Origin of the sequence: Flavobacterium frigidarium DSM 17623 (genome assembly GCF_000425505.1) — a bacterium.
GTDB lineage: Bacteria > Bacteroidota > Bacteroidia > Flavobacteriales > Flavobacteriaceae > Flavobacterium > Flavobacterium frigidarium.
This window is the reverse complement of sequence record NZ_AUDO01000008.1, coordinates 1-115,343: the sequence shown is the minus strand read 5'-3', so window position 1 is coordinate 115,343 and position 115,343 is coordinate 1. Positions and strand designations below refer to the sequence as shown.

Sequence of the window (115,343 nt, the reverse complement as noted above, 5' to 3'; positions counted from 1 at the left end):
AAACGAAATTTTAAGAGAGGTAATTCCGGTGCGTTGTGATTCACGCGCTTCAATCCCTTCAAGAAATTCCTTTCCTGAAGTTGATATTGCTCTAAGTTCGTCTAGCTCCTCACTAATTCCCTTAGCAATTGCATTTCCTTTAGCCACAGCCACAGGAGCATCTTGATTTAAAGTAACTTTAATTTTCTCACGCAACAAATCACAACTATGCAAACTGTCCCCGATAACTTTAACAGCTTCTTGAGAACTTGCTAAAGCCAATGTCTTCATAGGAATAATGGCATCTAATGACTCTTTTAGATAAACTATCTCGCGAGGCGATACTTTTCCAGCTGCAATTTTAGAAATCAAGCGCTCTAAGTCGGAGATTTGCTTTATTTGATTCTGCATTTGCTGCAGCACTTCTTGATTTTCTTGGAGATAAGCAACTACCTGATGACGGCCTTTTATTTTTGAAGCATCCTTTAAAGGCAGAGCCAACCATCTTTTTAATAAACGCCCACCCATTGGCGAAAGCGTTTTATCTATAACATCCAGCAATGTAACTGCGTTAGGGTTATAACTGTGATATAATTCTAAATTGCGAATTGTAAATCGGTCCATCCACACATAAGCATCTTCAGCAATGCGCTGGATTGCCGTAATATGTTGCACTCTATTGTGCTGCGTTTCGCCTAGGTAGTACAAGATTGCACCTGAAGCAATTACTCCTTCCTTTAAATCTTCGACACCAAAACCTTTCAATGAAATGGTTTGAAAATGCTTAGTCAATGTCTCAAATGCGTAATCTTCTTTATAAATCCAATCTTCAAGATAAAAACTGTGATAGTCTTCACCAAAAGCCTGCTTGAAATCCCCTTTATTATTCTTTGGAATTAAAACCTCAGAAGGGTTAAAATTCTGCAATAATTTATCAATATATTCGGCATTCCCTTGCGCTGTTAAAAACTCTCCTGTAGACACATCGAGAAATGCAATCCCAATAGATTTATTCGCAAAATAAACTGAAGCTAGAAAATTATTGGTTTTAGACTGTAGCACCTCATCATTCATCGAGACACCCGGTGTTACTAACTCAGTAACCCCACGTTTCACAATGGTCTTGGTCATTTTAGGATCTTCTAATTGATCACAAATAGCCACACGCAAACCTGCTTTTACTAATTTTGGCAAATAAGTGTTAATAGAGTGATGCGGAAAACCTGCAAGCGCTGTTTCTGTTTCAGAACCCGCACCTCGTTTTGTTAATGTAATTCCAAGAATCTTAGACGCTCGCACGGCATCATCTCCAAAAGTTTCATAGAAATCACCTACTCTAAATAATAAGCAAGCATCTGGATACTTTCTCTTTATTTCATTGTATTGTTTCATCAACGGAGTTTCCTTAACGACTTTATCTTTGGCTGCCAAAATATTTATTTTTAAATGAGGTTTATTACAGCAGCGAATTTAAATATTATATATTCAATAAAGAATTACTAGAAAAAAAATAACCATTTTTAGGGTAATTTTAAGTTATTGGCACGATTTTTTCTTTAAATTTGTTGAAATAATTATAAAATTACAATCATGAAAAAAATACTTACACTTGCAATGCTAGTTGTTTTAGGGGTTACAACTTCTCAAGCTCAAGAAACTAGCAAAAAAGTTAAAGCTGCAACAACTAAAGTTAACGGTGCGGGAATGACATTTGTTAATGAAACTATCGATTATGGTAAAATAGCACACAATGCTGATGGAAAACGTGAATTTGTATTTACAAATAACGGTAACAAACCATTAATCATTACAAATACTCAAGGTTCTTGTGGATGTACAGTTCCTACTTCTCCAAGAGAGCCTATCGCTCCTGGTGCAAAAGGTGTGATTGGAGTAAAATATGCTACTGATAGAGTTGGTCAATTTACTAAAACTGTAACTGTAACTTCAAACGCTGCAGGACAACCTACAAAAGTACTTACTATTAAAGGTGAAGTATTAGCCGATGCAGCTGCAAAAAGCTAAAAGCTCTACAAAATATACTTTATAAGCTTCCCTCATCCGGAAGCTTTTTTTTTACAATTAATAAAATAGCATGAGAAAATTAGAAAATAGCGAGTTAGAGCGTAAAAGTGTAACAGCATTCAAACAATCTGAAAAGACACCTATCATAGTAATATTAGACGATATAAGAAGCCTACATAATATTGGCTCTGTATTTAGAACTTCAGATGCTTTTTTAATCGAAAAAATATACTTGTGCGGAATTACTGCCACCCCACCCAACAAGGAAATTCACAAAACTGCTTTGGGCGCAACTGAAACAGTAGTTTGGGAACATCACGAAAATGTATTGGAAGTAATTCAAAATTTGAAAAACGATAACGTAATTACTTTGGCAATTGAGCAAGTAGAAAGTGCCACATTTTTACAAAGTTTTAAAGTAGATCCTTCACAGCGTTATGCAGTCGTTTTTGGGAACGAAGTGCATGGTGTAAATCAAGAAGCAGTAGCATTATGTGATGGTTGTATCGAAATTCCGCAATTAGGCACCAAACACTCCTTGAACATTTCAGTAAGTGCAGGAATTGTAATTTGGGATTTATTCAAACAATTCAAATACTAATTTGAAGCTAGTTTTTTTCGAATTTCATCTAGTATGAAGAGATAATCGGCTTGGTTTTTCACGAAATCCTTATCAGAGACATCGACGATTAATACATTCAAATCTTTTTGAGACTTGATATAATCTAAATAGCCGCTATTGATTTTATCTAAATACTCTGCAGCAATATTTTGTTCGTAATCGCGACCACGCTTTTTAATATTTTGTAGCAGTCGCTCCGAGTTTTGATACAAGTATACGTAAAGATCCGGCTTTGGCATCTCTTTATAAATGATATCAAATAAATTGCGGTACAAGCGATATTCATCATCCGCAAGAGTAATCTTGGCAAATATTAGTGACTTAAAGATATGGTAATCGGCTACTAAAAAGTCTTTAAACAAATCAAACTGAGCCAAATCATCTGACAATTGCTGATATCTATCTGCTAAGAAAGACATCTCTAGTGGAAATGCATACCTATGTTGATCTTGATAAAATTTGGGTAAAAATGGATTGTCAGCAAAACGTTCTAAAACTGTTTTGGCATTAAAATCTTCTGCAATTTTATTCGTCAATGTCGTTTTTCCAGCACCAATATTTCCTTCAAAAGCAATATAATTGTAATTTTCTAAAGGAATATCTTTTAATGGGTTTTGCAAGGCACCAATATTTTTACAAACACTAGCATCAGCTGATATTGCAATTAACTCCTTAACCGTTTTCTTTAAAATAGGGTGCACAATGTCTAATTTTAAATCAGCAAGCGGCAACAACACAAAATTTCTATCTTGCAATAAAGGATGTGGCACTTGTAAATTATCAGTGGCAATTACTTCATCGTCAAAAAAGATTAAATCGATATCGATCAATCTAGCTTGGTATCCTTCTAGATTTAATCGGACACGCCCTAACGTTTTTTCTAGCGCTAAAATTTGGTTCAATACAACTTCCGCTTCACTAAAAGTATGAATTAAAACAGCGCAATTATAAAATGCATCACTCTCAAATCCCCACGATGGCGATTCATAAAGTGATGACACTCTGACCACTGTTCCCACCTCTTGATGGATCAACTGTAAACAATGTTCGATATTCTCAAGACGATTGCCCTGATTGCTCCCAATAGCTAATGTAACCTGATGCTGTACTTTCATATTAAACACAAATTAACTAAAACAATTTTAGAATTGCCCTATCTTTGCACAAAGTGTTACGCTTAAAATTTTAAAAATTAAAACAGTACTTCGCTGTAACAATTACCCCATTTAACCTACTTATTAAAAAAAATATAGTTATGAAGTTTTTAGGAAATGTATTAGCCACAATTATTGGCTTATTTGTGTTCTGTATGCTTTTTTTCTTTGGAATCATTTTCATAGGAGCCATTTTTGGTGGAGATTCTGAAGGCGTTACAGTAAAAGAAGATTCGGTTATCCAACTTGATTTAAAAAACATCAATTACGACTTTGCAGGTAAATATGAGGACCCATGGGTTACTGTTTTCTCTGACAATGCAAAAGTTGGCGTTATAGATATCATCCATGCCATCAAAGTTGCAAAATCAGATAGTGATATTAAAGGTATCTCTATTTTGAACCAAGAATCCTCTTTAGGAATGGCGCAAAGTAAAGAGTTGAGAGACGCGCTAGAAGATTTTAAAAAATCAGGGAAATTCGTTTTATCATATGCTAATGTGTATTCGCAAAAAGCATATTACATTAATTCGGTTGCCAATACTGTTTACTTGAATCCAGTAGGTGAAATGGAATTTAAAGGACTATCATCAGAGGTGATGTTTTATAAAGACCTACAGGAAAAATCAGGAATTAAGATGGAAGTGATTCGCCATGGAAAATATAAAAGTGCAGTAGAACCTTTTCTTGAAAATGAAATGAGCCCTGCAAACAGAGAACAAGTTACCGCTCTTTTAAATTCGATCTGGTCTTCTGTGACTAGTGATATTTCGAAAAGTAGAAACATATCGGTACAAGGTTTAAATGAAATTGCAGACGGACTACTAGCACGCACACCAGAAATGGCCAAAGCGGCAAAGATGATCGATGTAATTGCGTACGAAGATGTATATCACAATGACATCAAAAAGAGATTAAAAGTAGCCGCTGACAAAGAATATAATAAAATTTCTATTATTGACTACACTAAAAAGGTTTTAACAACATCTGAAACCGTTGAGGGTGATAGCCAAATTGCAATTATTTATGCACAAGGTGAAATTCAAAGTGGTGAAGGTGATGTAAACACAATTGGTGAAGGATCAATGCGTAGATCATTACAAGAAGCTAGAGAAAATAAAAAGGTAAAAGCAATCGTACTTCGTGTAGACAGTCCGGGTGGAAGCGCACTAACATCTGACCTAATCTGGAGAGAAGTCGAATTAACAAAAAAAGTGAAACCAGTAGTGGTTTCAATGGGTAATTACGCTGCATCTGGAGGATACTATATCGCCTGCAACGCATCAAGAATATTTGCTGAAAACAATACAATAACTGGATCAATTGGAGTATTTGGAATTTTACCTAATTTCAGCGAATTAAGTTCGAGAATTGGAATTCATGTAGAACAAGTGAATACTAATAAAAACTCAGCAGGATACAGTCCTTTTGTACCTTTGGACGAAAAATTCAAAGAGGTAACGTTAGAAGGAGTTGAGCACATCTATAAAACATTTGTAAACCATGTAGCTGAAGGAAGAAAAATGACATTCGAACAAGTAGATGCTATTGCTCAAGGGAGAGTTTGGTCTGGTTCAGAAGCTATCAAAATTGGCTTAGTTGATAAAATTGGTGGTTTAGATGCCGCAATTAAAGAAGCTGCTTTATTATCGAAAACTAAAAATTACAGCACACAGAACTATCCTGAATACAAGAAAGATTTCAACGACATGCTTTCTGGATTACCATTTATGAAAACAAAAGAATCATTCATTCAAGAGATTGGTGAAGAAAACTATAAGTTAATGCAGAAAGTAAAAAAGATGCAATCACAAAAAGGAATTCAAGCTTTAATGCCATTTGAAATTAGCATTCAATAGTCACAGAAAAATTCTAAAATTCAAATCCGCTACATCATTTTGTAGCGGATTTTTTTTATGTCATTTCAAAAATTACGAAAGCCTAAAACCAGCTTTAAATGCCTGTATGTCTTTATTTATGAAAATTTTAAAAGGCTACTATCGTTAAAATGCTATTTTTGTATTATTAATGATGTTAATTTCATCATTACAATATTAAATAAATTAAAAAAAATATGCTTAAGACAACCTTAAAAATACTTGCAGGATTACTTTTATTAGTAGTGGCATCACTGTTTGCAATTCCCTACTTTTTTAAAGACCAAATCACGGCAAAAATAACCACAATTATCAATAGTAAAGTCGATGCTAATGTAAGTTTTAAAGATGCAAATTTGAGTCTGTTTAAAAATTTCCCCAATGCAAGTTTAACACTAGACAGTCTGCTAATTATTAATAAAGCTCCGTTTGCTGGAGACACTTTAGTTTCCTTAGGTGAACTAGACTTAAAAATGTCAGTTAAAGAACTTTTTAAGGATGCTAACGAGACTATGAATATTCAAGGAATAGCCACTAAGAACGGTGTTGTGAATATTTTGTTTAACAAAGATGGCCTGGGTAACTATGATATAGCGATAAAAAATGACAAGCCAGCTACTGAGAGTAGCGACAGCAAGCTGTCACTAAATATTCAAAATTACAAAGTGGATAACTTAAGATTTAAATATTACGATGAATCCTCTAAAATAAAATTAGTACTTGACAGTATTAATCATGAAGGCACAGGAGATTTTGCAGCATCAAAATTAGATTTGGTTACTCAAACTACAACAAAGGTCTCACTTGATATGGACAAGGTGAACTACATGAAAAATGTAGCACTGACACTTGATGCTGTTTTAGGAATCGATTTAGAAGACAGCAAATACAGCTTTAAAGAAAACAAAGCACTAATTAATCAATTGCCTCTTGAATTTGATGGTTTCATCCAAATCGTTGAAGGCGGACAAGATTATGATTTAAAATTTAAAACACCTACCTCGTCGTTTAAAAACTTCTTGGGAGTGATTCCTGCAGCATATGCATCTAGCTTAGACAACGTAAAAACGACAGGAGATTTTACTATTGTTGGTTTTGCTAAAGGAAGATATTCTGACACTACTGTTCCTAAATTTAATATTGCTATTGCATCAAATAACGCCTCTTTTAAATATCCTGACTTGCCTAAATCAGTTCAAAATATTGTAATCGATACTAAAATTATCAATGAAACAGGTATTTTAAATGACACTTACGTAAACCTTGATAAGCTTTCTTTTAAAATTGATCAAGATGTTTTTAACGCTAAAGCAAAAATTACGAATGTCACTCAAAATGCTATTGTAGATGCGATGTTAAAAGGAACAGTTAATTTAGGAAACCTTTCACAAGCCTATCCTATTAAGCTAGACAAACCGCTATCTGGAATTTTAAAAGCAGATGTTACTACTAAATTTGATATGCAATCTGTAGAGAATAGTCAATACCAAAATATTAATAATGCGGGAACAATGAGCCTATTTGGGTTTAAATATACTGATGAAAACGGAAAAGCTTTAAATATAAGTACAGCACTCGTACAATTCAATCCTAGTCAAGTTAACTTGAAACAATTTAACGCAGCTACTGGAAAAAGTGATATTAGTGTAACGGGAATTCTTGAGAATTTTTATGGATTCATCTTTAAAAACCAAGAGTTAAAAGGAAACTTTACTTTATTTTCTAACCAACTTGCAGTAAGCGACTTCATGACAACCGGAAGCACAACAGCCAGCACAGGAAATACTGCAAACAAGACGGCAACCAAAACAACTCCACAAGCAACGGAAGCTATGAAAATTCCGGCTTTTTTAAATTGTACGCTTAGCGCGAAAGCCAATACTGTTTTGTATGACAACTTAACATTAAAAGACGTCTCAGGAAAACTACTCGTGAAGGACGAAAAAGTAACCATGGAAAACGTAAAGACTTCTATTTTTGGAGGAAGCATAGGTTTGAACGGATCTGTTTCTACGAAAGGAAAAACGCCCGTATTTGACATGAATTTAGGACTGAATCAGGTGGACATAGCACAATCCTTTACCCAACTAGATATGCTTAAAAAACTAGCTCCTATTGCAGGTATCATCAATGGAAAATTGAACTCTACTATTAAATTAAATGGAAATCTAACAAATGACATGAGTCCAGATCTTAAAAGTTTGACTGGAGATTTATTAGGTCAATTGTTATCGACTACGGTAAATGCTAGCAATTCAACTCTGTTGACAGCGCTGACTTCAAATATCAAATTTTTAGATTTGAGCAAGATCAACTTTAATGATTTAAAAGCAGCGATTACTTTTAAAGACGGTCAAGTGAACGTACGTCCGTTTGATATTAAATACAAAGACATTAAAGCAACAATAGGTGGAACGCACGGTTTTGACCAAACTATGAATTACAGTTTGAAATTTGATGTACCAGCTAAATATTTGGGATCAGATGCTAATGCGCTCATAGCAAAGTTAACACCGACAGATGCTGCCAAGTTAGAAAGCATTCCGATTAATGCATTAATGACGGGAAGTTTCACAAACCCAAAAATCTCTACTGATCTTAAAACAGCGGTAACTAATTTGACGAATCAATTGATTCAACAACAGAAAGCAGAATTAATCAGCAAAGGGACATCAAAATTAACCGACCTTATCAATAAGAATAAAAAACCAGGAGACACGACTAAGACAGTGGTTCCTACCACAAAAGCTGAAGTACAGGAACAAGCAAAAGTCGAAGTAAAAAAACAAGCTACAAGTTTATTAAAAGGACTATTGAATAAAAAGAAAACCACAACTCCTGCAGCGACAACTCCACCAGCTACAGAAACGGAACAGAATCCGTAGTGTGACAGTATAAAACGTTTATAAAAAAGGGATGCCCAATTAGCTAATTGTGCATCCCTTTTTTTTATATGATTTTTAGATAATAATCATTGTATAGTACAAGGCCGCGTGAGGGATAGTAGCGGCATCCTTTTTATCTTGTTTTCAAGAAAAAAAGATACAGCGGATAGCCCGACCTTAAATAAAATTAGAATAAATTTTATTTAAGGTCACGCCCAATAACAATATACTTTTATACTTGAATGCGCACTACATAGCCTTCAGAACTGCGAATATTGAAAACAGTCCCATCTTCAAATATTAGGTACTGCCCTTTTATACCCGTTAATTTACCTTGAAATCTCGGCGTTTTATCGAGACTTAAGCTTTTTACCTTTGTAGGATATTCAAGCACAGGATACTGCATGCGGTATAGATCATTTTTGTCTAGATGAAAATATTCCTTAGCTTCCTCAGGAATCAAGTTTTCAAGCGTTGCTCTTTCGGCAATTAGGTCGGCTGGAGGAACATCATTAGTTAACATTTTGCGCCAATTTGTTTTGTCTGCGTAATGATTTTTTAAAGCCACCTCAGTGATTCCGGCAAGATAACGGTTGGGAACTTCTAGAATAGCAATTGCCTCATTTGCACCTTGATCGATCCATCGCGTGGGCATTTGCGTGCCACGAGTAACACCAACTTTCACCTCGCTAGAAAGCGCTAGATACACAATATGTGGTTGCAATTGTACTCTTTTTTCATACTCTAAATCACGGTCTTCAATTTCTAAATGCGCAGTACTTAACTCCGGCTTCATGATCCAATCCCCAACAGCAGCGCTAGAATAGAAACAGTCATAACAAAAACCTTGACGAAAAATCTTTTTCTTTTTACCGCAATTTAAACACTGATATCCCAAAAAATCTATCGAAATATCTTTGCCTAATAACTGGTTTACGTTTAAAAAACTGTCTTCAAAAACCAAGTAGTATTGAATAGGGTCTCCATATTCAGTTTGCATTTTGGTCAGTACGCCTTCGTATTGCATTTAGTTTACTCTTTAAAGTTTGATTTTTAACAAAAAATGTTATTTTTGGTAAAGTTATCATTCGTAACGCATAATTCATAACTCCTAATTTAAAAAATGCCACTAACCATTATTAATTCATTCGCTTCTTGGGTTCTAAAACAACGAATCCACCAAATTGAACTCTTCTTAAAATACCCTAATGAGGTACAAGAGGAATTGCTAATGAATTTGGTTACCTCAGCAAAAGATACGGTTATGGGACGTGATTATGATTATGCCTCTATAAAGTCTTACGCTACATTTGCAGAGCGTGTGCCTATCGTTGCTTATGAAGACATACACCCTTTAATTGAGCGTACCCGTAGTGGAGAGCAAAACTTGTTTTGGAATTCGCCAATAAAATGGTTTGCCAAGTCGAGCGGTACAACAAACGCAAAAAGTAAATTTATCCCCGTAAGTAGCAGTGCGCTTGAGGATTGCCACTATAAAGGGAGTAAGGATTTATTATGCATGTATTTAAACAATAATGAAAATTCAGAATTGTTTACAGGTAAGAGTTTGCGTCTAGGTGGAAGCTCCCAAATATACGAAAACAACAACACCTCTTTTGGAGATTTATCAGCTATATTGATCGAAAACATGCCTATCTGGGCAGAGTTTAGCAGCACACCAAGTAGTAAAATATCACTGATGAGCGAATGGGAGTCAAAAATGGCCGCCATTATTAACGAGACCAAGAAAGAGAATGTGACTAGTTTTGCTGGAGTTCCTTCATGGATGTTGGTTTTAATGAACCGCATGATTGAAGAAACTGGAAAAACAGATCTATTTGAAGTATGGCCAAACTTAGAAGTGTATTTTCACGGAGGAGTGAATTTTGAACCCTACCGCGAACAATATCAAAAAATCCTACCTAAGAAAGAATTTAAATATTACGAAATATACAATGCCTCTGAAGGCTTCTTTGCCATTCAAGATTTGAATTATTCTAGCGATTTATTGTTAATGCTAGATTATGGTATCTTTTACGAATTCATTGCAATGGACACTTTTGATACACCAAACCAAAAAGTTGTTCGCCTTGCTGATGTAGAATTGTTTAAAAACTACGCTATTGTTATTACTACAAATTCAGGATTATGGCGTTATTTAATAGGAGACACTGTTCGTTTTACCTCTTTGAGCCCTTACAGAATTAGAGTTACGGGACGAACAAAACACCATATTAATGTTTTTGGAGAAGAGTTAATGGTCGAAAATACCGATCAGGCTATAGCCAAAGCATGTAGAGAAACGAACACCGAAGTAGTCGATTACACCGTTGCACCCGTTTTTATGGAAGGCAAAGAAAAAGGCGCACACGAGTGGATGATCGAATTCAAGAAAGCTCCTGAAAATATAGAGGCTTTTCATAAAATACTGGATGAAACGCTACAAACACTCAATTCTGATTACGAGGCGAAGCGTACCAATAACATGACATTAAATCCTTTGATTATAAATATAGCACGCAAAAATTTGTTTTATGACTGGTTAAAAGATCGAGACAAATTAGGTGGCCAACATAAAATTCCTAGACTGTCTAATCAAAGAGACTACTTAGAACAATTGAAAGAAATGCAAGTTAGAGTAGCACTTTAACCACAGCTTACACATCTTAAAATAGTATCCAATAAAAACAAAAAAAGCCTTAGCTCTCACAAAGAACTAAGGCTATTTTATATGCTTATAGTGATATTACTCCATCATCATGTCAATATGCCTGTCATGATACCCTAATAGATACAATACACCATCTAAGCCTAAGCTTGAAATAGATGTCGACGCGCTTTCTTTGACTGTAGGTTTGGCATGAAAAGCGATTCCAAGACCGGCTAAATTTAGCATTGGTAAATCATTGGCTCCATCTCCTACTGCAATTGTCTGGTTGATGTGTACACCCTCTTTATCTGCGATTAATTGCAAGAGTTCTGCCTTCTTCTTACCATCTACAATTTCTCCTAAATATTTCCCTGTTAGCTTGCCATCGATTATTTCTAATTCGTTAGCGTGCACATAATCAATACCCAATTCTTTTTGTAAATACTTACCAAAATAAGTAAATCCGCCTGAAAGTATCGCGGTTTTATAACCGTAATATTTTAATGCTTTCATCAAGCGATGTGCTCCTTGTGTAATAGGTAAATTCTCCGCTACTTTTTGCAATACTTCTTCGCTCAGTCCTTCAAGTAATGCCATACGTTGTTTAAAGCTTTCGCTAAAATCAATTTCGCCATTCATTGCTGATTCTGTGATTGCTCTTACCTGCTCTCCCACTCCTGCAAGATCAGCTAGTTCATCGATAACCTCTGTTTGAATCAAAGTAGAGTCCATATCAAAACAAACTAAGCGTCTGTTTCTACGATAAATCCCATCCTCTTGAAATGAGATATCAACGTCTAACGTTCTCGAAATCTCCATGAATTTAGCCGTGATTAAGGTCTTATTCAATATCTCTCCCGATACAGATAACTGCACACAAGAACGAGGATACATCCCTTTATCGATAATTGAAACTCTACCTGTTAACCTTTTGATGGCGTAGATATTTAAATTTTGATCAGACAAAATTTGAGTCACTGCAGCCATTTGTCCGGCCGCAAGCGTTTCACCTAGAATATTGACAATGTATCTCTTTTTAGACTGTCCTCTTACCCAATGTTCATAATCATCAATAGAAATTGGCGTAAACTTCACCTTTATTTCTAACTCGTAGGCTTTAAACAATAAATCTTTTAAAATAGGTGCCGATGACGAGCCTGCTTTAATTTCGAATAAAATCCCTAATGATAATGTATCATGAATATCAGCCTGACCTATATCTAATATAGTCGCTTCATAATTGGCCAAAATCGAAGTTAAACCCGCAGTCACTCCCGGTTTATCCTGACCGGAAACTTTTAATAAAATAATCTCTTTGTCTTCTAGAGTCATGATAATATACTTTGAGCAAACAAAAATCGGGATTCTAAAACTTATAAAGAAAGGATACTCTCTATTTTTTAAAACAATAACAAATACGATAATTTAGACCAAAAAAAACCTGTTCAAATCAATGAACAGGTTTGTATTTTTAAGAAAAATGCAATTTTTAAGATGCAATCTCCAATCGTTTCAATAAATTTTTATTCAACGTTTCCTCAGCGTATGCTCTATCGATTTCTAGTTTCTTATTATCTGAACTCGGCAATTCGTACATCGCGTCAGTTAAAATTGCTTCACATAATGAGCGCAATCCACGAGCACCTAACTTGTACTCTAATGCTTTATCAACAATAAAGTCTAATGCCTCATCAGTGATTGAGAACTCCACCTCATCCATCAAAAATAATTTTTGATACTGCTTGATTAAAGCATTTTTAGGCGTAGTCAAAATCGAACGCAATGTTTCTCTATCTAATGGATCCATATGTGTAAGCACAGGCAAACGACCAATGATTTCAGGAATCAATCCAAAATCTTTGATATCCTTAGGAATAATGTATTGTAATAAATTATCCTTATCGATATTGTCTGTATTTTTTGAAGTAGAATATCCTACCGCTTGACGGTTCAAACGTTTCGAAATTATTCTTTCGATTCCGTCAAAAGCTCCACCAGCAATAAACAAGATGTTTTGTGTATTTACCTCAACAAATTTTTGGTCTGGGTGTTTACGTCCTCCTTTTGGTGGCACATTTACAACTGTTCCTTCTAATAATTTAAGTAATGCTTGTTGCACACCTTCACCAGATACATCTCGCGTGATTGATGGGTTGTCACTCTTACGAGCAATTTTATCAATTTCGTCAATAAATACGATTCCGCGTTCTGCTTTTGTAACATCATAATCAGCCGCTTGTAATAGACGCGTTAAGATACTCTCAACATCCTCTCCTACATAACCAGCTTCTGTTAATACGGTAGCATCAACGATAGCTAGAGGAACGTCTAACATTTTTGCAATGGTCTTAGCAACTAATGTTTTTCCTGTCCCTGTTTGCCCTACCATGATGATATTACTTTTTTCAATCTCTACTTCGTCGTCTTGTTGCTGTTGCATTAAACGCTTGTAGTGATTGTAAACCGCAACTGACATCACTTTTTTAGTCTGGTCTTGCCCAATAACGTATTGATCTAGGAAAGCTCTAATTTCTTTCGGCTTTTTCAAAATTAAATCACCTACAAGATTCGTACTTCCTGATGCTTTTAATTCCTCTAAAACAATTCCGTGTGCTTGCTCGATACATTTATCACAAATGTGTGCATCAATACCCGCTATTAATAAATTAGTTTCTGGCTTCTTTCTTCCACAAAACGAACATTCTAATTTTTCTTTCGCCATCTTTTTTTGTTTAAAGCTTAAAATATTTAAAGTTTAAAGTTACCGCAGCAACCTTAAACTTTAAACCTTAAACTTGTAACTATATTTTTATCCTCTTCTCAAAACCTCATCAATCATTCCGTACTCCTTAGCCTCATCTGCTTTCATCCAGTAATCGCGCTCACTATCAGCGTGTACTTTATCAAATGTTTGTCCTGAGTGGTGTGAGATGATGTTATATAATTCATCTTTTAATTTCAACATTTCGCGTAAGTTGATTTCCATATCAGTAGCTACACCTTGTGCTCCTCCTGATGGTTGGTGAATCATTACTCTTGAATGAGGTAATGCTGAGCGTTTTCCTTCTGCTCCTGCACATAACAATACTGCTCCCATAGAAGCTGCCATACCTGTACAAATTGTAGCTACATCTGGCTTAATGTATTGCATAGTATCATATATTCCTAAACCTGCATAAACACTTCCTCCTGGTGAGTTCAAGTAAATTTGGATATCCTTAGAAGCATCAGCGCTTTCTAAGAATAACAATTGTGCTTGTACAATGTTTGCGATTTGGTCGTCGATTCCTGTTCCTAAAAAGATAATTCTATCCATCATCAATCTAGAAAAAACATCTAGTTGAGAAATATTTAATTGACGTTCTTCAATAATATAAGGAGTCATATTTGTAGGGTTCATAGCCGCAACGATTTTATCGTAATACATGGCATTTACTCCTTGATGCTTTGTAGCAAACTTTTTAAATTCTTTACCGTAGTTCATGTGTATGTGTTCTAAGTTGTACTTTATTGTCTAATTATCTTATATCTATTGCAAAGGTCGTTCCTATTTATAGATATGTCAATATGTCTTAATTTTTTTAGCCCAGATTGCATTATAAAGCTTTTTGAAAGCTGTTTTTTGATTTTGTAATTAGAGCAAAGCGACTAAAGGAAGCTCTTGCAATAATAATATAAAATATAAACAGATAAAAAAACTTGCAACAAAAAGCTGGACCCGATAACCATCGGGAGCTCCCAAATTATAAATAACAAAAGAGCGCCAAAAATAAATTTCTGACGCTCAAATATAACTATTTTTTATTGTTTACTGTTTGTAATCAAATCATAAAATTTTAATAATCTCTCGCACAATTAAGGCATTTGATATTGAAATTTACAAGTTGACAACTCCAAATTTATTCTCCGTAAGACGCAGCGATAAATTCATCGTAAGTAACTTCTTTAGTTGTAGGGTTTGCTTTTTCTTTAAACAATTCCAATAACTTCTCTGCAACCACTTGGTCAGAAAGTCTTTTCACTTCGTCTTGATTAGACAAAACTCTTGCAACAATCCCTTGAACTTCTTCATCAGTAGGATTCGTTTGTCCGAATTGTGCCATTTGCTGACGGATATTTTTTGTAGTAAATGTTTTTAAGTCTTCAAAAGTGATCTTAATGTCAGATTGAGCCATTGCTCTACCTTCGATTAATTGAAAACGCAATCCTTTTTCAGAACGCTCGTATTCAACTTCAGCCTCTTCTGGAGTCATTTGTTTTTCACCTACAGTCTGCAACCATTTTTTCAAGAATGCAGCAGGCAATTCAAATTTAGTGCTCTCAATTAAGAACTCAGTAACATCACCTAATAATTTTTGGTCCGCTTGAGTTGCAAATTGGTTCTCAGCATCTTCTTTAATTTTTGCTTTCAATTCGTCAAGTGAAGCAACTTTACCTTCACCAAACAATTTATCAAACAATTCTTGATTCAATTCTGCTGGCTCAGCTGTGTTGATTCCTTCGATAGTGAAGTTTACATCAACCTCTAAACCGTGAACATCATCATGTTCTACTTTCATAACGTCCATCAATTGGTGGTCGTCATTAAATAAACCTTTTGTATTTACAGTAACAACATCACCTACTTTTTTACCTACAAAAAGGTTAAAAGTTGCTTCATCTTTAAAAAGTTCAGCATTGATTGAAGTTGCATTATTAATTCCTTTTTCTTCGTTAGAGAATGTCCCCGTAACATCAGATTCAGCAGTAACAGCCTCTTGAGGAATTGCAGTACCAAATTGTTTTTGGATACGCGCTACTTGATCATCAATTAATTTATCATCAGCAGTAACAACATATTTTACGATATCGTTTTTAGCTTCTAAGTCTAAAGTAAAGTCAGGAACTAATCCAATTTCGTACTCAAAAGTCAACTCTTCAGCATCCCAATCAAAGTTTTCGTTCACTTTAGGAAGCGGAGTTCCAAGAAGGTTTAATCTTTCAGATTGAATGAAACGCTCTAGAGCTAGATCAACAACTTTCTTAACTTCCTCTTCTTTAATCCCTCTACCGTATTGTTTTGCAACAAGATCTTTAGGAACTTGTCCTTTTCTAAAACCTTTTACAGTTGCAAGAGGCATTTTTTCGTTTATTCTTTTTGCTACTTGACCTTTATAATCCATGTTCACAACTGTCATTACAATTGTTTCATTAACAGCGTCTATTGCTACTCTTTTGATATCCATCTTGTTCTTTAATTTACATTATAAATTCGGAATGCAAAATTATAAAATTTTTCCAAGCCAACCAAGCTTTTTTATACACCATCATTTTGCTTGCCATCCCCATTAAAAGCAAGTGCAACTAATCACTTTAAAATAGAAATCACACTTTAATTTTGGGCGTGACCGCAAGGGTCAGGCTGTACGTTCCCGCTTTTATTTTTTACCCTACGGGTAAACAATAAAGAGCTCCACTGCCATCCTTCACGCAAGTTCTAGTTTATAAGAAAGTTTTGAGTTAAAGAGTTTATAAGATAAATAGCATATATTTGGATATAAACAATTGCTCACGGAGATTATTAATACTTATACGTCTCTTCCAAGAAATTAAAATTATAATACTTCTTACAAACTAAAACTCATTCACAGATGATTATATTTATTGATACTAATATAATTTACGGGCACTGGCATTTACAAAATGCCAATTTTCAATTTTTATTAAATTTTTTAGAAAACACTAATTCAACCTTAGCTGTTTCTGATATTGTATGTGATGAAATAGATAATAAATTTCGTGAAGAATTAAATGCTATTAGAACCACTTTAAAAAATAATTTCAAAAAATTTAATGCACTTAATAACACAACTTCAGAAATACTCCCTGAACTGCCAAATCAAGTCTATTCTTTTAAAAATTTGCTAACACAACGTACCGATTATGTAGATTTTTTTCACTTTACCGAAGTCTCCAATGAACAGGTCGTTAAAAGGGCAATAAAAAAAATCAAGCCTTTTAAAGAGGACGATAAAGGATTTAGAGACACCTTAATCTGGCTATCATTTTTAGATTATTTAAAATTAAAAAAAAATGAAGATGTAGCTTTTATAAATAATAACTCTAGCGATTTTTTTGACTTAACAAAAACAAATCTCCATGATAACTTGGCAGATGATATTAAATCATACGGTATAACTAATAATTTTAAAGTGTACGAATCTATAAAGGACTTTATTAACGCCGAGGTGCGTGATGAACATAAATATACATCTGAAATAATTATGACAGATTTCATTTATCCTCAACAATTAATTATTGAACAAAGTATTGAACAATATATAAATTCTCAATCGCAAGAATGGCTCACTGATATACTAAAAGAACATTCTCGCGCATTTGAGAAGTTAGCATATCTTACAACCTTTAACTTCCGAATTATAGCAGGGATTGAAGACCCTACGTTACTGCACTGGAAGGAAATAGAGGTAAATAAGTTTTTTGGAGAACTAAGGTTCTTTTTGCAGAATATAGAGATACAGTTGATGCTTCCGCTAAAGTTTTATAATGAGAATAATTCATCTTTTCCACGAAAACATCGAGTGGAAATAAATACTGATTATGTGACTATGACTATTTTCAGTAAGGCCTATATGAATATATCATTTAATTTTGACACTAGCACAAATCTCGTCAAAAACTTAGAAATCAACTTGTTTGGCCTATTATAAAAAAGCTCATTACAAAAAAAATACTACTCTACGAGTTTTAGTGTTAACCTATCGTAGCTACTTTATAAACACAAATGCGAGATATCACAACTTTATAACGCCTGACTATTAAATATAATCAAAAAATTAAGTAAAGCAGAAATACTTTACTAAGCTGTTACAAACAATTAATTAGCATATACACCAAAAACAAGCTAAACCTCTTAACTTTGAGTGGAACGTTAAATACTCTTTAAATAATATGTATTTCTTAATATTAGAAAATAATAACATTGAATCAAATCCGATAGAGCAAATGTAGAAGCCGTACTCGAAACAATCGAGTATAAAAGTAAAATCAATGTGTTGCAGCAGCTATAATTACTTCTAGCGTCGCTTTAAGAAACTAGCTTAAATTAATTAAGAAGAATGAAGTAATCTCAATATTTTAAATCAAACAAAAATGCAATACAAAATGCAATACAGTAACCATAATGGCGCAGCTCCATAGCAATGACATACTAAACGCCAAAAGAATATTAAATAAAAGTTTCAATTCTAATTAATGCTTTAATTTTGCAATCCTCAGCTATAAAGTAGCCTTCAAAATAAAAGCACAATGAAACCCTTAAAAAACGTTCTTCCTATAATTGTTATCGCTCAATTTTGTTGCACCTCCTTGTGGTTTGCTAGCAATGCTGTTATGAGTGATTTAGTAATGCATTTTAACCTCAACCCGAGTGTCGTGAGTTATTTGACTTCAGCGGTGCAATTTGGCTTTATCTTAGGAACATTAGTATTTGCTCTATTGGCCATAGCCGATCGTTTCTCACCCTCAAAAGTATTTTTAATCAGTGCTTTGCTTGGGGCTGCTTGTAATCTAGGGATTTTATGGGATGGAAATAATCTCGCTAGCATGTTAAGTATTCGATTTCTAACTGGTTTTTTCCTTGCCGGAATCTATCCAGTAGGAATGAAAATTGCCGCCGATTATTTCGAAAAAGGACTAGGAAAATCGCTTGGCTTTTTAGTTGGCGCGCTCGTTTTAGGAACTGCTTTCCCGCATTTTCTTAAAGGGATGACTTCTGGTTTGCCTTGGGAACTTGTCATTCTCTGCACTGCTGGACTAGCCATTTTAGGTGGGTTGATGATGGTGGTTTTAGTTCCTGACGGTCCTTTTAGAAAACCAAGTCAAGGAGTCAACATCAAAGCCTTTTTTAGAATTTTCGAAAATAAAAATTTACGTACCGCTGCATTTGGATACTTTGGTCATATGTGGGAACTCTATACTTTCTGGGCTTTTGTCCCATTAATGCTAATCACCTACACCAATCTCCATCCCGAAACCCAATTCAATATTCCTATTTTATCATTTGTTATTATTGGTATTGGCGGACTTGCTTGTGTGCTTGGTGGTTATTTATCAGAAAATTTTGGCACTAAAAAAATAGCGACTGTTGCGCTACTGCTATCTTGTATTTGTTGTCTTATTTCGCCACTATTATTCATCCAACCTTCGGCTATATTATTTATTACTTTCTTACTTTTCTGGGGTATGGCCGTAGTTGCCGATTCTCCTTTACTCTCTACCCTCGTAGCACAAAATGCGCCCGCCGAAGTAAAAGGAACTGCACTTACCTTGGTAAACAGCATTGGCTTTGCTATCACAATTATCAGCATACAGTTAATCAGTTCGTTGCAGTTGTTCACCAATAACAGTTTGATTTTCTCTTGTTTGGCTATTGGCCCTATATTTGGATTATTGGCTTTACGCAAAAAAGATTAGTGCAATTAAAAAAATACTTACATTTGTTTTAGATTAACAACCCTTCAATTGATCAAACAACTAAAATATCTTATTGCGCTCTTTCTTGCTTTTGGCTTGATGGTGAACGATGGTGCATTAGTTTCTTCTATTAATTCAGTTGAATATTACCAATTTTCAAATGCAATTGTAAGTAGCAATTCAAAAACGGCTCGCGCAAAAACAGTCTATTTCAAGCAAATTTCAGCGGCACAATCCGTATTTTCTATTCCGCTTACGTACCTTCAATTTGCAATCAGCTACAGCCTTAGCGTTCCGGCAATTTTAAAAAGTAGAACCCAACTATTTCAAAAAATCACTTCATTTATTGCCCAAAATCTATTTTTAAACGAGACCATTACTGCTCGTAACGCACACACTAGTTTATACATAGCTTAGAAATCTTCTAGGTATTTATGCTTTCTATAGCATAACGATGACAACAAATGTTCCATCATTTATCAATTACATCATGTATAAACAGAAAAACAAATCGCGTTTAGAGCAATCTAAGCACCCTATTCTTTGGGCTAAAAGAAAGATTATGGTAATCATAACCGCTTTTATGATCGGAATGGCATCCGGAATGAATGTCGGCGATAGTTTGCCACACCAAAAACAAAATCAAACGGAACAACAAGACAAAAAAGATTGATTAAACAGCTGTAAGACTTAATATCAATACTGAAATGATATCTTTGGGTTGCACTAAAAACCGCAACATGACCCATTTTCCAGTAACCAGCACCACACTCTCTGCAACCGCTCTTGAACAATTCGTTATCGAAAAATACAATTTGAGTCTGAATGCAACTTGTCAACTGTTTAGAACGGGCATCAACCATACGTATTTCATTACTGATGGCGAACATAAATATGTGCTGAGAGTGTACTGCTACAACTGGCGTTCTAAGCACGAAATTGAAGCTGAAATGGATTTACTGTTACTTTTAAAACAAAATAATATTAGCGTATCATATCCTATTGCTGATCGAAACAAACAGTTTATACAAGATATAAATGCTCCCGAAGGATTGCGTCATGCAGTACTTTTTTCTTTTGCCGAAGGCGGAAAAATGCGGTTTATGAATGAAGCCACCTGCTTTAAAATTGGCGTGCTCATGGGGCAATTACATCAAATAACAGTGGACAAAGGCTGTAACCGTGTTGCTTATAATCCTGAAACTTTACTGAAAAACGCCCTACAAGCAAGCGTTGCAGCATTTTCCGGAAGAAAATCCAGAAATGCAATACTTAAAGACTGTTTGCGATCGCATAACGCAAACTTTTGAAAGTGTCGATCATTCTGGGATTTCCGAAGGAATTGTTCATTTGGATATTTGGTATGATAATATGAGTATCACTGAGGAGAGCGCAATAATAATTTTTGATTTTGATTTTTGTGGCAACGGATCGCTTATTCTAGACGTAGCCTATTTTTGCAAACAATTGTTTCACATAGAAAGCGACAAAACCGAATACGAGAGTAAAAAAAAACAGTTCTTAAAAGGCTACCAAAGCATTCGTTCATTAACCGTTGAAGAATTACAATTAATTCCTGAGGCAGGAGCTGCAATATGGATTTTTTATCTTGGTGTGCAATCGCAAAGATTTGATTGGTCGAATGTTTTTTTGACCGAAAACTATTTAAAATTGATGTACGTAGCCCGCTTAAAATCGTGGTTGGATTACTACACTATAATCAGTGAATAAGATCTAAAATTAAATTTTCGCAAAGATCGTCGTATAATATTTTTTACCTGTTTTATCACTTTTTGTAATTGCAACACCAATGTGAGTAAAATTACCTTCGATATTTTCTTTGTGTTTTGAGCTTTTTAACCACGCATCAAATGCTTTACTAGATAAATTGTAATTAAAGGCAACATTTTCGCCTACTTTTGAAGCCGAAACTGTTTTTATCACTTCGTTACAGCGCTTTGTAAAACCGTCATGACTTGCCACAGCCTTATCAATCATATAATTAGTATGTTCATCAGCCTTAACAGACAAAAAACTTAACTTCTCTAATCTGTTCAAACCTATACTTTCTCTATAATCGTTGATTGATTCAATCGTATCAATTTCATCAGAATTATAACTGTAAGAAACCGATTTAGCGGAAGCTTTATCAGCGATAAGATCCATTGCATCAGAGGAGCATGAAGCAAAAATTAATAATATGGACAGCGTTAAAATAAGGTGTAAAATATTAGTTTTCATAATGTTGTATATTAGTTTTGAAATTTTAGCATTTCAAAATCGGTTACTAATTAAATAATTAATCGTTGCTTTCTTTAACTAAATTACAACCTCTCTAAACGCTCACTATTTATTTTTCGGTGAGTAAACTTTAAGTGTAGACGAAAAGCACTTTAAAACCAATAATTAACTAGAAAACAAGTACTTGAAACAACAAAAAAAGCCACGACTTTGTCATGGCTTTTCTTTTTGAATATGATATTTTATTTAATCATCACTCATTATTACTAAATAAAGTTATTATATCACCTACCAGAATGTTTCCTAATTCTTTAGCAATTACATTTTGACCAAAGATGACATTCTTCCCTGACCTCTTATATTTTGATAGCGTAAACAAGGGCTCTTTGCCTAGAATCACTCCTTTTTCCGGATCGACCGTGGTAAGAACGCAACGTTCACAAGCATTTGTTCCAAAAAATGATACTGATCCAATTTTGAAATGCTTGAATGTTTCTTCTTGATATGCCGTTCCACCTGTGAAAACAAAATTTGGTCGGAAACGCTTAATTGTTATTGGTGAAGGCATTCGAGCATTTAAATCGTCTAACGATAACTGACCAATAATTAAATATGGGTATCCATCGGAGAAAGAAGTAATATCATTAGCTGTCAAGGCAAATTTGGGATCAACCTTCCGAGCACTATCCTCAGGCATGTATACCAATCGTACCTTTCGATTTAAAATAACTGAAAACCATTCTGAAACCGTTGTATCCACTTCATAGGATTCAATACTATCTTCCCAAACTACCGCCGTTAGTTTTTCATCATCAAGATCAAATTTTGGAAACAAAGGAATTTCTACCATTTCACCCTCATGTAATTTGTGCGTGATTTGTAAATAATCACCATTAATGGCCGTGTTAAATAAGGCTAATTTTGGTGTCGTTCTTTGTGATAAAAAAACTCCTTCCTCATCTACTAGCATCCATCGGCGATCATGCTCTAAACCACGGTGCAAAACAGTAGCAGCGTCAAGACTGATTCCGCCTAAAGATTTTATTGGATAGATCCAAATTTCTGAAAGTTGCAGCATAGGTTCTTTAATTTTTTGCTCAAATTTACAAAAAAGTGATTGTCAAACAAGCAAAAAAAACCTCGAAAACAGTTCGTTTTCGAGGCTTATCTTTAATCTGCAATAGGTATGTTATAAAACACACATCTTTTACTGACGAACTATTTTTAATTAAAAAAACCGTTCTAGCGTAATAGAATTTTGTAGCCCGTAGCGGAATCGAACCGCTCTTACATGGATGAAAACCATGCGTCCTAACCGATAGACGAACGGGCCTTGCTTTTCTATTGCGGGTGCAAAAGTAGCACTATTTTTCAGTTGTGCAAGCATTTTTTAAAGAGGATGCCAAATTAATTACACCCTCATTAAAAAATTAATTCTAAATAATTAATAACTAGACTATAGCATTAAAAACTTAATTCAATATTTTTTTACTACGAAACCGCATTTTAATAGTAAATAGCTTTTTTCTGATAATAATCAAACATAAATATTTACTACAACTTCAAATTTCGCAATCAAACAAACTGAAAAAACAGTCTAATAATTCAAATTCAATCCAAAACCTACACCCATATCGCTATCATAGTGAGTCGTTATTCCCATATTTTTGCCGACAATATATTTGAGCCCGCCCATATATTCTCTGTCAGTATTGACCATAAATGCCATTCGTAATCTTTTGGTCAATGGTATATCTTCACGCATCACTTGAAAACGAACGTTTCCATCATGGTAGACTTCGGCTTGAGCTACTACTAATAGAGGTAACGTATAATTAAATCCTAAACTTACTTGCAGTCTTTTGTCTTTGGTACTACTTTGTCCAAATAAATTTTCTTCTACTTCACCATGATCTAATTTTCGATACCGTGCATCAAAACCTATAAAGGGCATAAACCATTGATTTCTTCCAATGTATCGCCCAATATGCGTTTCAGATTCGTAACCATGTTCATCATGATATCCTAATCGCCATTCGGTTCCAAAACTCCATCTTGCATTTTGTAACATCGCTTGACCATCATTTCCATTGGTCGCAAAATCATTTTCGGCCATAAAATGAAGCGCGTTACTTTCGGCTTGTAATTTCTTATATGCTTTCTCTTTATTTGGCAAAAGTGGATTGGGTGCTGATTTTTCATAACTAAAAACCCTGTTCATTCCCGCCATCATGTGGTATAAAATATGACAATGAAAGAACCAATCACCATCAGCATTGGCTTCAAATTCAATTACATCGGTTTCCATTGGCATAATATCTAGAACGTTTTTCAATGGTGCATAATCCCCTTTTCCGTTCAATACTCTAAAATCATGACCATGTAAATGCATTGGATGACGCATCATCGAATTATTGTATAAAGTAATGCGGACAACTTCTCCTTTCTTGATTAAAATTTTGTCACTTTCTGAAAGCACTTTGTTATCCATACTCCAAACATAACGATTCATGTTTCCTGTCAGTTCAAAACGAAGCTCTCGAACTGCTACCTCTTTAGGCAATGTAGTTTTTGTTGGAGATTTGAGCATCCCATAATTCAATGTTACCATCTTGGATTTTTTTGAACTCATATCCATTTTTGAATGGTCCATTTTGGCGTGATCCATTTTGGCGTCTTTCATATCCATTTTATCAGACTTCATTCCCGCCATTGAATGTTCCATTCTGGAATGATCTATTTCTTCTGATTTCATGTTCATTTTGGAATGATCCATTTTACCATCCATTTCCATTTTTGGACTTGCTGACAATTCTGGATACATAACGGTATTCATATCCATTTTTTGCATGCTCATACTCATTCCCATGTCATCCATGGTACCGTCCATATTCATCATGTTATTCATCATCTTCATACCTTCAAAATATTTCAATTTTGGCAGAAGATCGGCGGCTTTTTTTTCGCCCTCTCCAATATAAATTGAAGTCGATTTTGTTCTATCTTCCGGAGTTGCTAAAAATGCATAGGAAGTATCTTTATCAGGAACAGTCACAATCACATCGTAAGTTTCAGAAACACCAATAATTAATCGATCTACTTCAACTGGAACTACGTCATTTCCATCATTGGCTACCACTGTTATTTTCCCTCCCCCGTAGGTCAACCAAAAATAAGAAGAGGCTCCACCATTAGAAATGCGTAACCGTACTTTATCACCTGCTTTAAATTGTGATAACTGACTTTCCGTTTTTCCATTAATCAAAAACTTGTCGTAGTACACATCGCTTACATCCATCGCCAACATTCGCTTCCACTCGTTGGTTAATTTGGTTTTAAAATGACCTTCTTTAATGGCTTCGGCATAACTTTGAGTCGTTCCTTTTTTTATTGCAAACCAATCTGAAGCATTGTGCAGCATTCTATGCACATTTTCTGGTTTATAATCTGTCCATTCACTCAAAATAACGGGAACTTGCGGAAGATCATCAATGCCTTTCCTAAAAGTTAGATCGTCTACTTTTTTCTTTAAAATTAAAGAACCATACATGCCCATTTGCTCTTGCAAACCGCTATGACTATGGTACCAATGCGTACCCGATTGAACGATCGGGAATCGGTACACATGCTCAGTTCCTGGCTTTATAGGCATCTGTGTCAAATAAGGAACACCATCTTCTTTATTGGGTAAATACAAGCCGTGCCAATGCAAAGAGGTCCCTTCTTTTAATTCATTATACACATTAATTTCTGCAATATCACCTTCTGTAAAAGTTAAAGTCGGCATTGGAATTTGACCGTTTACTGCAATAGCTCTTTTCTCTTTTCCGGTAAAGTTCACTATGGTATCTCTAACATACAAGTCGTATCGAACTACCTTCTGTGCTTTAATTGCCGATGAAGTTAGTAGTAGTAAAGCGAATAGAATTATAGTATTATTTCTCATTCTCTAATCTTTTTATCATTAATTTCATCTCTTGAATTTCCTTTTTTTGCGCTTTAATTATATCGTTAGCTAGCTTTTTTACTTCAGGATCTTTGATGTCTGCTCTTTCACTAGTCATTATGGCAATAGAATGATGAGGAATCATTCCTTTTAACCATAATACATCACCTATAATTGGCTTTTGAGTACGAACTAGAAACAAGGCAGAACTAAAAAGAATGACACTCCCTAAAAATATTGCTGCATTTTTCTTCTTATTTTTATACATCCCCATCATCAGCGACAACATTATCACTGCCATTGCAGCTATCCCCAAACAGCTCATGTAGAACCTAGTAAGACTAAAATATACGTGGTCTATCGAATAAGTATTCAAATACATTGTGATGTACATTGCTACGAATGAAAGACCTAACATTAAAAAAAATGTATTGTACTGTTTGTTGTTCTTGTTTGAATTTTCCATGTTTTATCATTTTTATAGTACTACTACAATTTTAAATTTCTCAATCTAAGTGCATTTGCAATTACAGAAACTGAACTGAAACTCATGGCCAAAGCGGCAATCATTGGCGATAATAATAATCCGAAGAATGGATATAAAATTCCGGCTGCGACTGGGATTCCGATCACGTTGTAGAAAAACGCGAAGAATAAATTCTGATTGATGTTTTTCATCACGGCATGGCTTAATTTCTGCGCTTTTACAATTCCTTGTAAATCTCCTTTCACCAAAGTGATTTTTGCACTTTCAATAGCAGCGTCAGATCCCGTTCCCATTGCAATCCCTACATTGGCTTGAGCCAAAGCTGGCGAATCATTGATTCCGTCACCTGCCATAGCAACAATCTTACCTTCGGCTTGCAAACGTTTTATTTCGTTCAACTTATCTGCTGGTAAACAACCGGCAATAAAAGAGGTCAAATGCAATTCATCTGCCACGGCTTTAGCAGTATTTTCGTTATCACCAGTAAGCATAATGACTTCAATTCCTTGTGCCATTAATTCTTTAATCGCATTTGCACTAGTAGCTTTGATGGCATCTTTAATAGTTACAAACCCTACTGCGATCTCATCCACTGAAATGTAAGAAACTGTTTTTCCCAGTTTTTGCTCTGCTATGATGGCATCTTCAAGTTCTGCATCGATTTGAGCATTCACTTGATCCATTAATTTTTTGTTTCCTAAAGCTACTTTTTTACCTGCGACAGTTCCTATAACTCCTTTTCCTGTAATCGAATCAAAATCATTTACTTCCGTTAACGTTGTGTTTTTCGCTTTCGCAAAATCGACTACGGCTTGCGCCAAAGGGTGCTCGCTATATTGATTTAGTGAAGCAATCATTTGCAACAACTCTTGCTCATTCTTTTGCGTAGCATACACCTTATCCACCGAAGGTTTCCCTTCGGTAATGGTTCCTGTTTTATCAGTAATCAAAACGTCTACTTTGTTCATGATTTCAAGCGCCTCAGCATTTTTAATCAAAACACCAGATTGCGCTCCTTTCCCTACTCCTACCATAACCGACATGGGGGTAGCCAGACCTAATGCACACGGACAAGCAATAATCAACACCGCAATAGCATTTATGAATCCGTAAACCAAAGCAGGATCAGGTCCGAAGATTGCCCAAATGAAGAATGTGATTACTGAAACCCCTACTACAATTGGTACAAAATACTTCGCAATTCTATCCGCTAATTTTTGAATTGGCGCTCTAGAACGGCTGGCATCTGTAACCATTTGTACGATTTGCGAAAGCAAGGTTTCAGAACCTATTTTTTCTGCCACCATTACAAATGATTTGGTTCCGTTAATCGTTCCTGAGATCACCGAATCATCAACCGTTTTATCAGCAGGAATAGGTTCTCCAGAAATCATCGACTCATCGATCGTAGTTTCCCCTTTAGTTATTTTTCCATCAACGGGAATTTTGTCACCTGGTTTTACACGCAATAAATCGCCTTTTTTAATATCATGGATGGAGATTTTTTTATCTACTCCGTCCACCACAATTGTTGCTTCAGTCGGCGCTAATTTCATCAATTCTTTAATCGAACCACTAGTTCTGCTGTGTGCTCGTGCTTCTAACAATTGTCCTAGTAAAACTAAAGTCAGAATTACTGTGGCAGCTTCAAAGTAGAGATGCACTGTCCCATCTTCGGTTTTGAATTCCGCCGGAAATAAATCTGGAAAGAATAATCCAAAAACACTAAACAGAAACGCAACACCAGAACCAATTCCGATAAGGGTAAACATATTTAGATTCCAAGTGATTACGGATTTATAGGCGCGAACAAAAAACATGCTACATGCATAAAAAACTACGGGAAGTGACAACGCAAATTGCACCCAATTCCATGTTTCCATATCAAAGATTTTCATCAAAGGATTATTGGGAATCATGTCTGACATCGCGATGATAAAAATAGGCAATGTAAAGGCAATCGAAATTTTCATTTTACGCCATAAATCATTGTACGTTTTATTGTCTTCGCTTTCGTCTGGCTCTAGAGGCACTAAGTCCATTCCGCAAATTGGGCAATCACCAGGTCCGTTTTCAATAATTTCGGGATGCATCGGACACGTATATTGCTGTCTTTGATTCAGCACAGGTTGCTGCACTAAATCCATTCCGCATACTGGACAATCTCCTGCCTTATCATATACCTTATCTCCTTCGCAGTGCATTGGGCAATAATATTTGCCCGGCTCTGCAGCATGAGAATGTGCAGCGCTATGATCGTGATTGTGCGGCGTTGCAGATGCACAACATGATTTTTCTACAACTTCAGTAACAGCAGCTTTTTGATTTGTTTCTAAAGGCACTAAATCCATTCCGCAAATTGAACATTTAGCAGGTTCGTTTTCAACAATTTCGGGATGCATCGGGCAGGTATATTGTTGTTTTTGATCAGGAATAGGTTGTTGTACTAAATGCATTCCACACACCGGACAATCTCCTGCTTCATCGTACACTTTATCTCCTTCACAATGCATTGGGCAATAATATTTACCTGGCTCTGGAGTGTGAGAATGTGTAACGCTATGATTGTGACTATGATTTTGTGACGTTGCAGATGCGCAACATGATTTTTTTTCAACCTCAGGAACAGCGGCTGTTTCGTCACCTTCCATTTTTATGGTATAATTACCCAAAGGGGCTAGTGCTGTTGCAAAAGTTGTGGTTGGGATATGATTTTCCATGGTGATTACCGCTTCTTTATTCTCAAGTGAGACAGTCGCTTGAACACCTTCTATTTCGTTTAATGCTTTTTCTACTTTTTTACGGCAGCCATCGCAGGACATTCCGTCAATTATATAGGTATGTTTCATAATGTGGCTCTTTTAATATTATCATACAAAGATCCGAATACTAAACCTCATCTTCATTACACAATTATGGAAGACATTTGCATCATTTATAAAGCGTCGATTTGTTTGCGGTCTTTATCTTTCAATTTTTTGAAATGTGTTGGTGTTAAACCTGTTACCTTTTTGAACTGATTACTCAAATGTGCCACGCTACTATAGTTTAATTGTTCTGCTATTTGGCCTAAACTCAACTCATCATAAACTAATAATTCTTTTGCTCTTTCTATTTTCTGAGCAATAAAATAATGCTCGATCGTCATACTTTCAACCTCAGAGAAAAGTTTACTCAAAGCACTATAATCCTGCCCTAATTCTCCCGAGAGATAAGTAGAAAAATTTACTTTTAACTTGTCATTTTGATGGTGTACCAAATCAATGATTCTATTCTTAATCTTTTCGATTGTTTGTGTTGTTTTGTCTTCTAGCAGTTCGAAACCAAGCGCATGCAATGCCGCAGCTAAACCTTGTTTCTCACCACTTGAAAGCGTTCTTGACAAAGTAGCTTCTCCCAAAGCCAATGCTATTAAAGGCAGTTTTAAATTTTCGAATGCCTTTGTCACTGCCATTTCGCAGCGATTGCAAACCATATTTTTTATGTATACTTTCATTAAAACAACGCGTTTATTTTATATTAAAAACAGCATTCGAACCTCATCAATATATTGCATTCGAATCAAACCACTTTACATTTTCATTCCGGCCATAGGGTCATTTCCTTTTCGAAATTCAAACTCACTGTTAACAGCGTAGGCTCCAGTGATTACTATTTTAGCATCAGCATCTAGATCTGAAACAAGTTCTACCATTCCATTAGATTCAGTCCCCAAGGTAACCTTTATATTTTTGAATACACCTTTACTTTTTTCGACCCAAATCGAACTACCATTTTGGTCTCTAATCACTGCATCTGAAGGAATAAAAATTCCTTTAATATTTGACTTGGTCAATTTTACAATGGCTTGCATTCCGGGTTTTAAAGCTAAATTAGTATTGGGCACTTCCATTTGGATTAACAACAATCTCGAACTTGCATTAATTTCAGGATTGATAAACGATACTTTTGCCGTGATTTCCTTCGACGGAAAATCTACAAACGAAATCAAAGCCGTTTGCCCTACTCGCAATTGCATGGCGTAATTCACATTCACTTGCGTTTCTAACCATAAAGTAGACAGATTCCCGATTTTCAAAACAGGCGCTCCCTCCATGACATAGCTTCCTTCGGTAGCTGTGATTTCGGCAACGGTACCACTATAATTACTATAAAACGTAGTATAAGGTGATACTTCTTTGCCTCTTTTAATCGCTTCAATCTGCGCATTTGAGAGTCCGTAAAAAGATAGTTTTTGCTTAGCCGCTTGCATCATGCTTTTGGCGTTTTTACCAAAATCTCCCGGAATCTCCATTTGCTTGTAAGCCGAAATATAATCTTGCTTTGCGATCGCAATGTCCTCGCTGTAAATTTGGTAAACCGCTTGTCCATTTTTGATTGAAGCACCTTCTGTTTTAATGTACAATTTTTCTATACGACCCGTAGCTCGTGCCGAAATACTCTTAACATTAGACTGATTTATCGTTAAGACTCCTGTGAAATTTTCTTGACTCGATTGTTCAGAGGCACTACTTTTTTGCATAGTAATGTTTCCCAATTTTATTTGCTGATCGCTTAATGTGATTTCGTTATAAGCGCCGTTGTCCTTTTGCATGGGCGTTAGCTCCATATGACAAATGGGACATTTTCCTGGATTTTCTTCTTTAATTTGGGGATCCATCGAACAAGAGTAATAGATACTTTGTTGATACTTATGGTCGGCATGTTTTTCTTCATTTTTAGAATTACAACTCACCAGAAGTGCAATCATTAAAATAAGCATCCCAAATTGATGTAGCTTTTTCATCTTTATTTTGTTTTTATAAAGCTTCCGCTATCTATTAAATACTGTGCATTTGATACTAATACATCTTCAATGGTTACCCCTTCTAAGATTTGCACCAAATTCTCTCTTTCTAATCCCGTTTTTACTTTGACAGCTCTATAGCCTTTTTCTTTTTTTACAAAAGCGACTTTATCAGTACCTAAACTCACAATAGCTTCTTTTTGCAACCACAAACCAGCAGTTGCATTTGTCGTGACTTTTGCTTCCAAACGCAAGCCTACCGGTAATTTCAATTTTGAATTATCAAGATAGACTCTTATGCGATTGGTCTTTTCGTTTGGGTCTAATTGGGTGTCGATAAAATTCACTTTGGCGTGAATTACTTCTTCAGCATCTAATTCTGTGGTAATCGCAATTGCCTGATTTAGTTGCACCAAACTGGCATATCCCCGAATGATATTAAAAACTCCCCAAACTTTATCTGTATTTAACAACCTGAAAATTGTAACATCCTTTGTGATATAATCTCCTTCTTTGATCCCTAAAACCTCAGTATTAATGCTTTGCATTTTTGCTTCGGCATTAGCATCCATCTTTTCTGTTCCGTCTACAATTCCGTTTGCGGGACTGTAAATAGTAATGATAGGATTTACTTTTTTGGCTGCAGCCAAAGCATTGATTTGTGCTTTAGTCATTCCGTAGAGCGCTAACTTTTGCTTGATAGCATTAATGATAGTCTTATTTTCAGCATCATTAGTGATGAGGTAGATAAAATTTTGCTGTTCAGTCACCAATTCTGGACTGTAAATATCAAAGAGTTTTTGACCTTTGGCCACAGCCTGAAACTTTCGATTCACGTACATTCTTTCGATTCGGCCACTAATTCGAGCCGAAATCGTAACTGACGAATTAGGATCATAAGTTACCATTCCCGGTAAATTAACCAAGCTACCAATGGCAGTATCTTTTAACCTTGTGTTTTCAAATTCACCTACTACAAAACCATCCGTGCGTTGCAATAAATAGCTAATGTCTTGACTTTCTTCAGGCTGTTCTTCGCTGACTTTTTTCACTAAATCCATTCCGCAAATAGGACAACTTCCAGGTTCGTGCTTGATTATTTGAGGATGCATTGAACAGGTGTAAACCTCATCCGCTGCGGCATGCGCATCCGTGTTATGAAACAATTCTGTTTTATAATAAACAACAAGTCCCACCACTAAAACAGTCAAAAACAGGATACTAAATTTTAAATATTTGTTCATAATTATTCTATTTCAAGTTGTTTTTCGATAGCAATTTGCGTCTTGAATATATTCTGTAACTTATCTAGTTTGTCTATTTGAGCCATATTCAAAGCTTCCCAAGCATCTAAAACTTCAAATAATTCTCCTGTATTGTTTTGCCATGATAAAACCGAAGTGTCATAATTGCGTTTTATTGCGGGAATGATACTTTTCTCAGCGATATCAAACTGCTTTTTTAAATTCACAAGCTCTTGTTGCATTCCATTTATGGCACCAGCAGCGTCATTTAGAATCATCTGTTTTTGCCACTCCAAACTTTCATTTTTAATTTGAATACTATTAATCGCCGCCTTATTCCCTTTGGTAGACCATGGCATCGGGATAGTCACCATTCCCATCAATGAAAATTGTTGTGAGCGATCCCCAAACGGAACCATGTGATCATATTTTACCCCAAACTCCGGTAGTAACTTTGATTTTTCGATCGCAATTTTCATTTGGTTTAATTCCATTGTGCGATCAATAGCTTTTACATCACTTCTACTTTCTGACAAAGCGGAATTATCCATTGGCATCATGTCAAAATTCTTGACGCTGTAGGTTGTATCTATTTCGAAATTGCTGTTTTTATCACGAGCCATCAAAGTGTTGAGCATTACTTTTTTCTGAATCAAATCATTTTGCATCGTAACAATTAAACTTTGCTGTGCACTATATTGTGATTTGGCTTTGTAATAAGTAGAAAGCTTGTCCTTGTTGTACTTGAATCGGACTTCGATACTTTTAATCATGTAGTCGAGTAAGCTTAAATTGTCCTTAGTGATTTTTAGCTTTTTATCTAAAACAATCCACTCGTAATAATTTGTTTTTGCCAGCGCATTCAATTCATTGATCGTGAAATTTTTATTTTCAGTTTCCACGGATGACATGGCATACATATAATCAGCATCGGCTTTGAGTCTCGAAGCATTGGGAATCATCTGTGTCACACCAATCATATAGGCTCCCATTCCGGTACTCATATCTGTAGCTTTCCACATTTTAGTATTATAAGGAGTCATAAAAAAACCTGTTGATACCTGAGGAGCGCTCCAACTTTTAGCTCCTTTGGCATTGGCATCCATGCTTTGAATCTCGGCATCATACATTTTTAACTGCGGATTATTCTCTTTGATAGCCGTTAAAACTGCCTCAACAGAAAGTGTTTGCCCATTGGTTAAACCAAAAACTAAAAAGCAAACTATCGTATATAATTTAATGTTTCGCATCGATAATATCTATTTTACCTTTTGTTTTTAGTTCGTGTAATTTTGACATTTCAAAAACAACAGGTGTTACTAGTAATACATAAATAATTGAAGAAATCGTTCCTCCAATTAATGGAACCGTGATTGGAATCATCACATCAGCGCCCGTTCCTGTAGACCAAAGAATAGGAATCAAACCAAAAAGTGCTACAAAAACTGTCATTAATTTAGGACGCAATCTCTTAGCAGAACCTTCGATGACATATTCTCTGATAATATCTTCGTTGATTGTCTCGGCAGTGTTTCCGTGTTTTGCAACCATTTTAGTCATCGCTTCGTTGAGGTATATTGTCATTAGCATGGCCGTTTCTATGGCCATACCAAATAATGCAATAAACCCAACAGCCACCGCTACTGATAGATTAATACCGTAGAAATACACCATGAATATTCCGCCAATCAAAGCAAAAGGAACTGTAATCATTGTAATCATTGCTTCTTTCATCGAATTGTAAGTAAAGTACAAAATGATAAAAATGATAATTACAACGATCGGCAAAATCAGCGATAGTGTTTTATTGGCTCGGATCTGACTTTCCCATTGTCCGCTCCATTCTACGTAATATCCTTTTGGCATTTTAGCCATCATGGTATTCAATTTATTCTGTGCGTCTTCGACAGTACTTCCTAAATCGCGATCACGAACATTAAACAAAACACTTCCGCGCAACATGGCGTTTTCGCTATTAATCATCGGAGGTCCGTCACTAATGGCAATATCAGCCACTGTTTCTAAAGGAATGGGACCAAAATCCATAGTTTGCACCTGCAATTTTTTAAGTCCGTCAATGCTGTTTCGATATTCTTGAGCGTAGCGTGCATTTACAGAAAAACGCTGTCTCCCTTCAATAGTTGTCGTTAATGTCATTCCGCCAATGGCAGCTTCTACCACATTATTGACATCGTCAACGGTGAGTCCGTAGCGTCCAATCACGTCTCTTTTTGCCGAAATATCAATATACTTCCCACCAGTAATTGGTTCTGCAAATAAATCCTTGACTCCCTCTGTGCCTTCTAATGTCTTTTTTATTTTTTGCGAAAGCGCATCAATGGTATCCAAACTAGCACCGTAGATTTTTATCCCTACATCTGTTCGAATACCCGTAGAAAGCATGTTGATTCTATTAATAATTGGTTGTGTAAATCCGTTAGTCACTCCAGGAATCTGCAGTTTATTATTGATCTCGCTTACAATATCACTCTTCGTTTTACCCGATCTCCATTCGTTATGAGGCTTCAACAACACAATGGTTTCGATCATACTAATCGGACTATTATCTGTCGCCGTGTTTGCTCTTCCTGCCTTTCCTAAAACGTGCGTCACCTCAGGAATTGATTTTATCAGTTTATCCTGAACTTGCAATATTCTTTTGATTTCAGAATTAGAAACATCGGGCAAAGTAACCGGCATAAACAATATCGAACCCTCATCAAGAGCTGGCATAAACTCAGATCCTAATCTTGTGTACATGAGTCCACCAATAAGCAAGGCTACAACATTTACAGCCAATACTGATTTGCGCCATTTTAAGCAGAAAATCAAAATGGGAGTATAAAGCGTTTCTAATTTTCTATTAATCGGGTTCTTCGATTCTGGTCGTAATTTCCCTTTTAGCAAATAGCTAATTAATACCGGAGTTAATGTAATCGCGACAATTGCATCTACTATTAATATAAATGATTTCGTCCAAGCCAACGGACTGAATAATTTCCCTTCCATTCCTGTTAAAAGGAAAACCGGTAAAAAAGAAGCAATCACAATTAGGGTCGAATAAAAAACTCCTGGCCCTACAAGCTTAGAGGAATCCTCGATGAGTTTCATGCGCTCCTCGTGAGACAGCGGATCATGCTCTTTTTTAAATATTTTTTTGAATAATTTTTTCATGGCCAAATTATGGATTACTATCAAGTTCTTCTTGCCTTTCGGATATGCTTCTATAAGCATTTTCGACCATTACTATTCCGTCATCCACAACTACACCTATTGCCAATGCGATTCCGGTGAGGGACATAATATTTGACGAAATACCAAAAGCTTGCAATAAAATAAATCCTATTGCGACCGAAATTGGCAACTGTATTAAAATAATCAAGGCGCTTCGCCAATGAAAAAGAAAGAGTAAAATAACCACCGAAACAGCAATCATTTCTTCGATAAGCGTTCCTTTGATTGATTCGACAGCTTTGGCAATTAGATCCGAACGATCGTAAGAGGTTTCGAAAGTCACTCCATCAGGCAAGCCTTTTTGAACTTCTTTCATTTTTTCTTTAACCGCAGCAATAACTTTGTCGGCGTTTTCGCCATAGCGCATCACTACGATACCACCTACCACTTCGCCTTCACCGTTTGCATCAAATACACCCAAACGCAAATCACCACCCATTTGCACCGATCCTACATCGCTCACCTTCACAGGAACCGAATTGTAATTTTTAATAGCGATACCTTCGACGTCTTTAATGTCTTTGATATACCCTAGTCCTCTCACAACATACGAGCGGTCACTCATTTCGAATTTTCGACCTCCGACATCGTTGTTACTCGTTTTGACCGCTTTCATTACCTCGGTCATACTTACATTGTAATATTGCATTTTGAGAGGATCTAATACCAATTGATATTGTTTTTCAAAACCACCAAAAGAGGCTACCTCAGCAACACCGGGAACCGTTTGCAAAGCAAATTTTACGTACCAATCTTGCAAAGCCCGCTGTTCCCCAAGATCCATTTTATCGGTTTTTAAGTGGTACCAAAAAACATGACCAACACCGGTACCATCAGGCCCAAGTGTAGGTGTGACATTTTCTGGCAGTAAGCGTTGAGCAAAATTCAAGCGTTCTAGAACTCGGGTTCTTGCCCAATAGGGATCTACCTCATCGTCAAAAATGATGTAAACAAAACTCATCCCGAACATAGAAGAGGCGCGAATGTTTTTGATTTTCGGAATTCCTTGCAGGTTGGAAACCAGAGGATAGGTTACTTGATCTTCAATTACCTGCGGACTTCTACCCATCCACTCCGTGAAAACAATCACCTGATTATCAGACAAATCAGGGATTGCATCAATGGGATTTTGTTGCACACTATAAATTCCCCATCCAAAAAGAAAGAGCGAAACGAGCAGCACAACCGCACGGTTTTTTAAAGAAAAGGATATTAATTTTTCAACCATAACCAGAAGGTGTTAGACAAAATTACTGTTGTCAAAAGATTAGAGGACATTGTGTTTGTTATTACAACTCTTTGCTTATTCCACCGCAAGTCAACATCTCAGCTCCGTAGTAAGGATTTTTAATATCTTTTACTTCACTAATCCAGTATCCGTTTTTACCGTGATTGTACATTGGGCAATAATCTTGGTATAACTTTTTATCGGTATCAAACATTTGTATTAAATACGTCATGTTTTGGCTTAAAGCCGCAAATTGCTTTCTTTGATCTGCAATTTTCCCTGAGTTTGTTGCTATGATAGTTGTTTCTTCAATTGCAGCCTTTGTGATTGTAGTGTATTGATTTTGCAATTCTTTTTCGATCACATCAGATTTAGCTCCTTTTATGGCGCGTTCTAATTCCATTCCTGCAGCAGCAGCCGCTTTACTGTCATCAGCCGCTAGTTTATTCTTAAGATTAATGTATTTATCTAAGATAAGATCAATAGAAAAATCCGCTTTACTTTTTACGATTTCCAGTTCCTGAACAGAGACAGTTTCGTCTCTCTCGCTTACTTTTTCTGTTAATTTCATGCCGCATTCTGTGCAGGTATCTCGTTTTTTACCCGTTACCTCTGGGTGCATTTGGCAAGAATATAGCTCGTTATCAGCAACCATTTCTTTGTTATCGTCTGATGCATTTTCTTTGTTGTCTTTGCAAGATGCTATTGTTAGCACTAATGATAAGAGACCTAATTTTACTAAATTTTTCATGTTGAATTGTTTTTAATGTATTGATTATTTGATTTTTATTAATTTGATTGTTTTACTTCTCTGTCGTATTGACAACATAGAGAAAGCTTTTTGTATGCTGCGTTTGGCGCAGTAATTGTTTCACTATCGTAACCTGCTAATGCAATACGTTTTAAGATTTCGTCTTGATTGGTTTGATTAGCGTCATATGTTATTGAAGCTACTCTAGTATCCTTGTTCCAGTTTACTAAAGCTACATTTTTAATGTTCCCAGCTTTCTCGATCGTTTTTTGACACATACCGCAATTACCTAGAATAGTTACAGTATCTGTTTTTGCATTTTTGATTTGGGCTTGCATAGCCGTGGCTGACAACAATAGCAGCATTGTAATCAAACCTTTTTGAATTGATTTCATTCGATAAATTTTAAATTAAATAAATAAGACGCATGCGTAAATCATGATAGTTTAATAACTACAATTAAGATACTATAAATATGCCGCTAAAATAAAGGTGTTAAGTGCAGTTGCACTTTGAAATAGACAGACTATTGGCTGTCTTGAAATGGTTTTATCCTATTTTAGGAAGTAACCAGATTGAAGTATATCCTTCTGAAGTTAAAGATATAGTATGGTAAAATTTTTGCTTCTCTTTAGAAAAATTAAATAGATCAGCAACAAGATTTACTGGTAAAGTTGAAACAACTCCCAATTGAATCGAAGATACACTACACATGGCATTACCACATTTTCCAGCGCAACCGCTATGATTCTTCTTAGATGAGTTCTCTTTTTTACAACAGTCTTTCATATCTTTATGAGAAGACATCTCTTTACTACAAGAAGTTTTGTCGACGCTATTTCCACACGCTAATACTGAATTGGGCATCAGTAGGACGCCAATTAAGAGTATTAGTATAAAGTGGATTTTTTTCATTTTCTTGTAATTGAGTACAAAATTAGTAAAACTATATTAGTTTACATGCATTAATTTGTTAATATAGTTTTACTAATTTTAAGAATATATTTATTTAGTCTCTCCAAAAAGCGCGTACATAAGCGACTGGGAAACAGACAATATTACACTAAACAATAAGGCGGTTAAAAAAGAATCTACCCTAAAGCCTCCTACAATATTATCACAAATCAAAATCAATATTGCATTGATAATTAGTAAAAACAACCCTAATGTAATGAAGGTGATAGGCAATGTTAGTATAACTAAGATTGGCTTGATGAAAAGATTTAACAACCCTAAAACAATAGCAACGTAAATAGCTTTTACAAAACTTTCTACATGTACTCCAGGCATCAAATGTGATAAAATTACAACTAATACTGCAGTAATTAATATTCTAAATAAAACTTTCATAATGTTCGTTTAAATTATTTATCTAAGAAATCTTTTGCCAATTGATGAAACAATTTTGGGTTTTCGGCGTGTAACCAGTGTCCAGCATTAGGAATTGTTTCGAATGCCGCTAGTGGAAAATGTTTCTTTATCGCATCGAAATCGCCATCCTTAATATAATCCGAATTTCCACCACGAATAAATAGCGTAGGTTTGTCATAGACTGCAGCTTCAGGAAGTGCCACACCTATTTCGTCTAACTTTTTATTAAAAACAGAAAGATTAAAACGGAAAGCCAATTGACCTGGCTCTTGCCAAAACAAACTTTTCATTAAAAACTGACGCGTTCCGAAGTCGGTGATGTATTCTTCTAGCGTAGCTTCGACATCAGCGCGGCTTGGTTTTTTTTCAAAATCTACGGCATTTAATCCCGCTAAAATCGTTTGATGATGCTGCGGATAAAATTTTGGGCCAATATCAGCGACAATCAATTTATCGATCATCTCAGGATAGGTAGTTGCAAACAACATGGCTGTTTTACCTCCCATAGAATGCCCGATAACGGATACTTTTTCTAAATTATGTTCTTTACAATAATCAAATACGTCTTGTGCCATTAAGGCATAACTAAATTCCTCTGATTGAAAACTGCGACCGTGGTTACGCAAATCGAGTAAGTGCACTTGATACCCTTCTGTTGACAATTGTACTCCAATAGTTTTCCAGTTATCTGACATACCTAAAAATCCGTGTAGGATTAAAAGTGGTTTTCCTTCTCCTTCTATTTTTGAATATAGCATTTTCTTTTGTTTTTATGGTTTCGCGTGAGGGATAGCAGCGAAAATCCTTTTTTAATATGAAGCGATAGCGAAATATGAAAAAAGATTGTAGCGTATAGCCCGACCTTTAAAATCCCGAGATCATCGGGATTATAAAGGGCACGCCCAAATTATTTTATTTTAATTTTTGCAAGTACATGTTCACCACATTCTCTAAACCTAAATATAGTGACTCTGCGATTAATGCATGTCCTATAGAAACTTCGAGTAATCCTGGAATGTTCTGCTTGAAAAACTGAATATTATCTAAGCTTAAATCGTGTCCTGCATTAATCCCTAAGCCTAAGTCGTTTGCCAAAACTGATGCTGTTACATAAGGATTGATCGCGTCATGGTTTCCTAAACTGTATTGGTGGGCAAAGTCCTCAGTGTATAATTCGATGCGATCAGCTCCTGTGTTTTTTGCCCCTTCAATCATAGCAAGAATAGGATCGACAAAGATGGATGTTCGAATATTATTTCGCTTAAATTCTTGAATCATTTCAGTCAAATAAGCCTGATTTTTTACTGTATCCCAACCAGCAGAGGAAGTGATGGCACCAATTGCATCTGGTACTAATGTAACTTGCTCTGGTTTGCATTCAAGAACCAAATCGATAAAATTATGCTGAGGGTTTCCTTCTATATTGAATTCGGTGTGAACAATGGCTTTTAAATCGCGAGCATCTTGATAGCGGATGTGACGTTCGTCTGGGCGCGGGTGAATAGTGATTCCTTGTGCTCCAAATTTTTGAATGTCTGCAGCAACTTTTAATAAATCGGGCACATTTCCTCCTCTGGCATTACGTAAAGTAGCTATTTTATTGATGTTTACACTTAACTTTGTCATTGAAATACTATTTGATTAAAACTATCTTATTACTGTGTACAAAAATACAAAGTAAAAGGTAGGAGATTTTGCCTTTTTTTGATTATTTTGCATAAAAATAGAGGATTCACGACAGATGGAAATTACAAACTACATAACTACTGACTTTAAAGCCATTGACAGCCAAGATAGTATTTCGGCAGTGAATGATTTTTTTGCCGAATCAAATTTTTCACACTTTCCAGTGTTGGAAAACGGTATCTTCATTGGAAATTTATCCGCTGAAGACACTGCAACGTTTGATGAGGATAAAAAAGTAATCGACTTTAAATACACCTTAGAACATTTTTTCACAAGAGCTGATGCCATATGGTTGGAAGTTTTGACTGTATTTGCCAAAAATCACGCTAATTTAATTCCGGTTTTAAACAACGAAAACAACTATGTAGGTTATTATGAAATCGAAGATATCTTAACGTTTTTTCATCAAACAACTTTTTTAAAAGAGCAAGGTAGTATTATAAAAGTCCGCAAAGGACTTGTCGATTATTCTATGAGTCAAATAACACAAATAGTTGAAAGCAATAATGCAAAATTACTAGGATTATTCATTTCTGATTCAGATACCGATACTGTCGAGGTAACGTTGAAAATTACCACAGGAGCAATTAATGAAATCATTCAAACATTTAGAAGGTATAACTACGAAATCACCTCTGAACATCACGAGGATGATTATATTAATAATTTAAAAGAACGTTCGGATTATCTAGACCGTTACTTGAATATGTAATTTAGGATAACTACAAAGTTTAACTGCTCACTCTCTTCAAAATAAAATAGCACAAGCAACTACAATGAAAATAGCCATTTACGGTCAATATTACCAAAATAGTACAGAACCAATTATTAAGGACATCTTTGTTTTTTTTAATCGAAATAATGTAGAACTCGTTATTGAAGCTGATTTTCTTGAAATGCTTTATGATAAGGAAATCATCCAAAGAGATTATAAAACATTTTCATCGCACACGGAGTTAGACAGAAGTTTTGACATTTTATTAAGTATAGGAGGAGATGGAACTATTTTAAGAGCTGCTACGCTGGTACGTAACTCTGGAGTTCCGATATTAGGAATTAACGCAGGCAGACTTGGTTTTCTAGCAACCGTACAAAAGGAAAACATTGCCTCTTTTCTACAAATTGTATTAGACAAACAATATACTTTGTCTAAAAGGACATTGTTAAGTTTGAGTTGTACTCCAACAAATGAGGCATTGCAAGATATTAATTTTGCAATGAACGAAATCACCGTAAGTAGAAAAGACACTACATCGATGATTACCATAGATACCTATTTAAACGGGGAGTTCTTAAATTCGTATTGGGCTGATGGTTTAATAATCTCTACACCAACAGGATCTACGGGATATTCTTTAAGCTGCGGAGGGCCTATATTAACACCAGATGTAAAAAGTTTGGTAATCACACCTATCGCTCCACATAACTTAAATGCAAGACCACTTGTTATTCCAGACGATACAGATATAGAGCTGCGCGTTTCAGGAAGGGAAGAAAACTATCTTGTATCTTTAGATTCAAGAATTACATCAGTGGGAAATGATTCTATATTAACAATTAGAAAAACGGCCTTTAAAATAAATATGGTGGAAATTCCAGAAGCAACTTTCTTAAAAACGTTGCGTAGTAAATTGTTATGGGGAGAAGATAAGCGAAACTAAATCACAAAATACACAGTCATTATACGATTTCATTGTTTTATTTCGTTTTGAACTTATAAACTCTCAACCGCACTCTATAATACCTATTAATATCTAAAATATAAGCAGTTTTAACAGATAAGGCATTGATTAGTATCGATAATTATTATATTTGCAGGCAATTTTAAGACAAATGAATAGATTTTTCACTCTTATTTTATCGCTATTTCTAAGCGTTTCTATGTACTCTCAAATTAACGAAATTGGAGTATTTGTAGGCGGAAGCAACTTTGTTGGTGATGTAGGATCGACTAGTTACATCGCTCCGAACAAACTCGCATTAGGTGTGCTTTATAAATGGAATCAAACTACACGGCTAGCGTATAGAGCATCTTTAATGTATAGTAAACTAAGTGCAAATGACACTGAGTCTAACGATATAAGTAGACAATTAAGAGAAGATCGATTTGACACTAAACTGACAGAAGCTTCAGTGGGTATCGAGTTTAACTTTTTTGACTTTGATTTATACCGTGCAGGTAGACAATTTACACCTTATATATATACAGGAATAAGCTATGCTTCTTACGAAGGAGATTTAAGTCATAATATACCTATTGGAACAAGAATTTCGGGAATACCTACATCTGGACCAATGCAAATTCAAGAAAACTACAGTAATTCAAGCTTTGCAATACCTTTTAATATTGGAGTAAAAACAACTTTAAATAGCAGATTTATTCTAGCGGTTGAAGCTGGAGCACGTTACACTTTTACAGACGACTTAGACAGTAGCTACCCTCTAACATACGTTGACATGTCAGTTAGCCCCGTAACTGTGAATAACATCGCTTTTGGAAATATAAATAATAATGATTGGTATCTTTTTACAGGAGTTACGTTAACGTATACTTTTGGACAAAAACCATGTTACTGTGCAGACTAAAAAAATGAATTTACTAGAACATATAGACATTACCAACTTACCACGCCACTTAGCAATTATAATGGATGGTAACGGCCGCTGGGCAAAAAAGCAAGGATTACTAAGAGCTTTTGGACATGAAAGCGGAACAAAATCGGTAAAAATCATTATTGAGACTTGTGCTAAACTCGGTATTGAAAATCTTACATTGTATGCTTTTTCTACAGAAAACTGGAATAGACCAAAATTAGAAGTAGATACATTAATGAAGATTTTGATCAAATCATTGAAGAAAGAATTGCCAACATTAATCAAGAATAACATCCGTTTAAACACCATTGGTAATCTTGAGAAAATGCCTGAGACAGCGCAGAAAGAATTACTAGATGTAATTGAAAAAACTAAAAACAATACGAAACTCACACTAACCTTAGCATTAAGTTACGGATCTAGAGAAGAAATTGTTAATGTTGTGAAGTCTATTAGTGATAAAGTTAAAAATAATATAATTTCAATTGACGCTATTGACGATTCAATTATAAATGAGCATCTTTACACGCAAAATTTACCCGATGTAGATTTATTAATACGAACAAGTGGAGAACACAGGATAAGTAATTTTCTGTTATGGCAGATAGCTTACGCTGAATTGTATTTTACTGACGTATTGTGGCCAGACTTTAAAGAACAAGAGTTATATGAGGCTATCATTAGTTATCAAAAGAGAGAGCGCAGATTTGGAAAAACAAGTGAACAAATTAAATAAATTTTTAGTGTTGAATAAAAGTATAAAAGCAGTCCTTACCATCGCCCTTATAGCGAGTTTCTCAAAAGCTAAAGCCCAAGACAGAGTTCCTTTTGACGAAGGAAAAAAATACATACTTGGTAATGTAACAGTTACAAGTAAAATAAGCTTTAATGAGCAAACAGTGGTAACCTTTGCAGGATTACAAAAAGGACAAGAAATTACGGTTCCTGGAGAACAAATTAGTAGCGCCATCAAAAAGTTAGGAAAACTAGGCCTATTTGACGAAATTTCGTTTTATATCAATCACATTGAAAATGACAGCATCTATCTTGATCTAGATATTAAAGAACTTCCTAAACTTAAGGAAGTGAAATTTGTTGGCGTTAAGAAAAACAAGACTGAGGCGTTAATTAAAGATAACGGCTTAACTAAAAGCAAAGTGGTTAACGAAAACTTGTTAACAACCACTAAAAACTACATCGAAAACAAATACAAAAAGGACGGTTACTATAATACTAAAGTAAACATCAATATATCTAAGGACACCGCAACTACAAATGAGGTGAACATGTTAGTGAATATTGACAAAGGTGACAAAGTAAAAATTAGTAGTATTGACTTTGACGGAAACGAACAAATGTCTGACAAGACATTGCGTAAAGCAATGAAAGACACGAAGCAAAAGAACTTTTTAAGAATTCTAAAAGCATCTAAGTTCATTAAAGACAAATACAAATCAGACTTAGAGAATGTAATTGCAAAATACAAGGAAAAGGGATATAGAGATGCTCGAATCATTTCTGACTCTGTTAAATACAATAAAGAAAAAAACACTTTAGCTATTAATGTTAATATTGAAGAAGGTAGAAAATACTATTTTGGAGATATTAAATTCTTAGGTAACACGGTATATTCTGATCAATTATTATCAAGAATATTAGGGGTTAAAAAAGGAGAAACATACAACGGTGTTTTACTTGAAAAAAGAATTGCAGACAAAACAAAACCTGACGGGGAAGACATTACAAATTTGTATCAAAACAGTGGCTATTTATTCTCAAATATTAATGCTGTTGAGGTAAAAACTGCAAATGACACAATCGACTTCGAAATTAGAGTTACTGAAGGACCATTAGCTTACTTTAACAAAATTACTGTAGTAGGAAACGATAAGACCAATGACCGTGTAATTTACAGAGAATTAAGAACTAAGCCAGGTCAAAAATATAGCAAAGACGAGTTAGTTAGAACAATTCGTGAGATTGGTCAATTAGGCTTCTTTGACCCTGAGGCAATCAATCCAGCATTTAAAAATGTTGATGCTGCAGCAGGTACCGTTGATATCGAATATCAATTAGTAGAAAAAGGATCAAGCCAAATTGAACTACAAGGTGGTTACGGTGGAGGTGGATTCATTGGTACATTAGGATTATCATTTAACAACTTCTCGGCTAGAAACATGTTAAATAAAGATGCGTACAAACCATTACCTATGGGAGATGGTCAAAAAGTATCTTTACGTTTACAAGGAAGTACTTTCTTTCAAACGTATAGTGTTTCGTTTTCTGAACCATGGTTTGGAGGAAAAAAACCGGTGCAATTTAGTTCTTCTATCTCATATAGTAAGCAGTTTTTAAATGATTTTCAGACTCAAAAAGCTGATAAAAGTAAAAGTTTTAATATCTTGACATTGTCTGTAGGTTTAGCAAAAAGACTGACAGAACCAGATGACTTCTTCGTTCTATCGCAATCTGTAAGTTACCAGCACTATAGTTTAAATAACTACAATACTGGATTGTTTACCTTTGGAGATGGTAATTCTCGTAACTTAGCTTACACAATTGGATTAACAAGGAATAACAAAGGGGTGAATCCAATTTTCCCTACTTATGGGTCTGAATTTAGTATCTCGGCAAAAATAACACCTCCTTACAGTTTACTTAACGGAATAAACTATGCCACATTAGGGGATAAAGAAGAATACAAATTAAAGAGTACAGTGGATCAATTTGATTCAAATGGAAACATCACTATACCTAAAGGATCTTACTTAGATGCGTCAGGTAATAGAGTATCAACTTTTCAAGAAGCTGCTGCAGATGCTGCCATTGTTGACCAAAAGAAATTTAACTGGTTAGAGTACTATAAAATTAAATTTAAAGCTGATGCCTATACTAAAATTTATGGTAAATTAGTTTTAAGAACATTAACAGAGTTTGGTTTCTTAGGAGCTTATAATCAAGATCGTGGCGCTGTGCCATTTGAAAGATTCTACGTTGGTGGAGATGGTCTTGCAAATTACTCGTTAGACGGTAGAGAGACGGTCCAGTTAAGAGGATACGAGAACAACTCATTAACACCTCTAAACAGTAATAATGAGCAAATTGGAGCAACCGTTTATAACAAGTTCTCAATGGAATTACGTTACCCAATCACATTAAAATCATCAGCATCAATTTATGCACTTGGTTTTGTAGAAGCAGGTAATTCTTATGAAAATTTTAAAACTTTCAATCCTTTTGACTTAAAAAGATCAGCAGGTGTAGGACTTAGAGTATTTATGCCAGCATTTGGTTTATTAGGTATCGACTTTGCTCATGGATTTGACGCAGCAACTGGTCAAACAGAACCTAGTGGCTGGCAAACACACTTTATCATAGGACAACAATTCTAGATATAAAATGCATCAATATTCTAATCACATAAATATGAGAAAACAATTTCTATTTTTATTTTTAGCCACTATAGTTGGATCTTTTTCTCATGCTCAAACGAAGGGAACGAAAGTAGGATACATTGATATGGAATACATTTTGCAAAATGTATCTAGTTATACTGAAGCTAATGCTCAATTAGAGCAAAAAGCACAGAAATGGAAACAAGAAATTGAGGTTAAAAAAGTAGAAATTGATAAAATAAAAGTTGCTTTACAAGCTGAAAAAGCGCTTCTAACAAAGAATTTGATTGAGGAACGTGAAGCAGAGATACGATTTTTAGAACGTGAAATGCTCGATTACCAACAAAAGAGATTTGGAGCCAACGGTGATTTGATGCTTCAAAAAATGCAGCTAACAAAGCCAATTCAAGATCAAGTTTTTACTGCTGTGCAGGATCTAGCAGAAAGTAATAAATATGATTTTATATTTGACCGCTCCTCTGATTTAACGATGTTATTTGCTGCAAAGCGTTATGACATAAGCGACCAAGTATTGCGCGCATTAACACGAACAGACAAAAGAGAGCAATTAAGTAAAAAGCAACTGGAACAACAAGAAGCTAGGGAGAGCAAAGAAGATGCAATAGACAGTAACGAAGCCTTACAAGAGCGACAAAAACTGCTAGATGAACGCAAAGCTGCTAGAGATAAAATATTAGAAGAGCGCAAAGCGGCAGTCGAATTAAAGAAAAAAGAATATTACGATCGTAAAGCCAAATTAGCTGCGGAAAGAGAATCTAGAAAAAATGGCACGGTTTCTGCAAATACTACTACAACTAGTACTAGCAAAGAAACTGATACTAAACTAACTGATGAAAGTGCACAGCAGAAGTTAGATGACATGAAGGCTCAAAAAGCAGAAGAACGTAAAAAACTTATCGAGGATCGTAAAAAAGTTCTGGAAGAAAGAAGAGCACAAATCCTTAAACAACGAGATTCTATATTGAAGTCTAGAGAACAAAAGTAAAACCAAACAAAAATTAATACTTAATATTTTAAAAACGATGAAACAAATCAAAACTTTAGTAATTGCTGCATTATTCATTTTAGGAGCAGGTCAAACGATGAATGCTCAAGCAAAAGCGGCTCATGTTGATGTGAGTGAAATTATGTCTAAAATGCCTGCTATGCTAGATGCTCAAAAACAATTGGATAAATTGAGCACAACATACGATGCAGATTACAAAAAAATGGTTGATGAATACCAAGGGAAATTGAAAAAGTACGAAAGCGAATCAGCTACGGTATCTGATGCAATCAATGGAGATCGCTCTAAAGAGGTTCAAGATATGCAAAAAAGAATTGTTGACTTTAGAGATAACGCTCAAAAAGAATTACAACAAAAAGAATCAGATATTATCAAACCGATAATGGAAAAAGTAAGACTTTCTATTCAAAAAGTTGGAAAAGCAAAAGGATTCCAATATGTATTAGACGGTTCTACTCTATTACTTGCTGATGGTCCTAACTTGACTGCTGATGTAAAAAAAGATTTAGGATTCTAAGAAACCTAAAAGTATAAGAATAAAAACCACTCCTCACATTGTGATCGAGTGGTTTCTTGTTTTATACAACACCATTTTTTTAGGAATTTAAAAAAAGAGCAGCTAACTTTGTTTTAATGAAAAATGACAAACCTATAGGCATTTTTGACTCCGGTATTGGGGGAACTTCTATCTGGAAAGAGATTCATCAGTTATTACCTGATGAGGAAACAATCTATTTAGCCGACAGTAAAAATGCGCCTTATGGCCAAAAGTCTAAAGAGGATATTGTAGCCCTAAGTATTAAAAACACTGAGTTTCTATTAGAGATGGATTGTAAGCTAATTGTGGTTGCCTGCAACACCGCGACTACAAACGCAATTGAGGAGCTACGAACCAACTATCCAGTGCCTTTTATAGGTATCGAACCCGCAATAAAACCAGCGGCTTTATATTCTAAAACGCAAACGATTGGTATCTTGGCAACTAAAGGAACCTTAAGTAGCGCACTATTTACAACAGCAATACAAAAATACAGCAATACGAGAATTATCGAACAAGTTGGACATGGACTGGTACAACTTATCGAGGCAGGAGCGATAAATTCAGCTGAGATGCACGATTTATTGTTGTCCTACATCCAACCCATGATTGCCGAGAATATTGATTATTTAGTTCTGGGATGCAGTCATTACCCCTACCTCATACCTCAACTTAGAAAGATGCTACCAGATCACATTCAAATAATTGATTCTGGTGAAGCTGTAGCCAAACAAACAAAAAACTTGCTAGCAGATAATATTGGGTTTAACGGTACAAAGTCGAGAAACGCTGTATTTTATTCGAATACAGAAGCTACTGTTTTAAGAGGGATTTTAGGCGATAAATACCAAGTGATAAAGCAAGATTTTTAAATTAATCAATTTTTCGCTTGACGAACCATATAGCATCTAAACTTAAATTAAGCGATAGTTTATGATAATTTTCTTTTATTAAACCATTACCGATGCTCCCTTTTTGTCCGTAAGAATAACTAATATTCAACGCCGTTGCCGAATTCTCTAAAGGCAAAGAAAGTCCCACTGATAAGGAAACATTTTTCACACGATTACCATCTACTTCTAGATACCCCGTATCATAATTTAATCCTGTTGAGTATTTTATTCGATCAAAATAAGATCTAATTACCGAAGGCTTGCTGTATGACAATCCCAGTGCATATTTATCTTGATCAGCATAGTTTCCATAGATCGAAGATTGATTTGTACTATCCCAAAATCGGCGTTCGTAATCTAGAGTTAAGTTGATATTATTTTTAAAAACTTTACTAATTCCGAATCCCGCTTCAAATGGCATGTAGTAGCTATCAACATCAGTGACTACATCTGACTCTATTACAGAACTCCCTGAAATATTCACCGTCGTGAGGCTACCCACTTGACTACCATTTATTTTTGTTGGCAATTTTAAAGTAGATCCAATTGTAAATGTAGAGTCTACAACATACTGCCCTCCAAAGGAAAGGCGCGCACCAGAATAATTAGTGGTTTTATAGCTGTTAGTGATCGAGTTCCCTATAGTAAACGTTTTATCATCTGTGGTATTTCCAAATAATACTGAAGCCGATGCTCCAAGTGATAACTTTTTAGAAAATTTACGACCGTAAGATATATCAACATCGTTTAATCCACCACTTCCTGTAGCATCAAGGATATAATCACTATCGCTATCTATAATAGGAAGCGACAAGTTAGAAATTTTATAAGTGCTACTTGAGTAAGGCTTAAGCGCCAAACTGAAAGCCGATTTATCACTAACTGGAAATGCCAGAGCTAAGTGAGAAAACTGAGCGTTGTTGCGACTCTCTTTATTGACACTATTTTCATAACTAGTTAAAATGGCTTTCCCACCAACATCAAACAAAAAATGATTTAAATTCATAAATCCCAATGAGGCAGGATTTAAATTATTGATAAACTGTGTCGAAGGCAAAGCAATCCCAGAAGAACCTATACCGGGAATTCCTCCAAAATCAGCATCGTAGACTGTCCCCAATCCATAAAGAGAATAAGGAGAGCTCGAAATACTTTGAGCAAAAGATTGCCAACTAAAAAGAAGTAAAAAGGCTAAATATGTTAGGTTATTTTTCATTTAATAAGAAATATAATAAATTTTCATTTTCAAAGAATTTGAAGCTGCTTTTTGATCAGCTAATACTAGTCTATTTACTGTTTTTGAAACATCTGGAGAGGCCAGAATTAAAGAGTATCTTGAATCTGATGCTTTGATCATCTCTGATTGTAGAAAAGAACCAATCGAAATGGTATACGCTGTGCTTTCGTTAAACTCATCAGCACTTTGATTTAATACAGCGTAAATTGGCTCTCCTGAAGCATTAGTTAGCAAACCTTTTATTCTGTTTAAATCATCAGCTATGTACACTAGCAAAGATTCCGGAAGAGAATAACGAGCTGAGTAGGTATTATTAACCGGTTTGATTGACAATTGCGCATCGACAATAGCCCCTTTTTCAAAAGCATATTTAAGTTGCTTTATATTGGGAAAGTCAATCCGACAGGAAACACCACTCCCCGATTGTATGAAACTTTGGTTGGCAGTTTTGGTACTTACTAATTTGCTCGTTGCTATGGGTAAATCTTCAATTACGGTGCCTGCCCTATCTGCGGTAATCGCATTAAATTGCTTGCTTGAATCATAAACTCCAAAACTTAAAACAAATGAGGTTTCGCTATTCGATAAATATTTTGAATAATACAACCGTAGTTCGCTTGACAAATCAAATCCTAGAACACTAGAACTATTGTCGCTATCTGCTGTTACGACAAAACCTTTTAAATATTCTACAAACTCATCAGAATTAGCAATCTCTTTCTTCTTGATTTTTTGAAAAAGTTCGTTTCCAAAGTCATCACTAAGCACAACACTAATCGAATCAGTACTTACTGGTTTTGGCTTAAAACTTATACTACCTAGAACAGCACTTTGATAACTTAATTTTGAGTCGTTATGAAACGTATTATCTTCTAAGCTAGTTTTAACTTGCTCGGTTAATTTATGGATATTAAAAGTATACGTTTTAGTAGTATCACCATAATAATATTTGTCCAGCTTCATAACCATACGAATAGAATCAAAGACATAGTTTGTGCTTTCGGTATCGGCATTATCAGTATACAAAGCGTAACTATTGCCATACAACTGAAAGTAACTGTCTGACTTTATTTTACCAAAAATAGGATCGACATACGAGCCTACGAGAATTCTACTCTGACTAGATGTCACCAACGAATCTAATCGAATAGTAGACAGCTCCACTGTAGCTGTATCAATTTGAATTACGTTATTATTTAGTGCTAAGTAATCAGCACCAACTACAAATTCCCCAGTATCAACGTCAGAGTTGCACGACGAGATAATCACACTTAAAATCAGGAGATAAAAAAGCTTATACATAACCGTTTTTGAACAAATATAAATGCCCTTTCCCTCAACCAAATTATAAGTTATACCAATAAGGATAAATTGTCTATCGAAGACCAATATCTCACGATGATTGCAATTTGAACAATGATAGTCGAGTTCATCTAATTTAATGACAACTTCGTCTATATAATTAGCACATCCATATATATTCTTTTTTTGGGATATTTATTGCATCTATTTTTGAACCTATAATGGTCTTTTTCATTAAATAAGCAACTGCTTCAACCCGTTTAAGGGGGGCGACCTAGTAGTTCTTATATGAATAAAGATTTGAAAACAATAGAATGATTCTTGTCTCAACAGGTTTAAAATATAACTATTAATAAAAATGATGAATATGAATATATTAAAAAGAGGATTACTGTTTGCTACACTTTCTATCAGTATTGCCTTTGTAGGTTGTAGTAATGACGATACTGAAGATGCCTTAGGAAACTGGATTAAAAGATCTTCATTTGACGGGCCTGCACGCTCAAGTGCCACCAACTTTGTCATTGGTTCTTATGCATTTATTGCTACAGGATATACTGGTGACGAATATCTTAATGATTTATGGGCCTACAATTCAGATGGTGATTACTGGGAACAAAAGGCAGATTTCACGGGCCCTGCTAGAAGCGCCGCATCATCATTTGAACTTAACGGAAAAGGATATGTAGGATTAGGATATGATGGTACAAATAAATTACGTGATTTTTACCAGTACGATCCTAACAGCAATAGTTGGAGTCAAAAAACAGATTTCTCAGGTACTGGGCGTTACTCAGCCGTAGGGTTTCAGGTGGGTGGCAAAGCTTATTTTGGAACTGGTTATGATGGAAATTATCTTAAAGACTTTTATCAATATGATGACACCGCAAACTCTTGGACTTTAGTAACTGGATTTGGAGGTAACAAACGTCGTAACGCAACTGTTTTTGTGATTGATGATAAAGCCTATATAGGAACAGGAATTAACAATGGAGTATATCAAGTCGACTTTTGGGAATTTGACCCAAGTACTGATGTGTGGACTAAAAAAAGAGATCTTGATGATGATGAAGATGACCACGATACTTATTTAATTACAAGAGCAAACGCTGTAGGTTTTTCTATGAATGGTCTAGGATATATTGCATGTGGAGAAAGTTCAAAATCAATTTGGGAGTACAATCCATCTACTGATTTATGGAACGAAAAAACGCCACTTGAAGGTTCTGCTAGGACAGATGCTTCAGGTTTTGCAATTAATCAAAGAGGTTTTGTAATATTAGGTAGAGCTGGTTCGGCATACTATGATGATGTATGGGAATTTAAACCATTAGAAGAACAAAATGATGATGACAATTAAAAATAAAATAAAAAACTTCTGGTCAATTGATCAGAAGTTTTTCTCATTAGCAACAGCAATAAAAGTACAACTCTTATTTGTAACTTTCATTTTCCTATCTTGCCACGACAATAATACATTAAAAGTGGCTGCCATAAAAGTTGATAATGGATGGGGCTACACGATCAAGCAGGATGACAAAATAATAATTAAGCAAACTGTCATTCCCGCTATAACTAATAATCATAGTTTCAAATCAGAAGATGACGCGTTAAAAACTGGTTCTTTAGTAGTTCAAAGATTGCAACAAAATAGTTCACCTACTATAACAATGAGTGATTTAAAAACTTTAGCAATAAAATTTTAATGACAATAGATAAATTAAAAAGCACTTTTTCAAGCAGTCTATTTACACATAGTATACTGTGGTGTTTAGTTATAATCATTGCTTTATTGCCAAATTATGAAAATAATAAATTTGGCAATATTGATTTTTATATGCAATGGGCTCTAGGCATCATGCTTTTTTATGGAAATTATTATTACCTAGTTCCTAAATTACTTTTACAAAAAGAAACCGTACTCTATTTACTGATTACTGCTGTTTTAATGTACCTGCTAATCATGATTAACATACATTATCTTACTCCAGAATTCAATAAGGAAATCCCTAGAGAGTTGATGGAAGCGGCAAGAAATAGAATGGCAAACAATCCAGGATTTAGAAGAAAACCGCCCATCTTTTTTAAATTGATTCCATCCTTATTTTACGTTTTTATTTTGGCGGCAAGCACAGTAATCAGAACATTAGCCGAATTTCACATCAATCAGCAAAATAAAATTCTTGCCGAATCGAATCGAAATGCCACTGAGTTAAACTATTTACGCAAACAAACCAATCCCCATTTTCTATTTAATGCCTTGAATAGTATCTATTCTCTTGCATATAAAAAATCAGACTTGGTTCCAGATGCGATTGTAACTCTATCAGAAATGATGCGCTACATGTTATATGAAACAGATAATCAAACTGTTTTTTTAGAGAAAGAAATTAATTATTTAAAAAATTATATCGAACTCCAAAAGTTAAGACTTAATAACATTGAGAATATTTTTATCAATGTTCATGGCGAAACTAGAGAAAAATACATCGAGCCGTTATTATTAATTTCGTTTGTAGAAAACGCCTTTAAATACGGTACTGATTATAAAGGAGTGGCTTATGTAAAAATCAAAATTGTAATTGAAAGCGATAATTTAGATTTTTTTATCGAAAACAAAAAACTAGATTACAGTAAGGATCCAGACAATTCTGGAATAGGAATGAACAACATACAAAGTAGGCTGAACTTACTATATCCAAACACTCACGAGTTAATTATCTCAGAAACTGAAACCCATTACACTGCAAACCTGAAGTTAAAACTTGATACCGTAAAAAAGCCCAATACTTAATACAGTATCTTTACCACAATTAAAACCTAACAAAATGAGATGTGTAATCATTGATGACGAACCGCTAGCAGTTGACTTGATAAAGGAATTTGTGAGCAAAGTCGAAGCTCTTGAACTCGTTTACACTTTTAATAATGCTATCGATGCCATTGCTATAATCAATCAAAATCCAGTAGACTTGATTTTTCTTGATATCGAAATGCCTCATTTTTCAGGTATTGACTTTTTGAATGCGATCGATAAAAAACCACTAGTTATTTTTACAACTGCTTATGAGAATTATGCTGTCGAAGGATTCAATTTAGGAGCCGTAGACTATCTCGTAAAACCAATACCCTTTAATCGGTTTTTAAAGGCGGTTACGCGTGCTCAGCAATTATTTAGTCCCGTGGTAACTACGCCAAATCCTGCAAGTCTTGCCGCTGTTGAAACAGCACATGATTTTATGTTTGTAAGAGCAGAGTATGAAAATGTAAAATTGAACTATTGTGATATTTTATATATCGAAGGTTTAAAGGACTATGTAAAAATATACACCACAGATAACAAATACATCTTGACGCTGATTAGTTTAATAAAATTGGACGCGCAGCTAGCCTCAAAAGGGTTTTCAAGAATACACCGCTCTTACATTATCAATATTAAACATGTCACATCGATACAAAAAAATAAAGTAATCATCGCCGAGAAGAGAATTCCTATTAGTGAGAGTTATAAAAGTTTATTTTTCGAAAAAATAAAATTATAATTAGCAAAGATTGTTATTCTTCCTCTTTAAACCAGCTAGAATACATCACATAATTATCAGATATTCTAGCGATTTCCCCAGCAAAATTTGATTGATCAATATCTTTCACTTTTTTTGCGGGTACACCTGCCCAAATAGTCCCTGATGTTATTACCGTATTTTGAGTAACAACTGCACCTGCAGCAACAATCGAATTACTCTCTACGACACAATTATCCATAACAATCGCTCCCATTCCTATTAAAACATTGTCGTGAATTGTGCAACCATGAACAATTGCATTGTGCCCTATCGAAACGTTATTACCTACAATCGTGGGATGTTTTTTGTAAGTACAATGAATAACAGCACCATCTTGTATGTTTACTTTACCCCCAAAACTGATAAAGTTAACATCACCTCTAATGACAGCATTAAACCACACACTACATGATGTACCAAACGTAACTTCTCCTATGATAGTTGCATTTTCTGCGACATAACAATCTTCAGGAATTACAGGAGTTTTACCGTTTACAGTTTTTATCAGCATGATTTTTATATTGAAGAGGAGTTAATATTTGTTAAAAATAAAATGAATTCAAAAGCACATTTTAGTGTTGAAAAAGCGCACACAAACAGACATCCTTTTAAACTAAGACTACTGTCAAATGTGAAAAATAGTTAATTTATTCATTTATATATCAAATATAGCTATTGGTAGAAAATAACTTCACTAAATTTGTAAAAATTTACAATAACGTCATGACAAAGATCACCATAAAGGAAACTCAAAATCCTACAATATTAAAATTTGAGCTAGAAGATTTTATCACTAAAAACGAGAGTTTCGAATTCAAAAATATCGATGAAGCTAAAGGATCTCCATTAGCTCAAAAATTATTTTATCTTCCATTTGTAAAAACGGTATATATCTCAGGTAATTTTGTTGCTGTAGAAAAATACAGCATCGTTGAATGGGATGATGTAAAAGAAGCAGTTGCAGAACAAATAGAGACTTTCCTTAACGACGGTGGAATAGTAATTAACGTTGACGAAAACAAAGTTAAGAAACAACCCATCACTGTTTATGGAGAAACTACTCCTAATCCATCTGCCTTGAAATTTGTAGTTAGTCGTATGTTGACTAAAAATGCAATAGAATTTAAGAATATTGATCAAACAGGACCATCTCCTTTAGCTAAAGAGTTATTTAAATTCCCATATGTAAAAGAAATTTTCATTGATGAAAACTACATTTCGGTTACAAAATATGAGGTTAACAACTGGGAGGAAATCACCTTAGAGTTAAGAAGTTTCATTAAACAGTATATTGAAAACGGTGGTACAGTATTAGACGAGAGTTTAATTAAACCAACTGCCGTAGAAGAAAAAACCAAAGATGAAAAATTTGATTCGTTAGACGAAACATCTCAAAAAATTATCAATATCCTTGAGGAGTATGTTAAGCCTGCTGTCGCTGCAGATGGTGGAAACATCGCTTTTGACTCTTTTGATGAAACAACAAAAACGGTAAAAGTTGTATTACAAGGTGCTTGTAGTGGATGCCCATCGTCAACCTTTACATTAAAAAGCGGAATCGAAAACATGTTGAAAAGCATGCTGAATGACGAAAAAATTAACGTTGAAGCTTTAAACGCTTAATCGCATCATTAATAGATAGATAGTCTTTTAAACAACGGTTGACATTTTGATTATTGTTCGAAAATTTGTAATTTTAGTTTTTAACCAAAAAAACCAAAATTATGTCTGTATTAAAAGTTATCGAAGTATTATCAGGATCTAATAAAAGCTGGGAAGATGCAACACAACAAGCTGTGATTAAAGCAGCCAAATCAGTAAAAAACATTAGATCTGTATATGTTCAAGAGCAAAGCGCAACAGTTAAAGGCGATAAAGTTGCAGAATTTAGAGTCAATGTAAAAATCACTTTCGAAATAGAGTAGTTTTAATAATACGCAGAAAAAGGCGCTTCAATCGAAGCGCCTTTTTTTATGACATTTGTTGCGCAAAAAAAATAGTACAACAAACCAAGCAACGTCATTATGAAGTGGGATTAATTTGTATTTTTGCCATCAAGCACTTATCACTTTCTTTTAAGAAACATTCTCAAAACAGTTTATGAATTTCAACAAAATTTCTCTTGCGACATATATTGATATTTACTTCAAAGAGTTTTTAGCTTACTCTCCTAAATTGATTACGGCCTTTTTAATATTAATAATTGGTTTGTATGCGATTCGTCTCATAAACAGATTGATTAGACGCATTATGGTGAAGAGGGATTTAGACCCTACTTTGACTAAATTTCTTGCAGACATATTACTATGGGCTTTGAGAATCTTGTTGTTTGTTACCTTCATCTCTAAGTTAGGTATAGAAACCTCATCGTTTGTTGCCATATTAGGAGCGATGGGATTAGCAATAGGTTTATCATTGCAAGGATCGTTGTCTAACTTCGCTGGAGGAATGTTAATCATTTTATTTAAGCCGTTCAAGGTAGGCCATACTATAGAGGCACAAGGCATAATAGCTACTGTAAATGAAATCCAAATTTTTGTAACCAAGTTGACAACAGCAAATAATCAAACGGTATTTGTGCCAAATGGGATTTTATCGAATGGAACTATAATTAATTATTCCTTATTAAAATACCGACGTGCAGATCTTACTTTCTCCATTTCTTACGATTCAGATATTAAAATGGCGAAGAATATTATACTCGATATTTTGAATAACAATCCAAAAGTACTGCAGGTTCCTAAACCAGAAGTTTTTGTAAAGAACTTAACGGATAGCGCTATAGATTTGGCTGTAAGACCTTGGGCAAATAATGAAGATTTTGGAATGGTATTTACACAAACTTTAGAAGATTGCAAAGAAGCATTTGATAAAGCAGGAATTTCGATACAACCATTTGTTAAAGAATTTTCCCAGAGTAATTCTGCTAAATAATTACTTCTTTTTAGGGGCGGTAATCATGAAATCTTTAAGGTAAAATGGTTCAAAATAAGCCACGTCTACAGTTTCATTATTGATGAATTTCTCTTGACTTATTTTTGCCATTTCTCTAGCAGATGGATATTTGACAACATCTAAGAATGTGAATTTATCAGCTGTTAAGACTGTTTTACATTTTTCATTACAATCACCTACAAAGTATATTTTCTCTTGAATATCGCTAAAAGATTCCTCAGTAATAACCTCTGCTAATACATTTCTCATCATTGAGCCTTCTGAGGAAAAAACAGCACTATATACTTCCATTCTACGAGCATCTATCATAGGAATCACAACACCATCTTTTACATCTGCTTGGACTGCTAGCGACTCCAAAGTATCTACTGCGATTAGTGGTATCGATAACGCGTAACAAAGCCCCTTAGCTGCCGATACCCCTATACGCAAACCTGTATAACTGCCTGGTCCTTGACTAATCGCAACTGCCGTTAAATCATTATATTCTATACCCACCGCTTGCAAACTTTCTTCGATAAATACATGCAAACGTTCTGCATGTGAATATCCTTCCTCAGCAATCTCTTTACAAATTAAAACTTCACCATCTTTTGCGATTGCAACAGAGCAGTTTTTTGTAGCCGTTTCAATATTTAAAATATACGCCATAGTTTGAAGAATTGTATTCTATATTAAGAGGTGCAAAGGACGTTAAAAAGCTTTGAATAAGCAATTAGATACTAAAACAAATAGCCGCTTAATACAACGATTAAGCGGCTATTTTAATTATTTATAAATAAATGTTACTTCTTTTTATTCTTATTGTCATCTTTCAAACTTACTTTATCTCCAGAGTTAAGTTCTTTTGTAACTGTAGAGTAAGGCCCCGTAATAACTACATCACCCTTTTTAAGTCCAGATAAAATTTCGATATTAGTATCATCTTGAATTCCTGTTTTAATGACGCGAATCTTTGCTTTGTCGCCAACTTTAACAAACACGCATTCAAACTTTTTATCGCTCTTAGCTTTAGCTTGTTTCTCTTCATCTGTATCTACTAATTCAATTGCTGATACTGCCGTAGTATCTGATTTGATAACCACTGAACTAATAGGCACATTAATTACATTTGATCTTGTTTTAGTCATAATATCAACCGTCGCAGTCATTCCTGGTCTAAAAGGAGAATAAGCAGCAGGCTTTCCTTCTAATAAATCTTGATATGACTCCTTAACAATCCTAACTTTTACTTTAAAATTAGTTACTTGATCAGAAGTTAAAGTACTGCTAGCCGAGTTAGAAATACTCGTTACTACACCTTTAAATTTCTTTTTGAGGTAAGCATCAACTTCAACATTAGCTTCGTCGCCAACTTTAATCTTAACGATGTCATTTTCGTTAACATCCACTTCCACTTCCATATTGTTAAGGTTAGCTACTCTTAAAAGTTCGGTACCGGTCATTTGTTGCGTTCCTAGAACACGTTCTCCTAATTCAACATTAAGCATTGAAACAGTACCATCTGCCGGAGCATAGATAATTGTTCGTCCCAAGTTGTCTTTTGCTTCACTTACAGATGCAGATGCACTTTGAACATTAAAATAAGCTGATTGCTTAGTTGCTTTGGCTACTTCGTAAGAAGATATTGCTTTGTCCCAATCAGATTTAGATATAATTCCTTTTTGAAACAATGTTTTATTTCGATCATAACTAGACTTAGCTTCATTGAACTGAGCATCTGCTTGCGTTAGTCCCGCTTTAGATCCAGATAAACCTGCAATGGTTCTATTCAAACTTGAAGTATATAAATCTGGGTTTATTTTTACCAATAACTCTCCTTTTTTAACTACTTGACCTTCTTTGATTGGCAATGCTATAATTTCACCTGAAACCATTGACGAAATTTTAACCTCTATTTCTGGTTGAATTTTTCCAGTTGCAGAGACTGTCTCAACAATAGTAGCACTATTGACAGTCGCGATTTCTACCTCGATTCCTTCATCTTTGTTTCCTATAATACCCGCTTTAGACAATGCGATTAGTGCAATAATTACGAGGATAGCTCCTCCAACAATATAATAAATTGTTTTCTTTGACATAATGAATTAGTTTTTAATGATAGGAATTCCAAAATAGAATTCTAATATTTTAATTTTGAATATATAATCGTATTTGCTTCTAAGTAATTCTGATTGTGCATTTGAAAATAATGTTTGTGATTGATTTAAATCAAATGAATTCATCAAACCTACATCAAATTTTTCCTTAGCATAATTGTAAGATTGCTCTCTAGCTTCTAAAGCACTAATAGCAGATTCGTAAGATTTTAAAGCTCCTTTAGCATCTGTAAAAGCAGTATAAACGTTTCGTTGCAAATCTAAACTTTCTTGTTCTAAGGCAATTCTTGATTTCTCCAATGATATTTTTGAACGTGCTACATTATTCTTAGCCGAGAATCCGTTAAATATTGGAATACTCAGTTGCAGTCCATAAGATTGTCCTTTGTTATCGTTAAACTGACTAAAAAATGCTGGCGCTGATTGTGTTCCTGAGAAATTACCAGAAGCATCTCTAGCAGGAATATCGGCATAAGCCACCCTAGTATTAAAGTTGTAAAAACCTTGCAATGTAGGCTGGTAAGCACCTCTTGCAATAGCCACATTTTTCTCTGCAACTTCAAGGTTAACTTGAGCAATTTTTAAACCGGTGCGTTCTTCTTTGGCTTTACTATAGATAACATTCACGTCTTCTGCTAGAATATTGTTTTCATCTTCAACCGTAGTATTGTCTGCAATGTCAAATTTAGTAAAATCGTCTAACTGTAAAAGCTGCGCTAGACTCAACTTAGAAATCAACAAAGTATTTTCGGCAGCAATAATGTTTTGATTATCTGTAGCTAGTGTCGCTTTGATGTCAAATAAATCACCTCTAGGAATTGTACCTGCATTTACCAATTCTTGAGTTCGAGCTAATTGCTTTTCATTAATACTCATTTGCTGGTGTTGCACCTTTAAATTTTCTTTATTGAATAGCACTTGTAAAAAGGCATTTGCTACATTCAGGGCAACATCCTCTCGCATTTTAGTCAATTGGTATTGTGCCGCAACAAGAGAAAGCTTTGCTCTTCTCATTGTATTTTGGTTTTGTAATCCCTTATAAATATCAACTCCTACAGAACCATTCAATGAGGTAAACTGCGTGGTTTGATTTTGTAATAAACCAGTAGTGATATTCTGGTTCAAACCAATGTTCCAAGAATGTGATGCTGATGCATTCACAGAGGGTAAAAAGTTTCCTAATGCGCCTCTTTTATCTATTAACGCAGACTGTGTATCTAATTCCGTTTGTTGTATCGAAATATTATGTTCAATGGCATATTTTACGCATTCCTCTAGTGTCCATTTTTTATCTTGCGCCGATGACGACAAGTTAAAAGCGAAGAGTAAAACTACCGGTATCCAACTATTTTTTTTCATATCTTTTATATGGAAGTGTAACAAAGGTATTACACAAATTTAACATTTATCTACAAACTTAATTTCTTTTGATTGCTTTTTTATTTATCTGTATCTCCTTCTTTGACACCTTGATTCCAAATTTTTATTTTGTCTTTTGATGTAACGCCGCTGATGACTTGAACATATATGCCGTCGCTCACACCAAGAACCACATCTTTTCGAACAAACGTATTCGAACCATTTTGGATTTCGACGTAAGGCTTTTGTGTTTTTTTATCGAATTGTACTAAGCCTTCTTTGATAGCCAAAACTTTATCTGCTTTTTCGAGAATAATTGAAGCATTTGCACTTAAACCTGCTCTTATAAAAGTATCTTGTTTATTTTCGAGCGATGCTTTAATTTCAAATTGTACAGCGCCATTTTCTTTCACCCCTTTAGGAGCAATGTATTGTAAAACGGCCTCAAATTTTTTATTCTCAATGGCTCCTACCGTAATTTCGATAGGCAATTTCTCCTTAATCTTACCAACTTCTGATTCGTCAATTTTACCAACGAAGATCATTCTTCCTATATCGGCAACACTAGCTATTGTGGTTCCTTCATTAAAATTATTACTTTCAATTACTTGGTTCCCCACTTTCACAGGAACATCAAGCACCATTCCCGTTACCGTAGAACGAATTAAGGTATTTGCATAACTCCCTAATCCAGAAGTAGTACCTGTTTTAACGATATCAAGCGTACGTCTCGAAGCACTGTAATTTTGCTTAGCTGAATTATAAGCTAATTGTGCCGCATCAAAGTCATTTGCAGAAATGACACCTTTATCAAAAAGAGTTTTTTGTCGTTTGTATAATTTTTCTTGATTGTCGAGTTCTATTTTAGCAGACTGAACTTGATTTTGTGTATTACTAACATTAGACACACTCGCAACAACTTTGATTTTTGCAATAAGATCACCCGCTTTAATATTTTGTCCTGCCTTTATATAAACAGCTTCGATAATCCCTGAAATATTTGGTTTGATTAATACCTCTTCGTCAGGCACAATGTTTCCCGTAGCAATTGTATTTTTGACGATTGTTTTCGTTTCTGCCTCTTCGGTTTCAAAGACTATTGGAGGTTCTTGATTTTTAGCATATAAATAGTACAAAGCACCAAAAAATGCTAGAGCTATAAATACCAAGATTGTAATGGTTATTCCTTTTTTCATCGTGTTATGATTTAATCGATTATTTTGATTGACTTATTATTCTGCTCTCAAAGCATCTACTGGCTTAATATTTATAGCTGTTTGCGCAGGAATATATCCCGCTAATAATCCCGAACCTACTAATATGAATAGCGCTACAAACACTACTGTAAGATCAACACTAGGATTAGCAAACATCATGTCACCGCTAGGCATTGAATCTAATACCATATTGATAATTGCCACCACTCCTGTTGCCATCGCAATCCCAAACATTCCTGCGACGATGGTTAGAAAAATTGATTCTAATAAAATTTGAGAACGTATCATTGCAGGAGTTGCTCCTAATGCTCTTCTAATACCAATTTCCTTTGTACGCTCCTTTACTACAATCAACATAATATTTGAAATACCTATCACCCCAGATAATAAAACCAATGTTCCTACAAAATAAGCGATGAACTTAAGTATTAAAAACAAGCCTTGAATTTTACTAAATTGTTCATACAAATCAAAGTTACCTATAGCTCTCTCATCTAACGGACTTATTGAATGGCGACTCTTCATATACTCTAAAATTGCAGGTTTTAAAGTAGTTATAGAAGCGTTATCCTTTGCGGTAATTGCCATCCATCCTACTACATCGCCATAATTAAAAGCTTGTTGAAAAGTAGTGAAAGGCAAATAAATTCTCTTTTGTTGGCTCTCAGGATCTCCATTAACACGAGAAATAGATTTGTAAACCCCTACTACAATAAAATTAACCCCATTGACTTTAATATAGGTCCCTATAACATCTTCAGTCTTATCATATAAATCTTTAATAACACCGCTACCTATAACGGCTGTTTTACGCTTTTGCAAAATATCTTGCTGATTTATAAATCGACCGGATACAATTTGCATTTGTTCTTGAAACATTAATTCAGGACAGTCACCAAAAACGCTGTACGCTCCAGTTTTTGTACCTCTAATGACATTGCTCGACTGGGCATCATTACCACCAAGTTCATTTCGCGGAGATACATAAAGTAAATCAGGAAATTTTTCTTTCAATGCTTCTACATCACTATTTTTAAAATCATAATTTCGAATGCTCGGAAGCCCTTTGTATGGCTTAGATGTTTTTTGACTCCACATAAACATGGTGTTGGTAGCAATTCCGTCAAAACCTTTTTTTACGCCATTCTCCAATCCTTTTCCTGCTGCAAGCAAAATAACGAGAATAAATATTCCCCAAAAAACACCAAAAGCAGTTAGTAACGTCCTAAACGTGTTTGCAGTAAGTGCCTCTAATATTTCGATCCATTTATCTCTATCAAACATAATTATTCGTCTCTTAGTGCTACAATAGGTTTAATTTTTGCTGCTCGATATGCAGGGAAAAAACCCGCAATTGCACCGGCGATTACGAGTAAAAGCACAGTACTTAATGCAACACCAAAATCTACTTCTGGATTTAAAAAATAATCACTTTTCACTAATGGACCCACAATCTCCAGTAACAATAAACTTGCTAGCAGTCCTACAAAACCTGAAATTGTGGTTATAAAAATTGACTCATGCAAGATCATTACTACAATTGAAACTGGTGAAGCTCCTAATGCTTTTCGAATACCAATCTCCTTTGTACGCTCTTTTACAATAATGAGCATAATATTACTAACACCTACTACTCCAGCAATTATAGTACAGATTCCGACCCACCAAAAAAACAAGCGGATGTACAAGTTCAAATCATAAAACTGCTTTGCATCCTTAACAGAATTATTAAAACCTATCGCTCCATCATCATCAGGTGCAATAGTATTTTTACTCTTTAACAGTTGATTCACCCCATCAGTAAACTTCACTGACTCTTCCAAGGCCTCCTCATAAGTATCCATTTTTTTAAGCGTAAAATCCAGGTTGCTTATATTGTCTCCTATACCATAAGCTTGCTGTGTCGTTGTGATAGGAATGTATGCTCTGGTCTCCTCACGCTCTCCAGCTGGATCAGTAAAAACACCTACCACTTTAAAATTAATATCGTTAATTACAAGTTGTTCTCCAACTGGATCCATGTCTTTAAACATATCTTGCTTTAACTTCATGCCTATGACGGCAACTTTTTCACTGTTTATTATATCGTTATGATTAATAAATCTTCCCTCGACTATAGAAGCATTTTCTACTGCTAGATAATCTGTATTTACACCAACAAAACGGTAGTTACCTGTTTCATTTCCGTGGCTCATGGTTCCTGACCAAAAAATATAGTTGGCAGATTTTATTTCGAGATCTTGGTCAAATTTCTGAACAGTTGCATTGTAATCACTATTTCTAAATTGGATTTGCCTTCCAGGATTTAGCCCTTTAAATTCTTTTGTGGTCGTTCCTGACCAAAACGAGATCAATCCCGATGCGTCATTTTCAAACTGCTTTGCAATTCCGTTTTGCAACCCTTTGCCAACCCCAAGTAAAATAACCAAGATGAATATTCCGGACGCTACAGATACTCCTGTCAAAAAGGTACGTAACTTATTTTTAGCAATAGCTTCAAATATCTCCTGCCATCTCTCTGCGTTAAACATAAGCTGAAGCTCTTACTTGTTCGACCATAATATCATCGATAATTAAACCATCTTTTAAAACTACATTTCGCTTACACATTGCTGCGATATCCGGTTCGTGTGTGACAATTAAAATCGTTTTTCCTTCATCGTTGATGCCTTGAATTAATTCCATAACTTCATAAGAAGTTTTTGTATCTAAAGCACCTGTAGGCTCATCTGCTAAAAGCACTTTTGGATTTGAAGCTAATGCCCTTGCTATGGCTACACGTTGTTTTTGTCCACCTGAAAGTTCAGATGGCAAATGATGCGAATGCGTAGCTAAACCAACTTTAGACAAATATTTTAATGCAATTTCGTAACGCTCTTTGCGCTTTACGCCTTGATAGTATAAAGGCATGGCAACGTTATCTAATGCACTTTTATAATTGATCAAATTGAAAGACTGGAATACAAAACCTAAAAATTTATTGCGATAACGAGACGCTATGGTTTCGTTTAATTTTTTTATTGGAACATTATCTAAAATGTAACTGCCAGTATCAGCTTCGTCAAGAATTCCTAAAATATTCAGTAGCGTCGATTTTCCAGAACCAGACGATCCCATAATCGCTACTAGCTCCCCCTCCTGAATATTAAAGTTGATTCCCTTGAGAACATGCAGTTCAGAGTTACCCATTTTATAGGACTTATGTAAATCTTTAATTTCGATCATAATTAAAATAGTATAAAATGAAACCAATACTAGTAGCATTGAAATGGTTATCAAAAATTGATAGCACAAATAATAATCTCTTAATGCATAAGACTTAATTATAATATAATTGTTACAGTTTTATATTAAAATATATTTCTTTTGCTAATTTTACAGCTAAAACTACTTACAATGTCTAAACATCTTTTTGCATCAATTACTTTATGTTGTTTATTTTTTAGCTGCAGTACAACCCAAAAAATAGACACCTTAAAACCGGAACCAGATGATGCAACGCCAGTTGTTTATGAAAACCAGCCTTCGTTTTTAAATATTCCTATTAGTGTTCAACTAAAAGATGTCGAGAACCAGACTAACAGTATTTTGAATGGTTTGATATATGAAGACAACGATATTACTGATGATAATATCGAAATGAAAATTTGGAAGCTTGCTCCTATCACGATACAGAATGATAATGCAAAATCAGGCGAAAGAATCAGAACGATACTACCATTAAGAGCAACAGTTAAATATCGTATTGGCACAAAAACATTGGGCGTCGATTTATACAATACGCAAGAGTTTCACTTAAATGGTGTGCTAACACTTAGCAGCGATGTTGCCTTAGACAATTGGAAACTAGTTACAAAAACAGAATTAAAATCACTTGACTGGAAAGAGAGCCCAACTCTTGTTGTGTTTGGTAAAAATGTACCTGTAACTTACCTAATGAATCCCACGATTCAATTATTTAAAGCTAAACTAGAAAAATCTATTGATGATGCAATCGAAAAATCAATGGATTTTAAACCTAACGTATTAGCAGCTCTGGAGAAAGTATGCACCCCTTTTCAAATGAATGAATCTTATGACAGTTGGCTACGCGTTGTACCGCAAGAAGTGTACAGCACGGCAGCAAAATTAAAAGGAGAAACATTTTTACTTCAAATGGGAATGAAATGCACAATGGAAACCATAGTAGGCAGAAAACCAGAAACCAAATTTGATTCGAATAAAATAATCCTAAAACCAGTAACTAAAATTCCTAATCAAATTACTGCAAATATCGTCGCAGTATCTACTTACCAAGATGCCTCTAAAATTATGCGCAGCAATTTTGCAGGGCAAGAATTTGGATCAGGTTCAAAGAAAGTAAAGGTTAACGATGTTACAATATGGCATAAAAGTGGCAAAATGGTAATTGCACTAGACTTGACAGGAGCTGTTAATGGTAAAATATATTTGAATGGCTTTCCGCAATACGATCAGAAAACGAAGGAAATTTACTTTGACCAATTAGACTATGTATTAGACACCAAAAGTAAATTGATGCGAACAGCTAACTGGTTAGCACAAGGTGTAATTTTAAAGAAGATTCAAGAAAGCTGTCGTTACTCAATACAAGCAAACCTAGACGAAGGTAAAGCAAGTATGATGAGCTACCTCAATAATTATTCTCCAATACCAGGAGTATATGTGAACGGAAATATGGATGACATTGCATTTGAAAAAGTACAAATTACCTCTAACGCTATCTTAGCATTTATCAAGGTAAAAGGAAATATTAAAATAGCTGTTAATGGGCTCAAATAAGTTTTTAGCTCACCTTCTTTTTTCGATATAAACGATATACGGCATATCCTATTATTCCAACTAATACATATGGAATTGCCATTAAATAGACAATACCATCATTTACAGCTTGCGCTTGAGCGTTATTAGACTCACCTCCTAATGCTGCTCTACACATTGCACATTGGGCTTGAGCCACTCCCGAAGAAAGTAATAGTGCCCCAATAGAAATGACTTTTAACTTAATATTTTTAAACATAATAAGGAGATATCATTAAATAAACGACCACACCCGTAACAGCGACATACAACCATATAGGAAACGTGATTCTTGCTAATCTTTTATGTTTGTCGAAAACTTGTGCCAACGCTCTTACATAAGTAACTAAAACCATTGGAATGATTATTACAGATAGCACAATATGCGTAAAGAGAATAAAATAATATACATATGCGATGATACCTTCTCCTCCAAATTTTGTTGAATCTGAAGTCATGTGATAAGCTACATACATTCCTAAAAATGCAATTGAACATCCTATTGCCCCTTTCATTAAATTTTCGTGCAGTTTTCTATTACCGTTTTTAATTGCTAAAACAGCACTAACTAATAAAACCGCTGTAATTGCATTCACGCAAGCATATATAGGAGGTAAGAATGTCAAAGGTTCGACATCAAAGCCAAGCTTCTTTAAATTGACACCAAAAAGAATCACAACAACTACAGGAATAGCAATCGATAAAATCACAATCCACTTTTTATATTTCTGTTCTAAATTTTCATTATTCATAATGCCTATTCTTCTAATAAAATACTAATATCTTGTTGAATATCTCTAACCCCTTTTTTCTCTAAGCCATCGTAGTATAAAATAGGATTACCATAATCATCTTTTCTACATCTTATATTTCCATCTTTATCAATCAATGCAAATAAACCTGAGTGTTCAAAACCCCCAGCTACATTGCTATTTGAGGCAGCATATAAATTGAAACCTTTATTAGCTATACTATAAATATAATCTTGATCGCCTCTTAAAAATTGCCAGCTTGTAGATTTAACACCCAAAAATTCGGCATGTTCTTTCAAAACCTTAGCAGTATCATGATTGGGATCAATAGTGATAGAAGCAATTCCGAAATTAGGATTACCAAAAAACTTCTTTTCGATTAGCAACATACTTTGATTCATCTTAGGACAAATTGAAGGACAAGTTGTAAAAAAAAACTCAACTACATATACTTTACCTTTAAAAGATTCATTGTTGATTGTGTCGTTGTTTTGATTCGTTAATTCAAATTTTGGCGCAGGCCCAATCATTACTAACTTTTCGTCTTTTGTGGCAGATGTAGAAACATTATCTAAACGATCTGCTTTTACTACCGAACCATTTTGAATGCGCTCTATAATTTTAGGAATAGCATAAATACCAAAAACTAAAATGATAAAGGAAATTCCGATGTATGATTTATTCTTAAACATATTAATCTTTTAAAAGTTGTTTAGTCGCATTGTGATTCTTCTTTAATGCAGCACGGTATTCGTACAAGATAATTTTAAAATCATCAAGCATCTCGTTGCTTAACTCAGATGGATGAAAAGTATTGTATCCCTCCTTGTAATCGTCTTTATCTTTTCGACCTCTTAAATCTCTCGCTTTATCTACAATATAAACATTTGGAGTACCAGCATATTGATCAAGTTGTCCCTTCAATTGAAGTTTACCATAATAATCTTGGATATTCTCTGGAGTGGTGAACACAAAATGCCATTGTGAAACATCTGTAAATTCATCTAAAGCATCTAATATACTGCGTACATCATTTTCTGTACCAAGGGGACATATCATTACAAATTGTAAATCTTTAAATGTGTGGTAACGTTGATAAATTTTTTCGTTAAGATTAAAAAGATTCCCTCTGTTCTTTAAAATTTCGGAACCAGAAAAACCAAGTATAGTTATTTTATTAGTTAGAACTACCTTTTCTTTATTTAAAGATTCCCAATCTCCTAGCTCAGGAATTCCTTTAGTAACGGTAGGCAAACGGGTAAAACTATTCACACCTGATGCAAAAAAAAGATAAGCAACAATAGGGAGAATAAAAAGCACAAAAAGAACAATATTTTTTTTCATTGCAGCATTAAAATTTAAAGTACAAAAATAAAAAAAGGTACGCTATGCGTACCCTTTTTTTTGAATTAATATGTGTTAAAAATTCCATTTAATTGTCGAATCTTTAAAAACCCCATAAATATAATGCCCTTCGGTTAAGAAAATGAAAAGTATATATATTATTAAGAAAACAACAGGCAATACAATTGCCCATCTAAGACTACTTTTTTCGCCTCCTAAGTGCATGAATGACCATACAATATAATAAGCTTTAAAAACAGTCAATATATAAAATACCCAGTTCAACAAATTCATACCTAAAAGGTGGTTCATGTGTAGAAAATCTGGCTTAAGTATTCCTAAAATTACTTCTATAATAGTAACAGCAGACAATATTGCGAAAACTTTCCAGATCCCTGCAGTATTAGAAACGTGTTCGTGTGACATAATAATTATTTTTAAAAATTAAACTAGATAGAAAACGGTAAATACAAATACCCAAACTAAATCTACAAAGTGCCAGTATAGACCTACTTTTTCAACCATCTCATAACTTCTTCTTTTTTCATATGTACCTATTAGGACATTGAAAAAGACAATGATATTTAAGATAACCCCTGAAAAAACGTGGAATCCGTGGAAACCTGTGATAAAGAAAAAGAAATCAGCAAATAATTTATTACCGTACTCATTTCTAATCAAGTTAGCTCCCTCAACAACATAATGTCCGTCTGCTAATCTAGAAATAGATTCTTCTCTAGATAAGACTGTTTTATGCTTGAATTTGCTTAGATCATGATTAATCTTAGCGTCTTTTACATTATCTGGAGTAGCCTCATAGATAGATTCGATGCGAACAGATAACTCAGGATGTGCTTTGAATCCAGCTTGCACTTCAGCAAGAGAGTATGAAGGTAGTTCACCCTCACTCAAGAACCAAGTTCCTTTATTACTAGTATGTTGCACGCGCTCTCCATGAAGAGTACTAGCAAAATCTGCCAAAGCAACACGGTTTCCGTCTTTATCAACAAACTGAAGCAAACTACCTCCTTTTGTTTCAACAGCACCATATTCTCCTTTGATGAAATTTTTCCATTCCCAAGCTTGAGACCCTACGAAAATCAAACCGCCGATAATGGTTAAAAACATGTAAACAATAACTTTATTCTTTTTCATTTGATGACCAGCATCAACAGCCAAAACCATTGTTACAGATGAAAAAATTAAAATAAAAGTCATTAACGCCACATAATACATAGGTGCAGACACACCGTGCAAAAATGGGAAGTGAGTAAACACTTCATCGGCCAGTGGCCACGTCTCAATAAATTTAAATCTAGATAAACCGTAAGCTGCTAAAAATCCAGAGAACGTTAAGGCATCTGACATGATAAAAAACCACATCATCATTTTACCATAACTTGCTCCCATAGGCTCATTGCCGCCTCCCCAAGTTTTATCTTCACTATTTGCAGTAGTAACTGTCGCTTCCATAAAAGTTATTCGTTAAAAAGTTCCCAAATTTACGTTTTTTTCTTATTTAAAGAAATATAAAAATACAAATAAATAAATCCACAAGAAATCAAGAAAGTGCCAGTACATCGCACCTAGTTCTATTCCAAGAGTTTGACTCGAATTGTATTTCTGTTTAAAATGATTATAAATTATAATAAGCAATGATATTAAGCCACCAGCAAGGTGAATCATATGCACAACCGTTACAATATACAAAAATGTTGTTGTTATTGAACTCTCACTTCCCGTGAAATAATAACCGCTTTCAACGATTTGTCCGAATCCTGCAAACTGCAAAAACACGAATAAAATTCCAAGCGCTAAAGTAGACAAAAGAAAAACAGTAGTCTTACTTTTCTCGTCTTTTTGAATTGATTTTTTTGCCATGTGTATTGTTACACTAGCAGCAATTATAGCCAATGTGCTATAATAAAAAGCAGTAGGCAATTGAAAATCTTTCAACCAGTCTACTCTTGCCTTACTTACTACAAACGCACTAGTAAGTCCCGCAAACATCATAATCATACTGACCATTGCAAAAATCAAAATCAACTTATATGATCTTGCTGTTTTTTGCTTATGCTCTTCCTGTGTCATTGTCATTGTCATTTCCATAACTATCTTAAAAATTTATCAATTATATATACTAATTGAAGTAGCGTAATATACGATACGCTAACTAACATTAATGTTCTTGCAGCTTTTGCGGTTTTAATCTTATACAGCTTTACTGCATAAAAAAGCATCCATAAACCTAATAAAAACACTAACACTGCGGCAACTGGCGTAATATAAAATCGACCAGTATAACCAAGAGCCGGCAACAAAGAAGCAACAATTAACCAAACTGAATATAAAATAATTTGCAATGCTGTTCCTTGATCTTTTTTACCCGTAGGCAACATAAAAATCCCCGCTTTCTCGTAATCTTCATACAAAAACCAGCCTATAGCCCAAAAATGCGGAAATTGCCAAAAAAACTGAATTAAAAACAACGTACCTGCTTCTATACCAAAATCACCCGTCGCAGCCACCCATCCTAACATAAAAGGGATTGCCCCTGGAAATGCTCCTACAAAAACAGACAATGAAGTCACCGTTTTTAAAGGTGTGTAAACACTCGTATATAAAAATATCGAAATCGCACCAAACATAGCCGATTTAGGATTAATCATATACAAAAGTGAAATCCCTACAATTGTAAGTAAACTAGCAACTACAAGTGCAACTCGTGGCGACATTCTTCCTGAAGGAACAGGACGGTTTTTCGTTCGATCCATTAAAGCATCGATATCTTTTTCAATTACTTGATTGTATGCATTAGAAGCCCCAACCATACAATAACCACCTACGATTAACATTAAGAGCACGGACCACTGAAAAGGATTTTGCTCATTTACGCCTAAAAAATATCCCGCTATAGATGAAAACAAAACACTAATAGCTAGTCCTGCTTTAGTGATTTCTTTAAAATCTAAAAAAACCGATTTAAGGGTGAGGGTATTTTGAGTAGTATTCAACGCAGATTTAATTATGTTTTTTAAAACTTCTGCAAATGTACAAATTACAAGTAGATTTAAGATTGTAGAATTTGTGTTTTTTTCAATTATAATCTGTTAAAACTGCATTTCACTCTTAAAAAATAGCTATTCTACAAACTTTACTAATTTGGAACGAACAATATTTTTTTTTTGAAAGTAAAACTTAAAAACACAGTGTATTTTTGAAATAAAATTTTCATTATTTAAAACGTATTTTGGAACGTGCGCCTTTTTAAAAATTTAATATTCTTGCTTACTATCTTCGCCATTAGCAATTGCCTTTGCCCCTGAAGTCCCTATTCTTTTCACACCTAATCGTACCATTTCTACCGCTTCCTCATAAGATCTAACACCACCTGCTGCTTTAACAGGCAACGGTGAAGTATTTTCGAGCATCATGATTATTGTGCGAACAGTTGCACCGTTAGGAACATCATCTTCGGTTTTGAAAAAGCCGGTAGAAGATTTTACAAAAACTGAGCTGTACACTTCTTCTTTAAAATTAGAGATAATCACATTTTTAATTAGAGAAGACAATTGAATAATTTGCTTATCTGTTAATGCCGCAACTTCAATAATCCACTTAACTGTTTTATTATTATCTAAACCTAGTTTTGTACACCTCAAGACCTCTTCTTTTACAATAGCAACCTCCCCTTCCTTAAATGCTTTATAATTACAAACAAAATCAAGATCATCTGCACCATTGTCAATGGCTCTCTGTGCTTCTTCTAATTTGGCCATAACATCTGATTCACCTTCAGGAAAATCGATAACAGTACCTATTAAAGTCACTGCATTAGCCTTGGTAATTACCTCTTTTGCCATAGCAACCATATCAGGTCTGATCATGATTAATTTAAAATTCTCATCGATTGCCTCATGAATAAATTTCAAAACGATTTCTACATTTTCACCCTCTTCAAGACCGGCTTGTTTAGGTGTTTTTAAATATGTTGAATCTAGGTAGTTTCTGATATTCATAATGATTGTATTAGATGATTATTAATAGAGTTGCTAAACAAAAATACATTTAATATTCAAAAGCTTTTAAACAATACTGATATGTTTAACAGAATATAGAAATTGAAAAATAAATCTATTTACATTTTTTTCGAAAATAAAAAAGTCCCGTAAATTCGGGACTTTAATGTATTATTGTTTACGGCTTGGTTCCTCTTATTTTGATAAAAACAAGGATGGAAAAACTTGCAAAAGCCGCGCCGGTTATGTTTGCAAGAATATCAAACATGTCAGGACTTCTTGTAGTTGTAAATAGCTGCTGTGCTATTTCGATAAATACTCCAAAAAAAACAGAAAGCATGAATGAAAAAAACAACGGCTTGTATATGTTTTTATTTCTCACCTGAGTTCTAAAAAATAGTACCCATAGCGAAGTAAACACAAAATGAAAGAACGCATGTACCGCCTTATCTAGATTAGGGATATCGATCGTAGGAATGTTACTTGACTTTGTTAAACACAAATACAAGATTACAGCTGACCAAGCTACCGCCGAGATAAGAAAGAATAATTTACGCACCAATTAAATCATTATAAGCATCGCTTGATAATAGAGTATCATAATCAGCAACGTTTGCTACTTTAATTTTGATCATCCATCCTGCTCCATAAGGATCAGAATTTACTGTTTCAGGAGTACTTTCTAAAGCATCATTAAATTCGACAATTTCTCCTGCTAAAGGAAGAAACAAATCAGAAACAGTTTTTACTGCTTCAACAGTACCAAAAACTTCATCTTTTTCAAGAGTTTGGTCTAATGTTTCAACTTCTACATAAACGATATCACCTAATTCTTTTTGAGCGAAATGTGTAATTCCTACTGTAGCTACATCTCCTTCTAAACTCACCCATTCGTGATCTTTTGTGTACTTTAAATTTGCTGGTATACTCATAATAAATGCTTATTGATAATTGATAATTTTATTTGTTTCGCAAATGTAACAATCTTATGTCCAAATCTAGTTTAGATTGTCAAAATTAATTCCCAAAATTATAACGTATTGTAAAGCCCGATCTAATATTTGTCAACGGAAAAGCAGTCGAAATTACAGCTTCAGAAAACGAGTGATCATAGTAAAAGATTGCTGTCAAGTTCTTACTAAATGAATAATCAGCAGTTAATTTAAGCGACCATATATTTTGTCCTCCGGCTAACTGATTGTTGTCGTAATCTAAATACCTCACAATAGTTTGGTTGTTACGATAAGAGAAATCAGCTTTCATATTAATATCCCCTTTGATAACACCTGTAGGATTATCAGCTAAACGAGAAGAGAAAATAACATCTTTAAATCGATATCCTAGCCCAACTACGTATTCAAGTCCTTTTACTTCAGTCAGTAAATTGTTATCAAAACTCATAGACAAAGCCCTATCCTTCTTTATTTCGGTTAAGATTTTCAAAGAACTTTTTAACTCAAAATCCATGCGCAGTAAAGGATTAAATTGCTCTACTAAATTGATATTAGATAAAATCGTTTTATTAAAATAGTTTCCGTTATCATCAACACCATTAGGATTTTGATCATATTCAAAGTTAGAACGATATTGATTAATTGTGTACGAAGCACGGTAATTATGTTGTAATGAGAAACGTTTAAAATTTCGTTTAAACATATCAAATCGCATCAAGCCATTATACTTAACAGACCAGTTAGGTATAGGCATACTTCTAAAAATTCCTAATGAAGAGCTTGAAGCATCTGCACCTGAATAAGCAGCCAAGAATGCTGGTAATAATACCGCTTGATTGTTTTTACCGTAACCAAGTGGATAGCCATCTGCATCTAGATTTGCCGGATTATTCACATCAATCCCTCTATCTGTTGCGAGTCTATTAGCCACCGTTAATCTATTTTTTCTAAAATCACTAAAGGCAATTGACGAGTTTTCATCACTTGCAGAAAACGATGTTTTAATAAGAACAGTCGAAATACTAAATAACCCATAGCTATAAGGCGACAATGAATTGTAGGTCCCATCAGAAGAAACATCGTACTGCTCAGAATAATTCTCAGAGTAGGATCTATCAGCATTCAAATCTATTTTAAAATCTGGGAACAAGTCAATATTTGCACTAGCTTTTAAAGTCTTATTAGTTACCTGAGTAAAGTTTTGATTAAAATTGTCATACAAAGTCAGCCATCCCTTTTTAGCAGCTTCATAACGCACGTCTTGTTGACTTCCAAAAATAAAACCTAAGGTAGGTTTAGACGAACCAAAGAATCCTATTCCTGGTGTATAACCCGGCAAAACCGTTCCACTATTTTCAGTGTAATTGAATTGGATATTTTTTACACTAGTCAAAATCCCTTTTAATCCATCTACAAACGGACTGCCATTTGCATCTTGTTTATTAGTATTGACGATTTTTTCTCCTGGTTTAGGCAAAGCAACCTTTGGTTTTGAACCAAATTTTTGCGTTGTCTTAGTAAGCCCTAAATACTTGTACAACATCTCCATGTTAAAACTAGCATTCAAATTATTTGAACGCGCATTTTGCACTGTATTTCCTAAGTTATAATTTTCTCCATCAATTATAATATCAGACAATGCATTTGATGTACGTTGCCAGTTGTAATCTCCCGTATAACTATAATTAGCTTTTACAAAACTGAACAACGGAATTTTATTAATTGGAATTTCGTAGTTCACAATAAGTTGTTGCATGTGTTGGTTAGGATCCCCTACATTTAAATAACTATCCCAAATAGAGAAATCATCAATTGGTTCGTTATCTTCATTCAAATAATTTTTTACAATATTACTTGATGAGGCAATGTAACTGAATTTTAATGATTTTGTCAAATTGTAATTGAAGCCATATTGATAGTTAAAAGAAAAGTTTCTTCTATACAATGGATCTAGTCCAATTCCTTCAATATCCTCTATTTGTCTAAATTGTTGAGTATTGAATTGTCTATTAATATTTGTACTAAAAGTAATATTAGAAGGCAAGTAATTAAAATTAAAATCACTTAACATTTTCCAATAATCGTTTTTCTTCATCAACTTACTGTTTTTGAAAGGCTCAATAGGTTTAGACTGAAAAGTGTAAGCATAATCAACTGATGAACTACTTTGCTGATCTTGATAATTTTCAATTTCGTAATCGTGTCTTTCAACCTCATTATACGATTGTGAAAAGGTGAAATTTTCGACATCATATATTCTTTGTTTTTGCTCAGCAGCACGCTGTTTTCTAACTCCTATAAAATTGATACTGCTACGTTTAGTATAATCTACCGCTCTATTTCTATAATTTTCGCGTACATCAGCATCTGCAGTGTTATCTAACAACTGCTGCAATTTGATATCTTGGTTAAAAGGATCATACTGTGGCGTGATTACCTCTTCGCCTATAGCGTAATTAAATGGCAAATTAATTCCCCACTTAGCAGGTAATAATTTCCCTAAATTCATATTAGTGACAAAGTTATATTGCTGGATATCTTCACGACTTCTCTCATTAGGTCCCTGTTCTAAAGATCCAAAACCAATCGTAGATTTTCTTCCAGTGGCAGAAACAGTTGCAAAATCAGCAAAGTTTGTATCTACATTTAGTACAGCAGCCATACCCCCGTTGTTATCCATATCAGCAAGACGAAGTTCATTAAACCAAACCTCACCCTTAATACTTTGCATGGTTTCTCTGTTTTTTACACCCACCATTAACGTGCGAACTAGTCCAAAATTAGGATTACCTTTAATTCCTATTCTTAATTTATTACTCTTACTGGCCGCAGATTGATCAAGCTCATCCTCATCCTGATAATATATTCCATCAAGAGGCAATGTACTTAGATCAATACCCATAGCTTGTATTTTTAACTGTGTTAAAAGCGCCAGTGATAAATCAATTTGGTTGTCTTCTGGCCACACACTTTCTGCACTTAAAGGAGAACAATTTGCAGCACTTGATCGACTTGGCACAGTTACTTTTAATGGAATTTCGACTTGATAAAAATTGTCAGTAAAGTCATTTCCAAAACGAATAAAACCTACCATTTGATCGTCACCTAATGTAGTTTCATTTTGTAAAGACTCAGCATGTAAAAACATTTTAAGTTTTTTAAATTGACGCATGTCTAAACTAACATTTTTAAATACCGCTCTAGAATCTTCGGCCTCTAATCCATCTCCAGAAACCCTAAGTGATAGCGATTGCTCATTTTGATTTATGATTGTATTATTGTTATACAACTGTTCTCGCACCACTCCTGGAGGCGTAACGTAATTGATAGGACAACGCTCATTATTTTCCTGAACATTTACAGATAATACATCGAGTATCGTACCATCATCAGTAACATTTGTATCATCAAATTGCAATGTATTTGTATATCTTCTCCATTCTCCACGAACAAGATCTAAAGAACCAAAACGTACCGTGATTTCTTCACTAAAACCGGTCATAAACATTCTCATGAATCGAATAGACCTAAAATCAGATATGTTACCAATCGTATTTTGAGGTTGCGATACAGGAATTTTAAATTGAATCCACCTTGCATCCGTCACTTGTCCGTTTGCTAATGTCACCTGAGTGTTTCTAATATCAGTAATGTTATTTTGACCAATTTCCATATTAGGCGCTACGTCGATACTGTATTCATAGTAGGCATTAATGGTATTCATTGTATTATCCTTGTTAATATCTTCAACATCAGGAAGTGTTGTTGCAGCTCTGTTAGCGTCATTGATATCAACTGCTGAATTTCCGTCAACACCATTATAATTTTTATATCGCTCATTAACATTACCATTCGCATTTAAATAGTACGTATAATCATCACCAGCTGGATCTGAATCTGAAGCAAAATTTGAATAAACACTAGCTTCCTGTGCATTGTTCAAACCATCAAAACCTACATCTTGATTAAGTCTGTTTTCCACATTTGTATCGAATGCGTAAATTAAAGATTGTGATGCTGGAACATCTCCCCATAATGGCCTTGGATTTACCAATATTTGATCTGGTCCTAAACCATTTTCATATTGTTTTCTACCATCTTTCAAGATATCTTCAGAAATTTCTCCAAGGTTAAAGTAGATTTTTCCAGTATTTGACATCGGAATTTGTCCCGCACCAATGTAAGGATCCATCACCCAAAACTGAATATACTCAACATTACTTTGTTCAAAATTTGTAGAGTTAATCGCTCTAGTAATTCCTCCAAAGTTGTCTCTAGGACTCGCACTAAAATTTGAATTATTATTATAAGGTCCTCGGTCAGATGGGTAGTAACTTAAATTCAATGTGTTTACCACCTGTGATTGTCCTTGTGCTATGTCTGTTAACGGATACAATTCTTCACTAAATATACGCCTTGTTGTATTCAACGATAAATCATCGTCTGTAATTCCTGACGGTCTCGATGTATAAAAAATAGGATCGATTGTATTCCATGCTAACTTCGCTCTTTTGAATCCGTAGCTTAAATCATTGGCGGTAGCATTAAAATCATAACTGCTTCTAGTATTTCTTTCTGGTGTAGCCGATAAGCTCCACGCATAAGCAGAACGCATATCTATCGTAGATTGTGAACCTTCAAAATCGTCTACATAAATTGTAGATTCGCCTTCAAAGTCGGCTGCTTTTGGTGAATTTGGTTTCAAGAACGCAACTTCTGCTCTTACCGAAAGATTCGAAGGAACACCTGTATCTACATTAGGAAGCATATTAGCCAACCTAGTAAAAAAGGGAACTTCAGTAGCATAATTAGTGTTGAATCCAAAAATTGTATTGTTTACTGATTCCTGACCATAAGTTGCTTTTTGCGTAAAAGGCTTTTCGCTCATTTTTAAAAAAGTAGCCCCTAAAAGAAACTTATCTGAAATTTCGTGTTCAACGTTTACTCCCATAAAACGGCGCGTTTGTTGACCAAAAATAGAATTGTTTTCTAACGAAATTTCAACTGGTGTATTAGATGCTTGCAAAGATGCATCAAGAATTTGCACAGTTCCTAACTGATAATTCACGCTATAGTCAATCCCTTCTAATAAAACACGGCCACCTGCAGTTACTCGCACAGACCCTTGAGGAACATTGTATGCACCAATAGGAATACCATTACTTGCTGCAGATTTATATTTACCTCTTAATAAAAATTTGTTTTTATCACTGTCCTGTAACGCACCTGATTGTGTATTGCGGTACATGCTTCTAAAAACATATTTCTGTTGATTGTTATTGTAAGTACTTATATCATCGTAATTACTCACATCAGCCGGATTATTTCCATCTTTTAATTTCGAAAACAACAATTCTCCAAATGGCTCCTTTGTCGTAAAAATGATACGTCCGTTTTGAGAATCAATCGTTAAACCCGATAAAAAGTCAAAGAATCCGTCTCCCCCATTTTGAGGATCGTTATTGTAATTTAATTTATCTAGATTGAAAACTTTTAATAACGTTGTCTCCTTTACTTTATTACCAGCAGTAGGATTTGCTGGAAATGGAAATACATTACCCGCAGCATCTGTAGCTTCTTTAATATAATTAATTGGCGAAGGATCAGTATATAAGATATTGAATCTAAAATCTTCTTGATTAATCTGGTATGCACCTGGAATTTGATAAATATTTTTCATCATTAAATTCCACACTGGATTCTTAACATTAGTTAAATTACTCTTTAACATTTTTAAGATTAAACTTTGTGTAATAACAGCAGTATTAGCATTTGTAGCGCCGGTTACAACAGTTGCGTCTACTCCATCATTACCAAATTCACCTACTTGATAGACCTTGTCACCTACTGTATATTGATAAGCAACAGCAAGCACTTCATCATTTGACAATCGCTGTTGCAAAGAGATATATCCCAATTGTGCATTGTAAGAGAACTCATTTGAAGTTAACTTTCTAGCATTTTCTAGTTTCGAATAATCCTGCCCTTCACTTACCGTAACATTAAAACCTGAACTTGAAGTTACTATTTCTCTAATGTTAGCATTAAGTAATCCAGAACCGTCTTTTATTTGACCCGGATCATATTTATTATTTCCATTATCAGATGGAGAATTTGCAGGTACGTTAAACATACCTGTAGAAGGATCTAAAACAACAACTTCATTATCTGCTAAACCACTTATTGGTCCTTCACCTAAATCTTGAAGCGCAATTATATTCCTTAAATTATTTGAAGTAGTATTAATTCTAGTTTGCTTGTTAGTCACCCAAACCTCAATACGAGTTATTTGTACTCTGCTATCGATGTAAGGATAGTTTTGCAACGACTCGTCGTATTTATCTCTAAAGTATTGAGATAGAAAAAAGTGCCTGTCATTATCATAATCTAATGCAAACATATCGAAATCTTGAATGGTTCCACCACCTTCTGCAATAACACTTTTTGTTTGTGATTTTTGTTCAGAGAAAACTCCCGTAACGGTCGTCTTTCCAAATTGTAGTTGTGCCTTGACACCAAACAAGCTTTGCGCGCCTCTTATTAGAGAGCTATTTAAGGGCATACTTACATTACCCACTTCAATTTTTTGCACAATATCATCTTCGGTGGGAGTGTATTCTAATTTAATAAGGTTTTGAAAAGCAAAGGTTGATTGTGTATCATAATTAGCATTTACGTTCAAGCGAGTACCCACTTGCCCCATTAAACTCATGCTGATTCTTTGATCGAAGTCGAAAGCTAAATTTGAGCGATTTCGTGGAGAAAATGATGGATTATCTTGTTTTGTGAAGCGAGCACCAAGATCCATTTCTATCGAACCCGTAGGGCGCACATCTATCGTATTACTACCGAAGATAGATTCGAATATCCCAGAATTAACATAGTATTTAGGTAATAAATCCTTCTTTGCCTCCTGACTTCCATCCTTTTTACCTTCAATTGCATCCGTTTTTTTTCTAAAATAGTCTCGCATCGATTCCTTCAACACGAGCTGTTCATATTCACGAACGGATAATATGATAGGGTAATTAATAGAAAAACCGTCTACAGAGCTCGTATAAATATACTTGTCTGTAACGGGATCATAAGTGTAGGCAGAAAGAACACTTTTGGGGTCTTTAATTTGAATTTTTCCTGTAGAAAAACCCGTTCTTATTGTATCCTTGGGTTCTTCAATAACTTGAGCTTCTAAGAGAAACCCACTAAATAAAACCAATAGAAAAATACAAATTTTTTGCATATAAATCTTTGTTTTACAGCCTAATTACAAGGCTTTTAATGCTTTTTTAATGATTGATTCTACAGATGCTTCTGGATCTTCTTTCACTATTTTTTCGATAATTTTTTCTGAAGCTTTCCTAACAAAACCAAGTACTTCCAGTGCAGATAACGCTTCATCCCTATTTGTATTGCTTTGTGACATAGAAACTTCGTCTAAATCATAGAGCTTAAGCATTTTATCTTTTAGATCTAAGATAACTCTTTGCGCTGTTTTACTCCCAATTCCTTTTATAGTTTGAATTGTCCCTACATCTCCAGAACCTATCGCATTTATTATTTGTTTTGGTTCTAATGAAGACAACATCGTTCTCGCTATACTTGCCCCAATACCTGAGACCGATAAAAGCATTTTAAAAATTTCCCGCTCTGACTTCTCAACAAAGCCAAATAAGGTTTGAGAATCTTCCTTTATTTGTAAATGAGTGAATAATTTTACAAAATCAGTAGCAGGAAGTAGTGAAAACGTGTGTAATGAAATATGCACTTCATAACCTACACCTCCACAATCTATTACCACCTGAGTAGGCGTTTTCTCTACTAATTTGCCTTGTAAATGTCCAATCATAATCTCTTAATTTTATCCAAAAAAAAACTTACCATAATCATAAATTATGGTAAGCAAGATAGTATTTTATTTTATTTTATAATCTGTTTCTTTTGCTTTTCTTGAGCATCAATTACAGCTATTGCAGCCATGTTCACCATTTCCTCTACGCTAGCTCCTAATTGAAAAATATGAATAGGCTTACTCATTCCTAGCATAATAGGTCCTATTGAATCTACTTTATTTAATTCCTTTAATAACTTATAAGTTATGTTAGCTGAGTCCAAGTTGGGAAAAATTAGCGTATTTACCTTTTTACCAGCTAATTTAGAAAAAGGAAATTTCTCTTTTAACATTTCTGGATTTAAAGCGAAATCTGCCTGAACCTCTCCATCAATAATTAAATCAGGATGATTTGCATGCAAGTATGCCACTGCGTCTCTTACTTTTGAAGCACGAGGATCACTTGAAGAACCAAAATTTGAGTACGATACCATTGCGATAACAGGTTCTACACCAAACATTCTAGCCGTTTTTGCAGTCATCACAGCTATTTTTGCCAAGTCATCTGCAGAAGGATCAATATTTATTGCTGTATCTGATAAAAACATTGGACCACGAGACGTCATCATCATGTTTGTAGTAGCAATGATCGAAGCACCAGGTGCCTTATCTACTAATTGTAACATAGGTTTAACCACTGAAGAGTAACTTCTAGAATGCCCAGTCACAACTCCATCAGCATACCCTTCATTCACCATCATTGCAGCAAAGTAATTACGCTCACGCATTAATTTTTGTGCATCAAAAAGTGAAATCCCTTTTCGTTTTCTTGATTCCCAATATATATTAGCAAATCTATTGCGTCTTTCATCTTCCTCTTTAATCTTAGGATCTATAATTTCAAGATCAGCATAAAAGCCTAATTCTTCTTTTAACTCTAAAATAATTTCTTTATTTCCTAGTAAAATTGGATGGCAAATTCCTTCTTCCATTACTATTTGAGCTGCTTTCAAAACATCTAAATGGTCTGCTTCAGCAAAAATAATTTTTTTAGGGTCCATCTTAGCTCTATTAGTAATAAGACGTACCATTTTGTTATCGTTACCTAGACGATCAAGAAGTTCTTCTTCGTATTTATCCCAATCTGTAATTGGATTCAATGCTACACCTGAATCCATGGCTGCTTTTGCAACAGCAGGAGCAACAATACTAATTAATCTAGGATCAAATGGTTTTGGAATAATATATTCTCTACCAAAAACTAATTTCATCTCACCATATGCAATATTTACTTGCTCAGGAACTGACTCTTTTGCCAATAAAGCCAACGCTTTAACAGCAGCCATTTTCATAGCCTCATTAATTTTAGTAGCTCTAACATCTAGAGCTCCTCTAAAAATATATGGGAAACCCAAAACATTATTTACCTGGTTAGGATAATCTGAACGACCAGTTGCCATGATTATATCATCTCTCGTTCCTATCGCTAAGTTATAATCGATTTCAGGATCTGGATTTGCCATCGCAAAAACGATTGGGTTATCAGCCATTCCTAAAAGCATTATTGGAGTCAGAATATTCCCCGCAGAAAGTCCTAAAAATACATCAGCTCCTTTTAAAGCTCCTTGTAAATTAATTCCAGGAATACCTTTCGAATATTTTAACTGAATCTCAGATAAATCTGTTCTCTCGCTAGATAAAACACCATCCTTGTCAAACATGATGATATTATCAGGATTTACTCCTAATAACACATATAAATTAGCACAAGCTAAAGCAGCTGATCCTGCGCCAGAAATAACAATTTTTGCAGTTTCAATTTCTTTATCAGCAAGTTCAAGAGCATTCAATAAAGCAGCTGAAGATATAATAGCAGTTCCGTGCTGATCATCGTGCATCACTGGAATATTCAATTCTTCTACCAAACGGCGCTCTATCTCAAATGATTCAGGCGCTTTAATATCTTCTAAGTTGATTCCTCCAAATGTGGGAGCAATATTTTTTACTGTTTGAATAAATTCTTCAATATTTTTAGTGTCAATTTCGATATCAAAAACGTCAATGTCGGCAAATATTTTAAATAACAAACCTTTACCTTCCATCACTGGCTTTGATGCTTCGGGTCCTATATCTCCAAGTCCTAAAACAGCTGTACCGTTTGTAATAACGGCAACAAGATTTCCCTTTGCAGTATATTTGTAAACATTATTTACATCTTTTGCTATTTCTAAACAAGGCTCAGCTACACCTGGTGAATACGCTAGAGACAAATCTCTTTGTGTTGCATATTTTTTAGTAGGTACTACTTGAATTTTTCCTGGTCTTGGTTTAGCATGATATAATAATGCTTCTCTTCTTTTACTATCTTTATTCATCTTTATTTAGATTTTTATCTAGCGTGCAAAGATATGAGTCTTACTTTAAAAAGTAGGTTATTATGGCATTGATTTACAAAACTGCTCGAATTAACACAAAAAAAAAGCCACTATTCAAGTGACTTTCAATGTATATATTGCTTAATCTAGTTATAAATTGCTTCCATTAATATATGAATCTAAGTGCTGGATAGTCTCTTTTTGAACTTCGATAATTGATTTTACAACATCACCAATAGAGATAACCCCTAAGACTCGTCCCTCTTCAACAACAGGTAAATGCCTAATGCGTTTTGAACTCATCAATTCCATACAGTAATCCAAACTGTCAGTGGGACCAACAGTAATCAAATGGGTTTCCATGATTTCACTAACTACCGTATCTTTTGAAGCCTTATTTTTTAAAACTATTTTTCTTGCATAATCTCTCTCAGACAAGACCCCTTTTAGTATTCCTTCTTCAATTACTAAAACAGCACCTACGTTTTTTTCTCCTAACACCTTTAAAGCATCGTATACAGAAATAGTAGAAATTATCGAATAAACATCCGCACCTTTTTCGCTTAATATTTGATTTACAGTCATATCCAAAGAATTTAATTTACACTAAAGTTAGTTAAAAAGGAAATACGATCATCAATTATTTTAAAATAGTAAAAGCTATTCACGTCGAAAAACTCAATCAACGTTTTAAAAAATGTACATATAAAAAAAAAACTCTGCACTTTTATTGAAAAAATGTTTAGAGGAACAGTCAAGAAAGAATACGGTACTCTCAGCAAAAATAAAATAGAGTTATAAAATTTTTATTTCAAAAAATCGATATTTCGTTTTAATCCTGAAAACTTGGTACGTTTTATAGCTGAGTTTTTAAAAACTACTTTAAAAGTTTCTTCGGTAATTTCTTCCCAGTCCTTTTTAGTTAAAGATAGTAAATCGGGATTAGGATTAAATAAAGGTTCTTTATGAGGCTTCGAAAATCGGTTCCAAGGACATACATCTTGACAAACATCACACCCAAAAGCCCAATCGTCAAAACTACCTTTTAACTCAACGGGAAGATTCTCTTTGAGTTCGATAGTATAGTAAGAAATGCATTTACTACCATTAACTTTATATGGCTCAGTTATCGCTTGAGTGGGACAAGCATCGATACATGCTGTACAAGAACCACAATGATCTGTTACCGCATGATCATATTCAAGATCTAAGTCTAAAATTAACTCGGCTATAAAATAAAACGAGCCTACTTTTTGAGTTAGTAAATTACTATTCTTTCCTATCCAACCCAGCCCACTTTTAGCAGCCCATGCTTTGTCTAAAACCGGTGCAGAATCTACAAAAGCACGTCCTGAGACTTCGCCTATATTTTCTTGTATCGAATGTAAAAACTCTTTTAGCTTTTCTTTTATGACAAAGTGGTAATCTTGACCGTAGGCGTACTTTGAAATTTTAAAAGAATCACTAGTCTGAACTTCTGAGGGATAATAGTTCAATAATAAAGAAACAACGCTTTTACTGTCTTCAACCAATAATTTAGGATTCAGCCTTTTATCAAAATGGTTTTGCATATAACTCATTTGGCCTTGATGATTTTTATTCAACCAATCCTCTAATCGAGGTGCTTCTTGTTCTAAAAATCCAGCTTGAGATATCCCACAAGACATAAATCCGAGACGTTTTGCCTCGGATTTAATGAACTGTGTATATGTACTTTTAAAATCTACGATAAGTTGTATCTTTTATAGTCTAGCCCTGATGGGAGCGGCATCCTTTTAATGCTTCCTTAAGCAATAAAAGATATAGCAGACAGCAGGAAAAAGCTCCTATAAATTAGAATAATCCCCCTTGAATATTAAGTTTAATCTTGCCAAGATGACGATAAGCTTTATCTGTAACTTCCCTACCTCGTGGTGTTCGCATGATAAACCCTTCTTGAATTAAGAAAGGTTCATAAACCTCTTCGATTGTCTCACTACTTTCTGACACGGCTGTAGCCAAAGTAGTCAAACCAACTGGTCCGCCTTTGAATTTATCTATGATTGTATTCAAAATTTTGTTGTCCATTTCATCAAGTCCGTGCGCGTCTACATTTAAGGCTTTTAATGCATAACGAGCAATCTCGATATCGATGGTTCCGTTACCTTTAATTTGGGCAAAATCTCTAACGCGACGCAAAAGCGCATTGGCTATACGAGGTGTTCCTCTACTTCTGCCAGCGATTTCTATAGCTGCTTCCATAGAAATTGGCATTTTGAAGATTGAAGCACTACGCTCTACTATAGAGGTCAATAATTCGGTTGTATAATATTGCAAACGTGAAGCGATACCAAAACGAGCCCTCATAGGAGCAGTAAGCAAACCAGAACGCGTCGTAGCACCTATCAATGTAAACGGATTTAGATTGATTTGGACAGTACGAGCATTAGGTCCCGACTCAATCATGATATCGATTTTGAAATCTTCCATTGCCGAATACAAATACTCCTCTACAATTGGACTTAAACGATGAATTTCATCGATAAATAAAACATCTCGTTCTTCAAGATTGGTGAGCAAACCAGCTAAATCCCCAGGTTTGTCTAGCACCGGTCCTGAGGTAATTTTTATACCAACATTAAGTTCGTTAGCTAAAATATTTGCCAAGGTTGTTTTACCCAAACCAGGAGGTCCGTGAAAAAGAGTATGATCTAAAGCCTCGTTACGTTGGTTAGCAGCTTCCACAAAGACTTTCAAATTCTCCAATACCTGATCTTGACCAGCAAAATCGTCAAACGATAACGGCCTCAATTTTTTTTCGATATCAAATTCCTCTGAATTATAACCGTTAGTTGTAGGGTCTAAATTTTCATTCATAAAACAAAGATACTATAAAGTTAAATGCAAAAGAAAATGCCTTTCTAAAATAGAAAGGCATTTTTTATGTGTATTAGAATACTAATGATGTAATACTTCTTCACCAGGTTTCATAGGTGTTGTTTGTAGTACAAAATCTTCTTCATGATTAGGATTACTATAATCATAAGGCCATCTGTGTACTTCTGGAATTTCACCTGGCCAGTTACCGTGAATGTGTTCTACTGGTGTAGTCCATTCTAAAGTATTTGATCTCCATGGATTTTGAACTGCTTTCTTACCGTAGAAAATACTACTAAAGAAGTTATATAAAAATACTAATTGGAAAGCTCCACCAACTAAAGCAAAAGTTGTAATTAATACATTTACGTTTTGTAAATCATCAAATAATGGAAAGTTAGTGTTTGTATAGTAACGTCTAGGTAGACCAGCTAATCCAATAAAGTGCATCGGGAAGAATACTCCATAAGCACAAATTGCAGTTACCCAAAAGTGAACATATCCTAAATTTTTGTTTAACATTCTTCCGAACATTTTTGGAAACCAGTGGTAAATACCCGCAAACATTCCATAAAGTGCAGAGATACCCATTACTAAGTGAAAGTGAGCTACAACAAAGTAAGTATCGTGAACATTAATATCAAGTGTACTATCCCCAAGGATGATTCCAGTTAAACCTCCAGTAATGAAAGTAGAAACTAATCCAATTGAGAACAACATAGCAGGATTTAACTGCAAGTTACCTTTCCATAAAGTTGTAATGTAGTTGAATGCTTTTACAGCAGACGGAATTGCAATCAACAAAGTTGTAAATGTAAACACAGATCCTAAGAATGGATTCATTCCTGAGATAAACATGTGGTGACCCCAAACAATTGTCGATAAAAACGCAATCGCAAGGATTGACATAATCATCGCTCTGTAACCAAAAATAGGCTTACGAGAATTTGTAGCAATAACTTCTGATGTGATACCTAATGCAGGTAACAATACAATATAAACTTCAGGGTGACCCAAGAACCAGAATAAATGTTCAAAAAGTACTGGAGATCCACCTTGATAATGTAAAACTTCACCAGCAATATAAATATCTGATAAGAAGAATGAAGTACCAAAACTTCTGTCAAAGATTAATAATAATGCAGCAGACAATAAAACTGGAAAAGAAACAACTCCAATAATAGCAGTTACAAAGAAAGCCCAAATTGTAAGTGGCAATCTTGTCATAGACATTCCTTTAGTTCTCAAGTTAATTACTGTAACGATATAATTTAATGACCCCATTAACGAGGATGCAATAAATATAGCCATAGAAACTAACCATAAAGTCATACCTAATCCAGATCCAGAAATAGCTTGTGGCAATGCACTTAGAGGAGGGTAAATTGTCCATCCAGAATTTGCAGGGCCTGACTCAATAAAAAGAGATGAAATCATGATTACACTTGATAAAAAGAATAACCAATAAGAAACCATATTCATAAAACCTGATGCCATATCTCTAGCACCAATTTGAAGGGGTATCAATAAATTACTAAACGTACCACTCAAAGCGGCTGTCAGTACAAAGAATACCATGATAGTTCCGTGAATGGTTACTAAGGATAAATAAATATCATTAGCCATTACACCGTCTGGTGCCCATTTGTCACCAAGTAAGATATTAAAAATTTTAAATGACTCTTCAGGCCATGCCAATTGCATTCTAAAAAGCATCGACATACCAACACCAATGATTCCCATAAAGATACCAGTAATTAGGTATTGTTTAGCAATCATCTTGTGATCAGTACTAAATATATACTTAGTAATGAACGTTTCTTTATGGTGATGTTCGTGTTCGTGATCGTGTCCGTGATCGTGAGCTTCTGCTGACATATATGTATACTTTAAATTTTCTTAATAATTATTTTTTTGCTATTACAGAAACAGCAATAGTATCTTTTACCGCAACAGTATCAGTAGTAGCACCTGCCGTAGCAGTAGCATCAGCTGGAGCAGCTTTAGACTCTTTAACTTGTTGTGCTAAAAGCGCTTGCTCAGCAACCCATTTTTTATAGTCTTCTGGAGTATCTACAACAATTTTCATTTGCATATTGTAGTGAGACGCACCACAAATTTTATTACAAAGTAGTAGATAATCAAAAGTATAAGGGTCTAATGCAGTACCACCTTTGGCAACAATATCGATACTCTTTTTAGCTCTAAGTTCATTAATATGAGATACTTTTTCAACCATATAAGGCAACTCTCTATATTCTGCTGTAGTGTAAACTGGTTCAAAAGCAAACTCAGTAACCATTCCAGGAACACAGTTCATCTGCGCTCTAAAATAAGGCATATACGCTGAGTGTAAAACATCTTGAGATCTCATTTTGAAATGAATTTTTCTACCTTTAGGAATATGTAATTCAGATACAACAATATCATCTTGAGCGTAAGGATCAGACATATCAACACCTAAAGTATTAATACCTTCAATATACCTAACATTTGCTTTACCTAAAACATTATCTTCTCCAGCATATCGAGCAGTCCATTTAAATTGCTGTGCATACAATTCGACAACAACAGTATCATCTTCATCATCGATAAACATAATGTTGGTCCAAGCGTATAATCCGTAAAGAATTAATCCAGCTAAAACTACTGCAGGAATAATACTCCATATTGCCTCTAATTTATTATTATCAGCAAAGTATAAAGCTTTTTGACCTTGTTTACCTCTATATTTAAAAGCAAAATAGTGTAATAAAACTTGTGTAATCGCTTGAACAGTGAATAAAAGAACCCATGAAATGTTCATTAGATTGTCAACCAATGCACCATGTGCAGAAGCAGGAGTGTGTAATACTAAACCACCCCAAGCAAACAATCCATATATCGAAAATATATAAATGAAAGCAAGAAAGCCAAACATTAAATATCCTTGAATATTATTATCATTATCAGTCGCTACTTCAGAACTATCTCTATTTGATCCAACTTGAGTTAAATCAAATATTTTTGTCAATTGCCATAATGCAACGGCTAATAAAACTAAAACTATAATTACCAACAAACTTGTCATCTGTTTATTTCTTTAAATATTAATAATGAAAATGCTTACTCTCTTCGATATAAGGATTTCTTTTTGGTAACAAAGGAGCTTTGGTTAATGCAGTGAAAACAACAAAAACAAATAAACCTAAGAAGAACAACACAGAAGCAATTTCTGGTATTCCGATGAACCATTTATCACCTACAGTTCCTGGCATGATCATATTAAAAAAGTCAATATAATGTCCTGCTAAGATAACAACTCCAGCCATAACAATCACCCAAGTAATTCTTTTAAAGTCAGTATTAACTAAAATTAACAATGGGAATACAAAGTTCATAACAACAGCTCCAAAGAATGGTAAGTTATACAGTTGAATTCTTGTTATGAAGTACGTAATTTCTTCAGGAATATTTGCATACCAAATCAACATGAATTGAGAGAACCATAAGTAAGTCCAGAAAATACTAATACCAAACATAAATTTAGCTAAATCATGGATATGACTTGTATTTACATATTCTAAGAAACCTCTAGATTTTAAGTAAACAGTAACCATTGCAATCATTGTGATACCACTTACAAAGAAACTTGCAAAAACATACCATCCAAATAATGTGCTGTACCAATGTGGGTCTATAGACATGATCCAGTCCCAAGACATAATAGATTCAGTTACAATAAAGAAAACTAAAAACATCGCAGAGATATTGAAATTTTTCTTGTAAAATAAATCATCATTAGCTTCATCTTGAGCCAAACAATTTTTAGCAGAATAGAATCTGTAAAGGTTCCAACCGATTAAGAAAATAGCAGCTCTTACAATCCAAAAAGGAAAGTTTAAGTACCCTGCCTTATTAGCAATTAACGGATCATGAGCAACAACCTCTGGATCTAACCAGATAAACAAGTGATTGAAGTGTAGACCACATAAAATTAAAATGATAAAGAATATCACAGATCCCCAAGGCAAATACGCTGTAATTCCCTGCATAACTCTAAACAAAACTGGAGACCAACCTGCCTGAGCAACTTGTTGAATAGCATAAAATGCTAAGACTCCCATTGAAAGAAGCATAAAGAAAATACAAGCAACATATAATGCTGCCCATGGCTTATTCTGTAATTCATGCAAAACGTGAGTTAAATGTTCCTCATGTTTTGCTGCTGCATCTGCCTCAGTAGCAGCATGACCAGCTGTTTGGACGTGTTCTCCCTCAGAAGAGTGCGCATCACCATGCGATGCACTCTCACCATGAGCACCGTGACTTTCTGCAGCTAAAAGAGTTTCCACTTCGTGAATGTCCTTTGGCGCGCTATAAAAACCAAATCCTATTCCTAATATACCTACGGCCATTAAGATGAAAGAAAGAGTCTTTAATTTACTTGAAAATGTATACATATCTATTACGATCAGTTTGTTCAACAATTATAATTGGCTTTTTAGTTTAAGGACATAGTCAGCAACTAACCAACGTTCATGTGCACTTAATTGATTTGCATGTGAACCCATTGAGTTTAAACCATAAGTCACAACAAAGAAAACGCTTCCTTCAGTAATTTCCCTATCAGCATAGCTAGGAACCCCTAAGAATTTTTCTCTTTCTACTAATTTTCCTTTTCCATTACCAGATGCTCCATGGCAGCTAATACAGTAAATATCAAATAACTCTTGTCCTTTACCATTATTTCTATCTAAAGAGTCTAATGGAGAAACAAGATCAATCTTTGATCTATTGTAATCTTCTGTAGTGTTAGCATATTCAAAAGTTTCAAAACCTCTGTTTATAGTACCATCTACTGGAAGTTGACCTTCTTTACCATTTTTAAATGCCTTTGATTCAGAATAGGTTTCATAACCTACAGACTCATACATATTAGGAAAGTACTGGTAATTTGGCGCTTTATTATTGTGGCATGATGCTATTAACATAGCAAAACCAAATAATAGTGTTATTTTATATACGGTTTTCATATCTAAATTAATTCTTTTCTATTACTTTAACTTCTACAGCTCCTGTATTTTGGAAAAAAGAAACTAACTCTTCTTCATTATTATTAATGGAAACTTCCATTAAGAAGTGGTCATCAGTAGTTCTAACATCCGGATTTTCTGCTTCTTTAAATGGCCAAATTCTACTTCTCATATAGAAAGTAAGAACCATTAAATGCGCTGCAAAAAATACAGTCATCTCAAACATAATTGGAACAAAAGCTGGCATGTTTTGAATGTAGCTAAAACTTGGCTTACCTCCAATATCTTGAGGCCAGTCTTGAATCATGATGAAATTCATCATTAAAGTTGCAAATGTAATACCAATACATCCGTAAATGAAGGCACAAATTGCAAGCCTAGAAGGTGCTAATCCCATTGCTTTATCCAATCCGTGAACCGGGAATGGTGTAAAAACCTCTTCAATATGATGATGAGCTGCTCTAGTTTTCTTAACCGCATCCATCAAAATATCATCGTCATTATAAATGGCGTATATTACTCTATTATTCATGATGTGTATCTTTATTTGCTTCTCTTTCTCTCTTGTAATTATCTCCAGTTCCCTTCAAAATAGTTTTTACCTCTGCTTGAGCAATCACTGGGAATGTTCTAGAATATAATAAAAACAACACAAAGAAGAAACCTATTGTTCCAATGAATATACCAATATCTACAAATGTAGGTGAGAACATTGTCCAAGAAGATGGTAAATAATCTCTATGTAATGAAGTAACAATAATTACAAATCTTTCAAACCACATCCCTATGTTTACTACAATCGAAATAACGAAAGAGAACATAATACTAGTTCTTAATTTTTTAGACCACATAAATTGTGGAGAAAACACATTACAAGTCATCATTGACCAGTAAGCCCACCAGTAAGGACCTGTAGCTCTATTTAAGAAGGCATATTGCTCATATTCAACTCCAGAATACCAAGCAATAAATAACTCAGTAATGTAAGCAACACCTACGATAGATCCTGTAATCATAATTACGATATTCATCAATTCAATATGCTGTAAAGTGATATAGGCCTCAAGATTAGAAACTTTTCTCATGATAATCAATAGCGTATTTACCATTGCAAATCCTGAAAAAACCGCTCCTGCAACAAAGTATGGAGGGAAAATCGTAGTATGCCATCCAGGAATAACGGATGTAGCAAAGTCCATCGATACAATCGTGTGTACAGACAGTACCAAAGGAGTAGCTAAACCAGCTAACACTAAAGATACTTCTTCAAAACGCTGCCAGTCCTTAGCTCTACCACTCCATCCAAAACTAAGGATAGAATAAATTCTTTTATTAAAAGGAGTAATCGCTCTATCTCTAAGCATAGCAAAATCAGGAAGTAAACCAGTCCACCAGAAAACTAGCGACACAGATAAATACGTTGAAATTGCAAATACATCCCATAGTAAAGGTGAGTTAAAATTCACCCATAATGATCCAAATTGATTTGGTATAGGAAGTACCCAGTAAGCAAGCCATGGACGACCCATGTGAATGATTGGGAATAAACCCGCTTGAATAACTGAGAAAATTGTCATCGCTTCAGCAGAACGGTTAATTGCCATTCTCCATCGTTGACGGAATAATAATAGAACGGCGGAAATTAATGTTCCTGCGTGACCAATACCAACCCACCAAACGAAGTTAGTGATATCCCAGGCCCATCCAACAGTTTTATTTAATCCCCATGTTCCAATACCTGTAGATACAGTGTAAATAATACAACCTATTCCCCAAAGGAAAGCAGCTAGTGCGATTGAAAATACAATCCACCAATGTTTATTAGCTTTACCTTCAACAGGTGCAGCAATATCTACTGTTACGTCGTGATAAGATTTATCACCTATAACTAAAGGTTTTCTAATGGTTGCTTCGTAGTGAGACGACATAATCCTTTATCTTGTTTCTTAATTAATATTTTTTTTTACTAGGTATTTCTAACTTTAACATGATAAATCACATTAGGTTTTGTTCCAACATGCTCTAACAAATGATACATTCTATCATCCGCAGCTAATTTTGTAACTTTACTTTGATTATCATTAACATCTCCAAAGACCATTGCTCCAGTAGAACAAGCATTTGAACATGCAGTTTGAAATTCTCCATCAACAATTGATCTTCCTTCTCTTTTTGCATTTAGAATAGTCGCTTGTGTCATTTGAATACACATTGAACATTTCTCCATAACTCCACGAGAACGAACGTTAACATCAGGATTCAATACCATACGACCTAAATCATCATTCATATGATAATCAAATTCGCTGTTTTTATTGTATAAGAACCAGTTGAAACGACGTACTTTATAAGGACAGTTGTTTGCACAGTAACGTGTACCAACACATCTATTATACGCCATATGGTTTTGACCTTGACGACTATGTGATGTTGCAGCAACAGGACAAACAGTCTCACAAGGAGCATGATTACAATGTTGACACATTACTGGTTGAAATGAAACTTGAGGATTATCTCCTGCTTTTTCCATCTCGTTAAAAGTAGACAAAGAACTAGACAATCCAGCTATATTATCCTTTCTTTCGTTATCCTCAGCAAAAGTACTTTCAGAAGAGTAGTATCTATCAATACGCAACCAGTGCATATCACGACTTCTTCTAACTTCAGACTTACCTACTACAGGAACGTTATTTTCAGCATGACAAGCAATTACACAAGCCCCACATCCAGTACACGCGTTCAAGTCAATTGATAAGTTAAAGTGATGTCCTACTGAACGATCAAACGAATCCCATAAATCAACAGTTGTACCGGCAACTTCTTCATGGTTTAAAGATACCATAGGAACTTCATTCCAAACTTTAGCATCCTTAGTATTGAAGATCTCCAAAGTAGTTTCTTTGATAATATCTCCTCTACCCATCAAGGTTTTTTGTCCTTGAACAGAAGCAAACTCATGCTCACCTGAAGCTTTTTCCAAAGTAACAGCTTGCAATTCATTAAATCCTTTATATAGAGAGTAAGCATTTACACCTACCATCATTTCTTCTTTCATAGCCGCTTTACGACCGTAACCCAGAGACAAACCAATAGTTCCAACAGCTTGACCTGGTTGAACAATAACTGGAACATTCTCTAATTTAAGACCTCCAGCAGTTGTCAAGTTGGCATAACTTCCGTTTAAACCACCATTAGCAACAATCTCATTACTTAATCCTAGCTCTTTTGCATCAGCATTAGAAACAGTTACATAATTATCCCATGACACTCTAGTAATAGGGTCTGGAAACTCTTGCAACCATGGATTATTAGCTTGTTGACCATCACCCATTCCTGTTTTAGTATACAATACTAATTCAAAACCTTTACTAGGCTTAGATTGAGCTAAGGAAGCAGCAGCTCCAGAGAAATCTGCACTTCCACCTGATAAACCAGCTGATTCCGAAACAACGATACCATCATGTAGCACTTTATTCCAAGTTGTACCAGCCATCACCGAAGCAGAAGCTCCTTTTAAATAATCATAATAAGAACCTGCAGTACCATTTAAAGACATCAAAACTTCTTGAAATTGTTTTGTATCGAATAATGGACGTATTGTTGGTTGCGTTAAACTATAAGATCCTTTTGTTAAACTTAAATCTCCCCACGACTCTAAATAATGAGGAACAGCTGCAGCAATAGTAGTTAATGAAGCCGTCTCATCTTCCTTTGTAGAAAATGCTACCGAAGTCTTAACTTTCTTAAGTCCATCTACAAACATAGCAGAATCAGCTAAAGTATAAACTGGATTAACACCACTCATTAACAAAGTATGAACGCTACCCGCCTTCATATCTTGTAACAATTGAGCTACTTTCTCATTCGAACCTTTTCTGATTTGTCTAACTCCTGCAGTACTGTAAGCACTACTTGACAATGCTTGGTTAATAGCTAAAACTAATAACTGAGCATTTTTATCTTGAATACCAGAGACTAAAACACCGTTTGCACCAGCAGCCTTCAACTGTTGACCAGCCTTAGTAACATCAGTTTTAAACTTAGCATCTAAACTTACAGGAACAGAGGCTCCAGTAACGATATTGTATATTTGAACTAAAGCTTGCTTTTGATTTGCTACAGTCATAGCTAATCGCTTATCAGCAGCAGCTCCAGATAATGTCATGTTAGCCTCTAATTGAAAGTGACGTGACATTTTTCCATTTTGTGGAATTCTACCTTTAGCATACCCTGAATCATATCCACCACCTTGCCAGTCTCCTAAGAAATCAGCACCAATAGACACAATTAAAGAAGCTTTTGAAAAATCATAATCAACTAAAGCTCTTTCTCCGTAAACTGATTCAAAAGCATCTAAAGCTTCTGAAGAAGATACCGCATCGTAAACCACATGCTTAGCAGATGGATTAAGAGAAATAAACTCACTAATCAATTTTTCAGTAGATGGACTAGCTAATGTATTTGTTAACAACACTACTTGACCTCCAGTTGACTTAGCTTCAGCTAAACTAGTTTTGATCTTTGCATCGACTGCTGACCATGAACTATCTTTTCCGTCAATCATGGGTTGCTTCAAACGCATGTTATCATATAGTGATAAAATTGACGCGTGAATTCTAGCGTTTGCTGCAAATTTAGCTCCTGCAATAGTATTATTATCTATTTTAATAGGACGTCCTTCGCGTGTTTTAACAAGAAGATTTGCAAAATCAAAACCATCAAATACAGAAGTAGCATAATAATCAGCTACTCCAGGAATGATTTGTTCTGGTTGTAATACATAAGGTATCGACTTGTTAACAGGACCTTCGCATGCTGCTAAGGTAGCTGCCGCAGTACTAAACCCTACGTACTTTAAAAAATCACGACGTGAAGTTGAAGAAGATGACATCGCATCATCGTTTCCTAAGAATTCATCAGTAGGAATTGCTTCAACAAATTCGTTATTTCTAAGCGCCTCAACAATAGAACCATTTTCAAGTTCCTCAACACTTTTCCAGTATTTTTTGTTTGATGACATTGTATATAAATATTAAAATCTTAATAATTTGATTAATAGTGGCATTTACCACATTCTAAACCTCCCATTTGCGCTGCAGTCAATTTGTCTACACCGTATTTCTTAGAAAGCTCTTCATGAATTTTAGTATAATAGTCGTTTCCTTCCATTTTTACTTCAGTTTTTCTGTGGCAATTAATACACCACCCCATTGTTAATGGAGCAAACTGTTTTTGAATTTCGTACGTTTCAACTGGACCGTGACAAGTTTGACATTCAATTCCAGCAACAGTTACGTGTTGTGAGTGATTGAAATACACAAAGTCAGGCAAATTATGTATACGAACCCATTTTACAGGTTGTGTTTTCCCAGTGTAAGACTGTGTAGCTTTATCCCAACCTACTGCAGTATATAACTTTTGAATTTGCTCATCATAGAATGCTTTGCTGTACTCAGGAGTAGCAGTTGTCTCAGCAACTTCCGCAATATTTTTATGACAGTTCATACAAACATTTAATGAAGGTATACCTGCATTTTTACTAACTCTAGCAGCAGAGTGACAATACTTACAATTAATCTCATTATCACCAGCGTGAATCTTGTGAGAATAATGAATTGGCTGTATTGGCTCGTAATTTTGATCCACACCTACCTGCATCAAGAAACCGTATACAAAATACGCACTAGCTAACAACAAGAAAATTGCAGTTACTAATACTAAGAATTGATTCTTTGCAAATGCTTTCCAAATTGGAGTTGTTGGCGTTTTGGGAGCAACCTGAATACCGTTTACTTTTGCAACCTTAGTCAATACACTATTCACTAAAAACAACATAACAACTAACATCAACATCACAAGCGCCAAAGCACCCAATATAATATTATTTGAAACTCCACTATCATCTCCATTAGAAGCACCAGCAGCAGCTTGTCCAGGGACAGCAGCTGGAGCAGCAGCTTTCTCTTCAGAAGTATACGCAATGATATTATCAATATCTCCTTCTGACAATTGAGGAAAAGCAGTCATTACAGACTTATTGTATTCCTCATAAATTTTGACAGCAGCAGCGTCTCCTGATTTTATTAACGCAGAACTATTATGAATCCATTTATAAAGCCAAGCTTTATCATGTCTTCCCGCCACTCCCCTTAGAGCAGGTCCAGTCGCCTTAGCATCCAACTTATGACACGCAGCACAGTTTGAATTAAAAAGCTCTTTTCCTTTTACAGGATCAGCGCCTTGTGCAGCTGCAGGAGCCTCAGTTGCAGCTGCAGGAGCAGCATCTTGTGCAAATGAAGTAAAGGAAATTGCAAGCATTAATGTAACACCTAACAGTAGTTTCCTTGAGATCGAATTATGGTTACCCACCTTTTTCATAAAATATAATGATTATCTACTAAAAATTGAAACAGTTTTCTATCTAAAAATTCGCAAACAGAACGTCCCTTTATTTTAAACTTCGACAAAAATACGACTTATGAACTATTCTCAAAACCTTAAAATAGTCTTAAATTCAATTTATATTAATTCTAAATAATAAATTGCTTTTACGTTCTTCAATTAAATAGTACTTTTGCTTAAAAACCATCATGTTATGAGAAACAGATCGATAAAACAAGGCCTATTTTTAACTTTTCTAATTTGTCTAACGGCGAATTCTTTAATGGCTCAGGACCAAAATCTTAACGTAAGACAAGATGCTAAGTTCCAGCAACTGCTAAGCGAAAGAAGAAAAATTAGTAGCTCAGCAACTGTCAATGAAAGATATAAAATACAAATATTTAGTGGAGATAGTGAGAAAGCAAAAAGCGAATTATATATTTGTAAACAACAATTTAGAGAACTAGACGGAACTATCGTTTTTAATACTCCAAATTATAAAGTGTGGATAGGAAATTTTAGAACAAGGATTGAAGCAGAACGAAATTTAGTAGAATTAAGAAAATCATATTCAAATGCTTTTTTAATCAAACCGCAAAAATAATCTCGCATTTTTAAACACACAAAGAGCCACTTCAGTCCAGAAGTGGCTCTTTTACTTATTAGAGGTGCCCTCCGTAAACTCCGGTCGGGCTATTCAATACAAGTCCGCGCCCTTCCTTCGTCAGGCTGTGGGCTTTCCATTACTATCCCTCACCCACTTCCTACTAGCCACCAACTACTTTCAAATTAAAAGTGTTAATCACTTTTAGTGACTTAAACTAGCAATAATATTAGAGCCAATTCCTTTTCTAACAAAATCAAAAAAAAAATTTACCTCAATAAATCAAGACTTTTTCACTAGTCACAAATAATAACTTAGATCAACCAAGAATTTAAGATTAATGCATGCCACACATTAAGAAATCATATCACGACACTTCTTACATTAACTAATGCATTAAATCCAAGAGCACCAAATTTCAAGCAAGCTATCATTATAAGAAGTATAATTTTTAGTAAAACACAGGCTAATTAATAGAGTTGATTTTTACAACAGAATTCACTAAAATCTACTAGATTATTGTAAAGATACATTGGAACAACTTACTAAATTGGAAGGATACACTACTTTTTTTTAGACCAAAATAACATTGCTAATAATAGATAGAATTTCAAGCTAAATCACACACACTGTCACATGATGACTAATCAAAAACACCAACCTAAAATCTCCCCATATTAGCACTTAAAATATTCATAACACATATAGTTGTCAAATACGCAAAACGCTATTGAAAATCGGTTATAAGTTGCCTTAATATCGTTTTAAACTACAAATTATATTTCAAAATCTACAAGCCTACAACACTCTACTAAAAACACGATTTTACTTCGCTAGAGACATGCTGTAAAAGATATATATTATCACATCCAAAAACATTTTTAAACAAAAAAAAATCCCGACGAATCGGGATTTTAAAATATATTGGAACTGAATTTTATTTCAATTTCTTTTTAATAGCTACCTCATGGTATGATTCAATAACATCTCTTTCTTCAATATCATTGTATCCTTTAATTTGAATACCACAATCGTACCCTTTTGCAACTTCTTTCACATCGTCTTTGAAACGTTTCAACGCTACTAATTCACCACCGTGAACTACAACACCGTCTCTAATAACTCTGATTTTGGCATTACGAGTAATTTTACCGTCCATAACCATACAACCTGCAATTGATCCAACTTTAGAGATTTTAAATATTTCTCTAATTTCAGCAGTACCCAGAATTTCTTCTTTCATTTCAGGAGCTAACATTCCTTCCATTGCATCTTTCAAGTCATCGATTGCTGCGTAGATAATAGAGTAGTAACGGATATCGATTTCTTCCTTATCAGCTAATTGTCTCGCATTTCCTGCAGGACGAACATTAAATCCGATAATGATTGCATCCGAAGCAGAAGCCAACATAACGTCAGTTTCAGTAATCGCTCCAACACCTTTATGAATAATATTGATTTGGATTTCTTCAGTTGATAATTTAGAGAACGAATCAGATAATGCTTCTACTGAACCATCAACATCTCCTTTAAGAATCACATTCAATTCCTTAAATTGACCAAGAGCGATACGACGGCCAATTTCATCAAGTGTAATATGACGTTGTGTACGTACTGATTGCTCACGCATCAATTGAGAACGTTTAGCAGCAATTTGTTTTGCTTCTTTTTCGTCTTCAAAGATATTGAACTTATCACCTGCAGTTGCTGCTCCATCAAGACCTAAAACAGATACTGGTGTAGAAGGACCTGCTTGCTCAACAGAATTTCCTCTTTCATCATGCATTGCTTTGATCTTACCGTGGTGTTTACCAGCAAGCATATAATCTCCAATTTTTAAAGTACCATGCTGTACTAAGATTGTAGATACGTATCCTTTACCTTTATCAAGGAAAGCCTCAACAACAGTCCCTTGAGCTGCTTTATCTGGATTAGATTTTAGATCTAAAACTTCAGCTTCAAGCAACACTTTTTCTAATAATTCTTTAACTCCTGTACCAATTTTAGCAGAGATATCATGAGATTGGAATTTTCCACCCCAGTCTTCTACAAGTAAATTCATACTTGCTAATCTCTCTTTAATTTTCTCAGGATTTGCATTTGGCTTATCTACCTTATTAATAGCAAAGATAATTGGCACACCTGCTGCTTGCGCATGGCTAATTGCCTCTTTAGTCTGTGGCATGATATCATCATCTGCAGCAATTACAATAATCGCAATATCGGTAACTTGAGCTCCACGAGCACGCATTGCCGTAAAGGCTTCGTGACCAGGTGTATCAAGGAACGCAATTTTTTGACCGTTATCTAATGTTACTCCGTAGGCACCAATATGCTGTGTAATTCCTCCAGATTCTCCTGCAATAACATTTTCTTTACGAATGTAATCTAGTAACGATGTTTTACCGTGATCGACGTGACCCATTACAGTTACAATTGGCGCTCTGAAAACTAAGTCTTCTTCTTTATCTTCTACAACTGCAATTGCTTCTTCAATATCTACAGTAATGAATTCAACTTCATAACCGAATTCGTCAGCAACGATAGTCAATGTTTCAGCATCTAAACGCTGGTTCATCGTAACCATGATTCCAAGTGACATACAAGTTCCAATAACTTTAGTAATTGGTACATCCATCATGATAGCAATTTCACCTACAGTAACAAACTCAGTAACCTTAATAGTTTTACTTCCTTCGTCAATAGCTCTTTGCTCCTCATCAGATTTTTGACGGTGCGTATCTCTTTTGTCTCTTCTATATTTCGCCGCTTTAGATTTACCACCTTTTTTACCTTGTAGTTTTTCTAATGTCTCACGAATTTGGTTTTTAACCTCTTCTTCTGTAGGCTCTACTTTTGCAACAATAGCAGGTCTGTTTCCTTTTACGAATCCAGGTCTTGAACTTCTGTTTGCATTGTATCCACCACCACCAGTGTTAGGAGTTATTTTATTAGGATTTGGCGCTCCCGGAACTCCTGGAGGTCTTGGTGTACCCGGTTTAGGAGCAATCCTTTTTCTTTTATTTTTATTAGCGCTATTCGCTCCAGCAGCACCAGGCTTGTTTGGAGTTATTTTTGGTTCTTCTTTTTTCTTCTTAGGTTTATTAAACTGAGACAAGTCAATTGTTTGACCCGTTAGTTTAGTACCTGATAGTTTTTGATATTGCGTTGCAATAGCTTCTTCTGCAGGAGTACCTTCTGCCTTAGGCGCAGCATCCGTTTTTTCAGAGGTTGTTGCTTTAGGAGCAGCCTCAGCTTTTGGAGCGGCATCAGTTTTTGACACAGCTACTGTTTCAGCAGCAGCACTCTTGGTCGCTTCTTTTACTGGAGCAACTTTAGCAGCCTCTGGCTTGTCATCCTTCTTAGCTTCTTTAACATCAACAGCAGGCTTTATTTCTTTTTTATCAGAAACAAGTTTTTCCTGAGCTGGCGTCTTAGGAGCTGGAGTTTCAGCGGGAACAGCTGGTTTAGGTGCCTCTGTAGCTTTTTCAGCAGTTGCTTTAGATGGAGAAGCTTTTTTAGGATTCAAATCAATTTTACCAACTTGAACAGGACCTGTCACCGTAGCTCTCGCTTTGATCACCTCTTGTTGTTGCCTCAATATTTCATCATCTTGCTTGCGTTTATCCTCTATTTCTTTTTCTCGCTCAACACGCAATGCTTCTTTTTCCTTTCTCTTTTCTTCACCTACTTCCTTAGAAGCTTCCTTTTTCCCTCTGTCACCTGCAAATTGACCGCATAGAACATTGTATACATCATTAGAAATTTTTGTGTTTGGATTTGCTTCAATAGCAATCCCCTTATCTTTTAGATAATCCACAGCTCTTTCCAAAGAAATATTCAATTCCCTTAAAACTTTGTTTATTCTAATAATTCTCTCTTCAGACATAAAACCTTTTTATTATTACCTTTTTCGTTGTGTTGTTAGAAGCATAGATTAACTATCAAATTCTTCCTTCAATATTCTCATTACATCTAGAATAGTTTCCTCTTCTAGGTCAGTTCTTCTTACTAAATCATCTACCTCTTGTTTTAAGATACTTTTTGCAGTATCTAAACCAATTTTAGCAAATTCTTCTATAACCCATTCTTCAATCTCATCTGAAAACTCTGTCAACTCAACATCATCTTCATCTGCAGTGGCACCAGCAACATCACCTTCACGAATTACATCAAGCTCGTAACCTGTAAGTAAACCCGCTAATCTAATATTATGACCACCTCTACCAATCGCTTTAGACACTTCTTCCAATTTAAGGAAAACATCTGCTCTTTTAGTTTCTTCATCAATTTTGATTGACGAAATTTTAGCAGGGCTTAAAGCTCTAGTAATAAACAATTGTACATTACTAGTATAATTAATAACGTCAATATTCTCATTTCCTAATTCACGTACAATACCGTGAATACGTGACCCTTTCATACCTACACAAGCACCTACAGGATCTATTCTATCGTCGTAAGTTTCTACAGCTACTTTTGCTTTTTCACCTGGAATTCTTACTACATTTTTAACTATAATAAGTCCGTCAAAAACTTCAGGGATTTCTTGCTCAAACAATTTTTCTAAAAACTTCTCAGAAGTTCTAGACATAATAATTTGAGGTTTATTTCCTTTTAATTCAACGCTCTCAATAATTCCACGCACATTATCTCCTTTACGGAAGAAATCTGATGGTATTTGTTTTTCTTTTGGTAAAACAATTTCATTCCCTTCATCGTCAACTAAAATAACAACTCTAGGTCTCACATGATGTACTTCGGCAGTATAAATATCACCTATTAAATCTTTAAATTGCTTATAAAGATTAGTATTATCATGCTCGTGAATTTTAGAAATTAGGTTTTGACGTAAAGCTAAAATCGCTCTTCTTCCTAAATCTATTAATTTTACTTCTTCAGAAACCTCTTCTCCTATTTCAAAATCCGCCTCAATTTTTCTAGCCTCTGTTAAAGTAATTTCTTCGTTTTCAAAATCTAAATCTTCGTCAGCAACAATAACTCTTCTTCTCCAAATCTCCATATCACCTTTATCAGGATTGATAATGATATCGAAATTATCATCTGAACCGTATTTTTTCTTCAATGCATTTCTAAATACATCTTCCAAAATTGCCATAAGCGTTACACGATCAATAAGTTTATCATCTTTAAACTCTGAGAATGAATCGATTAATGCTAAATTTTCCATGCGAATTCTTTAATTAAAATGTTACTGTAACAATTGCTTCTTTTATATCTGCGTAAGGAATCTCAAGACGTTTTTGAACAGTCTCTTTTCCCTTACCAATCTTTTTAGGTTCTCTAGCTTTCCAAGACAAAATTACAAAATCATCATTAGCTTCTACTAATTCTGCTTCTAAATTTTCTGTAGCCGTTTTCACTATCAGTGTTCTACCTACATTTTTCTTGTATTGTCTAACCAATTTTAATGGAGATCCTACACCTACTGATGCTACTTCTAGAGAAAAATCTTGCTCTTCTCTATCTAAATTACCTTCGACTAAACGACTTAAATCGATACAGTCTTGCAATGCAACACCGTTATCTCCATCTATAGCAACAATAATCTTGAATGCATCTGTAATAGTAAAATCAATCAGAAATAGCTCTGGCTTCTCTGAAAGACTCTCAATCAACAACTTATTTACTTTTTCTTTAAATGTCATATTTTTATAAAAAGAGGGGACAATTAGTCCCCTCATTATCTAGATTTTAATAAATAACGGTGCAAATATAGTGTTTTTTTTATAAACCGAAATATTTGTCCGCTGTTAAAATATTTCTTACGCTATTTTAAACCCATAAAATGTGTTTTTTCCTTCATTTCTGATTTACATTCACACAATTCTTTGATTATGAATTGAAACAAGTTAGTCAAATTTTATCTTGATATTTCCAACTTTGGCGGTTTCTAATCCAAATACCAACCAAATTCTCAATGATTGTAAGCTCAAATTCCAAGCCAGAAACTAAATTCAAATGACTATAATTATTTATTCGATAAAACAGAACTACAGCAAATTAAAAATGAGCTTTAAAATTTACTCCAAAAAAAAAGTCTCTCAAAATAAATTGAGAGACTTAAGTTGGTCCACAAGGACTCGAACCTTGAATGACTGCACCAAAAACAGTAGTGTTACCATTACACCATGGACCAGTTTGTTTGCCGTAGCAGCGTTATTGCTTAGCGAGTGCAAATTTATACTTATTTTTAGTTTGCGCAAACTTTTTTTGCATTTTTATTCAAAAAAAATGAAAGTTTTTTTCTTCGCGCTTCAAAAAATTCCAAAAAATATTAATAATCAATTAGTTAGTAAAACCAACCGTTTTGAAAGAATTTTATGTTAATGCACTTCTCTTTAAATAAAAAAGCATTTTCTTTGTATCTGGAAATTAAACTAAAATTTTAAACATGATTAAGGCGACATTCAATTTCAATAAATGGAATACAATATTAGGCTGGATTACATTTGGAATCGCATTATTAACTTTTACACTGACTGTCGAACCCACAATGAGTTTTTGGGATTGTGGCGAGTATATCGCAACTGCAGCAAAATTGCAAGTAGGACATCCACCTGGAGCTCCCCTATTTCAAATGATTGGCGCTTTCTTTGCCATGTTTGCAACAGATGTTAAGCATATTGCATTAATGGTAAATATGACATCAGTATTTTCAAGTGCCTTTACCATATTATTTTTGTTTTGGTCTTCTTCGATTATTTTAAGAAAACTTGTCGCTGCAGTTTCAGAATTGAATGATAATAACGAAATAGTAATCTTAGGAAGTTCTTTTGTAGGCGCGTTAGCTTTTACATTCTCTGACAGCTTTTGGTTTAACGCTGTAGAAGCCGAAGTTTATGCAATGGCATCTTTATTCATCGCATTACTATTATGGTTAGGGCTACGATGGGAACAAGAAATGAATACAGAGAGAGGTGACCGCTGGTTATTAATTATCTCTCTCGTTGTTGGACTTTCATTTGGAGTTCACTTTATGGCTCTACTAACAATTCCAGCAATTGGATTTTTATACTTCTTTAAAAACTATAAAAAAGTTACTGTAAAGAACTTTATAATCGCCAACATCGTTGTTGTATCTATACTGTTATTTATATTTAAATTATTACTTCCTGTTACCATGGCCTTTTTTGGTCAAACAGAAATCTTCATGGTAAACAGCCTTGGCTTGCCGTTTAACTCAGGAACTATATTCGTGGCTCTTTTATTTATTGCATTTTTCTACTTCGGTTTAAAATATACACGCAGTAAAGGAATGATAAAATACAACACAATCTTATTGTGTATACTTTTTATACTAATCGGGTTTTCTACCTGGATGATGTTACCAGTAAGAGCTAATGCAAATACGGTAATTAATGAAAATAAACCGTCAGATGCCGCCGAAGTCTTAGCATATTACAACCGTGAGCAGTATGGAGTTAATCCTTTGTTCTATGGCCCTCAATATACCGAAACTTTTGCTGGATTAGACAAAAACAATCCTTACCTAGACAAAGCTCCCAACTACGAGAGAGATTACAAACTTGGTAAATATGTTATTGTAAACAACTTCAAGAACGCTGAACAAAACAGCGATGACAATCAAAAAACCATTTTACCTAGAATGTGGAGTTCTGAACATATAGAGAACTATATGAACTTTACTAATGCTCCTGAATTTTCAATAGATCCCAATTATGATTATGAGCAAGATTTAGCACAGTATGGCATTGATGTTAATACACTATCACCAGAAGACTATAACAAAGCTACTGCCCAATTAAAAAACGAAATCTTCAAAACAGTTAATGAATTTAGACAAGCTTATGCTCAAAAACAAATTGACAATGAAGGCTATATCAAATTCTTAAAAAGCTACAGTCAATATATCATTGTTGAAAAACCTAATACAGTTGACAATTTAAGTTTCATGGTCGAATATCAATTTGGCTACATGTATTGGAGATACCTTATGTGGAACTTTGTAGGTCGTCAAAATGACATTCAAGGTCGATATGGAAACCAAGAAGGAAACTGGTTAAGTGGAATCAATTTTATCGACAGCATGCACCTTGGGTCGCAGGAAAACCTGCCATCTGATGTGTTAACAAACAAAGGAAGAAATACTTATTATTTCTTACCATTTATTCTTGGATTAATTGGTATGATGTACCATGCAACAAAAGATCGAAAAAGTTTTTACGTCTTACTTTCTTTATTTTTATTTACCGGCTTAGCGCTAAAAATATACTTAAACGAAAGACCTTTTGAGGTAAGAGAGCGTGATTATGCACTTGTAGGATCATTTTACGTATTTGCAATTTGGATAGGCTTTGGAGTTTATTCGCTTTACGAAACCTTGCGTGCTTATATTTCTCCCCGCATTGCCGGACCCGCAATCATAACAGCAAGTTTACTTGCAGCGCCAATTTTAATGGGGTACCAAAACTGGGACGATCACGATCGCTCTGGTAAGTATACCGCTACCGCAATGGCAAAAGCATATTTAGAATCTTGTGACCCTAATGCTATTCTATTCACTATTGGTGACAACGATACATTCCCATTATGGTATGCTCAAGAAATTGAGGGAGTACGAACAGATGTAAAACTAGTAAACACGAGTTTATTTAATACCGACTGGTATATTGACCAAATGAAACGCAAAAGCTACGAGTCTGAAGCTTTGCCAATTTCATTTACGCATAGTGAATATGTTGGGGATAAATTAGATTACGTAATTTATATTCCTAAAACAGAAAGCAGATGGGAAATTAAAGAGTTCTTAAAATTTCTTAAGAATCCTGATGCTACTGTTCAAATGAATAACGGGCAATCAATGCACTTTTACCCAACAGACAAAATAAGAATACCTGTTGACAAACAAGCAATCATTAGAAATAAAGTTGTTGCGCCTAAATACTATGACTCTATCGTTCCTTTTATTGATGTAGACATCAAAGGAAGAGCGTTATACAAAAACAGAGTAATGATGTTAGACATAGTTGCTAATAACGACTGGAAAAGACCTATTTATTTTAGCCCAGGTTCATTTGACGATGATGATTATTTATGGATGAAAAACTACCTTCAGTTAGAAGGATTAATTTACAAACTAGTTCCAGTAAGAACAGAAATCCCTAAAGATGGTAGCCCATTAGATTTAGGATCTATCGATACTGATAAAATGCTTAAAATTGTAAATAAGTGGGAATGGGGAAATAGCGATAGCGATAAAATCTACCATGATCCAGAGACTAGAAGAGAGTCTATTAACTATAGAAGTAACCTTGCTCGTTTAATGAAGAAATTAATCGAAGAAGGAAAAACAGCTAAAGCTAAAGAAGTAATCGACTTAGCAATGACCAAAATGCCAGTCGATAAGTTTTATTACTATGCTTTGCTAGAACCATTTACTGATGGATACTACAAAGTGGGAGACAAAACTAAAGCCGTAGCGCTATTGCAAAAGTTGATTGGAAAATATCAAGAAAATTTAAACTATTACAAAACGTTAGATCCATCTGAACAAAGCGGACTTGTTGTTGATATCATTACAGATATAGAGCGTTATAGAGGATTAATCCAAGTAATGCGCGACAATAACGATCTTGACAATTATAATAAATCAAGAGCTGTCTTTAATACATACATCGAAATGTTCAAAAGATTTGGTAGAGAGAAAGAATAATCACAACCTCTATTTTAACAAAAAATGTAGCAGTATCACTTCGATATTGCTACATTTTTTTTTAACTTTAAGTCTATAAAAATTAACTTTAAAATGAAATTGTACTGGGTAAAAACAAACGCATTTATCAGAAGGGTATTTTCTAATTATATTTGGCTATTACCAAATAACGATAAGAAAGTCTATTTAACTTTTGACGACGGACCTATTCCAGAAATAACAGAATGGATTTTAGAAGAATTGCAAATGCACAACGCTAAAGCAACATTTTTTTGTATTGGTAAAAACGTGGAGGCAAATCCAGAACTATTCGAGAAGATCATCGCACAAGGACATAGCATAGGGAACCACACCCACAATCACTTGAATGGGTGGAAATCAAATACCACTGAGTATTTAGAAAACTTTCAAAATTGCGAGCAAACTTTGTCAAAATTTAGCGCAAAATTAAATTATGTTCTTCCTAAATTTTTCCGTCCACCTTATGGTAAGATTAAAAAAAGTCAGGCTAAAATAATTAAAAATAAAGGCTATAAAATTATAATGTGGGATATTGTAAGTGGTGATTTCGATTGCAAAATTTCGAAAGAGAAATGTTTGAACAACATTATAAAAAACATCGAAGCGGGAAGTATTATCGTTTTTCACGATAGCTTAAAAGCATACAAAAATCTCAAATATGCACTCCCAAAGGTTTTAGCATATTTACAAGAAAACAACTTTAATTGTGTGCAATTAGATACAGATATTAAGCTGCCTAAGAATTAGGTTATATCTTCTCTTTTAAAATAGTAATTAACGTATTAGCATCTAATTCTCCAGAATGTCTCCAGATCATTTGTCCTTCTTTATAAATCATTAAAGTAGGCAAACCTTTTATACGTAAAGCAATAGCAAGTTCGTGATTTTTATCCACGTCAATTTTAATTACTTTAGCTTTGTCACCCACTGCTGCCGCAACATCCTTAATTACAGGATCCATAGACAGAGAAGACTCGTTCCAATCTGTATAAAAATCGATTAACACAGGGATCTGTGTGCTTATAAGTTCTCCGAATTTTGACATAAGACCAAAAATTTATTATTTAAATCTATTCAATCAATAGATATTAAGTTACAAATGTAGCATATTTAACGAATTATGCTACTCTATCTCCTTTTTTTAGCTCAATAACAGTAATTTCAGGCATGATTCCTACTCTACCAGGATATGCATGAAACCCAAAACCTCTATTTACATACACATAACGTCCTAAATTTTCATATAATCCTGCCCATTGTGCATATACGTATTGCGCTAAACTCCATTTAAAATAACCGGGGATTTCGATACCAAACTGCATACCGTGGGTGTGCCCTGCCAAGGTTAAATGAAAATTTTTATCATGGTTTTTAATTTCGTAATCCCAGTGACTTGGATCATGACTCATCAACACTTTAAAATCGCTTTGGGCTACACCTTCAGAAGCCTTAGCGATATCACCTGCTTTTTTAAAATTATGTCCCCAATTTTCAACACCAATAAGTGCAAAACGGTCAGCACCTTTTTCTATGTAAGTGTGTTCGTTTAAAAGCAGGTCAAAATTTATTTGACCATAAAGTCCTTTTATTGCTTGAAAATTAGCCTCTTTTTCTTTTTCATTGGGCCAAGTTACATATTCTCCATAATCATGATTCCCCAGCACTGCATATTTTCCATAAGCATGCTTTTTAATTCGCTTAAAAGTATCAATCCATGGATGCATTTCGGTAGCATGCGTATTTACAATATCACCAGTAAACAAAATCATATCAGAATCTTGTTCATTCACCAAGTCAATTGCATAGTTTATTTTCTCCGCATTATCAAAACTCCCACTGTGCACATCAGATATTTGCGTTATTTTAAAACCGTCAAAAGCTTCTGGTAAATCAGGGAAATAAATGCGTTGTTTAATAACCTTGTAATTATACTTTCCAACTGTCACACCATATATTAAAGACGCAAACGGAATTGCAGCCAACCCTAAGCCTATTTGACTTACAAATTTTCTTCTCGAATTCAAAAACTCAAAATTTTCGCTTTGCATGAAAAAACGTGTAGAGCCAGATCCTACTCTAAATATGTCTTCACCCAACATAAACAAAGTTAATATCAACTTGGGTGTGTAGATTATTAAAAACAAGGCCATAGTAATCATCGTTTGCCTTGTTTGACCAATTGATCGATCAAATTGTGTAAATGAATATACAATATACAGCAAGGCAATAGCACTTACAACTTGGTAAGCGACTAACAACCATTTTAGCTTTATCAAAGTCTTTATAGCTTGAAAAGCATATAGCTCAACAATGAACAAAAAAAGACTTAATAAGAAAATACGAAAAACCATTACGAACTATTTTTCGGCAAAATAACAAATTAACAATTCAGTTCTCGTTGACATTAATCAATATTTAACTAAATTTTATTCAAACTTCCTCCCTTCTTCGTGAAAAAAAATAAAGCATCATCTCCCATTTATAGTAATGGTTTAGCTATTGATTTTAATTTTCGAAAACTAATCCAACATCAACCCCCTATTTCAAGCACGATAAAATGATTTACAGATTATACTTTGTGTTTTGAGTTTTGTACTTTTGAAATCTTACAAAAACTTACACATGTCACAACAAAAACGACTTTTCTTACTTGATGCCTACGCCTTAATCTTTCGTGGATATTACGCCTTTATAAAAAATCCTAGAATTAATTCTAAGGGAATGGATACTTCTGCCATTATGGGCTTCATGAATTCTTTAATGGATGTTATCAAAAGAGAGAAGCCAGATCACTTAGCGGTAGCATTTGACAAAGGCGGTAGCGAATTAAGAAACGAACTTTTCCCTGAATACAAAGCCAATAGAGATGCTACTCCAGAGGCGATAAAAATCGCAGTACCTTATATTCAAGAGTTGTTAAAGGCCATGCACATTCCTATTATCGAAGTTTCTGGATTTGAAGCTGATGATTTAATAGGCACGATTGCAAAACAGGCCGAGAAAGAAAATTACAAAGTGTACATGGTGACTCCTGATAAAGACTTTGCACAGTTAGTGTCAGAAAACATTTTTATGTACAAACCGGCTCGAATGGGTAACGGTATCGAAATATGGGGAATTCCTGAAGTTCTAGCTAAGTTTGAAATAGAAAGACCAGAGCAAGTAATTGACTACCTTGGAATGATGGGAGATTCAGCAGATAACATCCCGGGATTACCTGGAGTGGGCGAAAAAACTGCAAAGAAGTTTCTAGCCGAATACGGTTCTATGGAAAACCTTCTGGCTAGTACACACGAATTAAAAGGAGCGATAAAAACTAAAATTGAAGCCAATAAAGAATTAGGATTACTTTCTAAAAGGCTAGCTACAATTTTACTAGACTGCCCTGTGACATTCAATGAAAGTGATTACGAACTGTCGACTCCTGATGTTGAGAAAACAGATGCTTTATTCAACGAACTAGAGTTTAGAAGAATGGCAGAACAGTTTGATGCCATCTTTAAAAAAGGAAGTACTGATAGCAGTATTAATCCTTCAGATGCGGCACTGTATAAAAAACCGCAACCAAAAAATGACGATCAGTTTGATTTATTTGCTAGCGCTACAACTAATGAAGCAGCCACTGAAATTCATCAACAATTTTATAGCACACTAGAAAACACACCACACTCCTACCAAATTATACAAGGTGAACTAGGGCTTAAATTATTATTACAAAATATAGAAAAGCAACCCGCTGTTTGTTTTGATACAGAAACTACTGGTTTAAATGCTCTACATGCCGAATTAGTGGGAATTTCCTTTTCTTATGAAAAAGGTAAAGCTTTTTACGTTCCGTTTCCTGAGAGCCAAGAAGAAGCACAAGTCTTAATCAATCGCTTCATTCCTTTTTTCGAAAATGAAAATATCGAGAAAATTGGGCAGAACCTGAAATACGATCTAAAGATTTTATCAAATTATAACATTGTAGTCAAAGGAAAATTGTTTGACACCATGATAGCGCATTATCTTATCAATCCTGATATGCGCCACAATATGGATATCTTATCTGAAACATATTTAAAATATTCGCCTAAATCAATTGAAGCGTTGATTGGCAAAAAAGGTAAAAACCAAAAGTCGATGCGCGACGTTCCTTTGGAAGAAGTGAAAGAATACGCTGCCGAGGATGCCGACGTAACTTTTCAACTGAAAGAACTCTTTGCAGTGGAACTAGAAAAAACAGCGACGAAGAAATTATTCGAAGAAATCGAAATTCCTTTAGTTGAAGTTTTAGCTAGCATGGAAAAAGAAGGAATTCGTTTAGATACTGCGTTTTTACATTCTTTATCTGAGGATTTGAATAATGATATTAAAACATTAGAAACAACAATTTACGAGGTCGCTGGCGAGCAATTTAATTTGGCTTCTCCTAAACAGCTTGGTGATATATTATTCGATAAATTAAAAATTGGCGGTGCAAAACAAAAGAAAACTAAAACCGGTCAGTACGCAACTGGTGAAGAAGTTTTAAGCTATTTAGCTCTTGAGCACCAAATCGTAAAAGACATATTAGAGTGGCGACAGTTAAACAAATTAAAAACTACTTATGTAGATGCTTTGCCAACTCAAGTAGATGTAGACACTTTGCGTGTGCATACTGATTACATGCAGACAGTTGCCGCAACAGGAAGGTTGAGTTCGAATAATCCTAACTTGCAGAACATTCCTATTCGAACAGAAAGAGGACGCCAAATTAGGAAAGCATTTGTAGCTCGTGACGAAAATTATACGCTGATATCTGCCGATTATTCGCAAATTGAATTGCGCGTGATAGCCGCTCTAAGTGGTGAAGAAAACATGATTAAGGCATTTCAGAACAATGAAGACATTCATAAATCTACAGCTTCAAAGGTTTTCAATGTCCCATTAGAAGAGGTGACTCGTGAACAACGTAGTCATGCAAAAACCGTGAATTTTGGAATTATATATGGTGTTTCAGCCTTTGGATTATCAAATCAAACCGATTTATCTCGTGCAGAAAGCGCCGCGCTAATCGAAGCCTATTATAAAAGCTACCCACGTTTAAAATCATACATCTCAGAGCAAGTAGAATTTGCTAGAGACAATGGGTATGTGCAAACTATCCTAGGAAGGCGACGTTATTTAAAAGATATTAATTCGCAAAATGCTATCGTGCGTGGTGGTGCAGAGCGCAACGCAGTGAATGCTCCTATTCAAGGAAGCGCTGCTGATATTATTAAAATTGCTATGATTAACATTCATAACAAACTGAAATCAGAGAACTGGAAGTCAAAAATGTTACTTCAGGTTCATGATGAATTAGTGTTTGATGTACACAATGACGAATTAGAAAAAATCCAACCTATGATTAAACATGAGATGGAAAACGCTTTTACATTAGACGTTCCTTTAATCATCGATCTAGGAATGGGTAAAGATTGGTTAGAAGCGCATTAAAACAAGTCTATAAACTATAAAAAAACTCCATTTGCTAATAAGTAATGCATTGCCCCCAAAAAGTTAGACACTATTTGGGGGCATTTTTATGGAAAGAAAAGTCAAGTATGATTACACATTTAAACTTGAATGTGTGGAATTAGTTATCAAACAGCACAATTGCTGTGTATCTGTAGCTAATAAAAAGAGAGTTCATCCTTCGAGTGTTAAAAAGTGGGTTAGGCTATATAATCATTATGGTAAAGATGGATTAACACCTAGGAATAACCGTAGTTATAGTGTCGATTTTAAATTTAAAGTTTTGCAATCAATTCAAAAAGAATCCTTGTCATTTGTGGATTGTTGTTTGAAATTTGACATTCCTGATGCGGGAATTATTCTAAAATGGAAAAAAGATTT

The 115,343-nt window shown here is 34.6% G+C and carries 95 protein-coding genes, 2 tRNA genes and 1 pseudogene (1 of these 98 running past the window's edge); 32 read left to right on the top strand and 66 right to left on the bottom strand.

Annotated elements, in window-relative coordinates:
• A protein-coding gene (gene mutS / locus H603_RS0105545) for a DNA mismatch repair protein MutS (protein ID WP_026707640.1) crosses the window boundary here: on the bottom strand, positions 1-1,410 show its 5' portion. 1,197 nt of this gene lie to the left of the window's left edge; 1,410 of the gene's 2,607 nt are visible here — the first part of the coding sequence; it begins with the start codon at positions 1,408-1,410; its stop codon lies off the left edge, out of view.
• 159 nt (positions 1,411-1,569) lie between these two features.
• Here mutS and H603_RS0105540 point away from each other — a divergent pair, with 159 nt between their 5' ends.
• Together H603_RS0105540 and H603_RS0105535 are read left to right on the top strand one after the other, a co-directional pair.
• Positions 1,570-2,004: a DUF1573 domain-containing protein gene (locus H603_RS0105540; RefSeq protein ID WP_026707639.1), complete on the top strand. Its 435-nt coding sequence runs from the start codon at positions 1,570-1,572 to the stop codon at positions 2,002-2,004.
• A gap of 70 nt (positions 2,005-2,074) precedes the next feature.
• Entirely contained in the window at positions 2,075-2,605 is a 531-nt protein-coding gene (locus H603_RS0105535; RefSeq protein ID WP_026707638.1) for an RNA methyltransferase, read from the top strand.
• Here the strand turns inward: H603_RS0105535 and folK are convergent.
• On the bottom strand, positions 2,602-3,741 hold the full coding sequence (folK, locus tag H603_RS0105530; protein WP_026707637.1) for a 2-amino-4-hydroxy-6-hydroxymethyldihydropteridine diphosphokinase: 1,140 nt from the start codon (positions 3,739-3,741) through the stop codon (positions 2,602-2,604). The genes H603_RS0105535 and folK overlap by 4 nt on opposite strands.
• A gap of 140 nt (positions 3,742-3,881) precedes the next feature.
• Between folK and sppA the strand changes: the two genes are divergently transcribed.
• Together sppA and H603_RS16545 are read left to right on the top strand one after the other, a co-directional pair.
• Complete coding sequence (gene sppA, locus H603_RS0105525; RefSeq protein WP_026707636.1) at positions 3,882-5,639, top strand: signal peptide peptidase SppA; 1,758 nt, start codon at positions 3,882-3,884, stop codon at positions 5,637-5,639.
• Between the two features lie 215 nt (positions 5,640-5,854).
• On the top strand, positions 5,855-8,542 hold the full coding sequence (locus tag H603_RS16545; RefSeq protein ID WP_051219201.1) for an AsmA-like C-terminal region-containing protein: 2,688 nt from the start codon (positions 5,855-5,857) through the stop codon (positions 8,540-8,542).
• Between the two features lie 232 nt (positions 8,543-8,774).
• Here H603_RS16545 and H603_RS0105515 read toward each other — a convergent pair whose 3' ends face one another.
• Positions 8,775-9,569: a DUF2797 domain-containing protein gene (locus H603_RS0105515; RefSeq protein ID WP_026707635.1), complete on the bottom strand. Its 795-nt coding sequence runs from the start codon at positions 9,567-9,569 to the stop codon at positions 8,775-8,777.
• A 96-nt stretch (positions 9,570-9,665) separates the two neighbouring features.
• Here H603_RS0105515 and H603_RS0105510 point away from each other — a divergent pair, with 96 nt between their 5' ends.
• Positions 9,666-11,192 carry a GH3 auxin-responsive promoter family protein gene (locus tag H603_RS0105510; protein WP_026707634.1) on the top strand — a complete coding sequence of 509 codons (1,527 nt, stop codon included), beginning with the start codon at positions 9,666-9,668 and terminating at the stop codon, positions 11,190-11,192.
• A gap of 96 nt (positions 11,193-11,288) precedes the next feature.
• On the opposite strand, the gene serB is transcribed toward H603_RS0105510, so the two are convergent.
• The 4 genes from serB to H603_RS0105490 form a co-directional block, all read right to left on the bottom strand.
• Entirely contained in the window at positions 11,289-12,524 is a 1,236-nt protein-coding gene (gene serB, locus H603_RS0105505; RefSeq protein WP_026707633.1) for a phosphoserine phosphatase SerB, read from the bottom strand.
• 157 nt (positions 12,525-12,681) lie between these two features.
• On the bottom strand, positions 12,682-13,914 hold the full coding sequence (clpX, locus tag H603_RS0105500) for an ATP-dependent Clp protease ATP-binding subunit ClpX (RefSeq protein ID WP_026707632.1): 1,233 nt from the start codon (positions 13,912-13,914) through the stop codon (positions 12,682-12,684).
• Positions 13,915-14,001: 87 nt separating this feature from the next.
• Entirely contained in the window at positions 14,002-14,676 is a 675-nt protein-coding gene (gene clpP / locus H603_RS0105495; RefSeq protein ID WP_026707631.1) for an ATP-dependent Clp endopeptidase proteolytic subunit ClpP, read from the bottom strand.
• A 415-nt stretch (positions 14,677-15,091) separates the two neighbouring features.
• A complete protein-coding gene (locus tag H603_RS0105490; protein ID WP_026707630.1) occupies positions 15,092-16,417 on the bottom strand; it encodes a trigger factor in 1,326 nt (441 codons plus the stop codon).
• Positions 16,418-16,822: 405 nt separating this feature from the next.
• Here H603_RS0105490 and H603_RS0105485 point away from each other — a divergent pair, with 405 nt between their 5' ends.
• The 6 genes from H603_RS0105485 (at position 16,823) to H603_RS17720 (ending at position 21,398) form a co-directional block, all read left to right on the top strand.
• Positions 16,823-17,902 (top strand): PIN domain-containing protein, encoded by a 1,080-nt coding sequence (locus tag H603_RS0105485; protein ID WP_026707629.1) that lies wholly within the window; start codon positions 16,823-16,825, stop codon positions 17,900-17,902.
• 598 nt (positions 17,903-18,500) lie between these two features.
• Positions 18,501-19,667 carry an MFS transporter gene (locus H603_RS0105480; protein WP_026707628.1) on the top strand — a complete coding sequence of 389 codons (1,167 nt, stop codon included), beginning with the start codon at positions 18,501-18,503 and terminating at the stop codon, positions 19,665-19,667.
• A 48-nt stretch (positions 19,668-19,715) separates the two neighbouring features.
• A complete protein-coding gene (locus H603_RS0105475; protein ID WP_157510403.1) occupies positions 19,716-20,084 on the top strand; it encodes a hypothetical protein in 369 nt (122 codons plus the stop codon).
• Positions 20,085-20,121: 37 nt separating this feature from the next.
• The gene (locus H603_RS0105470) at positions 20,122-20,340 is read left to right on the top strand and encodes a hypothetical protein (RefSeq protein WP_316930251.1); all 219 of its coding nucleotides are present in this window, start codon (positions 20,122-20,124) and stop codon (positions 20,338-20,340) included.
• A 67-nt stretch (positions 20,341-20,407) separates the two neighbouring features.
• Positions 20,408-20,977, top strand: a complete 570-nt coding sequence (locus tag H603_RS17725) for a phosphotransferase (RefSeq protein WP_262487953.1) — start codon at positions 20,408-20,410, stop codon at positions 20,975-20,977.
• Complete coding sequence (locus tag H603_RS17720) at positions 20,931-21,398, top strand: phosphotransferase (RefSeq protein ID WP_262487952.1); 468 nt, start codon at positions 20,931-20,933, stop codon at positions 21,396-21,398. Before H603_RS17725 ends, H603_RS17720 begins: the two co-directional genes overlap by 47 nt.
• A gap of 9 nt (positions 21,399-21,407) precedes the next feature.
• Here H603_RS17720 and H603_RS0105460 read toward each other — a convergent pair whose 3' ends face one another.
• The 18 genes and pseudogenes from H603_RS0105460 to H603_RS0105375 form a co-directional block, all read right to left on the bottom strand.
• The gene (locus tag H603_RS0105460) at positions 21,408-21,908 is read right to left on the bottom strand and encodes a CAP domain-containing protein (protein ID WP_026707625.1); all 501 of its coding nucleotides are present in this window, start codon (positions 21,906-21,908) and stop codon (positions 21,408-21,410) included.
• A 253-nt stretch (positions 21,909-22,161) separates the two neighbouring features.
• Complete coding sequence (locus H603_RS0105455; protein ID WP_026707624.1) at positions 22,162-22,986, bottom strand: MOSC domain-containing protein; 825 nt, start codon at positions 22,984-22,986, stop codon at positions 22,162-22,164.
• A 183-nt stretch (positions 22,987-23,169) separates the two neighbouring features.
• A tRNA-Glu gene (locus H603_RS0105450) sits at positions 23,170-23,241 on the bottom strand.
• 264 nt (positions 23,242-23,505) lie between these two features.
• The gene (locus H603_RS0105445) at positions 23,506-25,854 is read right to left on the bottom strand and encodes a multicopper oxidase family protein (protein WP_026707623.1); all 2,349 of its coding nucleotides are present in this window, start codon (positions 25,852-25,854) and stop codon (positions 23,506-23,508) included.
• Positions 25,844-26,320 (bottom strand): DUF305 domain-containing protein, encoded by a 477-nt coding sequence (locus H603_RS0105440; RefSeq protein WP_026707622.1) that lies wholly within the window; start codon positions 26,318-26,320, stop codon positions 25,844-25,846. Before H603_RS0105440 ends, H603_RS0105445 begins: the two co-directional genes overlap by 11 nt.
• Positions 26,321-26,343: 23 nt before the next feature.
• Positions 26,344-29,190, bottom strand: coding sequence for a heavy metal translocating P-type ATPase (locus tag H603_RS0105435; protein WP_026707621.1), 2,847 nt, complete (start codon positions 29,188-29,190; stop codon positions 26,344-26,346).
• An 86-nt stretch (positions 29,191-29,276) separates the two neighbouring features.
• Positions 29,277-29,837 (bottom strand): helix-turn-helix domain-containing protein, encoded by a 561-nt coding sequence (locus H603_RS0105430; protein ID WP_035675516.1) that lies wholly within the window; start codon positions 29,835-29,837, stop codon positions 29,277-29,279.
• A 75-nt stretch (positions 29,838-29,912) separates the two neighbouring features.
• Entirely contained in the window at positions 29,913-31,127 is a 1,215-nt protein-coding gene (locus tag H603_RS0105425) for an efflux RND transporter periplasmic adaptor subunit (protein ID WP_026707619.1), read from the bottom strand.
• A 2-nt stretch (positions 31,128-31,129) separates the two neighbouring features.
• Complete coding sequence (locus tag H603_RS0105420; RefSeq protein WP_035675513.1) at positions 31,130-32,371, bottom strand: efflux RND transporter periplasmic adaptor subunit; 1,242 nt, start codon at positions 32,369-32,371, stop codon at positions 31,130-31,132.
• A gap of 2 nt (positions 32,372-32,373) precedes the next feature.
• On the bottom strand, positions 32,374-33,621 hold the full coding sequence (locus tag H603_RS0105415) for a TolC family protein (protein WP_026707617.1): 1,248 nt from the start codon (positions 33,619-33,621) through the stop codon (positions 32,374-32,376).
• Entirely contained in the window at positions 33,608-35,545 is a 1,938-nt protein-coding gene (locus tag H603_RS17715) for an efflux RND transporter permease subunit (protein ID WP_026707616.1), read from the bottom strand. Before H603_RS17715 ends, H603_RS0105415 begins: the two co-directional genes overlap by 14 nt.
• Positions 35,546-35,552: 7 nt before the next feature.
• Positions 35,553-36,833 carry an efflux RND transporter permease subunit gene (locus H603_RS17710; protein ID WP_026707615.1) on the bottom strand — a complete coding sequence of 427 codons (1,281 nt, stop codon included), beginning with the start codon at positions 36,831-36,833 and terminating at the stop codon, positions 35,553-35,555.
• Positions 36,834-36,894: 61 nt separating this feature from the next.
• Entirely contained in the window at positions 36,895-37,584 is a 690-nt protein-coding gene (locus tag H603_RS0105400; RefSeq protein WP_026707614.1) for a DUF3347 domain-containing protein, read from the bottom strand.
• A gap of 44 nt (positions 37,585-37,628) precedes the next feature.
• Positions 37,629-37,979, bottom strand: a pseudogene (locus H603_RS16535) (heavy-metal-associated domain-containing protein); the annotation flags it as partial.
• A 154-nt stretch (positions 37,980-38,133) separates the two neighbouring features.
• Positions 38,134-38,499, bottom strand: a complete 366-nt coding sequence (locus H603_RS0105390; protein WP_035675510.1) for a hypothetical protein — start codon at positions 38,497-38,499, stop codon at positions 38,134-38,136.
• A 90-nt stretch (positions 38,500-38,589) separates the two neighbouring features.
• Positions 38,590-38,934 carry a phage holin family protein gene (locus tag H603_RS0105385; protein ID WP_026707612.1) on the bottom strand — a complete coding sequence of 115 codons (345 nt, stop codon included), beginning with the start codon at positions 38,932-38,934 and terminating at the stop codon, positions 38,590-38,592.
• Between the two features lie 14 nt (positions 38,935-38,948).
• Positions 38,949-39,713 carry an alpha/beta fold hydrolase gene (locus H603_RS0105380; RefSeq protein WP_026707611.1) on the bottom strand — a complete coding sequence of 255 codons (765 nt, stop codon included), beginning with the start codon at positions 39,711-39,713 and terminating at the stop codon, positions 38,949-38,951.
• Between the two features lie 154 nt (positions 39,714-39,867).
• On the bottom strand, positions 39,868-40,581 hold the full coding sequence (locus H603_RS0105375) for a pyridoxine 5'-phosphate synthase (RefSeq protein WP_026707610.1): 714 nt from the start codon (positions 40,579-40,581) through the stop codon (positions 39,868-39,870).
• Positions 40,582-40,696: 115 nt separating this feature from the next.
• On the opposite strand from H603_RS0105375, the gene H603_RS0105370 reads away from it, so the two are divergent.
• From H603_RS0105370 to murI, 8 genes are all read left to right on the top strand, one after another.
• Complete coding sequence (locus H603_RS0105370) at positions 40,697-41,353, top strand: CBS domain-containing protein (RefSeq protein ID WP_026707609.1); 657 nt, start codon at positions 40,697-40,699, stop codon at positions 41,351-41,353.
• Between the two features lie 64 nt (positions 41,354-41,417).
• On the top strand, positions 41,418-42,302 hold the full coding sequence (locus H603_RS0105365; protein WP_026707608.1) for an NAD kinase: 885 nt from the start codon (positions 41,418-41,420) through the stop codon (positions 42,300-42,302).
• Between the two features lie 172 nt (positions 42,303-42,474).
• The gene (gene porG, locus H603_RS0105360) at positions 42,475-43,227 is read left to right on the top strand and encodes a type IX secretion system protein PorG (RefSeq protein WP_026707607.1); all 753 of its coding nucleotides are present in this window, start codon (positions 42,475-42,477) and stop codon (positions 43,225-43,227) included.
• Positions 43,228-43,231: 4 nt separating this feature from the next.
• Positions 43,232-43,972 (top strand): isoprenyl transferase, encoded by a 741-nt coding sequence (locus H603_RS0105355; RefSeq protein WP_026707606.1) that lies wholly within the window; start codon positions 43,232-43,234, stop codon positions 43,970-43,972.
• On the top strand, positions 43,905-46,628 hold the full coding sequence (gene bamA, locus H603_RS0105350) for an outer membrane protein assembly factor BamA (protein ID WP_026707605.1): 2,724 nt from the start codon (positions 43,905-43,907) through the stop codon (positions 46,626-46,628). Before H603_RS0105355 ends, bamA begins: the two co-directional genes overlap by 68 nt.
• Positions 46,629-46,662: 34 nt before the next feature.
• Positions 46,663-47,637, top strand: a complete 975-nt coding sequence (locus tag H603_RS0105345; RefSeq protein WP_026707604.1) for an OmpH family outer membrane protein — start codon at positions 46,663-46,665, stop codon at positions 47,635-47,637.
• A 37-nt stretch (positions 47,638-47,674) separates the two neighbouring features.
• Positions 47,675-48,175, top strand: a complete 501-nt coding sequence (locus H603_RS0105340; protein WP_026707603.1) for an OmpH family outer membrane protein — start codon at positions 47,675-47,677, stop codon at positions 48,173-48,175.
• A 116-nt stretch (positions 48,176-48,291) separates the two neighbouring features.
• Entirely contained in the window at positions 48,292-49,068 is a 777-nt protein-coding gene (gene murI, locus H603_RS0105335; protein ID WP_026707602.1) for a glutamate racemase, read from the top strand.
• A gap of 1 nt (position 49,069) precedes the next feature.
• On the opposite strand, the gene H603_RS0105330 is transcribed toward murI, so the two are convergent.
• Together H603_RS0105330 and H603_RS0105325 are read right to left on the bottom strand one after the other, a co-directional pair.
• On the bottom strand, positions 49,070-50,305 hold the full coding sequence (locus tag H603_RS0105330; protein ID WP_026707601.1) for a PorV/PorQ family protein: 1,236 nt from the start codon (positions 50,303-50,305) through the stop codon (positions 49,070-49,072).
• Entirely contained in the window at positions 50,306-51,628 is a 1,323-nt protein-coding gene (locus H603_RS0105325; protein ID WP_026707600.1) for a DUF4270 family protein, read from the bottom strand. It abuts the gene before it with no gap.
• 367 nt (positions 51,629-51,995) lie between these two features.
• On the opposite strand from H603_RS0105325, the gene H603_RS0105320 reads away from it, so the two are divergent.
• The 4 genes from H603_RS0105320 (at position 51,996) to H603_RS0105305 (ending at position 55,170) form a co-directional block, all read left to right on the top strand.
• Entirely contained in the window at positions 51,996-52,988 is a 993-nt protein-coding gene (locus H603_RS0105320; protein WP_026707599.1) for a Kelch repeat-containing protein, read from the top strand.
• Entirely contained in the window at positions 52,975-53,334 is a 360-nt protein-coding gene (locus tag H603_RS0105315) for a DUF4907 domain-containing protein (RefSeq protein ID WP_245576089.1), read from the top strand. The genes H603_RS0105320 and H603_RS0105315 overlap by 14 nt, the downstream gene beginning before the upstream one ends.
• A gap of 131 nt (positions 53,335-53,465) precedes the next feature.
• Positions 53,466-54,422, top strand: coding sequence for a sensor histidine kinase (locus tag H603_RS0105310; protein ID WP_245576088.1), 957 nt, complete (start codon positions 53,466-53,468; stop codon positions 54,420-54,422).
• Positions 54,423-54,456: 34 nt separating this feature from the next.
• A complete protein-coding gene (locus tag H603_RS0105305) occupies positions 54,457-55,170 on the top strand; it encodes a LytR/AlgR family response regulator transcription factor (protein WP_026707596.1) in 714 nt (237 codons plus the stop codon).
• A 13-nt stretch (positions 55,171-55,183) separates the two neighbouring features.
• Here the strand turns inward: H603_RS0105305 and H603_RS0105300 are convergent, their stop codons facing one another.
• Entirely contained in the window at positions 55,184-55,702 is a 519-nt protein-coding gene (locus H603_RS0105300; RefSeq protein WP_026707595.1) for a gamma carbonic anhydrase family protein, read from the bottom strand.
• A gap of 212 nt (positions 55,703-55,914) precedes the next feature.
• Between H603_RS0105300 and H603_RS0105295 the strand changes: the two genes are divergently transcribed.
• The 3 genes from H603_RS0105295 to H603_RS0105285 all read left to right on the top strand — a co-directional run bounded on the left by H603_RS0105295 (position 55,915) and on the right by H603_RS0105285 (position 58,125).
• A complete protein-coding gene (locus tag H603_RS0105295) occupies positions 55,915-56,814 on the top strand; it encodes a NifU family protein (protein WP_026707594.1) in 900 nt (299 codons plus the stop codon).
• A 101-nt stretch (positions 56,815-56,915) separates the two neighbouring features.
• Complete coding sequence (locus H603_RS0105290) at positions 56,916-57,116, top strand: dodecin family protein (RefSeq protein WP_026707593.1); 201 nt, start codon at positions 56,916-56,918, stop codon at positions 57,114-57,116.
• A 175-nt stretch (positions 57,117-57,291) separates the two neighbouring features.
• Positions 57,292-58,125 (top strand): mechanosensitive ion channel family protein, encoded by an 834-nt coding sequence (locus tag H603_RS0105285; protein ID WP_026707592.1) that lies wholly within the window; start codon positions 57,292-57,294, stop codon positions 58,123-58,125.
• Here H603_RS0105285 and tsaB read toward each other — a convergent pair whose 3' ends face one another.
• The 7 genes from tsaB to H603_RS0105250 all read right to left on the bottom strand — a co-directional run bounded on the left by tsaB (position 58,126) and on the right by H603_RS0105250 (position 66,046).
• Positions 58,126-58,797, bottom strand: a complete 672-nt coding sequence (tsaB, locus tag H603_RS0105280; RefSeq protein ID WP_026707591.1) for a tRNA (adenosine(37)-N6)-threonylcarbamoyltransferase complex dimerization subunit type 1 TsaB — start codon at positions 58,795-58,797, stop codon at positions 58,126-58,128.
• Positions 58,798-58,931: 134 nt separating this feature from the next.
• On the bottom strand, positions 58,932-60,227 hold the full coding sequence (locus H603_RS0105275) for an efflux RND transporter periplasmic adaptor subunit (protein ID WP_026707590.1): 1,296 nt from the start codon (positions 60,225-60,227) through the stop codon (positions 58,932-58,934).
• A gap of 6 nt (positions 60,228-60,233) precedes the next feature.
• A complete protein-coding gene (locus H603_RS0105270; RefSeq protein ID WP_026707589.1) occupies positions 60,234-61,604 on the bottom strand; it encodes a TolC family protein in 1,371 nt (456 codons plus the stop codon).
• An 80-nt stretch (positions 61,605-61,684) separates the two neighbouring features.
• A complete protein-coding gene (locus tag H603_RS0105265; protein ID WP_026707588.1) occupies positions 61,685-62,800 on the bottom strand; it encodes an efflux RND transporter periplasmic adaptor subunit in 1,116 nt (371 codons plus the stop codon).
• A 36-nt stretch (positions 62,801-62,836) separates the two neighbouring features.
• The gene (locus H603_RS0105260; protein ID WP_026707587.1) at positions 62,837-64,105 is read right to left on the bottom strand and encodes an ABC transporter permease; all 1,269 of its coding nucleotides are present in this window, start codon (positions 64,103-64,105) and stop codon (positions 62,837-62,839) included.
• 2 nt (positions 64,106-64,107) lie between these two features.
• Complete coding sequence (locus H603_RS0105255) at positions 64,108-65,352, bottom strand: ABC transporter permease (RefSeq protein WP_026707586.1); 1,245 nt, start codon at positions 65,350-65,352, stop codon at positions 64,108-64,110.
• The gene (locus H603_RS0105250) at positions 65,345-66,046 is read right to left on the bottom strand and encodes an ABC transporter ATP-binding protein (RefSeq protein WP_026707585.1); all 702 of its coding nucleotides are present in this window, start codon (positions 66,044-66,046) and stop codon (positions 65,345-65,347) included. Before H603_RS0105250 ends, H603_RS0105255 begins: the two co-directional genes overlap by 8 nt.
• A 171-nt stretch (positions 66,047-66,217) precedes the next feature.
• On the opposite strand from H603_RS0105250, the gene H603_RS0105245 reads away from it, so the two are divergent.
• On the top strand, positions 66,218-67,621 hold the full coding sequence (locus tag H603_RS0105245; protein ID WP_026707584.1) for a DUF4403 family protein: 1,404 nt from the start codon (positions 66,218-66,220) through the stop codon (positions 67,619-67,621).
• Between the two features lie 4 nt (positions 67,622-67,625).
• Here the strand turns inward: H603_RS0105245 and H603_RS0105240 are convergent, their stop codons facing one another.
• From H603_RS0105240 to H603_RS0105120, 25 genes are all read right to left on the bottom strand, one after another.
• The gene (locus H603_RS0105240; RefSeq protein ID WP_026707583.1) at positions 67,626-67,859 is read right to left on the bottom strand and encodes a hypothetical protein; all 234 of its coding nucleotides are present in this window, start codon (positions 67,857-67,859) and stop codon (positions 67,626-67,628) included.
• Positions 67,852-68,391, bottom strand: a complete 540-nt coding sequence (locus tag H603_RS0105235) for a DUF420 domain-containing protein (RefSeq protein ID WP_026707582.1) — start codon at positions 68,389-68,391, stop codon at positions 67,852-67,854. The genes H603_RS0105240 and H603_RS0105235 overlap by 8 nt, the downstream gene beginning before the upstream one ends.
• A 5-nt stretch (positions 68,392-68,396) precedes the next feature.
• The gene (locus H603_RS0105230) at positions 68,397-69,083 is read right to left on the bottom strand and encodes an SCO family protein (protein WP_026707581.1); all 687 of its coding nucleotides are present in this window, start codon (positions 69,081-69,083) and stop codon (positions 68,397-68,399) included.
• 1 nt (position 69,084) lies between these two features.
• On the bottom strand, positions 69,085-69,735 hold the full coding sequence (locus tag H603_RS0105225) for a hypothetical protein (RefSeq protein WP_026707580.1): 651 nt from the start codon (positions 69,733-69,735) through the stop codon (positions 69,085-69,087).
• A 75-nt stretch (positions 69,736-69,810) separates the two neighbouring features.
• A complete protein-coding gene (locus tag H603_RS0105220) occupies positions 69,811-70,161 on the bottom strand; it encodes a cytochrome C oxidase subunit IV family protein (protein WP_026707579.1) in 351 nt (116 codons plus the stop codon).
• Positions 70,162-70,179: 18 nt separating this feature from the next.
• Positions 70,180-71,208 (bottom strand): cytochrome c oxidase subunit 3, encoded by a 1,029-nt coding sequence (locus H603_RS0105215; RefSeq protein ID WP_026707578.1) that lies wholly within the window; start codon positions 71,206-71,208, stop codon positions 70,180-70,182.
• Positions 71,209-71,250: 42 nt separating this feature from the next.
• Complete coding sequence (locus H603_RS0105210; RefSeq protein WP_394359121.1) at positions 71,251-71,838, bottom strand: cytochrome c oxidase subunit 3; 588 nt, start codon at positions 71,836-71,838, stop codon at positions 71,251-71,253.
• An 8-nt stretch (positions 71,839-71,846) separates the two neighbouring features.
• A complete protein-coding gene (gene cyoE / locus H603_RS0105205) occupies positions 71,847-72,749 on the bottom strand; it encodes a heme o synthase (RefSeq protein WP_026707576.1) in 903 nt (300 codons plus the stop codon).
• A gap of 261 nt (positions 72,750-73,010) precedes the next feature.
• Complete coding sequence (gene deoC / locus H603_RS0105200; RefSeq protein WP_026707575.1) at positions 73,011-73,754, bottom strand: deoxyribose-phosphate aldolase; 744 nt, start codon at positions 73,752-73,754, stop codon at positions 73,011-73,013.
• Between the two features lie 178 nt (positions 73,755-73,932).
• Complete coding sequence (locus tag H603_RS17285) at positions 73,933-74,313, bottom strand: VanZ family protein (RefSeq protein ID WP_245576087.1); 381 nt, start codon at positions 74,311-74,313, stop codon at positions 73,933-73,935.
• Complete coding sequence (gcvH, locus tag H603_RS0105190; RefSeq protein WP_026707574.1) at positions 74,306-74,686, bottom strand: glycine cleavage system protein GcvH; 381 nt, start codon at positions 74,684-74,686, stop codon at positions 74,306-74,308. Before gcvH ends, H603_RS17285 begins: the two co-directional genes overlap by 8 nt.
• 85 nt (positions 74,687-74,771) lie before the next feature.
• A complete protein-coding gene (gene sov, locus H603_RS0105185; RefSeq protein ID WP_026707573.1) occupies positions 74,772-81,947 on the bottom strand; it encodes a T9SS outer membrane translocon Sov/SprA in 7,176 nt (2,391 codons plus the stop codon).
• Positions 81,948-81,971: 24 nt separating this feature from the next.
• On the bottom strand, positions 81,972-82,553 hold the full coding sequence (gene ruvA, locus H603_RS0105180; RefSeq protein ID WP_026707572.1) for a Holliday junction branch migration protein RuvA: 582 nt from the start codon (positions 82,551-82,553) through the stop codon (positions 81,972-81,974).
• A 71-nt stretch (positions 82,554-82,624) separates the two neighbouring features.
• A complete protein-coding gene (locus H603_RS0105175; protein ID WP_026707571.1) occupies positions 82,625-84,910 on the bottom strand; it encodes an NADP-dependent malic enzyme in 2,286 nt (761 codons plus the stop codon).
• Positions 84,911-85,060: 150 nt separating this feature from the next.
• Complete coding sequence (locus H603_RS0105170) at positions 85,061-85,495, bottom strand: CBS domain-containing protein (RefSeq protein WP_026707570.1); 435 nt, start codon at positions 85,493-85,495, stop codon at positions 85,061-85,063.
• 221 nt (positions 85,496-85,716) lie between these two features.
• A complete protein-coding gene (gene queG / locus H603_RS0105165) occupies positions 85,717-86,640 on the bottom strand; it encodes a tRNA epoxyqueuosine(34) reductase QueG (protein ID WP_026707569.1) in 924 nt (307 codons plus the stop codon).
• A 103-nt stretch (positions 86,641-86,743) separates the two neighbouring features.
• Positions 86,744-87,766 carry a Holliday junction branch migration DNA helicase RuvB gene (ruvB, locus tag H603_RS0105160; protein ID WP_026707568.1) on the bottom strand — a complete coding sequence of 341 codons (1,023 nt, stop codon included), beginning with the start codon at positions 87,764-87,766 and terminating at the stop codon, positions 86,744-86,746.
• An 81-nt stretch (positions 87,767-87,847) separates the two neighbouring features.
• On the bottom strand, positions 87,848-89,644 hold the full coding sequence (locus H603_RS0105155; protein ID WP_026707567.1) for a cytochrome c oxidase subunit I: 1,797 nt from the start codon (positions 89,642-89,644) through the stop codon (positions 87,848-87,850).
• Positions 89,645-89,672: 28 nt separating this feature from the next.
• Entirely contained in the window at positions 89,673-90,836 is a 1,164-nt protein-coding gene (locus H603_RS0105150) for a cytochrome c oxidase subunit II (RefSeq protein ID WP_026707566.1), read from the bottom strand.
• Positions 90,837-90,855: 19 nt separating this feature from the next.
• Positions 90,856-92,208, bottom strand: a complete 1,353-nt coding sequence (locus H603_RS0105145; RefSeq protein WP_026707565.1) for a cation-translocating P-type ATPase — start codon at positions 92,206-92,208, stop codon at positions 90,856-90,858.
• Positions 92,209-92,235: 27 nt separating this feature from the next.
• Positions 92,236-92,781 carry a c-type cytochrome gene (locus tag H603_RS0105140; protein WP_026707564.1) on the bottom strand — a complete coding sequence of 182 codons (546 nt, stop codon included), beginning with the start codon at positions 92,779-92,781 and terminating at the stop codon, positions 92,236-92,238.
• A 7-nt stretch (positions 92,782-92,788) separates the two neighbouring features.
• On the bottom strand, positions 92,789-93,313 hold the full coding sequence (locus tag H603_RS0105135) for a DUF3341 domain-containing protein (protein WP_026707563.1): 525 nt from the start codon (positions 93,311-93,313) through the stop codon (positions 92,789-92,791).
• A complete protein-coding gene (gene nrfD / locus H603_RS0105130) occupies positions 93,306-94,709 on the bottom strand; it encodes an NrfD/PsrC family molybdoenzyme membrane anchor subunit (protein ID WP_026707562.1) in 1,404 nt (467 codons plus the stop codon). Before nrfD ends, H603_RS0105135 begins: the two co-directional genes overlap by 8 nt.
• A 38-nt stretch (positions 94,710-94,747) precedes the next feature.
• Positions 94,748-97,801: a TAT-variant-translocated molybdopterin oxidoreductase gene (locus H603_RS0105125; RefSeq protein WP_026707561.1), complete on the bottom strand. Its 3,054-nt coding sequence runs from the start codon at positions 97,799-97,801 to the stop codon at positions 94,748-94,750.
• A 32-nt stretch (positions 97,802-97,833) separates the two neighbouring features.
• Entirely contained in the window at positions 97,834-99,159 is a 1,326-nt protein-coding gene (locus H603_RS0105120) for a c-type cytochrome (RefSeq protein ID WP_026707560.1), read from the bottom strand.
• Between the two features lie 217 nt (positions 99,160-99,376).
• Between H603_RS0105120 and H603_RS0105115 the strand changes: the two genes are divergently transcribed.
• Positions 99,377-99,766, top strand: coding sequence for an SPOR domain-containing protein (locus H603_RS0105115; protein ID WP_026707559.1), 390 nt, complete (start codon positions 99,377-99,379; stop codon positions 99,764-99,766).
• A 937-nt stretch (positions 99,767-100,703) separates the two neighbouring features.
• On the opposite strand, the gene infB is transcribed toward H603_RS0105115, so the two are convergent.
• The 4 genes from infB to H603_RS0105095 all read right to left on the bottom strand — a co-directional run bounded on the left by infB (position 100,704) and on the right by H603_RS0105095 (position 105,926).
• Positions 100,704-103,655, bottom strand: coding sequence for a translation initiation factor IF-2 (infB, locus tag H603_RS0105110; RefSeq protein WP_026707558.1), 2,952 nt, complete (start codon positions 103,653-103,655; stop codon positions 100,704-100,706).
• Positions 103,656-103,703: 48 nt separating this feature from the next.
• Positions 103,704-104,957, bottom strand: a complete 1,254-nt coding sequence (gene nusA / locus H603_RS0105105; RefSeq protein WP_026707557.1) for a transcription termination factor NusA — start codon at positions 104,955-104,957, stop codon at positions 103,704-103,706.
• A 13-nt stretch (positions 104,958-104,970) separates the two neighbouring features.
• Positions 104,971-105,435 carry a ribosome assembly cofactor RimP gene (gene rimP / locus H603_RS0105100; protein ID WP_026707556.1) on the bottom strand — a complete coding sequence of 155 codons (465 nt, stop codon included), beginning with the start codon at positions 105,433-105,435 and terminating at the stop codon, positions 104,971-104,973.
• A 420-nt stretch (positions 105,436-105,855) separates the two neighbouring features.
• Positions 105,856-105,926: transfer RNA gene (locus H603_RS0105095), tRNA-Gln, on the bottom strand.
• Positions 105,927-106,181: 255 nt separating this feature from the next.
• On the opposite strand from H603_RS0105095, the gene H603_RS0105085 reads away from it, so the two are divergent.
• Both H603_RS0105085 and H603_RS0105080 read left to right on the top strand, forming a co-directional pair.
• Positions 106,182-109,463, top strand: coding sequence for a glycosyltransferase family 117 protein (locus tag H603_RS0105085; RefSeq protein WP_026707555.1), 3,282 nt, complete (start codon positions 106,182-106,184; stop codon positions 109,461-109,463).
• A 93-nt stretch (positions 109,464-109,556) separates the two neighbouring features.
• Positions 109,557-110,231: a polysaccharide deacetylase family protein gene (locus H603_RS0105080; protein WP_026707554.1), complete on the top strand. Its 675-nt coding sequence runs from the start codon at positions 109,557-109,559 to the stop codon at positions 110,229-110,231.
• A 1-nt stretch (position 110,232) separates the two neighbouring features.
• Here H603_RS0105080 and H603_RS0105075 read toward each other — a convergent pair whose 3' ends face one another.
• Both H603_RS0105075 and H603_RS0105070 read right to left on the bottom strand, forming a co-directional pair.
• Entirely contained in the window at positions 110,233-110,529 is a 297-nt protein-coding gene (locus H603_RS0105075) for a thioredoxin family protein (RefSeq protein WP_026707553.1), read from the bottom strand.
• A 73-nt stretch (positions 110,530-110,602) separates the two neighbouring features.
• Positions 110,603-111,835, bottom strand: coding sequence for a metallophosphoesterase (locus H603_RS0105070; protein WP_026707552.1), 1,233 nt, complete (start codon positions 111,833-111,835; stop codon positions 110,603-110,605).
• Between the two features lie 271 nt (positions 111,836-112,106).
• Between H603_RS0105070 and polA the strand changes: the two genes are divergently transcribed.
• Both polA and H603_RS0105055 read left to right on the top strand, forming a co-directional pair.
• Complete coding sequence (gene polA / locus H603_RS16525; RefSeq protein WP_035675496.1) at positions 112,107-114,944, top strand: DNA polymerase I; 2,838 nt, start codon at positions 112,107-112,109, stop codon at positions 114,942-114,944.
• Positions 114,945-115,077: 133 nt separating this feature from the next.
• Positions 115,078-115,343 (top strand): helix-turn-helix domain-containing protein (locus H603_RS0105055; RefSeq protein WP_245576086.1); only part of this gene is annotated, 266 nt, incomplete at its 3' end.

What these genes read in the sequence shown, in the direction of transcription:
- H603_RS0105455 (WP_026707624.1), bottom strand. Translation starts at nt 22,986, where the DNA reads ATGCTGCAACTTTCAGAAATTTGGATCTATCCAATAAAATCTTTAGGC.
- H603_RS0105325 (WP_026707600.1), bottom strand. Translation starts at nt 51,628, where the DNA reads ATGTATAAGCTTTTTTATCTCCTGATTTTAAGTGTGATTATCTCGTCG.
- H603_RS0105210 (WP_394359121.1), bottom strand. Translation starts at nt 71,838, where the DNA reads ATGACAATGACAATGACACAGGAAGAGCATAAGCAAAAAACAGCAAGA.
- H603_RS0105300 (WP_026707595.1), bottom strand. Translation starts at nt 55,702, where the DNA reads ATGCTGATAAAAACTGTAAACGGTAAAACTCCTGTAATTCCTGAAGAT.
- deoC (WP_026707575.1), bottom strand. Translation starts at nt 73,754, where the DNA reads ATGAATATCAGAAACTACCTAGATTCAACATATTTAAAAACACCTAAA.
- H603_RS0105265 (WP_026707588.1), bottom strand. Translation starts at nt 62,800, where the DNA reads ATGAAAAAAGGAATAACCATTACAATCTTGGTATTTATAGCTCTAGCA.
- H603_RS0105400 (WP_026707614.1), bottom strand. Translation starts at nt 37,584, where the DNA reads ATGAAAAATTTAGTAAAATTAGGTCTCTTATCATTAGTGCTAACAATA.
- H603_RS0105125 (WP_026707561.1), bottom strand. Translation starts at nt 97,801, where the DNA reads ATGTCATCAAACAAAAAATACTGGAAAAGTGTTGAGGAACTTGAAAAT.
- H603_RS0105490 (WP_026707630.1), bottom strand. Translation starts at nt 16,417, where the DNA reads ATGGATATCAAAAGAGTAGCAATAGACGCTGTTAATGAAACAATTGTA.
- H603_RS0105370 (WP_026707609.1), top strand. Translation starts at nt 40,697, where the DNA reads ATGGAAATTACAAACTACATAACTACTGACTTTAAAGCCATTGACAGC.
- H603_RS0105240 (WP_026707583.1), bottom strand. Translation starts at nt 67,859, where the DNA reads ATGTTTAAAAATATTAAGTTAAAAGTCATTTCTATTGGGGCACTATTA.
- H603_RS0105340 (WP_026707603.1), top strand. Translation starts at nt 47,675, where the DNA reads ATGAAACAAATCAAAACTTTAGTAATTGCTGCATTATTCATTTTAGGA.
- H603_RS0105510 (WP_026707634.1), top strand. Translation starts at nt 9,666, where the DNA reads ATGCCACTAACCATTATTAATTCATTCGCTTCTTGGGTTCTAAAACAA.
- H603_RS0105430 (WP_035675516.1), bottom strand. Translation starts at nt 29,837, where the DNA reads ATGAAAGTATACATAAAAAATATGGTTTGCAATCGCTGCGAAATGGCA.
- H603_RS0105270 (WP_026707589.1), bottom strand. Translation starts at nt 61,604, where the DNA reads ATGAAAAAAAATAGTTGGATACCGGTAGTTTTACTCTTCGCTTTTAAC.
- murI (WP_026707602.1), top strand. Translation starts at nt 48,292, where the DNA reads ATGAAAAATGACAAACCTATAGGCATTTTTGACTCCGGTATTGGGGGA.
- sppA (WP_026707636.1), top strand. Translation starts at nt 3,882, where the DNA reads ATGAAGTTTTTAGGAAATGTATTAGCCACAATTATTGGCTTATTTGTG.
- serB (WP_026707633.1), bottom strand. Translation starts at nt 12,524, where the DNA reads ATGACTCTAGAAGACAAAGAGATTATTTTATTAAAAGTTTCCGGTCAG.
- H603_RS0105225 (WP_026707580.1), bottom strand. Translation starts at nt 69,735, where the DNA reads ATGAAAAAAAATATTGTTCTTTTTGTGCTTTTTATTCTCCCTATTGTT.
- folK (WP_026707637.1), bottom strand. Translation starts at nt 3,741, where the DNA reads ATGAAAGTACAGCATCAGGTTACATTAGCTATTGGGAGCAATCAGGGC.
- H603_RS0105415 (WP_026707617.1), bottom strand. Translation starts at nt 33,621, where the DNA reads ATGCGAAACATTAAATTATATACGATAGTTTGCTTTTTAGTTTTTGGT.
- clpP (WP_026707631.1), bottom strand. Translation starts at nt 14,676, where the DNA reads ATGAACTACGGTAAAGAATTTAAAAAGTTTGCTACAAAGCATCAAGGA.
- H603_RS0105445 (WP_026707623.1), bottom strand. Translation starts at nt 25,854, where the DNA reads ATGAGAAATAATACTATAATTCTATTCGCTTTACTACTACTAACTTCA.
- H603_RS17725 (WP_262487953.1), top strand. Translation starts at nt 20,408, where the DNA reads ATGACCCATTTTCCAGTAACCAGCACCACACTCTCTGCAACCGCTCTT.
- H603_RS0105155 (WP_026707567.1), bottom strand. Translation starts at nt 89,644, where the DNA reads ATGTCAGCAGAAGCTCACGATCACGGACACGATCACGAACACGAACAT.
- H603_RS0105170 (WP_026707570.1), bottom strand. Translation starts at nt 85,495, where the DNA reads ATGACTGTAAATCAAATATTAAGCGAAAAAGGTGCGGATGTTTATTCG.
- H603_RS0105390 (WP_035675510.1), bottom strand. Translation starts at nt 38,499, where the DNA reads ATGAAAAAAATCCACTTTATACTAATACTCTTAATTGGCGTCCTACTG.
- H603_RS0105145 (WP_026707565.1), bottom strand. Translation starts at nt 92,208, where the DNA reads ATGTATACATTTTCAAGTAAATTAAAGACTCTTTCTTTCATCTTAATG.
- clpX (WP_026707632.1), bottom strand. Translation starts at nt 13,914, where the DNA reads ATGGCGAAAGAAAAATTAGAATGTTCGTTTTGTGGAAGAAAGAAGCCA.
- nrfD (WP_026707562.1), bottom strand. Translation starts at nt 94,709, where the DNA reads ATGTCGTCTCACTACGAAGCAACCATTAGAAAACCTTTAGTTATAGGT.
- H603_RS0105515 (WP_026707635.1), bottom strand. Translation starts at nt 9,569, where the DNA reads ATGCAATACGAAGGCGTACTGACCAAAATGCAAACTGAATATGGAGAC.
- H603_RS0105260 (WP_026707587.1), bottom strand. Translation starts at nt 64,105, where the DNA reads ATGTTTGATAGAGATAAATGGATCGAAATATTAGAGGCACTTACTGCA.
- H603_RS0105425 (WP_026707619.1), bottom strand. Translation starts at nt 31,127, where the DNA reads ATGAAAAAGCTACATCAATTTGGGATGCTTATTTTAATGATTGCACTT.
- H603_RS0105115 (WP_026707559.1), top strand. Translation starts at nt 99,377, where the DNA reads ATGAGAAACAGATCGATAAAACAAGGCCTATTTTTAACTTTTCTAATT.
- H603_RS0105120 (WP_026707560.1), bottom strand. Translation starts at nt 99,159, where the DNA reads ATGAAAAAGGTGGGTAACCATAATTCGATCTCAAGGAAACTACTGTTA.
- rimP (WP_026707556.1), bottom strand. Translation starts at nt 105,435, where the DNA reads ATGACATTTAAAGAAAAAGTAAATAAGTTGTTGATTGAGAGTCTTTCA.
- H603_RS0105420 (WP_035675513.1), bottom strand. Translation starts at nt 32,371, where the DNA reads ATGAACAAATATTTAAAATTTAGTATCCTGTTTTTGACTGTTTTAGTG.
- H603_RS0105315 (WP_245576089.1), top strand. Translation starts at nt 52,975, where the DNA reads ATGATGACAATTAAAAATAAAATAAAAAACTTCTGGTCAATTGATCAG.
- H603_RS0105540 (WP_026707639.1), top strand. Translation starts at nt 1,570, where the DNA reads ATGAAAAAAATACTTACACTTGCAATGCTAGTTGTTTTAGGGGTTACA.
- H603_RS0105220 (WP_026707579.1), bottom strand. Translation starts at nt 70,161, where the DNA reads ATGTCACACGAACACGTTTCTAATACTGCAGGGATCTGGAAAGTTTTC.
- H603_RS0105255 (WP_026707586.1), bottom strand. Translation starts at nt 65,352, where the DNA reads ATGTTTAACGCAGAGAGATGGCAGGAGATATTTGAAGCTATTGCTAAA.
- H603_RS0105085 (WP_026707555.1), top strand. Translation starts at nt 106,182, where the DNA reads ATGATTAAGGCGACATTCAATTTCAATAAATGGAATACAATATTAGGC.
- H603_RS0105440 (WP_026707622.1), bottom strand. Translation starts at nt 26,320, where the DNA reads ATGGAAAATTCAAACAAGAACAACAAACAGTACAATACATTTTTTTTA.
- H603_RS0105460 (WP_026707625.1), bottom strand. Translation starts at nt 21,908, where the DNA reads ATGAAAACTAATATTTTACACCTTATTTTAACGCTGTCCATATTATTA.
- H603_RS0105150 (WP_026707566.1), bottom strand. Translation starts at nt 90,836, where the DNA reads ATGACAAGTTTGTTGGTAATTATAGTTTTAGTTTTATTAGCCGTTGCA.
- H603_RS17720 (WP_262487952.1), top strand. Translation starts at nt 20,931, where the DNA reads ATGCAATACTTAAAGACTGTTTGCGATCGCATAACGCAAACTTTTGAA.
- H603_RS0105480 (WP_026707628.1), top strand. Translation starts at nt 18,501, where the DNA reads ATGAAACCCTTAAAAAACGTTCTTCCTATAATTGTTATCGCTCAATTT.
- H603_RS0105250 (WP_026707585.1), bottom strand. Translation starts at nt 66,046, where the DNA reads ATGATCGAAATTAAAGATTTACATAAGTCCTATAAAATGGGTAACTCT.
- H603_RS0105290 (WP_026707593.1), top strand. Translation starts at nt 56,916, where the DNA reads ATGTCTGTATTAAAAGTTATCGAAGTATTATCAGGATCTAATAAAAGC.
- H603_RS0105285 (WP_026707592.1), top strand. Translation starts at nt 57,292, where the DNA reads ATGAATTTCAACAAAATTTCTCTTGCGACATATATTGATATTTACTTC.
- H603_RS0105365 (WP_026707608.1), top strand. Translation starts at nt 41,418, where the DNA reads ATGAAAATAGCCATTTACGGTCAATATTACCAAAATAGTACAGAACCA.
- H603_RS0105320 (WP_026707599.1), top strand. Translation starts at nt 51,996, where the DNA reads ATGAATATATTAAAAAGAGGATTACTGTTTGCTACACTTTCTATCAGT.
- polA (WP_035675496.1), top strand. Translation starts at nt 112,107, where the DNA reads ATGTCACAACAAAAACGACTTTTCTTACTTGATGCCTACGCCTTAATC.
- H603_RS0105230 (WP_026707581.1), bottom strand. Translation starts at nt 69,083, where the DNA reads ATGTTTAAGAATAAATCATACATCGGAATTTCCTTTATCATTTTAGTT.
- H603_RS0105330 (WP_026707601.1), bottom strand. Translation starts at nt 50,305, where the DNA reads ATGAAAAATAACCTAACATATTTAGCCTTTTTACTTCTTTTTAGTTGG.
- H603_RS16545 (WP_051219201.1), top strand. Translation starts at nt 5,855, where the DNA reads ATGCTTAAGACAACCTTAAAAATACTTGCAGGATTACTTTTATTAGTA.
- gcvH (WP_026707574.1), bottom strand. Translation starts at nt 74,686, where the DNA reads ATGAGTATACCAGCAAATTTAAAGTACACAAAAGATCACGAATGGGTG.
- H603_RS0105310 (WP_245576088.1), top strand. Translation starts at nt 53,466, where the DNA reads ATGCAATGGGCTCTAGGCATCATGCTTTTTTATGGAAATTATTATTAC.
- ruvA (WP_026707572.1), bottom strand. Translation starts at nt 82,553, where the DNA reads ATGATTGGACATTTACAAGGCAAATTAGTAGAGAAAACGCCTACTCAG.
- H603_RS0105470 (WP_316930251.1), top strand. Translation starts at nt 20,122, where the DNA reads ATGACAACAAATGTTCCATCATTTATCAATTACATCATGTATAAACAG.
- H603_RS0105215 (WP_026707578.1), bottom strand. Translation starts at nt 71,208, where the DNA reads ATGGAAGCGACAGTTACTACTGCAAATAGTGAAGATAAAACTTGGGGA.
- tsaB (WP_026707591.1), bottom strand. Translation starts at nt 58,797, where the DNA reads ATGGCGTATATTTTAAATATTGAAACGGCTACAAAAAACTGCTCTGTT.
- H603_RS0105305 (WP_026707596.1), top strand. Translation starts at nt 54,457, where the DNA reads ATGAGATGTGTAATCATTGATGACGAACCGCTAGCAGTTGACTTGATA.
- sov (WP_026707573.1), bottom strand. Translation starts at nt 81,947, where the DNA reads ATGCAAAAAATTTGTATTTTTCTATTGGTTTTATTTAGTGGGTTTCTC.
- H603_RS0105485 (WP_026707629.1), top strand. Translation starts at nt 16,823, where the DNA reads ATGATTATATTTATTGATACTAATATAATTTACGGGCACTGGCATTTA.
- H603_RS0105135 (WP_026707563.1), bottom strand. Translation starts at nt 93,313, where the DNA reads ATGAATAATAGAGTAATATACGCCATTTATAATGACGATGATATTTTG.
- ruvB (WP_026707568.1), bottom strand. Translation starts at nt 87,766, where the DNA reads ATGAATGAAAATTTAGACCCTACAACTAACGGTTATAATTCAGAGGAA.
- H603_RS0105380 (WP_026707611.1), bottom strand. Translation starts at nt 39,713, where the DNA reads ATGCTATATTCAAAAATAGAAGGAGAAGGAAAACCACTTTTAATCCTA.
- H603_RS0105235 (WP_026707582.1), bottom strand. Translation starts at nt 68,391, where the DNA reads ATGAATAATGAAAATTTAGAACAGAAATATAAAAAGTGGATTGTGATT.
- H603_RS0105175 (WP_026707571.1), bottom strand. Translation starts at nt 84,910, where the DNA reads ATGAATAAAGATAGTAAAAGAAGAGAAGCATTATTATATCATGCTAAA.
- H603_RS0105075 (WP_026707553.1), bottom strand. Translation starts at nt 110,529, where the DNA reads ATGTCAAAATTCGGAGAACTTATAAGCACACAGATCCCTGTGTTAATC.
- H603_RS17710 (WP_026707615.1), bottom strand. Translation starts at nt 36,833, where the DNA reads ATGGTTGAAAAATTAATATCCTTTTCTTTAAAAAACCGTGCGGTTGTG.
- nusA (WP_026707557.1), bottom strand. Translation starts at nt 104,957, where the DNA reads ATGGAAAATTTAGCATTAATCGATTCATTCTCAGAGTTTAAAGATGAT.
- H603_RS17715 (WP_026707616.1), bottom strand. Translation starts at nt 35,545, where the DNA reads ATGAAAAAATTATTCAAAAAAATATTTAAAAAAGAGCATGATCCGCTG.
- H603_RS0105435 (WP_026707621.1), bottom strand. Translation starts at nt 29,190, where the DNA reads ATGAAACATACCTATATAATTGACGGAATGTCCTGCGATGGCTGCCGT.
- H603_RS0105245 (WP_026707584.1), top strand. Translation starts at nt 66,218, where the DNA reads ATGTCTAAACATCTTTTTGCATCAATTACTTTATGTTGTTTATTTTTT.
- H603_RS0105070 (WP_026707552.1), bottom strand. Translation starts at nt 111,835, where the DNA reads ATGGTTTTTCGTATTTTCTTATTAAGTCTTTTTTTGTTCATTGTTGAG.
- H603_RS0105140 (WP_026707564.1), bottom strand. Translation starts at nt 92,781, where the DNA reads ATGAAAACCGTATATAAAATAACACTATTATTTGGTTTTGCTATGTTA.
- bamA (WP_026707605.1), top strand. Translation starts at nt 43,905, where the DNA reads ATGAGGCTATCATTAGTTATCAAAAGAGAGAGCGCAGATTTGGAAAAA.
- H603_RS0105535 (WP_026707638.1), top strand. Translation starts at nt 2,075, where the DNA reads ATGAGAAAATTAGAAAATAGCGAGTTAGAGCGTAAAAGTGTAACAGCA.
- H603_RS0105375 (WP_026707610.1), bottom strand. Translation starts at nt 40,581, where the DNA reads ATGACAAAGTTAAGTGTAAACATCAATAAAATAGCTACTTTACGTAAT.
- H603_RS0105355 (WP_026707606.1), top strand. Translation starts at nt 43,232, where the DNA reads ATGAATTTACTAGAACATATAGACATTACCAACTTACCACGCCACTTA.
- H603_RS0105385 (WP_026707612.1), bottom strand. Translation starts at nt 38,934, where the DNA reads ATGAAAGTTTTATTTAGAATATTAATTACTGCAGTATTAGTTGTAATT.
- infB (WP_026707558.1), bottom strand. Translation starts at nt 103,655, where the DNA reads ATGTCTGAAGAGAGAATTATTAGAATAAACAAAGTTTTAAGGGAATTG.
- H603_RS0105295 (WP_026707594.1), top strand. Translation starts at nt 55,915, where the DNA reads ATGACAAAGATCACCATAAAGGAAACTCAAAATCCTACAATATTAAAA.
- H603_RS0105080 (WP_026707554.1), top strand. Translation starts at nt 109,557, where the DNA reads ATGAAATTGTACTGGGTAAAAACAAACGCATTTATCAGAAGGGTATTT.
- H603_RS0105275 (WP_026707590.1), bottom strand. Translation starts at nt 60,227, where the DNA reads ATGTCAAAGAAAACAATTTATTATATTGTTGGAGGAGCTATCCTCGTA.
- H603_RS0105345 (WP_026707604.1), top strand. Translation starts at nt 46,663, where the DNA reads ATGAGAAAACAATTTCTATTTTTATTTTTAGCCACTATAGTTGGATCT.
- porG (WP_026707607.1), top strand. Translation starts at nt 42,475, where the DNA reads ATGAATAGATTTTTCACTCTTATTTTATCGCTATTTCTAAGCGTTTCT.